The 82687-nt window shown below is 70.4% G+C and carries 72 protein-coding genes and 2 pseudogenes (1 of these 74 cut by a window edge); 38 read left to right on the top strand and 36 right to left on the bottom strand.

Going from position 1 to position 82687, the window contains the following annotated elements; translation table 11 throughout:
- Positions 1–250: 250 nt before the first annotated feature.
- Entirely contained in the window at positions 251–1678 is a 1428-nt protein-coding gene (locus ACW5F0_RS08170; RefSeq protein ID WP_456999484.1) for a DcaP family trimeric outer membrane transporter, read from the bottom strand.
- Positions 1679–1885: 207 nt separating this feature from the next.
- Between ACW5F0_RS08170 and acs the strand changes: the two genes are divergently transcribed.
- Positions 1886–3829, top strand: a complete 1944-nt coding sequence (acs, locus tag ACW5F0_RS08165; protein ID WP_456999483.1) for an acetate--CoA ligase — start codon at positions 1886–1888, stop codon at positions 3827–3829.
- Between the two features lie 6 nt (positions 3830–3835).
- Positions 3836–4504, top strand: coding sequence for a response regulator (locus tag ACW5F0_RS08160; protein WP_456965439.1), 669 nt, complete (start codon positions 3836–3838; stop codon positions 4502–4504).
- A gap of 149 nt (positions 4505–4653) precedes the next feature.
- Here the strand turns inward: ACW5F0_RS08160 and ACW5F0_RS08155 are convergent, their stop codons facing one another.
- From ACW5F0_RS08155 to ACW5F0_RS08125, 7 genes are all read right to left on the bottom strand, one after another.
- Positions 4654–8112, bottom strand: coding sequence for a PAS domain-containing hybrid sensor histidine kinase/response regulator (locus tag ACW5F0_RS08155; protein ID WP_456999482.1), 3459 nt, complete (start codon positions 8110–8112; stop codon positions 4654–4656).
- A 189-nt stretch (positions 8113–8301) separates the two neighbouring features.
- Complete coding sequence (gene rpmG, locus ACW5F0_RS08150) at positions 8302–8466, bottom strand: 50S ribosomal protein L33 (RefSeq protein WP_027070918.1); 165 nt, start codon at positions 8464–8466, stop codon at positions 8302–8304.
- A gap of 10 nt (positions 8467–8476) precedes the next feature.
- Positions 8477–8713: a 50S ribosomal protein L28 gene (rpmB, locus tag ACW5F0_RS08145; RefSeq protein ID WP_456965441.1), complete on the bottom strand. Its 237-nt coding sequence runs from the start codon at positions 8711–8713 to the stop codon at positions 8477–8479.
- Between the two features lie 204 nt (positions 8714–8917).
- Positions 8918–9850 (bottom strand): ParB/RepB/Spo0J family partition protein, encoded by a 933-nt coding sequence (locus ACW5F0_RS08140; RefSeq protein WP_456965442.1) that lies wholly within the window; start codon positions 9848–9850, stop codon positions 8918–8920.
- A complete protein-coding gene (locus tag ACW5F0_RS08135) occupies positions 9847–10635 on the bottom strand; it encodes a ParA family protein (RefSeq protein ID WP_456965443.1) in 789 nt (262 codons plus the stop codon). Before ACW5F0_RS08135 ends, ACW5F0_RS08140 begins: the two co-directional genes overlap by 4 nt.
- Before the next feature lie 69 nt (positions 10636–10704).
- Entirely contained in the window at positions 10705–11355 is a 651-nt protein-coding gene (gene rsmG / locus ACW5F0_RS08130; RefSeq protein ID WP_456999481.1) for a 16S rRNA (guanine(527)-N(7))-methyltransferase RsmG, read from the bottom strand.
- A gap of 16 nt (positions 11356–11371) precedes the next feature.
- Complete coding sequence (locus ACW5F0_RS08125) at positions 11372–11965, bottom strand: 4'-phosphopantetheinyl transferase family protein (RefSeq protein WP_456965445.1); 594 nt, start codon at positions 11963–11965, stop codon at positions 11372–11374.
- Positions 11966–12077: 112 nt separating this feature from the next.
- Between ACW5F0_RS08125 and ACW5F0_RS08120 the strand changes: the two genes are divergently transcribed.
- A complete protein-coding gene (locus tag ACW5F0_RS08120) occupies positions 12078–13457 on the top strand; it encodes an AMP-binding protein (protein ID WP_456999479.1) in 1380 nt (459 codons plus the stop codon).
- 91 nt (positions 13458–13548) lie between these two features.
- A complete protein-coding gene (locus ACW5F0_RS08115; RefSeq protein ID WP_456965447.1) occupies positions 13549–13806 on the top strand; it encodes a GlsB/YeaQ/YmgE family stress response membrane protein in 258 nt (85 codons plus the stop codon).
- Positions 13807–13893: 87 nt separating this feature from the next.
- On the opposite strand, the gene xth is transcribed toward ACW5F0_RS08115, so the two are convergent.
- Positions 13894–14667, bottom strand: a complete 774-nt coding sequence (gene xth / locus ACW5F0_RS08110) for an exodeoxyribonuclease III (RefSeq protein ID WP_456965448.1) — start codon at positions 14665–14667, stop codon at positions 13894–13896.
- Positions 14668–14784: 117 nt separating this feature from the next.
- Here xth and ACW5F0_RS08105 point away from each other — a divergent pair, with 117 nt between their 5' ends.
- Entirely contained in the window at positions 14785–15324 is a 540-nt protein-coding gene (locus ACW5F0_RS08105; RefSeq protein WP_456965449.1) for a gamma carbonic anhydrase family protein, read from the top strand.
- 102 nt (positions 15325–15426) lie between these two features.
- Here ACW5F0_RS08105 and aroE read toward each other — a convergent pair whose 3' ends face one another.
- The 6 genes from aroE to ACW5F0_RS08075 form a co-directional block, all read right to left on the bottom strand.
- Positions 15427–16266, bottom strand: coding sequence for a shikimate dehydrogenase (gene aroE / locus ACW5F0_RS08100; RefSeq protein ID WP_456965450.1), 840 nt, complete (start codon positions 16264–16266; stop codon positions 15427–15429).
- A 172-nt stretch (positions 16267–16438) separates the two neighbouring features.
- On the bottom strand, positions 16439–17428 hold the full coding sequence (gene hemB, locus ACW5F0_RS08095) for a porphobilinogen synthase (protein WP_456965451.1): 990 nt from the start codon (positions 17426–17428) through the stop codon (positions 16439–16441).
- Between the two features lie 72 nt (positions 17429–17500).
- Positions 17501–19108 carry a PA domain-containing protein gene (locus ACW5F0_RS08090; protein ID WP_456965452.1) on the bottom strand — a complete coding sequence of 536 codons (1608 nt, stop codon included), beginning with the start codon at positions 19106–19108 and terminating at the stop codon, positions 17501–17503.
- Positions 19101–19526 carry a post-PEP-CTERM-1 domain-containing protein gene (locus ACW5F0_RS08085; protein ID WP_456965453.1) on the bottom strand — a complete coding sequence of 142 codons (426 nt, stop codon included), beginning with the start codon at positions 19524–19526 and terminating at the stop codon, positions 19101–19103. Before ACW5F0_RS08085 ends, ACW5F0_RS08090 begins: the two co-directional genes overlap by 8 nt.
- A gap of 196 nt (positions 19527–19722) precedes the next feature.
- On the bottom strand, positions 19723–20736 hold the full coding sequence (locus ACW5F0_RS08080) for a chorismate transformation enzyme, FkbO/Hyg5 family (RefSeq protein WP_456965733.1): 1014 nt from the start codon (positions 20734–20736) through the stop codon (positions 19723–19725).
- A gap of 2 nt (positions 20737–20738) precedes the next feature.
- On the bottom strand, positions 20739–22085 hold the full coding sequence (locus ACW5F0_RS08075; RefSeq protein ID WP_456999499.1) for an NAD(P)/FAD-dependent oxidoreductase: 1347 nt from the start codon (positions 22083–22085) through the stop codon (positions 20739–20741).
- A gap of 68 nt (positions 22086–22153) precedes the next feature.
- On the opposite strand from ACW5F0_RS08075, the gene ACW5F0_RS08070 reads away from it, so the two are divergent.
- The 10 genes and pseudogenes from ACW5F0_RS08070 to ACW5F0_RS08025 all read left to right on the top strand — a co-directional run bounded on the left by ACW5F0_RS08070 (position 22154) and on the right by ACW5F0_RS08025 (position 30009).
- Positions 22154–22420: a phosphopantetheine-binding protein gene (locus tag ACW5F0_RS08070; RefSeq protein ID WP_456965454.1), complete on the top strand. Its 267-nt coding sequence runs from the start codon at positions 22154–22156 to the stop codon at positions 22418–22420.
- A gap of 21 nt (positions 22421–22441) precedes the next feature.
- A complete protein-coding gene (locus ACW5F0_RS08065) occupies positions 22442–23125 on the top strand; it encodes a ketosynthase (protein ID WP_456999478.1) in 684 nt (227 codons plus the stop codon).
- Between the two features lie 59 nt (positions 23126–23184).
- Positions 23185–23940 carry a lysophospholipid acyltransferase family protein gene (locus ACW5F0_RS08060; protein WP_456965735.1) on the top strand — a complete coding sequence of 252 codons (756 nt, stop codon included), beginning with the start codon at positions 23185–23187 and terminating at the stop codon, positions 23938–23940.
- Positions 23941–23958: 18 nt separating this feature from the next.
- Positions 23959–24237 (top strand): hypothetical protein, encoded by a 279-nt coding sequence (locus tag ACW5F0_RS08055; RefSeq protein WP_456965456.1) that lies wholly within the window; start codon positions 23959–23961, stop codon positions 24235–24237.
- Positions 24234–25121: pseudogene (locus ACW5F0_RS08050) on the top strand (LpxL/LpxP family acyltransferase); the annotation flags it as partial. The gene ACW5F0_RS08055 and the pseudogene ACW5F0_RS08050, both read left to right, overlap by 4 nt.
- 148 nt (positions 25122–25269) lie before the next feature.
- Complete coding sequence (locus ACW5F0_RS08045) at positions 25270–25863, top strand: LolA-related protein (protein WP_456999477.1); 594 nt, start codon at positions 25270–25272, stop codon at positions 25861–25863.
- Complete coding sequence (locus ACW5F0_RS08040) at positions 25860–28262, top strand: MMPL family transporter (protein WP_456965457.1); 2403 nt, start codon at positions 25860–25862, stop codon at positions 28260–28262. Before ACW5F0_RS08045 ends, ACW5F0_RS08040 begins: the two co-directional genes overlap by 4 nt.
- Positions 28259–28702, top strand: coding sequence for a phosphotransferase (locus ACW5F0_RS08035; RefSeq protein ID WP_456965458.1), 444 nt, complete (start codon positions 28259–28261; stop codon positions 28700–28702). The genes ACW5F0_RS08040 and ACW5F0_RS08035 overlap by 4 nt, the downstream gene beginning before the upstream one ends.
- A gap of 10 nt (positions 28703–28712) precedes the next feature.
- The gene (gene fabG, locus ACW5F0_RS08030; protein ID WP_456965459.1) at positions 28713–29453 is read left to right on the top strand and encodes a 3-oxoacyl-ACP reductase FabG; all 741 of its coding nucleotides are present in this window, start codon (positions 28713–28715) and stop codon (positions 29451–29453) included.
- 79 nt (positions 29454–29532) lie between these two features.
- Positions 29533–30009 carry a hypothetical protein gene (locus ACW5F0_RS08025; RefSeq protein ID WP_456999476.1) on the top strand — a complete coding sequence of 159 codons (477 nt, stop codon included), beginning with the start codon at positions 29533–29535 and terminating at the stop codon, positions 30007–30009.
- A 6-nt stretch (positions 30010–30015) separates the two neighbouring features.
- Here ACW5F0_RS08025 and ACW5F0_RS08020 read toward each other — a convergent pair whose 3' ends face one another.
- The 7 genes from ACW5F0_RS08020 to ACW5F0_RS07990 form a co-directional block, all read right to left on the bottom strand.
- Complete coding sequence (locus ACW5F0_RS08020; protein WP_456999474.1) at positions 30016–31302, bottom strand: cation:proton antiporter; 1287 nt, start codon at positions 31300–31302, stop codon at positions 30016–30018.
- 20 nt (positions 31303–31322) lie between these two features.
- Complete coding sequence (locus ACW5F0_RS08015) at positions 31323–32936, bottom strand: NAD(P)/FAD-dependent oxidoreductase (protein ID WP_456965462.1); 1614 nt, start codon at positions 32934–32936, stop codon at positions 31323–31325.
- Positions 32936–33772 carry a glycosyltransferase family 2 protein gene (locus tag ACW5F0_RS08010; protein ID WP_456999473.1) on the bottom strand — a complete coding sequence of 279 codons (837 nt, stop codon included), beginning with the start codon at positions 33770–33772 and terminating at the stop codon, positions 32936–32938. The genes ACW5F0_RS08015 and ACW5F0_RS08010 overlap by 1 nt, the downstream gene beginning before the upstream one ends.
- Positions 33765–34556 carry a beta-ketoacyl synthase chain length factor gene (locus tag ACW5F0_RS08005; RefSeq protein ID WP_456999472.1) on the bottom strand — a complete coding sequence of 264 codons (792 nt, stop codon included), beginning with the start codon at positions 34554–34556 and terminating at the stop codon, positions 33765–33767. Before ACW5F0_RS08005 ends, ACW5F0_RS08010 begins: the two co-directional genes overlap by 8 nt.
- Positions 34553–35749 (bottom strand): beta-ketoacyl-[acyl-carrier-protein] synthase family protein, encoded by a 1197-nt coding sequence (locus tag ACW5F0_RS08000; protein ID WP_456999498.1) that lies wholly within the window; start codon positions 35747–35749, stop codon positions 34553–34555. Before ACW5F0_RS08000 ends, ACW5F0_RS08005 begins: the two co-directional genes overlap by 4 nt.
- Positions 35750–35902: 153 nt before the next feature.
- Positions 35903–38158 (bottom strand): S9 family peptidase, encoded by a 2256-nt coding sequence (locus ACW5F0_RS07995; protein WP_456999471.1) that lies wholly within the window; start codon positions 38156–38158, stop codon positions 35903–35905.
- A 136-nt stretch (positions 38159–38294) separates the two neighbouring features.
- Positions 38295–38996: a glutathione S-transferase N-terminal domain-containing protein gene (locus ACW5F0_RS07990; RefSeq protein ID WP_456965466.1), complete on the bottom strand. Its 702-nt coding sequence runs from the start codon at positions 38994–38996 to the stop codon at positions 38295–38297.
- Between the two features lie 264 nt (positions 38997–39260).
- Here ACW5F0_RS07990 and ACW5F0_RS07985 point away from each other — a divergent pair, with 264 nt between their 5' ends.
- The 3 genes from ACW5F0_RS07985 (at position 39261) to uvrD (ending at position 45127) form a co-directional block, all read left to right on the top strand.
- Complete coding sequence (locus tag ACW5F0_RS07985; protein ID WP_456999497.1) at positions 39261–39815, top strand: YqhA family protein; 555 nt, start codon at positions 39261–39263, stop codon at positions 39813–39815.
- A gap of 132 nt (positions 39816–39947) precedes the next feature.
- On the top strand, positions 39948–42908 hold the full coding sequence (locus ACW5F0_RS07980; protein ID WP_456965467.1) for a bifunctional diguanylate cyclase/phosphodiesterase: 2961 nt from the start codon (positions 39948–39950) through the stop codon (positions 42906–42908).
- A gap of 38 nt (positions 42909–42946) precedes the next feature.
- Positions 42947–45127 carry a DNA helicase II gene (gene uvrD, locus ACW5F0_RS07975; RefSeq protein WP_456965468.1) on the top strand — a complete coding sequence of 727 codons (2181 nt, stop codon included), beginning with the start codon at positions 42947–42949 and terminating at the stop codon, positions 45125–45127.
- A 6-nt stretch (positions 45128–45133) separates the two neighbouring features.
- Here uvrD and ACW5F0_RS07970 read toward each other — a convergent pair whose 3' ends face one another.
- Positions 45134–45379 carry a hypothetical protein gene (locus tag ACW5F0_RS07970; protein WP_456965469.1) on the bottom strand — a complete coding sequence of 82 codons (246 nt, stop codon included), beginning with the start codon at positions 45377–45379 and terminating at the stop codon, positions 45134–45136.
- Between the two features lie 127 nt (positions 45380–45506).
- Between ACW5F0_RS07970 and ACW5F0_RS07965 the strand changes: the two genes are divergently transcribed.
- Positions 45507–46190: a hypothetical protein gene (locus ACW5F0_RS07965; RefSeq protein ID WP_456965470.1), complete on the top strand. Its 684-nt coding sequence runs from the start codon at positions 45507–45509 to the stop codon at positions 46188–46190.
- Positions 46191–46266: 76 nt separating this feature from the next.
- On the opposite strand, the gene ACW5F0_RS07960 is transcribed toward ACW5F0_RS07965, so the two are convergent.
- From ACW5F0_RS07960 to ACW5F0_RS07940, 5 genes and pseudogenes are all read right to left on the bottom strand, one after another.
- Positions 46267–48228, bottom strand: a complete 1962-nt coding sequence (locus tag ACW5F0_RS07960) for a S9 family peptidase (RefSeq protein ID WP_456965471.1) — start codon at positions 48226–48228, stop codon at positions 46267–46269.
- A gap of 137 nt (positions 48229–48365) precedes the next feature.
- Positions 48366–48542, bottom strand: a pseudogene (locus ACW5F0_RS07955) (DUF418 domain-containing protein); the annotation flags it as partial.
- Between the two features lie 101 nt (positions 48543–48643).
- The gene (locus tag ACW5F0_RS07950; protein WP_456999469.1) at positions 48644–48958 is read right to left on the bottom strand and encodes a manganese efflux pump; all 315 of its coding nucleotides are present in this window, start codon (positions 48956–48958) and stop codon (positions 48644–48646) included.
- A gap of 181 nt (positions 48959–49139) precedes the next feature.
- Positions 49140–49871 carry a DUF502 domain-containing protein gene (locus ACW5F0_RS07945; protein ID WP_456965473.1) on the bottom strand — a complete coding sequence of 244 codons (732 nt, stop codon included), beginning with the start codon at positions 49869–49871 and terminating at the stop codon, positions 49140–49142.
- Entirely contained in the window at positions 49862–50149 is a 288-nt protein-coding gene (locus ACW5F0_RS07940) for a DUF2782 domain-containing protein (RefSeq protein WP_456965474.1), read from the bottom strand. Before ACW5F0_RS07940 ends, ACW5F0_RS07945 begins: the two co-directional genes overlap by 10 nt.
- A 77-nt stretch (positions 50150–50226) precedes the next feature.
- Between ACW5F0_RS07940 and polA the strand changes: the two genes are divergently transcribed.
- On the top strand, positions 50227–52992 hold the full coding sequence (gene polA, locus ACW5F0_RS07935) for a DNA polymerase I (RefSeq protein WP_456965475.1): 2766 nt from the start codon (positions 50227–50229) through the stop codon (positions 52990–52992).
- Between the two features lie 364 nt (positions 52993–53356).
- Positions 53357–53839, top strand: a complete 483-nt coding sequence (locus tag ACW5F0_RS07930) for a DUF421 domain-containing protein (RefSeq protein ID WP_456965476.1) — start codon at positions 53357–53359, stop codon at positions 53837–53839.
- Positions 53840–54078: 239 nt separating this feature from the next.
- On the opposite strand, the gene hemF is transcribed toward ACW5F0_RS07930, so the two are convergent.
- Together hemF and ACW5F0_RS07920 are read right to left on the bottom strand one after the other, a co-directional pair.
- On the bottom strand, positions 54079–55020 hold the full coding sequence (hemF, locus tag ACW5F0_RS07925; protein WP_456999467.1) for an oxygen-dependent coproporphyrinogen oxidase: 942 nt from the start codon (positions 55018–55020) through the stop codon (positions 54079–54081).
- Between the two features lie 84 nt (positions 55021–55104).
- Positions 55105–57498, bottom strand: a complete 2394-nt coding sequence (locus ACW5F0_RS07920) for a prolyl oligopeptidase family serine peptidase (protein WP_456999466.1) — start codon at positions 57496–57498, stop codon at positions 55105–55107.
- 168 nt (positions 57499–57666) lie between these two features.
- Between ACW5F0_RS07920 and ACW5F0_RS07915 the strand changes: the two genes are divergently transcribed.
- From ACW5F0_RS07915 to ACW5F0_RS07900, 4 genes are all read left to right on the top strand, one after another.
- Positions 57667–59076, top strand: a complete 1410-nt coding sequence (locus ACW5F0_RS07915; protein WP_456965479.1) for a cytochrome ubiquinol oxidase subunit I — start codon at positions 57667–57669, stop codon at positions 59074–59076.
- A complete protein-coding gene (cydB, locus tag ACW5F0_RS07910) occupies positions 59076–60089 on the top strand; it encodes a cytochrome d ubiquinol oxidase subunit II (protein ID WP_456965480.1) in 1014 nt (337 codons plus the stop codon). Before ACW5F0_RS07915 ends, cydB begins: the two co-directional genes overlap by 1 nt.
- A gap of 97 nt (positions 60090–60186) precedes the next feature.
- Positions 60187–60459 carry a YcgL domain-containing protein gene (locus ACW5F0_RS07905; protein ID WP_456965481.1) on the top strand — a complete coding sequence of 91 codons (273 nt, stop codon included), beginning with the start codon at positions 60187–60189 and terminating at the stop codon, positions 60457–60459.
- 25 nt (positions 60460–60484) lie between these two features.
- Positions 60485–63736, top strand: coding sequence for an ankyrin repeat domain-containing protein (locus ACW5F0_RS07900; protein WP_456999465.1), 3252 nt, complete (start codon positions 60485–60487; stop codon positions 63734–63736).
- 18 nt (positions 63737–63754) lie between these two features.
- Here ACW5F0_RS07900 and ACW5F0_RS07895 read toward each other — a convergent pair whose 3' ends face one another.
- Positions 63755–65872 carry a PQQ-dependent sugar dehydrogenase gene (locus ACW5F0_RS07895; protein WP_456965482.1) on the bottom strand — a complete coding sequence of 706 codons (2118 nt, stop codon included), beginning with the start codon at positions 65870–65872 and terminating at the stop codon, positions 63755–63757.
- 160 nt (positions 65873–66032) lie between these two features.
- Here ACW5F0_RS07895 and ACW5F0_RS07890 point away from each other — a divergent pair, with 160 nt between their 5' ends.
- Both ACW5F0_RS07890 and ACW5F0_RS07885 read left to right on the top strand, forming a co-directional pair.
- On the top strand, positions 66033–66812 hold the full coding sequence (locus tag ACW5F0_RS07890; protein ID WP_456999464.1) for a hypothetical protein: 780 nt from the start codon (positions 66033–66035) through the stop codon (positions 66810–66812).
- On the top strand, positions 66809–67756 hold the full coding sequence (locus ACW5F0_RS07885; RefSeq protein WP_456999463.1) for an energy transducer TonB: 948 nt from the start codon (positions 66809–66811) through the stop codon (positions 67754–67756). The genes ACW5F0_RS07890 and ACW5F0_RS07885 overlap by 4 nt, the downstream gene beginning before the upstream one ends.
- A gap of 80 nt (positions 67757–67836) precedes the next feature.
- On the opposite strand, the gene rho is transcribed toward ACW5F0_RS07885, so the two are convergent.
- Both rho and trxA read right to left on the bottom strand, forming a co-directional pair.
- Positions 67837–69621 carry a transcription termination factor Rho gene (rho, locus tag ACW5F0_RS07880; protein WP_456965485.1) on the bottom strand — a complete coding sequence of 595 codons (1785 nt, stop codon included), beginning with the start codon at positions 69619–69621 and terminating at the stop codon, positions 67837–67839.
- A 307-nt stretch (positions 69622–69928) separates the two neighbouring features.
- Positions 69929–70255: a thioredoxin gene (trxA, locus tag ACW5F0_RS07875; RefSeq protein WP_456999462.1), complete on the bottom strand. Its 327-nt coding sequence runs from the start codon at positions 70253–70255 to the stop codon at positions 69929–69931.
- A 218-nt stretch (positions 70256–70473) separates the two neighbouring features.
- On the opposite strand from trxA, the gene rhlB reads away from it, so the two are divergent.
- From rhlB to ACW5F0_RS07820, 11 genes are all read left to right on the top strand, one after another.
- Positions 70474–72273, top strand: a complete 1800-nt coding sequence (gene rhlB, locus ACW5F0_RS07870; protein ID WP_456999461.1) for an ATP-dependent RNA helicase RhlB — start codon at positions 70474–70476, stop codon at positions 72271–72273.
- A 136-nt stretch (positions 72274–72409) separates the two neighbouring features.
- Positions 72410–73102, top strand: coding sequence for a cell division ATP-binding protein FtsE (gene ftsE / locus ACW5F0_RS07865; RefSeq protein ID WP_456965488.1), 693 nt, complete (start codon positions 72410–72412; stop codon positions 73100–73102).
- Positions 73095–74042: a permease-like cell division protein FtsX gene (gene ftsX, locus ACW5F0_RS07860; RefSeq protein WP_456965489.1), complete on the top strand. Its 948-nt coding sequence runs from the start codon at positions 73095–73097 to the stop codon at positions 74040–74042. The genes ftsE and ftsX overlap by 8 nt, the downstream gene beginning before the upstream one ends.
- Before the next feature lie 4 nt (positions 74043–74046).
- A complete protein-coding gene (locus ACW5F0_RS07855; protein WP_456965490.1) occupies positions 74047–74895 on the top strand; it encodes a response regulator in 849 nt (282 codons plus the stop codon).
- Complete coding sequence (gene ung, locus ACW5F0_RS07850) at positions 74892–75602, top strand: uracil-DNA glycosylase (protein WP_456965491.1); 711 nt, start codon at positions 74892–74894, stop codon at positions 75600–75602. Before ACW5F0_RS07855 ends, ung begins: the two co-directional genes overlap by 4 nt.
- Positions 75599–76282 (top strand): hypothetical protein, encoded by a 684-nt coding sequence (locus ACW5F0_RS07845; protein ID WP_456965492.1) that lies wholly within the window; start codon positions 75599–75601, stop codon positions 76280–76282. The genes ung and ACW5F0_RS07845 overlap by 4 nt, the downstream gene beginning before the upstream one ends.
- A 99-nt stretch (positions 76283–76381) precedes the next feature.
- Positions 76382–76897 carry a hypothetical protein gene (locus ACW5F0_RS07840; protein WP_456965493.1) on the top strand — a complete coding sequence of 172 codons (516 nt, stop codon included), beginning with the start codon at positions 76382–76384 and terminating at the stop codon, positions 76895–76897.
- Positions 76898–76933: 36 nt separating this feature from the next.
- Positions 76934–77452, top strand: a complete 519-nt coding sequence (locus ACW5F0_RS07835; protein ID WP_456965494.1) for a hypothetical protein — start codon at positions 76934–76936, stop codon at positions 77450–77452.
- Positions 77453–77478: 26 nt separating this feature from the next.
- Positions 77479–78000, top strand: coding sequence for a hypothetical protein (locus tag ACW5F0_RS07830; RefSeq protein ID WP_456965495.1), 522 nt, complete (start codon positions 77479–77481; stop codon positions 77998–78000).
- Between the two features lie 166 nt (positions 78001–78166).
- The gene (rpoH, locus tag ACW5F0_RS07825) at positions 78167–79042 is read left to right on the top strand and encodes an RNA polymerase sigma factor RpoH (RefSeq protein ID WP_456965496.1); all 876 of its coding nucleotides are present in this window, start codon (positions 78167–78169) and stop codon (positions 79040–79042) included.
- Between the two features lie 102 nt (positions 79043–79144).
- Positions 79145–80251 (top strand): helix-turn-helix domain-containing protein, encoded by a 1107-nt coding sequence (locus tag ACW5F0_RS07820; RefSeq protein ID WP_456999460.1) that lies wholly within the window; start codon positions 79145–79147, stop codon positions 80249–80251.
- Here ACW5F0_RS07820 and ACW5F0_RS07815 read toward each other — a convergent pair.
- The 3 genes from ACW5F0_RS07815 to ACW5F0_RS07805 all read right to left on the bottom strand — a co-directional run.
- A complete protein-coding gene (locus ACW5F0_RS07815) occupies positions 80181–80870 on the bottom strand; it encodes a DUF2306 domain-containing protein (protein ID WP_456999459.1) in 690 nt (229 codons plus the stop codon). The two genes, ACW5F0_RS07820 and ACW5F0_RS07815, sit on opposite strands and share 71 nt — an antisense overlap.
- Before the next feature lie 154 nt (positions 80871–81024).
- Positions 81025–81834 (bottom strand): zinc transporter ZupT, encoded by an 810-nt coding sequence (gene zupT / locus ACW5F0_RS07810; RefSeq protein WP_456965499.1) that lies wholly within the window; start codon positions 81832–81834, stop codon positions 81025–81027.
- A protein-coding gene (locus tag ACW5F0_RS07805) for an NAD(P)/FAD-dependent oxidoreductase (RefSeq protein WP_456965500.1) crosses the window boundary here: on the bottom strand, positions 81831–82687 show its 3' portion. The gene runs 412 nt beyond the window's last position; 857 of the gene's 1269 nt are visible here — the last part of the coding sequence; its start codon lies beyond the right edge, outside the window; it ends in the stop codon at positions 81831–81833. The genes zupT and ACW5F0_RS07805 overlap by 4 nt, the downstream gene beginning before the upstream one ends.

Genomic DNA, 82687 nt, shown 5'->3' with positions numbered 1-82687 from the left:
CGCGGGGAAGTAAAGGAGGAGGCATCCGCCGCCAGGCGGATGCCGGGGGACATGAGCCGCGAAGGCCTCCCGGCCGCGGCGGGGCTCTCCAGGTCACGGTGAGGCGTAGCGAAAGAAGCAGGCACTCCTCGTCGAAGCGGTTTCCCCGGACTTGGGAGATGAACCAGAAAAAAGCCCGGCACGCTGGGTGCCGGGCGGTGCGGGATGCTTTCCGAAAGAATGCGGCGCCCGAAGGCGCCGCGGGCGTGCCTCAGAACGAATACTTGATATGCGTGTGCAGGCGGCTCAGGTCGCCCTCGCGATCGTCCTCGAGGAAGCGCTGGCCGAAGATCAGTTCGGCGCCGATGTCGAGCTTCGGGAACGGCGAGTAGATCAGGTTGGCGTGGAACGAATGCGCCATCTCGGTGACGCCGAAGCCGGTGAGCGCCTTGTCGTTGTCGAACTCGGCGCGCGAGTACATCAGGTTGCTGCGCAACTTGGGCGTGAACGCATGGCGCCAGGCGACGAAGGCGCCGTAGCCGTCGAGTGCGTGGATGTTGCCGCTGGCGTCGGCGATCACGTCGCTGCCCAGGCCGAAGGCCAGGTAGCGGCCGATGCCGGAGCCGGCGTTGACGGCATAGCGGATGTCGTCGTTGGCGCCGATGTTGAAGCGGCCCGAGACGCTGACCGCGCCGCCGCTGTCGTCCTGGTTCGCGTACTTGTACTGGCGCAGCATGCCGGCCACCGAGAAGTGGCCCCAGTCGCCCTTGGTGATCCAGCGAGCGGTCACGTCGGGGAGGCTGTTGTCGCCCGTGCGGAACTGGGCACCGCCCAGGTAGGGCGTGACGGTGGTCTCAGGGTTCTCGATCGAGAACGACCACGGCCCCTTGCTGTAGCGCAGCTGCGCCTGGCGCACGAAGATCGTGCCGTCGGTGGGGCCGACGAAATCGACCGCTTCAGGCAGCGCGGCGAGGTCCATGAAGTTCGACCAGGTCTGGCCGGCCATCCACTCGTTCCAGCTCACGTAGGCGTGGCGCACGGTCACGCCGTGGGTGTTGGTGGAGGCCTCGTTGCCCAGGTTCGCGCTGCCGCCGCCGAACATGTCGACCTCGATCAGCGCCTTGACCTTGTCGCCACCCTCGGTGACGTGGTCGGCGCCCAGCCAGAAGCGCGAGAACGCGGCGTGCGAGTCGAAGTACGCGTCGCCGCCGTCCGCACCGGGACCGCCCACGGGGATCGTGGAAGGCAGGTAGAACATGCGGCCTGCGCCACCGTCGGCGATGCGGCCGTCGCTGGTGTCGGTGACCATGGTGTCGAACTTGATCATGCCGCCGTAGGAGAAGGTGGTGCCGGGGCTTGCCGCGGTCATGATCGGCGAGGACTGGATCCGTGGCTTGCCATCGTCGGCGGCGGGGGCGGCCGGCGCGGCGGCCTGGGCGGTGCGGACCTCGGTCACCTGTGCCTGCGTTTCGGCCACGGTGGCGCTGGTCTGGTCCTGCGCGGCCAGCAGCTGCTCCACCATGCGTTCGAGCTGGGCGACGCGGGCTTCGAGCTCACGTTCCTTGGCGGTCTGGGCCAGCGCCACGCCCGGCGCCAGCAGGGCGACCATCACGGCGGCCGCGAGCAGGCGCCGCGGGGCTTTCACGGCAGGCCGGGGCCTGTCCAGGCATGTCCCCTGGGGGGCGAGCGGTGCGGTCATGGTTTCCCTCCGGAATAGCGGCGCACGGATTTGTCCGGCGGGCCAAAGTGGCCTTGCGGACGGTGCCCGCACGATGCTGCGTTGCATCGCCGGGCGATCCTATTCGCCATTGGTCGAATGCCGGCCCGCGGATAGACCAAGGTCTAAGCCCGGCTGCGTTGCAATGCGGCAAACTGGGGTCGACACGTTCCAGGAGGGTGAACCACCATGACCGATCTGTATCCCGTCCCCGAAGGCTTCGCCGCGCAGGCCAACGTCAAACCGGCCGACTACGAGCGCGACTACGCCGAGTCCATCCGCGACCCCGACGCTTTCTGGGGCCGCATCGCGCAGCGCCTGGACTGGATGAAGCCGCCGACCCGCATCCGCGACGTCAGCTTCGACCGCAAGGACTTCCGCATCCGCTGGTTCGACGACGGCGAGCTCAACGTCAGCGTCAATTGCCTCGATCGCCATCTCGCCACGCGAGGCGACAAGACCGCGCTGATCTTCGAACCCGACTCGCCCGATGGCGAGGCCCTCCGCGTCAGCTACCGCGAGCTGCATGCCCGCGTCTGTCGCCTGGCCAATGCGTTGCGCAACCTCGGCATCGCCAAGGGCGACCGCGTCACCATCTACCTGCCGATGATCGTCGAGGCCGCGGTGGCGATGCTGGCCTGCGCGCGCATCGGCGCGGTGCACAACGTGGTGTTCGGCGGCTTCTCCGCCAACTCGATCGCCGACCGCGTGGGCGACTGCAAGGCCAAGCTGATCATCACCGCCGACGAAGGCCTGCGCGGCACCAAGAAGGTCCCGCTGAAGGCCAACGTCGATGCCGCGCTCAAGCTTCCGGGCACCACCACCGTCGAAACCGTGCTGGTGGTGCGCCACACCGGCGGCGCGGTCGACATGCAGATGCCGCGCGACCGCTGGTATGACGCGGTCGTCGATGGCCAGCCCGACACCTGCGAGCCCGAGCGCATGAACGCGGAAGACCCGCTGTTCATCCTCTACACCTCGGGCTCGACCGGCAAGCCCAAGGGCGTGCTGCACACCACCGGCGGTTACCTGGTGTTCGCGTCCTTCACCCACGAGTGCGTGTTCGACATCAAGGACGATGACGTCTACTGGTGCACCGCCGACGTCGGCTGGGTGACAGGCCACAGCTACATCGTCTACGGCCCGCTGGCCAACGGCGCCACGTCGCTGATGTTCGAGGGCGTGCCGAGCTATCCCGACGCCTCGCGTTTCTGGCAGGTGGTCGACAAGCACCAGGTCACCATCTTCTACACCGCGCCCACCGCGATCCGCGCGCTGATGCGCGAGGGCGAGGAGCCGGTGAAGCGCACCTCGCGCAAGTCGCTGCGCCTGCTCGGCAGCGTCGGCGAGCCGATCAATCCCGAGGCCTGGCGCTGGTACCACGATGTCGTGGGCGACAGCCGCTGCCCGATCGTCGACACCTGGTGGCAGACCGAGAACGGCGGCATCCTGATCTCGCCGCTGCCCGGCGCCTGGCCGACCAAGCCCGGCTCGGCCACGCGGCCGTTCTACGGCGTGCAGCCCGCGATCGTGGACCCGGCGGGTAATTTCCTCGAGGGCGAGGCCGAGGGCAACCTCGTCATCCTCGACTCCTGGCCGGGCCAGATGCGCACCGTCTACGGCGATCACGAGCGCTTCTTCGACACCTATTTCGCCGCGTATCCCGGCACCTACTTCACCGGCGACGGCTGCCGCCGCGACGCCGACGGCTACTACTGGATCACCGGCCGCGTCGACGACGTGATCAACGTCTCCGGCCACCGCATCGGCACCGCCGAAGTCGAGAGCGCGCTGGTGCTGCACCCGAAGGTGGCCGAGGCCGCGGTGGTGGGCTTCCCGCACGACGTCAAGGGCCAGGGCATCTACGCCTACGTGACCCTGGTGGCGGGCGAGGTGGAAAGCGACGAACTGCTGAAGGAGCTGGTTGCGCACGTCCGCAAGGAGATCGGCCCGATCGCATCGCCCGACTTCCTGCAGTGGGCGCCGGCGCTGCCGAAGACGCGCTCGGGCAAGATCATGCGGCGTATCCTGCGCAAGATCGCCGAGAACGCGCCCGACCAGCTCGGCGACACCAGCACCCTGGCCGATCCGTCCGTGGTCGACGCACTGCTGGGCAACCGACGAGGTGCATAGACGCACGTGGCCACCCTGCTGATCGCCGACGACCACCCCCTGTTCCGCGAAGCGCTGCGGGGGGCGGTTGCGCGCGTGCTGCCGGGCGCCACGCTGCACGAGGCCGACAACGTCGACAAGCTCTATGCGCTGGTCGAGGCCGAGCCCGACGCCGACCTGCTGCTGCTTGACCTCAACATGCCGGGGGCGCATGGCTTCAGCGCGCTCGTGCATCTGCGCGCGCAGCATCCGGAGCTGCCGGTGGTCGTGGTGTCCGCGCGCGAGGAGCCCGCAGTGATGCGCCGCGCGCTCGACCACGGCGCGATGGGCTTCATCCCCAAGTCCGTGGACTCCGCCACCCTGGGCCTGGCGTTGACCCAGGTGCTGGAAGGCGACCGCTGGGCCCCGGCCGCCGCGCATGCCGCTCCGGCCGCCGGTGCCGACGAACACGATGCCGCCCAGCGCGTGGCCGATCTCACGCCGCAGCAGTTCCGCGTGCTGCAGATGCTGGGCGAAGGCCTGCTCAACAAGCAGATCGCCTGGGAACTCGGCGTGTCCGAGGCCACGATCAAGGCGCACATGACGGCGATCCTGCGGAAGCTCGGCGCGAACAACCGCACCCAGGCGGTGCTGATCGCCGGCAAGCTGGCGCTGGAGCCGGGCGCGGTAGCGCCCCAGCCCGACGAAGCCGACTGACCGTTCCTGCGTGCGTCCCGCACCAACCATGCAATCCGCGCGCCCCCAACCCCGTGTGGGAGCAGCTACAGCTGCGATCGATCTCGCGGGCTGCTGGTCGCAGCTTTAGCTGCTCCTACAGGGCTCTTGTCAGTTGGTCGGTCCGGTGGTCAGGGCGTATGCCCTGCCACATGCGCACTCCGCTGCGCCGCCAGGAACGCCCGCAGTGACGCCGGCTTGATCGGCTTGGTCAGCACGCGATAACCCCGCGCGCGCGCATCGCGCTTCACCTGGTCGCTGCCGTCGGCGGTCACCAGCGCGCCGGGCACGCGGGGGCCATGCTCGCGCAGCGCGTCGAGTGTATCCAGGCCATCCATGCGGTCATGCAGGTGGTAGTCCACCAGCAGCACGTCTGGCGTCTCGGCCATCTTCTGCAGCGCCTCGTCGACCGTGGTCGCGCGCAGCACCTCGATCTTCCAGCGCCCCAGCAGCAGCACCATGCCCGCGAGGATGTCGACGTCGTTGTCCACGCAGAGCACGCGCATGCCGTCGAGCGAGTCGGGCAGGCTGATCGCCTGCACCGGCGCGGGCGGCAGTTCGGCCAGCGCCGAGCGCGGCGTGCGGATCGCGAACATGCTGCCGCGGCCGGGCTGCGAGCGCACGTTCAGCGGATGCGAGAGCACGCTGGAGATGCGTTGGCAGATCGACAGGCCCAGGCCCAGGCCCTGCGCATCCCAGCTGCCCGGCTGGTCGATGCGGAAGAACTCGTCGAAGATCTGCCGCAGGTGGTAGTCGGGGATGCCTGGGCCGGTGTCCCAGACCTGCAGTTCGACGGCGCCGCCGCGCGGGCGGGCCGCGAGCACGATGCGGCCCTCGCGGGTATAGCGTAGTGCGTTGGCCAGGAAGTTCTGCAGCACGCGGCGCAGCAGGCGGCGGTCGCTGCGCACGGGCAGGTGTCGCGCGTGCACGCGCAGGTCGATGCCGCGGGCCGCGGCCAACGGCGCGTACTGGGCGGCAAGCTCGGCCAGCAGTTCGGCGGCGTCGAAGTCGGAGAGCTGCGGCTCCAGCGCGCCGGTGTCCAGGCGCGAGACGTCGAGCAGGCCCTCCAGCAGTTCCTCGGCGGCGCGCAGCGACGTGTCCACGCGTTCGGCGAGGTGGCGTTGCTCGGCGGCCGTGTCGCTCTCGCGCAGCGCGGAGGCGAACAGGCGCGCGGCGTTGAGCGGCTGCAGCACGTCATGGCTGACCGCAGCGAGGAAGCGGGTGCGCGAGGCCTGCGCGGCCTCGGCCTCGCGGGTGCGGGTGGCGACGCGCTGCTCCAGCGTTTCGTTGACCTCGCGCAGCTCGCGTTCGACGCGCTTGTATTCGGTGACGTCGCTGTAGCTGGTGACGTAGCCGCCGCCGGGCAGCGGCTGGCCGCGCATCTCCACCACTTGGCCGGTGCTGCGCACGCGTTCGAACACGTGGGGCGAACCGGCTCGCATGTACTCGATGCGCTTCTCGACCTCGGTGTCGATGTCGGGACTGCCGCCGCCGAGCTCGCCGCGCAGGGCGTTGTAGCGGATCAGGTCGGCCACGGGACGGCCGACGTAGAGCATGCCTTCGGGGTAGCCGTACATTTCGGCATAGCGCAGGTTCCAGGACACCAGGCGCATGTCGCGGTCGACCACGCTCACGCCCTGGTCGAGGTTGTCGAGCGTGGCCGAGAGGATCGCGCGGTCGAACCTGAGGTCCTGGCCGGCCTCGTCGAGCACCGCCACCACCTCGGCCACGTCCATGCCGGAGCCCTTCAGCGCGCTGGTCATCACCAGGCGCGCCGAGGCGGCACCGATGGCGGCCGCCAGCAGGCGCTCGGTGAACTGCGCCCAGGCGCGGTCGGTGGGGGTGGCCGGATCGAATTCGCGCTCGCTGCCGGCGGCGTGGTCGGCGAAGGCGCGGCGCGCGGTCGACTCGCCGACGATGCGGCCGGCCAGTGTCATCAGGTCGCCCAGCTGTACCGAGGAGTGCGGCACGCCGGTGCCCGGAAGCAGCTGCGCTGAGGAATAGGGATCGAGGAAGGGCGCCGTGCGCAGGCGCTCCTCGAAGCTCGGGCGCCAGCGCGCCGAGACCAGGAACAGCGCGCCGATGTTCGCGAGCAGCGACCAGAACGTGCCATGGGTCAGCGGGTCCCAGCCGGCCAGTCCGAACAACTGGTAGGGGCGGAGCCATTCGATGCCGAAGGGCCCCTGCAGCAGCCACGCGCCGTCGAACCAGCCCGCCTCGGTCAGCGTCGGCAGCAGCAGGGTGTAGATCCACATCCCGAAGCCCAGCAGCAATCCGGCCTCGACGCCCTGCCGGCTGGCGCCGCGCCAGTACAGTCCGCCGATCAGCGCCGGCGCGAACTGCGCCACCGCCGCGAACGACATCAGGCCGTAGGACGCGAGCGTGGTGTCGCTGCCGCTGACCCGGTAGTAGCCGTAGGCCATCGCCGCGAAGCAGACGATGGCGACGCGGCGGATCCACAGCACGGTGGAGGCGACGTTGCCGCCGCGGCGCTGCGCCCAGCCGCGCGCCAGCAGCGGCGGCATCACCAGGTCGTTGGAGACCATGGTCGCCAACGCCACGCTGGACACGATCACCATGCCGGTGGCGGCCGAGAAGCCGCCGACGTAGGCGAACAGCGCCAGCAGGTCGCGGCCCTCGGCCAGCGGCAGGCTCAGCACCAGGGTGTCGGCGGAGGCGCCGGCGCTTCCGCCGTGCATCGCCAGGCCGGCCGCCGCGATCGGCAGCACCGCCAGCGACACCAGCACCAGGTAGCCGCCGAACATCCAGCGTGCGCGGCGGATGTCGGACACGTCCATGCATTCCACCACCGCCACGTGGAACTGCCGCGGCAGGCAGATGATGGCGGCGAAGGCGAGCAGGGTCTGGCCGATGAAGCCCGTCGGCGCCGACTGCGACAGCAGGGCGGTCGTGGCCTCGGCCAGCGGCAGGTCGCTGCCCTTGAACCAGAACACGGCGAACACGCCGACGAATACCAGCGCCACCAGCTTGACCATCGACTCCAGCGCGATCGCCAGCATCATGCCGGGGCGGTGCTCGGTGGCATCGACCTGGCGGGTGCCGTAGAGGATCGCGAACAGCGCCATCAGCACCGCGACATAGAGTGCCGGGTCGCCGATGCTGTCCAGCAGTTCGTCGCCGCCGCCGAGCACGTTGAGGCTCAGCGCCACCGCCTTGTATTGCAGCGCGAGGTAGGGCACCGCCGCGATCAGCGCGATCAGCGTGACCAGGGCCGCCAGCCGCTGCGCACGGCCGTAGCGGGCGGCGATGAAGTCGGCGATCGAGACCGTGCTCTGGCTCTGCGCGACCAGCGCCAGGCGCTCGAGGATGCGCCAGCCGAACAGCAGCATCAGCAGCGGGCCGAGGTAGATCGCGAAATAGCCGATGCCGTTGCGGGTCGCGGTACCGACCGCGCCGTAGAACGTCCACGACGAGCAATACACCGCAAGCGACAGGCTGTAGACCAGCGGCCGAAGCCAGGTGCCGCCGGCGCGCATGTGCACCGGATGGCGGTCGCCCCACCAGGCGACCGCGAACAACAGCGCCGCGTATCCCAGTGAGACCAGCAGCAGGATCCAGCCCGGCAGCATCCGCGTTCCCCTCCTTCCCGTAGGAGCGGCTATAGCCGCGATCGGCGTTCGCGACTGTCAATCGCGGCTATAGCCGCTCCCACAAGTCACCGGGGGAGGATAGCGCGTGCCATCGCGGCCATGGCCGTTCCCAAAAACGAAAAAGCCCACCTTGCGGCGGGCTTCTCGCGGAACAGTCGGAGGCAGGCCTTACTTGATCTTGCCTTCCTTGTAGATCACGTGCTTCCGGACGACGGGATCGTACTTCTTGATCTCCATCTTGCCGGGCGTGTTCTTCTTGTTCTTGTCGGTGGTGTAGAAGTGGCCGGTGTTGGCCGAGGAGATCAGTCGGATCTTGTCGCGCTTGCTAGCCATGGTGTTCTCCTCAGACCTTTTCGCCGCGGGCGCGGAGTTCGGCCAGAACGACGTCGATGCCGTTCTTGTCGATGGTGCGCATGGCATGGGCGGACACGCGCAGCTTCACCCAGCGGTTTTCGCTGGCGACCCAGAACCGGCGCTCGTGCAGGTTGGGAAGGAAACGGCGGCGGGTCTTGTTGTTGGCGTGTGAGACGTTGTTACCCGTCTGCACGCCCTTGCCGCTGACCTGGCAAACTCGGGACATAACGCACCTCGATGGTGATTGGTGTACCCCATGGCCTGGGGGACGGCGGCCCCGGCAAGCCCTTTCGGGGCATGCCATGCGAAGCGGGTCAAGGTCGCTGCCGGGCGGGGCGCCGGATCGCACTCCGGGCCGCCGGGGCCACCTCAAGGGTGACCGGACGCAGCGAGCCGAGCATTGTGCGTGGTTTTTCGCCTCCAGGCAAGCTCAGCGCTGGCGGCGTAGCCTCACCAGCACCCCGTCCAGCGAATCCAGGTCGCTGTAGTGGATCACCAGCTTGCCTTTGTTCCCGCGGCCGTGGGCGATGCTGACCCTGGTCGCCAGCACTTCCGAGAGTTCGTTCTCCAGCGCCACGATGTCCGCATGCGGCCTGGCCGCGCCGCTGCCGGCCTTCTTTTTCGCGGTGCTGGGCACGCGGCCCGCGGCAAACTGCTGGGCGCGGTGCTCCACCTCGCGCACCGACCAGCCATGCTCCGCGGCATCAGACGCCAGCTTGCTCGCCAGCTCCGGCGACAGGGTCAGCAGGGCGCGGGCGTGGCCCATTTCCAGGCGGCGGGCCTCGACCAGTGCGCGGATCGCCGGCGGCAGCTCCAGCAGGCGCAGCAGGTTGGATACCGCCGCGCGCGAGCGGCCGACGGCTTCCGCGGCCGCGGCGTGGGTCAGGTCGAATTCGTCGATCAGGCGCTGCAGGGCCTGCGCTTCTTCCAGCGGGTTCAGGTCCTCGCGCTGGATGTTCTCGATCAGCGCCATGGCTACGACCGTGCGGTCGTCGACCTCGCGCACCACCACCGGGATCTCGGCCAGGCCGGCTTCGCGCGAAGCGCGCCAGCGGCGTTCGCCGGCGATGATCTCGAAGGTGCGGTCGGGCAGCTGGCGGACCACGATCGGCTGGATCACGCCCTGGGCGCGGATCGATTCCGCAAGCTCGGTGAGCTTGGCCGGGTCCATGTGCCGCCGCGGCTGGTACTTGCCGGGCGCCAGCGCGTCCACGGGCAGCGTGCGCAGCGCGTCGCCCGGACGCGCTTCCAGCGCCGGGGCTTCTTCGGCGGCCTTGGGGCCGAGCAGTGCTTCGAGTCCGCGGCCTAAACCGCGCTTCTTGGGGGCGGCCTTCGCGGGGGCCGCCTTCTTGCCAGCGGTCATGCCGCCTTCTCCTTCTGTTCGCGCTCGCGCTGGCGGCGGATCACCTCCCCGGCCAGGCCGAGGTAGGCGATGGCGCCGCGCGAGGCGCGGTCGTAGCCGACGATGCTCTGGCCGTGGCTGGGTGCTTCGGCCAGGCGCACGTTGCGCGGCACGATGGTGCGGAAGACCTTGTCGCCGAAGTGCGTGACGAGTTCGGCGGACACCGCGTTGGTGAGGTTGTTGCGCACGTCGTACATGGTGCGCAGCACGCCTTCGATTTCGAGGCCCGGGTTCAGCCGCGCCTTCAGCGCCTCGATGGTCTGCAGCAGCGAGCTCAGGCCCTCCAGCGCGTAGTACTCGCACTGCATCGGCACCAGCACGCTGTCGGCGGCGGTGAGTGCGTTGAGCGTGAGCAGCGACAGCGCCGGCGGGCAGTCGATGATGATGTAGTCGTATTTCGGGCGCAGCGGATCGAGCGCGCGCTTGAGGCGCTGCTCGCGGCCCTCTTCGTCCATCAGCTCGATCTCGGCGGCGGTGAGGTCGGTGTTCCCGGGCAGCAGGTCGAAGCCTTCGGGCGTGCGCACCACGGCATCGGCGGCGGCGACTTCTTCCAGCAGCACGTCGCAGGTGGACGCCGCGAGCTCGCGCTTGTCGATGCCGCTGCCCATGGTGGCGTTGCCCTGCGCGTCGAGGTCGACCAGCAGCACGCGCTTGGGTGTCTGCGACAGCGCGGAGGCAAGATTCACCGCCGTCGTCGTCTTTCCGACGCCGCCTTTCTGGTTGGCGATGGCGATGATGCGGGCCATGGGCTCGGCTGCCTCGATGCAGGGAATGCGGCGGAAGGACCCGGCCCGGAACCCCGGCCGGGTCGATGATTATGCCCCGGCTGGCGCCGCTCGGCCCACCACCACCAGATGGCGCTCGGCGTCAAGCCCCGGGACGGCCAGCGGATGCATCGCCTCGACCTGCCAGCCGGCGGGCAGCGCCGCGATTTCGGCATCCGGGCGCGCGCCCTTCATCGCCAGCAGACGGCCGCCCGGCGCGAGCAGGTGCCCGCCGACGGCCAGGATGTCGGCCAGCGTGGCCATGGCGCGGGCGGTGATCGCCTCGAAGGCGCAGGGCATGTCCACCGCCTCGGCCCGCGATTCGGCCACGCGCGCGTTGGCGAGCCCGAGCGTGCGCACCACCTCGCGCAGGAAGCGCGCCTTCTTGCCGTTCGACTCGACCAGCGTGACCTGCAGCTCCGGGAGCGCGATCGCCAGGGGAATGCCAGGCAGGCCGGCGCCGGCGCCGAGGTCGGCCAGCGATGCGATGCCGCGCGCATGCACTTGCATCGACAGCGAGTCGAGCAGGTGCAGGGTGACCATTTCGCCCGGATCGCGGATGGCGGTCAGGTTGTAGGTGCGGTTCCAGCGCGCCAGCAGTTCCAGGTAGCGGCGCAGCGGGCTGGCCAGCGCCGGATCCAGGCCAAGCGCGGCGAGGCCGGCATCGAGCGCGGCGTGGGGATCGGTATGCATGGGCGCCATTGTAGGCGGCGCCGGCTCAGGTCCAGCGGGCGCGCCAGGCCACGGTGGCCATGTAGTCGGGCGCGGGGCGGAAGGTGCGCAGCGTCCAGTCGGCCGGGGTGCCGAGCAGTGGATCGCAGGCGTCGAGCCGCCAGTCGTCGCCTTCGGGCGCAAAGACCAGCCGGTGCAGGCCGAAGGACAGGCCCTGGCCGTGTGCTTTCAGCACTGCCTCTTTCGCGCACCACAGGCGGACGAAGGCGGCCTCGCGCCGGGCGTCGGGCATGGCCGCCAGCGCCGCGGCCTCTTCGGGGGCGAAAAAGCGGTCGGCCAGCACCCCGGCCTTGGGCCGCGGCCGCCGGACCTCGAGGTCGATGCCCACGCGCAGCCCGTGTGCCAGCGCCATCAGCAGCCCTTCGCCGCTGTGGCTCCAGCTCGCGTCCCAGTCGGCATGCGGCGCGCCCAACAGCGGGCGGCCGTGCTCCGTGCGGTGGATCGCCAGGGTGTCGGCGGCGGTGTCGAGTTCGCTCGCCAGCCACTCGCGCGCCAGCGGCTCGGCCGGCTGGCCGTGCAGGTAGGGCCGCCAGGCGCAGCGGACGGGGCCGAGCTGGAGTTGGCCGGCGGCAAGCGGCATCAGGGCGGTGATCCTTTCGACACGGGGGCGGCCAGCGTAAAGTACCGCCCCTGCCGGTGGGGATCCGGCCGCAGTCACGGGGAACGCACGCGCGTCCGGGAGAATCGAACGCATGTCGGCAGTCATCAGCATCCACGGGCGGCAGGACGCCGCCAGCCACCAGGCGTCACCACTGGCGGTCGGCGCGCCGGAGCGCCCCCTGGCATTCGGCGCGCACGGCAGCGTGGCGCTGTCGGATTTCCTGGCCGACGTGCGCGGCGTGGCTGCGCTGCTGCCCGACCGCCCCTATGCGGTGAATCTCTGCGAAGACCGCTACCGCTTCCTGGTCGCCTTCGCCGCGGCCGCCGTGCGGGGCCAGGTGACGCTGCTGCCGCCGTCGCGCACGCGCGCGGCGATCGATGACGTCCGCGCCCACCACCCCGACAGCTACTGCCTGGGCGATGCCGATGCCTGTGGCTGCGAGGACATCGCGCCGCTGCCGCACTACCTGCGCCTGCCCGACGTCCTGCCGCGCGCCGACGGCGACATGCCCTGCGTGGCCCGGGACGCCATCGTCGCCATCGGCTACACCTCGGGCAGCACCGGCACGCCCAAGGCCAACACCAAGACCTGGGGCAGCTTCGCCACCAGCACCGCGCAGAACATGGCTGCGCTGGTCGGCATGCTGCCCGCCGACGGCGCCGCGCACGTGGTCGCCACGGTGCCCCCGCAGCACATGTACGGGATGGAGATGTCGGTGCTGCTGCCGCTGGTCGGCGGCGTGGCCGTGCACGAGGCGCGCCCGTTCTTCCCGGTCGACATCGCCGCCGCACTGGCCGCCGCGCCGCAGCCGCCGCTGCTGGTGACCACGCCGGTGCACCTGCGCGCGCTGGTCGAATCCGGCGTGGCGCTGCCGTCGCTGGCCGGCATCGTCACCTCCACCGCGCCGCTGCCACCGGAGCTTGCCGGCGCCGCGGAAGCCGCCTTCGGCTGCGAAGTGCGCGAACTGTTCGGTTCGACCGAGACCTGCATCCTCGCGCGCCGCCGCACCGCCAGCGAAGAGGCCTGGACGCTGCTGCCCGGCGTCGACCTGCACCCGCAGCCTGATGGCACGCTGGTGCATGCCGCGCACCTGGGGGCGCCGGTGGCGCTGGCCGACATCGTCGAGCTGCTGCCCGGCGGCCGCTTCCGCCTCTGCGGCCGCCAGTCCGACCTGCTGGAGATCGCGGGCAAGCGCGCCTCGCTGTCCGACCTCACCCACCGCCTGCTGGCGATTCCGGGCGTGCGCGACGCCGCCCTGGTGCAGCTCGAACCCGATGCCAGCGGCATACGCCGGCTGGCCGCCGTGGTCGTGGCGCCGGGCCTGGACGAAGCGACAGTCCGCGACGCGCTGCGAGGCGCGGTGGATCCGGTGTTCCTGCCGCGCCCGCTGCGCCTGGTGCCGGCGCTGCCGCGCAACGAGACCGGAAAGCTGCCGCGCCAGCGGCTGCTGGAGTTGCTGTCGGGGGCGTGACTGCCTTCCCGTTTTGCCTACGCTGCCATCACAAAGCCCCCCCCAGACTGGCGTTGCGCCGTTCCGGCGAAGTCAAGGCACTGGAGGAGCAATGAACTTCATCATCTACCTGATCGTCGGCGGCATCGCGGGCTGGCTGGCCAGCATGATCATGCGCACCGATGGCCAGCAGGGCATCCTGCTGAACATCATCGTCGGCATCATCGGCGGATTCCTCGGAGGCTGGCTGCTGCCGGCCATCGGCCTCGGTCTGGGGGGCGGCTGGCTCGGCTTCCTGATCACGGCATTGATCGGCGCCATCGTGCTGCTGGCGATCGTGAATCTGTTCCGGCGCGGCAGCGTCCGCTGAGCCGACGCAACGCAATCACGCGACAAGGCGTGACACGAAGGCCCGGGATTCCCGGGCCTTCTTTGTTGGGGGCCAGTGCGGCGGGCCTCAGCCGGCCAGCTGCACCCAGGCCGGCGCGTGGTCGCTGGGCCGCTCCCAGGTCCGCGGTTCGCGGTCGATGCCCGAGGCCGCGGCCACCGGGCGCAGCGCATCCGACACCAGCGTCAGGTCGATGCGCAGCCCGAGGTCGCGACGGAAGGCGGCCTGGCGGTAATCCCACCAGCTGAAGACCCCCGCCTCGTCGCTGTGCAGCCGGAAGGCGTCGTGCAGCCCGAGGTCGAGCAGGGCCTGCAGCGCCGCGCGTTCGGCAGTGGAGGTCAGGATGTGGCCCTCGTTCCACACCGCCGGGTCGTGCACGTCGCGGTCGTCGGGCGCGATGTTGAAGTCGCCCATGACCACCATGCGCGGATGGCGCTGCAGTTCGCCGGCCAGCCAGTCGTGCACGGCCGCCAGCCAGCGCAGTTTGTAAGCGTACTTGTCGGTGCCGACGTCCTGGCCGTTGACGACGTACAGATTGACGATGCGCACGCCGTCCACGGTCGCGGCGATCACCCGCTGCTGCTCGTCCTCGAAGCCGGGGATGCCGTACTGCACCTCGTCGATGGCGCGTTCGCGCGCGAGGATGGCGACGCCGTTATAGGTCTTCTGGCCGCAGAAGACGCTTCGGTAGCCCAGCGCGGCCAGGGCGTCGTCGGGGAAGCGCGGGTCCTCGAGCTTGGTTTCCTGCAGGCCGACGACGTCCGGCGCGAAGGCCTGCAGCCACTGCTGCAGGTGCGGCAGGCGCACGTTGAGGGAGTTCACGTTCCAGCTGGCGATTTTCATTCGATGGGTCCGGTTTCGCGCATCCGCGCGCAGTGCGTAAAAGGTCAGCCGGTCGCAGCGCGGCCGCCGTGGTGTCGTCGCTTATGGCGGCGACTATAGCCGGGCTAGAATCCCGCCATGGCCAACATCCGTCCTTTCCGCGGCACGCTGCCGACCCTCGGCGCGCGCGCGTACGTCGACCCCGCCGCGACCGTCATCGGCGACGTCGTGATCGGCGACGACAGTTCGATCTGGCCGGGCACGGTGGTGCGCGGCGACGTCAACTTCGTGCGCATCGGCGCGCGCTGCAACCTGCAGGACGGCACGATCGTCCACGTCAGCCATGCCGGCCCGCACTCGCGCATGGACGGCTACCCGACGCTGATCGGCGATGACGTCACCATCGGCCACGGTGCCATCGTGCATGCCTGCACGATCGGCAACGGCGTGTTGATCGGCATGGGCGCCACGGTGATGGACGGCGTGGTCGTGGAAGACCACGGCTATGTCGGCGCCGGCGCACTGGTACCGCCCGGCAAGGTGGTGCGCAGCCGCGAGCTGTGGCTGGGCAACCCGGCCAAGCCCGTGCGCGTGATCGATGACGCGGGGGTCGAAGGCCTGCTGTACAGCGCCGCGCACTACGTGCGGCTGAAGGACGAGTATCTCGCCGCTGGATGACCGGCTTGCCCTGCATCGCCGGGTTGTGGAAGCGGCTATAGCCACGATTGAAGCAGCACGATCGCGGCTATAGCCGCTCCCACAACCGGCGAAAGCCCGGGATCAGTCAGCCGTGATCAGGTGCGAGTGTTCGGCGCGCAGGTCGCCATAGATGGTGTCGGTCTCGGGCACGACGCCGTGCCAGCGCGCGAATGCCAGCGCCGCCTGCTCCACCAGCATGCCCAGGCCGTCGACGACCGCGTACGCGCCGCTGGCGCGCCCCCAGGCGAGGAAGGGCACGGCCGCTTCGCCGTAGTTGAGGTCGACCGCGGCCATGCGGCGGCCGACCAGCGAGCGCGGCAGCGTCGGCAGTCCGTCGCCGCGCGCGGCGGACGTGGCGTTGACCACCAGCTCGAATTCGCCCAGTGAGCCGATGTCGGCCAAGTGGCGCGGATGCACGCGCCCGGGCTGGCCGATCTGGTCGGCGAGGGCGTCGGCGTGCGCGGATGTCCGGTTGACGATGTAGAGGTCGCCGATGCCGGCGTCGAGCAGGGACGGCGCCACGCCGCGTGCAGCGCCACCGGCGCCGATCAGCAGGGTGCGGCGTGCGCGCAGGTCGAGCGCGTGGCGGCCGGTGAGGTCGCGCACCAGGCCTTCGCCGTCGGTATTGTCCCCGTGCCACTGGTCGCCGTTGCGCACCAGGGTGTTCACCGCGCCGGCGCGGCGTGCGCGCTCGGTGACGTCGGCGCACAACGCCAGGGCTTCCTGCTTCAGCGGCAGGGTCACGCTGGCGCCAACGCCCCCGCGGGCGGAGAACTCCGCCAGGCGCTGGCGGAAGCTGCCGATGTCGGCGTCGATGGCGGTGTAGTCGATGGCGATGCCGGCCTCGCGGCCGAAGGCGGCGTGGATGCGCGGCGACAGCGAATGCCCGACCGGATGTCCGAACACGGCGTAGTGCTTCATGACTGCCTCCCCGAAGCATGGCGGCACGCGGCGCACCGCCCCTGTCGGGCCAGTCTACGCCTGTGGGTTCGGCAACGACCCGTGATCGTGGGAGCGGCTATAGCCGCGATCGCGGCTATAGCCGCTCCCACAATGGTTGGCGGGGCAGCTGGCCCGGCTGGCTGTCCGTCGATCAGCCCTCGCGCAGCCAGCGCGCGGCGTCGAGCGCGAAGTAGGTCAGCACGCCGTCCGCACCCGCGCGCTTGAAGCCGAGCAGCGCCTCGAGCACGCAGGCGCGCTCGTCCAGCCAGCCGTTGGCGGCGGCGGCCTTGAGCATCGCGTACTCGCCGCTGACCTGGTAGGCGTAGGTGGGCACGCCGAAGGTCTCCTTCACCCGGCGCACGACATCGAGATAGGGCATGCCGGGCTTCACCATCACCATGTCGGCGCCTTCGTCGAGGTCCGCGGCGACTTCGCGCAGGGCCTCGTCGGTATTGCCGGGGTCCATCTGGTAGGTGCGCTTGTCGGCCTTGCCCAGTGCCGAGGCCGAACCCACGGCGTCGCGGAACGGGCCGTAGAAGGCAGAGGCGTACTTGGCCGCGTAGGCGAGGATGCGGACATGGACGTGGCCGTCTTCCTCCAGCGCCATGCGGATGGCACCGATGCGGCCGTCCATCATGTCGCTGGGCGCGACCACGTCGGCCCCGGCGCGCGCGTGCGACAGCGCCTGCTTAACCAGGGCTTCCACGGTGACGTCGTTCTGCACGTAGCCGGCGTCGTCGACGATGCCGTCCTGGCCGTGGCTGGTGTAGGGATCCAGCGCGACGTCGGTGATCACGCCCAGTTCGGGGAAGCGCGACTTCAGCGCGCGCACCGCGCGCTGGCAGAGGCCGTCGTCGTCCCAGGCCGCGGCGGCGTCGAGCGACTTCGCTTCGGGTGCGGTCACGGGGAACAATGCCAGGGCCGGCACGCCGAGTTCCGAAGCCTGTTCGGCTTCGCGCAGGAGTTCGTCGATCGACATGCGCTCGATGCCCGGCATCGAAGGCACCGCGGCGCGGCCCTCGGGCTCGTGCACGAACACGGGATAGATGAGGTCGTCGACGGTGAGCGTGTGCTCGCGCATCAGCCGGCGCGAGAAGTCGTCGCGGCGCATGCGCCGGAAGCGGGTGTCTGGATAGGTCATGGCGCCATTCTACGAAAGAAAAAGGCCGGCACCCCGAAGGGCGCCGGCCTGTGTTTCAACGCAATGGCGTGATCAGCGCCTGGTGCAGAGCGTCACGGCGCTGGCCTTGGACTTCGGCACGAAGCCGAGGTCGCGCAGCGTGTTCACGAACGGCGCGATGCAGCTGCGGTAGGCCGCGGTGCCGCCACCATGCACGTCGCGGCACAGCGCGTCGGCCGCCTGCAGGTTGGCGCCGCCGACCAGGCCTGGCATCTCCAGTGCCGGGATACCGGTGTTGCAGGTACCGCCGTTGGTGGTGGCGTTGCCCGCGTTCAGCACCCAGCCCAGGTCCTCGTACAGGGCCGGGGTCAGGTCCAGGCGGAGGTTGCCGTCAAGGTCCTGGTTGATCGAAGGCTCCATCAGGGCGTTGGGCGAGTGGCTGACGTCGAAGTGCGAGAACGACGAGCCCTGGGCCAGCGGGGTCGGTGCATACAGCAGCGCGCGGCCGCTGCTGTCGGTGCCGGCATAGGCGCCCGCGATCTGCTGCAGTGCCACGTCGGTGCCCGGGATGCCGCCCTTCAGCGCATTGCCGTCGGCCAGCGAGACGCTGATGGTGGGCACGGTGGCGACCACCGTGGCGTCCTCGGCCATCTGGATCACGCCGGCGACGTTGTTGGCCACGACCACGGCGATCGCGCCCGCGTCCTCGGCGAACCTGGCCTTGATCTCGAAGGCGCAGGTGCCGCGGTCGACGACGGCGACCTTGCCGGCGTAGGCATTCGCGGGCGAGGCCACGCAGCCCTGCGTCGGCGTGGCGCTGCCGTCATTCACCAGCACCAGGGCGCCGCTGAAGTTGGCCGGCGTGGCCGGTGCGCCGAACTCGGCGGTGCCGAACTCGAAGGTGCCGGTGACGGAACCGCTCGCCGACAGCGCGATCTTCGGGGCAAGCGCGACCGGGACCTGGTCGCTGACGCTGGGGCCGGTCCAGGCCAGCGCGCCACCCGTTGCCGCCGCCACACGCTGGGCATCGGTCATGTCGATCCAGGCCAGGCCCGAGTTGTTGTCGAACACGAAGCTCGAGTAGATGTCCGGGTAGCCGTTGAAGGGAGCACCGCTGGCGAGGTTGTAGAAGCCCTGGAAGTTCAGGCCGTGTCCGATCTCGTGCATCACCACGTCGATGAAGTTGATCATCCCCGCCGGGGTGTTGCCGTCCAGGCCGTAGTACCAGCCGGAGCCTTCCAGGCAGCCCGTGCTGCCGAGGTTGGCGTTGAAGTTGCTGTTGATGTCGTCGCCAGCCGGGTTCAGGTCGGTGCCGGCGATCGAGTCGGCGAGCGCGGCGCCGTAGAAGGTGTCAAGCACGCCGGCGTTGGCGAAGTTGCCGTGGACGGTCAGGGCACCCGCCGAGCCGAGCACGCCGCTGGTGGCGCTGCAGCTCAGGGCGGTGAACTGGGCGCGTACGCGGATGTCGACGTCGCTCTCCAGCACGGCGCCCCAGAGATCGGCGGCGAACTGGTAGGCGATCTGGCGCTGCTCGCCAACGGTGGTACCCGGGTTGAGGCCGATCGGAGTGGCCGGCGTCGGGTCGTTGAGGCCCACGTTCGGGGCGTTCATGTTGACCAGGACGACGTTGGCGGCATCGGCGCTGCCGATGGCGAAGGTGGACGCGGCCGCGAGGGCGCAGGCGAGGAGGGTCTTATTCACGGACGGCCTCCACGGTGGTCAGGGGTGCGGCATGGCCGTCGGCATCGCCGTGGCCGATGACGATCGAGCCGTCCTCGAGTCGGGTGGCGGTGGCGAAGGACATCATGTCGTCCGAAGTCGCCATCGAGAAGGAGCCGTCGCGGTGGCGGCGGAAGGTGCGCTCGGCTTCCGCGCGGGTACGCGGACCCGGCTTGGCGATGGACATGGGATCGGCAGTGCGCATGCGCGCGCTGACGTTGGTGCGCAGCTGGGCCTGTTCAGCCGCTGTCGGCGCGCGCAGGCGGCCGGTGGCGGGATCGATGGCGACGGTGACGCCGGCATGGGAGGTGGTGGTGGTCTCGCCAGCGACCGGCTCGGTCGCGTGCGCGGCGAAGCCGGCGGACAGGCCGGCCAGCAACAGTAGTGTGGTGCGTTTCATCAGGTCGTTCCTCGGAATCGAGGCACTCGGAAAGTTCATGGCCGTAGCCACCGTCCCCCACGGTGCCTCACATGGTCAATGCAAAGGATGTTGCCGGCAGGCCGCGTCACCTTGGCCCGCCCCCGAATATGCAACGAGTCACGCTTTTGCTCAATCGTGCGCCGCAACAGAACGGCCGCGCACGGTGCAGGCTGCGTCAGGCGATGGGGCTGCCGTGGACGCCGTCGATTTCCACGGCCAGCTCGCGGCGGCAAATCGCGGCGTGCAGGAGCAGCCGCGGCACGGTGTCGCCGAAGCGCCGGTCGAGCGCGTCGGCGACGAGCGGCAGGTCGTGGTCGTCGCGCACGTAGACCTTGAGCCGGGTGCCTGCGCCGAAGCGGGTGGACAGCGACGGATCGTGCACGCGCGCTGCATCCACCAGGGCATCGAAATTGATGAAGGTTTCGTCCAGCTGCGCCAGCAGTTCACCGTCGTGCATCGAGGCGTGGCCGACCACGGCCGCGGTCCCCGAGAGCAGCAGCGGCATCGCGCTGCCCTGCGGCGGCAGCATGGCGCGCGCGAAGCTGGGCGACTGCGGGCCGTACTGGCGCGGATAGCGGTAGGCGCTCACCTGGCGCGGGTTCTCCACCGGCGTGCCGGGCGCGGCCGAGGCCAACCAGTACACCTGCACCACGCGCTCGCCGTCGCAGCGGCCGATGGCGGTGGCGGCGGGCAGGGCCTGGACGTCGAAGTCGCCGAGTCCGTGCGCGCGTCCGACGCAGAAGGCGCGGTAGCGCTCGTCGTCGCCCGCGCCCAGGGTGATGGCGTCGACGTAGTTCCAGATGCGCAGGAGGTGGGGGGTCCGGCTGCTGGCGGTGAACGCCGCCAGGCGCGCATAGGCCCGCCGCGCCGCTTCCTGGATGCCGTCGTTGCCTTCGGGGACCTCGATCGCGCCGAACAGCAGCTGGCCGTCGCTGGCCCAGCGCACGCCATCGTCGCGGCCCCGGACTACCGGCGCATTGCCGTGCCAGACCTCGAAGCAGGCGGGGCCATACGGATCAAGCGGCACGCGCAGATAGCGGGGGTCGGCCAGTGCGGCCGGCGCGCCGGCGCCGAATCCGAAGACGGCGAGCACGTCGTCACCGGCGAGCAGCGTCGCCGGCGTCGCGGCGTCGACGTACTCGACCTGGAGTCGCGGCGCGTCGACAGGCACGGCGGTGGGCAGCGGCAGGCTCACGATTCGTCCACCTGCAGGGTCTCGCCACTGAAGCCGACCCGCGCCTGGCGCCGGCGGCGCAGGCCGTTGCTCAGCGCACGCGGCAGCATCGCCAGCGACGTGACCGCGTACAGCGCGCGGAACACGCGCAGGCGGCGGCGCACGCGGGGGTTGTCGAAGACGTCGCCGGCCAGCATCGCCACCACCGCCTGCTCGACCTGGAACACGTTCCTGGGATTGGCGAACAGGTGGCGCATGGCCGGCGAGGTGAATCGGTAGATGAACCACTTGAACTCGTCCAGGCCGTCGTCCAGATGGCGGCGCAGCGCGCGTTGCAGCGCGGCCTCGCGCGCGGGCTCGCGCAGCGCGGCATCGACCATGCCCGCGGCCTTTTCGGCGCCGTGCATGGCCAGGAACACGCCCGAGGAGAACATCGGGTCGACGAAGGCATAGGCATCGCCCACCAGAACCCAGCCCGGACCGGCCATCTCGCTGCATTCGTAGGCGTAGTTGCCGGTGGCATGCACGTCCGCGCAGCGGGTGGAGGCGGCCATGCGCCTCGCAACCTCGGGCACGGTGGCCAGGGTGCGCATCAGGAAGCCCTCGCTGTCGCCGCGCCGGGTCTTCATGTAGTCCGGATAGCAGACCGCGCCGACGCTGGTGATGCCGTCGGGCAGCGGGATCAGCCAGATCCAGCCGTGGGCGTGGCGGTAGATGCTGACGTTGCCGGCGTCGATGCCCTTGCGGCGCTCGACGCCGTGGAAGTGGCTGAACACGGCCGCCGACTGATGGCGCATGTTCTTGCGCTTGATCTTCCGGCGGCCGCCGATGAAGGCGTCGCGGCCGCTGGCGTCGACCACGTAGCGCGCGCGCCAGGCGCAGGCGCCTTCGGGGCCATGCGCGGCCACCAGGCTCCCGCCCGCCGGGTCGGGTTCGACGCCGACCACGCGCACGCACTGCCGCGCATCGACGCCATTGGAGGCGGCGTGCTCGAACAGCACCCGGTCGAAGTCGGACCGTCGCACCTGGAAGGCGTGGTCGCAGCGCGCGTCGAGCGCGTAGTCGAAGCGGAACACGTTGTAGCCGCCGCCATCGGCCGGGAAATCGGCGCCGGCCTTGTGCACGCCGATCGCCGCGACCTTGTCGAAGGCGCCCATGCGCTCGAGGATCGGCATCCCCATCGGCAGCAGCGATTCACCGATGTGGAAGCGCGGGTGCGCGTCTTTCTCCAGCATCACCACCCGCCAGCCGGCCTGCGCCAGAAAGGTGGCGGCGGTGCTGCCCGCCGGTCCGCCGCCGATCACCAGGACGTCGCAGTCCGTGGCCTGGGCGCGGGTGGAGGTGTCTTCCATGAGGCTGTGCATTTCGCGGCGCGTGGCGGCCATGCGATCATCCGGGGGACGCGAATGATAGCCGCAACGGAAGCCAGCGCATGTCCAGCCAGTCCCCCGCCGAACTCGAACTCGCCCAGCTCCTGGTCGAAGCCCTGAACCTCGATGACGTCGATCCGGCGTCCATCGACCCCGAGGCGCCGCTCTTCAACGCCGGCCTGGGCCTGGACTCGATCGACGCCCTTGAACTGGCACTGGCGGTCGGCAAGCGCTACGGCTTCCAACTGCGCTCGGACAGCGAGGAGAACCGCCGCATCTTCGCCTCGCTGCGGGCGCTGTCGGCGCACGTCGAAGCCCAACGCGCCTGACGGCGCGCCCCGGTGCAGGCCATGGGCCTGGCCCTGACGCTTGCGATGGCGGTGGCCTATGCCGCGCTCGCGCATTTGGCCAGCACCACCCTCGATGACCGCTACGCCTACGCGGCCCTGCTCGCGCTGGTGGCGATGATGCTCGCCGCGGGCCTGGTCGCGCGCCGCCCCTGGGCCTGGGTGGCGCTGCCGCTGTCGCTGCTCGCCTGCCACCTGCTGTACGTGTCCGGCCATGCCGGGTTGCCGCTGCTGCTGGCGCCGGTGGCTTTCGTGGCCGCGATCGCCTGGCTGTTCGCGCGGAGCCTGCGGGCGCCGGGCGGCGCCCTGATCACGCGCATCGTCGCGGCGCTCGACGGCAGCACGCCCGACACGCTGGCGCCGGAACTGGTGTCCTACAGCCGCGGCCTCACCGCCGGCTGGGCTGCGGCGCTTGCCGTGCTCGGGCTGGCCAACCTGGCGCTGGCGATGGTCGCCGAGCCCGGCGGGCTGCTGTCGAGCCTGGGCCTGCGTGCGCCGGTCACGATCACCCGCGAGCAGTGGTCGCTGTTCGCCAACATCCTGAACTACGGCATCGTTGGCGGCTTTTTCGCCATCGAGTTCGCCTGGCGCAAGCACCGATTCCCGGGGCGCTACAGCAGTTTCACGGGCTTCCTGCGGCAGATGGCGAGCCTCGGGCCGGCGTTCTGGCGCGATTTCCTCCGCTGAACGGGCGGTTCTGCCGCCGCCTTGGGTATGCTTTGCCGATGCAGCAACGCGTTGACAACATGGATGTGGCCGAACCGGCCGCGCAAAGGCTGGCCTGGGGACTGCACAACGCACTCGGATTTGTGTTCATGGCGGCGTGGACCATCGGCTGGATCAGCCTCGCGCTGATGCTGCTGCTGGCCACCCGGCGCCGCGACATCGCCCTGCGCATGGCTGCGCGCTGCTGGGCGCCGGCGCTGCTGGCCGGGACCGCGGCGCGCCTGGTGGTGGAGGGCGCCGACGACATCGACTGGTCGCAGCCGCGGTTGCTGGTGTCCAACCACCAGTCGATCATCGATATCTGCGCGCTGTTCCGCGCCGTGCCCGTGCCGCTGCATTTCCTGCTCAAGCAGGAGATGACCCGGGTGCCGTTCGTGGGCTGGTACGCGCGCGCCTGCGGCATGCTGTTCATCGAGCGCGACAACCCGCGCGCGGGTGCGCGGTTGCGCCGTGAAGCCGCGGCGCTGCTGCGCGAAGGCAGCACGCTCTGCCTGTTCCCGGAAGGCACGCGCAGCCGCTCTGGCATGGTGGCGCCGTTCAAGGGCGGCACTTTCCAGTCGGCGATCGATGCCGGGGTCGAAGTGCTGCCCGTCGCGATCGACGGCGCCGGCGCGGTGCTGCCAGCCGGTGGCTTCCGCGCGCGCCCGGGCGTGATCCGGGTGCGCTTCGGAACGCCGCTGCCGACCGTCGACTGCGGGTCGGGGGCCGGCGCCCGCCAGGCACTGGCCGATGCCGCCCATGCCTCGGTGGTGGCGCTGCTGCGCCGCCAGGACTGAGGGCGGGTGCGCGGTCGCATGGAGTTCGTCGTAGAGCACGGCCATCCCTGCCTGCCGGGGCATTTCCCGGGTCGGCCGCTGGTGCCCGGCGTCGTGGTCCTGGACCACGTGCTGGCGGCCATCGAAGCCGGGCACGGGCCGCTGGGCCCACTGCGACTGCCGCAGGTGAAGTTCGCAAATCCCCTGCTGCCCGGCGAGGCCGCGTCGATCGAGCTCGATGGGAGCGCGCCGCGCTGGCGCTTCCGCGTGCTGCGTGGCGCGACCCTGGTCGCCTCGGGCGAGGTCGCGCTGGCGTGAGCGGCGACTGGAAGCAACGCCGCGAGGGTGGCGGCCGGCTCGCGGCCCGGCTGCTGCTTGGTTTCAGCGTGTACGGCGGTCGCGGCCTGGCGCGGCTGCTGCTGTATCCGATCACGGCCTACTTCCTGCTTCGCCGCGGCGAGGAGCGGCGCGACTCACGCGCCTACCTGTCGCGCGTGCTCGGCCGACGCGCGCGCCTGGGCGACGTCGCGCGCCACATCCACACCTTCGCCGCGACCATCCTTGACCGCGTGTTCCTGCTTGGCGGCGACATGCGCCGCTTCGACGTCAGGGTCAGCGGCCTGGAGTCGCTGCACGCCGCGCTAGACCGTCGCCAGGGCGTGTTGGTGTACGGCTCCCACCTGGGCAGCTTCGAAGTGCTGCGCGTGCTTGGCCGCCAGCGTCCGGAGCAGTCCATCCGCGTGGTGCTCGACAAGGCGCACAGCCCCGCGGTCACGCAGCTGCTGGACGCGCTCAATCCGGAGATCGCGGCCTCGGTGATCGATGCCTCGCAGGACGGCCCGGGGATCATGTTCGAGATCCAGAAGGCGACCTCCGAAGGCGCGCTGGTGGCGCTGCTGGTCGACCGCACGCAGCCGGGCGAGGCGTCGATCGCGGCGCCATTCCTGGGCGACGAGGCGCGTTTCCCGGTGGCGCCGTGGCTGCTGGCGTCGGTACTGAAGGTGCCGGTACAGCTCGCTTTCGGCCTGTACCGCGGCGGCAACCGCTACGATCTCGTGTTCGAGCCCTTCAGCGACGGCGTCGCGATCCCGCGGCGCGAGCGCGCCGCGGCAGTCCCGGCACTCATCCGCCATTACGCGGAGCGCCTCGAACATCACGTGCGCGATGCGCCGTTCAACTGGTTCAACTTCTACGATTTCTGGGGCGACCGTGAGCACAGCCGAAGCCAGCAAGACGCCAACCCCCCGCCGGAAGGGCCCGCGACAGGCGGGTCTGGAGGACACGCTCCGCGCGACCCGGCGCCCGGGTCGGATCCTGCTCGCCCTGCTGCTGGCGGCGACCACGCTGCCCTTGGCCGCGCAGCCGGCGGCGGTCGATAGCGCCTGGATCCTGCAGCGGCTGGCACGGCCGGCGCCTGTGAGCACGCCCTTCGTGGAGCTGCGCGGCTCGGCCATGTTGAAGGCGCCGCTGCGCATCGAAGGCGAGTACGCCCGACCCGATGACGCCACCCTGGTGCGCGAGGTGCGCGTGCCCTACGCCGAGACCACCACCATCCGGGGCGGCGAAGCCAGCATCACCCGCGGCAGCCGCACGCGCAGCTTCGCGCTGTCGCGCGCGCCCGAACTTGCCGGACTGCAGGCCAGCTTCGGTGCCCTGCTGGCCGGTGACGCCGCCGCACTCGAGCGCGACTACCGCATCGCGTCCCGCGGCCGCCGCGAGGACTGGACGCTGGTGCTGGTCCCGCGCGATGCCGCGCTGGCCGCGACCGTCCGTGACATCACCCTCCACGGTCGCGGCGCCGAGCTGCGCTGCATCGAGACCCGGCCCGCCGAAGGCGAGCTGCAGCGCACCCTGCTTGCCGGCGCCGCGCGCGCCGCCGTGGCCGCCGGCGAAGGCGTCGACTACCAGGCCCTGTGCCGCGAGCCCGGCGCCGCGGCGCAATGACGCCCGCCCGGCGCACCGCGCTGGCGCTGCTGTGGCTGGCGGCGCTGCTGGTCGCGGGCTGGGTGATCGGCCAGCGGCTTGAACTCAGCGGCGACCTGCGCCGCTTCATGCCCGAGCCGCGCACGCCGGCGCAGACGCTGCTGGTCGACGAACTGGGCGACGGTCCGGGCACGCGCCTGCTGCTGGTGTCGCTGTCGGGCGCGGCACCCGAGGCGCTGGCCGCGCAGTCGCGTGCGATGGCCGAAGCCCTGGCCACGGACCCCGACTTCGAGTTCATCGCCAACGGCGTCGACGCCGGACTCGACGCGGTGCCGGACTCCCTGCGCCCCTATCGCTACCTGCTGTCGCCCACGCTCGACCACCGACGCCTGGATGCCGACTACCTTGGCGAACAGCTCGACGAGCGCCTGCAGGACCTCGGTTCGCCGATGGCGGGGCTGGTGGAGCCGCTGCTGCCCGCCGACCCGACGCTGGAGATGCTCACGCTGGCCGAGGCCTGGCAGCCGAAGATCGCGCCGCAGCGCCTGCACGGCGTGTGGTTCGACGCCGCCGGCACCGAGGCGCTGATGCTCGCGCAGACGCGCGCGGCCGGCTTCGACCCCACCGCGCAGCAGCGTGCCTACGACGCGGTGCATGCGGCCTTTGCCGATGCTGCCGGCGACAGTGGCGCGCGCCTGCAGATGGCCGGCCCGGGCGCGTTCTCGGTCGAGATCGGTGGCCGCACCGCGCGCGAGGCGCAGTGGATCGGCACCATCGACAGCATCGGCCTGATCCTGCTGCTCCTGGTTGCCTACCGCAGCTGGCGCGCACCGCTGATGGGCGTGCTGCCGCTGGCCACCGCCGGCATCGCCGGCCTGGCCGCGGTGGCGCTGGCGTTCGACGCCGTGCACGGCATCACCGTGGCGTTTGGCTTCACCCTGATCGGCGTGGTCCAGGACTATCCGATCCATTTCCTCAGCCAGCAGCGCGCCGGCATCAGTCCGCGTGACAACGTGCGCGCGCTGTGGCCGGCGCTGGTGACGGGCGTGGTCGCCACCTGCATCGCCTACCTCACCTTCCTGTTCTCCGGCGTGGATGGCCTGCGGCAGCTGGCGGTGTTCACGATCTCGGCGCTGGCGGCGGCCGCGTTGGCCACGCGCTTCGGATTGCCGCCGCTGGTGGATCCGGCGCCGCGCGACCTCGCCGATTCGCCGCGGCTGCAGGCGTTGTGGCGTGGCATCCAACGCCTGCCGCGGCCGCGCTGGTCGCTGCTGCTGCTTGCCGTCGGCTGCCTGGTGGTCATTGCCACCGCGCGCGGTCCGTTCTGGGAAAACGACCTGTCGAAGCTGACTCCGGTGCCGGCCGAAGGCATGGAACTCGACGCGCGCCTGCGGCAGGCCCTGGGCGCGCCCGATGTGCGCTACCTGCTGGTGCTGCGTGGCGCCGACGCCGATGCCGCGCTGGCGGCGACCGAAGCCCTGCATCCCCGGCTCGACGCACTGGTGGCCGAAGGCGCGCTGGGCGGGTACGACAGCGCCGCGCGCTACCTGCCGTCGGCGGCCACCCAGCGCGCGCGGCAGCAGGCCTTGCCCACGCCCGAAGCCTTGCGCACGGCCATGGCCGAAGCGCTCGCGGACTCGCCCTTCCGCGAGGACGCCTTCGCACCGTTCCTGGCGGACGTCGAGCGCGCGCGCACGGCGCAACCGCTGCGGCCGGCGGACCTGGCCGGCACGCCGCTGGCCGCCACCGTAGAAGGCCTGCTGCTGCAGGGCGACGCCGGCGTCGCCGCGGAAGACGCGACCACGGAAAGTGCGGACGGCTCGGCGGCCCAGGGCGCCACCGCGCTGGTCTCGCTGAGCGGCCTCGAGGACGTCGATGCCGTGGCTCGCGTCGCAGCCGAGGGTGGCGGCGAACTGCTTGACATGAAGGCGGCCTCGGAATCGCTGGTCGGCGAATACCGCGGGCGGCTGCTCGCCGCCCTGGCGGTGGCCGCGCTGCTGCTGGCCGCCACGGTATGGATCGCGCTGCGCACGCCAGGACGCGTCGCACGCGTGCTGCTGCCGATGGCCTTGACCACGCTGGTGGTGCTGGCGGTGCTGCGCGGCTTCGGCATCGAGCTGAACCTGTTCCACCTGGTGGCGCTGATCCTGGCCGCGGGCCTGGGCCTGGACTACGCGCTGTTCTTCGAGCACGCCGGCGACCGCCGCGCCGACCAGCTGCGCACCCTGCACGCGGTGCTGGTCTGCAGCCTGATGACGCTGCTGGTGTTCAGCCTGCTGGCGCTGTCTTCGATCCCCGTGCTGCGCGCGATCGGCAGCACCGTCGCCATCGGCGTGCTGTCCAACTTCCTGCTCGCGCTGCTGGTGTCCCGCCACGATGCCGCCGACACCATCCCCCTGCCCGCGGAAGCGGCTCCATGATCCCCCGCCACGACATCCTCGCCCTCATCCCGCACCAGGGCGCCATGTGCCTGTGGGACGAGGTCGCCGACTTCGACGCCAGCCGCATCCACCTGCGCGCCCACAACCATCGCGACCCCGCGCACCCGCTGCGCAGCGGCGGCATGCTGCGCGCCGTCCACCTGTGCGAGTACGGCGCGCAGGCGATGGCGGTGCACGGCGGCCTGCGCGCGCGCGATTCCGGCGGCGGCGTGCGGCCCGGGGTGCTGGTCGCGCTGCGCGGCGTCGAGCTCCACTGCGCGCGCATCGACGACCTCGACGGTGCGCTGGAAGGCGAGGCCGAACTGCTGATGGAAGGCGAGGCCAGCCAGCAGTACGCGTTCCGCATCCGCCATGCCGGCGTGTTGCTGGCCGAAGGCCGGGCGGCGGTGGTGCTCGCCGATGCGCCGCCGATGCCGTGATAATCGGCGCATGAACGAACACTCGCGAACACTCCGCCGCGCGCTGGTCACAGGCGGCAGCGGCGACCTGGGCGGCGCGATCTGCCGCCAGCTGGCGGCCGACGGCTTCCACGTCATCGTCCACGCGAACGGCAACCTCGAGCGGGCCGGTGACGTGGTTGCCGCCATCACCGGCGACGGCGGAAGCGCCGAGGCCGTGGCCTTCGACGTCGCCGACGGCGTCGCCACCGGCGTCGCCATCGCTGCGCTGCTCGAAGCCGGTCCGGTCCAGGTGGTGGTCAACAACGCCGGCATCCACGACGACGCCCCGATGGCCGGCATGTCCGCGGAGCAGTGGCGGCGCGTCATCGATGTCTCGCTGCACGGCTTCTTCAACGTCACCCAGCCGCTGTTGCTGCCGATGGCGCGCACGCGCTGGGGACGCATCGTCAGCGTGTCGAGCGTGGCGGCCGTGCTCGGCAACCGCGGCCAGGCCAACTACGCGGCGGCCAAATCGGCGCTGCATGGCGCGTCGAAATCGCTTGCGCGCGAGATGGCCAGCCGCGGCATCACCGTGAACGTGGTCGCGCCCGGCGTGGTCGTCGGGCGCATGGCTGAGGAGGCCTTCCCGCCCGAGGTGGTGAAGCAGATGGTGCCGGCAGGCCGCGCCGGCGCGCCCGACGAGGTGGCGGCAGTCGTGCGCTTCCTGTGTTCGGATGCCGCGTCCTATGTCACCGGCCAGGTGATCGGCGTCAACGGCGGCATGGCCTGAGTCACCGGGGTGCCTGGTGACACCGGATTCATCGAGGTGGGAGGATGATCGGCATTCGTCCACGACAGGTGCCGCCGCCATGAATCCTGCACGCATGCTTCGTATCGCCGCCGCCAGCGCCGTGCTGCTGCTGGCAGGCTGCGCGACGTCCCACGTCCTGACCGGTACGCCGCGCGCCCCGATCGATCCCGCGCAGGTGCGGGTCTATTACGGCGCCCCGGGCGTTCCGTACGAAGAGGTCGCGTTGCTGGAGACTTCCAGCGGCGCCTTCACCTATGGCGAGCAGAACAAGAGCAATGCCGTCATGCGCAAGCTGCGCGAAGAGGCCGCATCGCTGGGTGCCAACGGCATCCTGTTCCAGGGCACGGCGGTTGGATACGGCGGCGGTGGCGTCAGCATCGGCGCGGGCACCGCGCGCGGCGGGGGCCGCAGCTACACCAGCGGCGGCGTCGGGGTGAACATCAGCCCCACGCAGAAGCACGGCCGCGGCGTGGCGATCTACCTGCCCAACCCGCCGCCGGAGCAGGCGTTGCCGCTGCCCGCTGCGGACGAGTAAACCTGCTCAAGCGCGTTGCCGCGCGGGGGCATCGGCCGCATCCGCGGCCCTGGTGCCGATGGCGTCGTTGCCTTTCGCGGAATCGCGACCCAGGAACAGCGTCAGCAGGGGTCCGGTGAAGACGGTGGTCATGATCGCCATCACCAGCAGCATGGTGAACAGCTCCGGGCCGATGATGCCGGCGTCCAGGCCGACCTTCATCACGATCAGCTCCATCAGCGCGCGCGCGTTCATCAGCGAGCCCACGGCGAAGCTCTCGCGCCAGCCGTAGCCAGACAGGCGCGCGCCGATCGCACCGCCCACCAGCTTGCCCGCCACCGCCACCACGAGGATCAGCAGCATCGCCCCCAGGCCGGCGCCGACGAAGGCATCCCCCGTGGTGCTGAGCCCGGCAAGCGCGAAGAAGATCGGCATCAGCACCACGATCGAGAGGTACTCGACGCGCTCGATCAGCGACTTCAACAAGCGGTCGTCGCGCGGCAGGCAGGCGCCGAACAGGAAGGCGCCGAACACGGCGTGCACGCCCAGCCACTCGGTTACCGCGGCGCAGGAAAAGGCGCCGATCAGAAGCGCCGCGAGCACCATCAACGACGGCACGCCGTCGGCGGCATGGGTACGCAACAGCCAGGCGTAGAGCGGGCGCAGCACGCCGAACACGATCGTCGCCAATACCGCCAGGCCGACGGTGGCGCGCAGGAAACCGCCGTAGCCCTCGCCGACGCCGACCAGGGCCACGACCAGGGCCAGCATCACCCAGGCCAGCACGTCGGCGATCGCCGCGCCGCTCAGCGACAGGCGTCCGATCGGCGTGTGGGTCATCGCGCGTTCCTTGAGGATGCGCGCCAGGATCGGGAAGGCGGTGATCGACATCGCCGCGGCCATGAACAGCGCGAACGGCCAGAACCCGACGCCTTCCGGCGCGTAGGGATGCAGCCACGGCGACACCGCGAACCCCAGCACCATGGGCACCAGCACGCTGGCCACGCCGACCAGCCCCGCCGAACGCAGCTGCGCGCGCACGCCGTTGGGCGCGCGCAGTTCGGCACCCACGATGAACATGAACAGCACCAGGCCCAGCTCCGCGAGCGAGGCCAGGCCGGGCAGGGATTCCGGCGCGAACACCACGGCGTGGAAGTCGGGGAACCAGGCGCCGAATACGATCGGCCCCAGCACCAGGCCCGCGGCCATCTCGCCGATCACCGGCGGCTGGCCGACGTAGCGCAGCAGCAGGCCGCAGGCGCGGGCGGTGGCAAGGATGATGACGAGCTGCAGCAGCAGCGGGCTGTGTTGCATCGTTGTTCCCGGTTCGGGGGTCAGGCAGCGCGGTACCAGACGGGAGGAAGCGAGGGCGCGGACGGCGGATGCTCCGCAAGCAGCGCGTCAAGCCCGTGGGCGTCGATGGCCGGATGCGACAGGCGCGCGTAGGCAAGGATCTCGGCGGCCAACGCCTGCATGCGGGCGATGTTGGCGCCGATGCGTGCATCGAAGGCCGCGTCGTCGAGCACGTCGCGCAGCCCGCGGTTGAGTTCGTGGAACCAGTCGATCAGGTACTGGTCGAGCTGCCGTCCGGGACCGGGCTCCAGGGCATCCGCGTTGCGCTCGCCCCACTCGCGCAGCAAAGGCTGCACGGCGCGGTTGAGCGCGCTGCCGCGCTCGAACAGAGGCCGCAACCGCGAATACATCGCCACATCGGTGATGCGCCCGGCGAAGAACACCGGCGCCAGCAGCGCCCAGTAGAAGGTGTAGTCCCAGATCACCTTGACCGGCATGACCTGCTCGTCGCCGAACAGCGCGTACTGGTCCTGGTACAGCGGCATCGTGTTTTCGTAGAACGAGAAGTACAGCTGTTCGTACAGCGTCGCGTGCGGCGCGAACGGCCCGCCGGCGCGGTCGCGCGCCACCAGGTCGGTGATGTAGGTGTTGGCGATGGCGATGAAGTCGCTGCCCGGCGAGTAGAACGGGTCCAGGAACAGTCCGGCCTCGCCGGTCAGCGCCCAGCGCTCGCCAAACACCTGGCGGCAGCCGTGGGAGAAGTGGCGGAGGAAGCGGAAGTCCTTCACCGCATGCCCGTCGAGCGCCTGGGCCACGCGCGGCTGGTGCCGGCGCAGCCAGTCCATGGCCTTGTCGTGGCTGTCCATGCCGTCGAGCGGATGCAATGTCGCGTCGCAGACGATGCCCAGCGAGTGCGCACCCGAGGCCAGCGGGATCAGCCAGAACCAGTAGCCGGTGCCGCACATGTGGTTGGTCGAGCGCCAGCGGTCGGGCGGCGTGCAGCGTGCCACCCAGTCGGGATCGTCGGACCAGTCGTTGGGATCCACGATGCCGTCGACGCGCCACCAGACCGCATTGGCGTCGTGGTCGTTGGCCTGGGCCAGGCCAAGCTTGCGCTTGAGCACGCCGGCGCGGCCGCTGGCGTCCACCACCCAGCGCGCGTCGAGGACGCCCTCATCGCCCTCGCGCGACCAGGTGATGCGGTGGTCGTCGCCGCCTTCGCCCAGCGCGACGCCGCGCACGACCGTGCCGTGGCGGAGATCGATGTCCTGCGCGCGCGCGCGTTCGCCCAGCATGTTCTCGAAACGGCCGCGGTCGATCTGCCATGAGGGCGTTGGCAACAGCCGGCTGACCCCGATTTCGGTGCAGCGGTCGATGTCGCTGCGGCCATCGGAAAAGAAGAAGCGGAAGCCGAACTTGCGGATCTGTTCGCCTTCGAGGTGCTCGCGCAGGCCCAGCGTCCGGGCGAGGTAGTGCGCGCCGATCTCGACCGTGGATTCACCGACCTTGAAGGCGGCCTCGGGCGCGGCGTCTGCGCGACGCTCGAACACCGTGATCGAAAGGGCCGGGTCGGCCTGGCGGAGCTGCAGTGCCAGCGTCAGGCCGGCCAATCCGCCGCCCAGGATCGCGACGTCCACGCGTTGCGCATTGTCCATCAGCCGTAGCCTCCCTTGGTCTTGTTGGTGCCGTCGCCCGCCTGCGGGGCAGCGAACTGGCCGTTGCTGTCGTCGATGACCGGCGGCGTGCGCCGTGTCCTCGCGTACTCGGCGACCACGTTGCCATTGCCCAGCACCTGCGTGATCACGTGCGAGGTGATCGCCCACAGGTCGCGGAACAGGCGGAAGTGGCTCTTGCGGAATTCCAGCGGCTCTTCGGCGCAGGCGTAGCGGGTCTCGATCGGCACCGCGACCACCCCGGCGCCGGCGCGTGCGGCGGCAATCAGCATCTGTGCCTCGAACACGAAGCCTTCGCCGGCCACGTCACGCAGCGTGAACACCTCGCGCGGATACAGGCGCTGCCCGCTCTGGCTGTCGACCACTCGGAAGCCGCAGGCCCAGCTGATGCCCCAGTCGCCGAAGTCGTTGCCCAGGCGCCGGTGCGGCGGCTGCGAGGCGCGCTTGCGCAGCCGCGCGCCGACGATCACGCAGCCGGGATGGCGGTTGGCGGAGGCCACGAGCCGCGCGATGTCGGCGGCATCGTGCTGGCCGTCGCCGTCCATCGTGACCACCGCGCGCGCACCCAGGCGCTCGGCCTCGGCAAAGCCGTTGCGCAGGGCGGCGCCCTTGCCCATGCGTTGCGGATGGCGCAGCACGCGCACCGGAAGATCGGCGATGCGTTCAACGGTGTCGTCGTCGGAGCCGTCGTCGACCACGATCACGGTCGGCACCTGCGCCAGCGCGGCTTCGACCACGCCGCGGATGCGCAGCGATTCGTTCAGCGCGGGGATCACCACCGCGACGTCCTCGCGGCGCAGCGGGGCCTGGTCAGCCATGCGCGAGCTCCACGCGAAGCGTGCGGCCGTGGCCGGCATGCAGCAGTGCGAGGTCGCTGTGGCCGGCCAGCGCGTCGAACAGCGGCAGCATGGGCGCCATGGCGTTGGCGGCGCCGCGGCGCGCGAGGGGGCCGTGGCGCGCGGGTGCGTCGGCGTCGACCAGGGTCGCGCGCAGCAGGGTGCCGTGACCATCGCCGGCGCGCGCACAGCCGGCCAGCACCAGCGCGCCGCCCAGCAGTCCGCTGCTGGGCGATACCGCGCCCAGCGGGCCGGCGCCCGCGGTGTCGTAGGCGGCCAGCAGCACGGCCTCGTCGCCGCAAGCGATCTGCGCCAGGGCTTCCAGCAGGCCCTGCGCGAAGCTGGCGCGGTGCGCGCTCAGGGCAGTGGCGGGATGCAGGCAGCCGGTACCGATCGTCCAGTAGCCGGCAGCGGCGTTGTGCACCGAGTTGTGGAACCTGGTGGGCGAGATCGCGCGCGGGTCGTCGGCCAGCGTCGCGCACATGTAATCGGTGATCGCGAGGTCGCCGTGCGTGGAGGCGAAGACCGAGGGCAGGGTTGCCGGATCGCGGCCGGCGGCCTCGCAGGCGGCCAGCGCGACTTCAAGCGCCACCGCCACCGACGGCGGGGCGCGGCGGCGCTCGTTGGGCGCCAGCAGCCGCGGTGAGGGCTTGCCACTCTCGCCCACCGCGACGCCATTGGACACGTGGTCGAGCGCGGCCTGCCACGACGGCAGTCCGTCCGCCCAGAAGCCGATGCCCTCGATGCATGCAGTGAGCGTGTTCATGCGCGGCCGAACACCAGGCTGGCGTTGTTGCCGCCGAAGCCGAAGGAATTGTTCATTGCATATCGGATCGTCGGGTCCTCGGCGTTGCCGAAGCGGATCTGTGGACCGCAGACGGGATCCGGGATTTCACTGTGCAGGATGCCGGGGAGCAGGCCGTGCTCGAGCGCGATCAGCGCGAACACCGACTCGACGATGCCCGCGGCGCCGAGCGTGTGCCCGGTCCAGCCCTTGGTGGAGCTGGCATGCAGGGTCGGCGGGAACATCGCCGCCACCGCGGCCGCCTCGACGGCGTCGTTGGCCGGCGTGGAGGTCCCATGCAGGTTGAGGTAGCCGACGTCGGCCGCATCGATCCCCGCGCGTGCGAGCGCGTCGCGCATGGCAAGCGTCGCCCCCAGGCCCTCGGGGTGCGGTGCCGACATGTGGTGGGCATCGCTGGATTCGCCGTAGCCGCGCAGCTGCAGGCCCCGGCTCCCGGACGTGGTGCGCTCGAGCATGGCGAATCCACCGGCCTCGCCCAGCGACAGGCCGTCGCGGTCGCGGTCGAAGGGCCGGCAGGGATTGGCCGAGACCAGGCCCAGCGAATTGAAGCCGAACAGCACGCTGCCGCACAGGGTGTCGACGCCGCCCACCAGCGCGGCATCGACCAGCCCCGCATTGATCAGCCGTGCCGCCTGCGCGAACACCTTGGCGCTTGACGAGCAGGCCGTGGCCACGGTCACGCAGGGGCCGCGCAGGCCGGTGGCCGCCTGCACGAAGTCACCCAGAGAATGCGGCGTATGCACGATCGGCCGCGCGAGGTCGGCCGGGAAGGCGGGCATGCCGTCGGCGCCGGGAACCAGGCGCGAGTAGGCTTCTTCGCTGGCGCCGATGCTCGAGGTCGAGGTGCCGATGACCACGGCGACGCGTTCCGCGCCATGGCGAGTGCGCACGGCCTCGATGGTGTCCATCAGCCCGTCGTTGTGCAGGGCCATCCAGGCCAGGCGGTTGTTGCGGCACTCCCACTGCGCGAACGCGGCGGGCAAGGCTTCGTCTTCAAGGCCATCCACGCGACCGATCCATGCCGGCAGCGGATCGGGTCCGAAGTCGTTGGATCGCAGTCCGCCACGGCGTGCGCGCAGCGCATCGACCTGCGCGACGCGGCCGCGGCCGAGGGCGGTGGTGGCGGTGTAGGCGGTGATCGCCAGGGCCGGCATCGGCATGGGGGGCAACGGCGGCGATGACGGCAAGGCAGGGGTCCGGCGATGGAAAGGAGGCGAGTATAGCCACGGCCGTGGAGTGGCCGGATGATGGAGGAGCTTCCCGCAAGGCTGCCCCCAGGCGCTCCCGGGGCAACCCGCGAACGCCCCTCAGGGCGCCAGGCAGCGCCCGAGGAAGCGTTCCGCAAGCCGGTACCGGTGCAGCGCGTCCGCGCCGCGCAGTCCATGCTTCGCGCCCGGATACGTCATCAGCTCGAAGCGCGTGCCCGCGGCCTGCAGCCGTGACATCAGCGCGGTGGCGTTGCTGAAGAGCACGTTGTCGTCCGCCATGCCGTGCACCAAAAGCAGCGCGTCGTCGCGGATGCCGTCGAGGTGGGTGAAGACGCTGGCGACGCGGTAGCCGTCGACGTTCGCTTTTGGCAGGCCCATGTAGCGCTCGGTGTAGTGCGTGTCGTACAGCGCCCAGTCGGCCACCGGCGCGCCGGCGATGCCGCACCTGAAATCATCCGGCGCCTGTCCCAGCAGCATCAGCGTCATGTAGCCGCCGTTGGACCAGCCGTGCACGCCGATGCGCTCGCCGTCGACCCCGGGCTGCGCGCGCAGCCATTCCACGCCCTTGCGCTGGTCGGCGACCTCCACCGTGCCCTGCTTGCCGTACAGGGCGCCGCCGAAGTCGCGCCCGCGCCGCGGGGTGCCGCGGTTGTCGAGCGAGAACACCACGTAGCCCTGCTGGGCCAGGTACTGGTTGAAGAAGGCGTCGGCGCGGCCGGGCCAGGCGTCAAGCACGGTCTGCGCGGCGGGGCCGCCGTAGACGTACACCACCACGGGGTGCGACGTCCCGGGATCGAAGCGGGCCGGTTTGATCACGCTGTAGTGCAGCGGCGTGCTGCCGTCGGCGGCGGTGAGCGTGCCGAACTCCGTGGGCAGGTGGGCGCCCATGTGCCGCGCATATGGGTGCGCGGGATCGGCGGGGTCGTTCTCGAGCAGCGCCGCGATGCGGCGGCCGTCGGCGCGATACAGCTCCAGCTGCGGCGGCGTGCGCGTGTTCGACCAGCTGTCGACGTAGACGCTGCCGTTGTCGGCGAAGGTGATCGCGTGGGTGCCGGGCGTGCTGGTCAGTTCGACGACATCGCCGCCTGCCAGTGGCACCGAATACAGCGCGCGCTGCGTCGGCGATGCGCGCCCGGCGGTGAAATAGGCGAGGCCGCGCGCCTCGTCCACCGCTTCCAGCGCATCCACCGGCCAGTCGCCACTTGTCAGCTGCGTCATCCCCGAGCCGTCCGCGTCGGCGATGTACAGGTGCTCGAAGCCGTCGCGCTCCGACGACCACAGGAAGCGGCCGTCGGCGAGGAAGCGCAGGTTGTCGTGCAGCGGCACCCAGGTGTCGGACGTCTCCGTCACCAACGTGCGCTGGCGGCCGCCGGCCAGTTCCACTTCGACCAGCTCGAGCAGCTGCTGCTCGCGCGACTGGCGCTGGAAGGCCAGGCGCTGTGGATCGCGCCAGTCGACGCGCGCCAGGTAGATGTCCGCATCGGTGCCAAGGTCGATGTGGGTCGGTGCGGCGTCGGGCTGGCCGGGGCGGGTAACGAACAATTCGATCCGCACGTTCGGGTCGCCGGCGGCGGGATAGCGTTGCTCGACCACTTCGGTGCGATCCGGGTAGACCTCGTAGCGCTTCTGCAGTGGCACCGGCGATTCATCGATGCGCGCATAGGCGATGGCGGAGTCGTCGGGCGCCCACCAGTAGCCGGTGTGGCGGGCCATCTCTTCGTCGGCCACGAACTCGGCCACGCCGTTGCCGATGGCGCCGCCGCCATCGCGCGTGAGCTGCACTTCGTCGCCGCTGGCCAGGTCGACCACCCAGAGGTTGCGGCCGCGGATGAAGCTGACGTAGCCGCCCTTGGGCGATACCCGCGGGTCGGTCGCGAAGCCTTCGCCGCTGGTCACCCGGCGCACGGCCTCGGCGCCGGACCGGTCGAGGTCGTACAGATAGAGTTCGCCGCCCAGCGGGAACAGGAGGTGGCGCGAGTCCGGCGCCCACTGGTAGTCGACGATGCCCGACAGCGCGGCGATGCGCTGGCGCTCGCGGCGCGCCTTCTCCTCGTCGCTGAGCACTTCGTCGCCGGGCTGCACCACGGCGGAGTCCACCAGCATCGCGGTCCGGCCGCTGGCGACGTCGAAGGCCCAGAGGTCGAGGCGGTTACGGTCGCTGTCCTTGCCGCGCAGGAAGGTCACCCGCGAGCCGTCGGGCGCGACGCGCGGCTTGAGCAGGGTCGGCCCCGACAGCGGCGCGTCGCCGGTGATGGCCTCCAGCGTCAGCGGAACCGTGCGGGATGCGTCGGGTGGAGCGGCGTGGGCGGGGGCGAGGGTCAGTGTCATCAGGGCGGTGGCCAGCAGCAGTCGCATGGGGCGTTCCGGGACGGTGGAAGCCGACATGATGCCGCAGGACCGCAAGCGGCCTCTCCGGACCGTGGTCCGAACCGGGCAGGGACACCGCGTCCGGCCCGGGCAAAGACGGGCGGGATCGCAGTGGCACGCCGCTTCAGCGGCCTCCGGGGCCCTGGCCGAACAGCAGCGCCTTCTCCGCGTCGGACATCGGCTTGCCCGCGTCGGGATTCACCTCTTTCGCAAGCGCATACGCGCGCTGCGTGGCCGGACGCGCGGCGATCACGGCCTGCCAGCGCCGGACTTCGGGGAAGGGGCCGAGATCCAGCGGCGCCCTGTCGTAGGCGTCGATCCAGGGATAGGCGGCCATGTCGGCGATGCCGTAGTCGTCGCCGGCGATGAACGCGCGGCCCTCCAGGCGCCTGTCGAGCACACCGAGGAGCCGCTGCGCTTCCCTGGTGTAGCGCTCGATCGCATACGGGATCGGCTCCGGCGCGTAGACATTGAAGTGGCCGTACTGGCCGGTCATCGGCCCCAGCCCGGCCATCTGCCAGAACAGCCATTCCAGCGCCTGGATGCGGCCGCGGGCGTCGGCGGGCAGGAAGCGGCCGGTCTTTTCCGCCAGGTACAGCAGGATCGCGCCGGACTCGAACACGCTCTGCGGCGCGCCGGCGTCGGCGGGCGCGTGGTCGACGATGGCCGGCATCTTGTTGTTGGGCGAGATCGCCAGGAAATCCGCTTCGAACTGCGCGCCCTTGCCGATGTCGACCGGGTGGATGCGGTAGTCCAGCCCCGCTTCCTCGAGGAACAGGGCGACCTTGTGCCCGTTGGGAGTGGGCCAGTAGTAGAGGTCGATCATGCCGGTTCTCCTGGAGGTGGATCGGCCAGTCTAGGTGCCTTCGGGCCGTGGCGGCGCCACCGGTCCGCAACGCAGCGTCGCGGGTCCCGCGGCCGGCGCCACCCCGGGCGGCAACGCGGCGCTTGGCAGCGGCGGGGTGCGGCCGCTACGCTTCGCCGGTTTTTCCCAACGCCAAGGATTCCCGTGTCGCAATCGCAAGTTCCCAAGCTCGGTCTGCTGCCCTACCTGATCTTCAGTTCGCGCTGGCTGCAGCTGCCGCTGTACATGGGCCTGATCGCGGCGCAGTGCGTGTATGTGTTCCTGTTCGGCAAGGAGCTGCTGCACCTGATCCAGCTGACCCCGTCGCTGGGCGAGCAGGACATCATGCTGATCGTGCTCGGCCTGATCGACGTGGTGATGATTTCCAACCTGCTGGTGATGGTGATCGTCGGCGGCTACGAGACCTTCGTCTCCCGCCTGGGGCTGAAGGGCCATCCGGACCAGCCGGAATGGCTGTCGCACGTCAACGCCAGCGTGCTCAAGGTCAAGCTGGCGATGGCGATCATCGGCATCTCCTCGATCCACCTGCTCAAGACCTTCATCGAAGCCGGCACGCTCGGCAGCGGCCTGCCGCACTGCACGTCGGCCGAAGGCATTGCCGCCGTCGCGGCCGCCGCCGCGGCCAGTCTGAAGGGCAAGGCCTGCACCAACGCCACCGAGCTCGGTGTACTGTGGCAGACGATGATCCACTTCGCATTCATCCTCTCGGCGATCGGCATCGCCTGGACCGACAAGCTGATGACTGCCGTGGCCAGCGGCCGTCGAGACGCCGCGCATTGAGCCCGCGCTCCGGGTCGGAGCAACCACCCTGCGTTGACGCGGCGGCGCCCAGCATGGGGTGATGGCAGGAATCCGCACCAGCTCCTCCGGCGGCATCGGGTACGGCAGGTGAGTGCGCCGGATCGGGGTGGCATGGGTCTGGGGGCCGTGCGCGCGCGTCGCGCCTGGCGTGTCGGGGGCGCCCTGTTCCTCTGCGTGCTGGTGGCCGCGGTGGTGGTGGCCCTGAACGACCTGCGCGTGCGCCGCGAGGCCGGCGAGCGCTACGTGCAGGCGCTGGTCGACAGCCATGCGCGGCAGGTGGGACAGGAGATCGCCAACATCGAGCGCGCCTTCGACGGCCTTGCCGATGGCGTGGCGGCCGTCCAGGCGCTGGCGCCGGAGGCTGCGCCGGTGGTTGCGCGCGAAGCGATGGCCAACATCGCCGCAGGCAACCGGCGCATCAGGACCATGCGCGTGGATCCCGTGGCGCCGGACTTCCTGCCTCCCGGCGGGGCGGTGCCCGGCCGCCTGTACCTCGGCAGGCCCGGCCCGGCTGCCGGTGGCCGCTGGGGCATTCCGATCGCGATGCAGCTCGAAGCCGTGCCGGCCGGACCGCGCTGGCTGCGCGCGGAGATCGACACCGAAATCTTCAGCCATATCCTGCGCGCACACGAAGTCGGCGAGCGGGGCGTCGCCTCGGTGCTCAGCGATGACGGCCTGCTCATCGCGCGCTCCGACTCGGGCACCCTGCATGCGGGTCTGGACGCGCGGACCTCGCCGGTGTTCGCCGCCCTGGCCACGCAGCCACGCGGGGTGGTGGAAAGCAGGAGCCGCCTGGACGGCGTGCGCCGGGTGGTCGGCTACCGCGCGGTGGAAGGGCAGCCCCTGGTCGCGACGGTGGGCATGACGCCCGGCGCGCTGTACGGCGGCTGGTGGGCCTTCGTCGCCACGCTGGCGCTGGGCATGCTGCTGCTGCTCGCGGCGTTGATGGTCGGGATGCGCTTCCTCGCGCGGGCCGCACTGCGCGAGTCGCAGATGCGGCAGAGCATCGCCGCAAGCGCGCATACCGTGGGCCACCTGCGCGAGCGCGTGCGCGATGCCGAGGCCCAGTACCGCCTCCTCTACCAGCGGCATCCACTGCCGGCGGTGGTCTGCGACCGCGAAAGCCTCGACATCCTCGAAGCCAATGACGCCGCACTGCACCAGTACGGCTACGATCGTGAAGCGATGACGGGACTGGGCGTCGACGACCTGCTCGCCGAGGCTTCGGCCGACGACGTGCACGGCGAAATCCAGGCCCATCCAGACGCCTACGGACGACGGATCTGGGTGCATCGCCGACGCGACGGCAGTACCTTCAGCGCGCTGATCTTCGCCTGCAACCTGGCCTCCTTCGCCAACCGGCCCGCGCGCCTGATCCTGGCGCTGGACGTGAGCGACCGGATCCGCGCGGAGGCCAACCTGGACCTCCTGCGCCGTGCAGTGGAAGCCTCGGAAGAAGGCGTGTTCATCATCGAGCTGGCGCGCGGGGTGGCGGTGTATGGCAACGCCGCATGCCTGCGGCTCACGGGCGTGGACGCGAACCTGGAGCCGTCGGTGGAGGATGCCGCGGCCATGGGCATCCTGGACGCCGATGCCCGCGCGGCCCTGCTCGGCGCGCTGCGGCGCAGCGAGGATTTCGCCGTGGAATGGGCGGATGCGCGCGGACCCGACCTGCCGCGCTGGCTGGAAATCCGCATGTCGCCGGTAAGCGGCGAAGGACACCGGCCGACGCACTTCGTCGGCATCGTGACCGACATCACCGAGCGCAAGCGCGTGGCTGCGGACATGGCCTACCGCGCCAGCCACGACGCCCTGACCGGGCTGGCCAACCGGGACCGGCTGGTGGCAACGATCGACGACGCCATCGCCCGCGATGCGGCTGGCCGGCTGGCGGTCTGCCATCTCGATCTCGACCGTTTCCAGCTGGTCAACGACAGCCTTGGCCATGGCGTCGGCGACGAGCTGCTGGTGGCGGTGGCGCGGAAGCTGGAGGCGGCTGCCGGAGCGCGCGCGCAGGTGGCGCGGCTGGGTGGCGACGAGTTCGGGGTGCTGCTGCACTGCGATGGCGATGCGGAGGTCGCCGCGCGCGTGGAAGCCCTGCGCGCGGCGGTCGCGGGCAGCAGCGAGGTGCGCGGAGTGGCCCTGCACGTGACGCCCAGCCTCGGCTACGGCTGCTACCCCGCCGACGGCAATGACGGGAACGCGCTGCTGCGCGCGGCCAGCCAGGCCGGGGCGCAGGCCAAGCGCCTGGGCCGCAACCGCAGCGTCGCGTACAGGCCGGAGTTCGATCCGCGCGCGGGCGACCGCCTGCTGCTGGTGCAGGAGCTCCATCGCGCACTCGAGCGCGAGGAGTTCGAGCTCGCCTTCCAGCTGCAGTTCGACGTCGGCGACCGGCCGCTGGGCATGGAGGCCCTCGTGCGCTGGCGTCATCCCGAGCGCGGCCTGCTGGGTCCCCATGCCTTCATGGATGCCTGCGAGGATTCCGGCCTCGTGCTGCCTCTCGGCCGCTGGGTGCTGCGCGAGGCCGCGCGCCGCTGGTGCTTGCTCGACGAACGCGGCTGGGGCCGGCTGCGCATGGGGGTCAACGTGTCCGCGCTGCAGATCCAGGGCCACCTGGTCGACGATGTCGCGCAGGCGATGCACGACTACGGCCTGCCGCGCTGCGCACTGGAGCTCGAGCTCACCGAGAGCGTGTTGCTCGCCAGCCCCGATGCGGCGCGCCGGGTGATGGAGGCCCTGAGCGACCTCGGCGTGTCGATCGCGATCGATGATTTCGGCATCGGCTATTCCAGCCTGGCCTACCTCAAGCTCCTGCCGCTGCAGCGCCTCAAGCTGGACCAGTCCTTCGTGCGCGACCTCGGCCGCGACCCCGACAACGAGGCGATCTGCATGGCGATCCTGGGCATGGCGCAGAGCCTCGAGCTGCGGGTCACGGCCGAAGGCGTGGAAACCGTGTACCAGCATGAATGGCTGCGTTCGCGCGGCTGCGAGGAGTTCCAGGGCTACCTGCTGGCGATGCCGGCGCCGTTCGACGAGGTGTTGGAACGCCTGGGGCCGGGCCCCGGCCGCTGAATCCCGGCTTGCGCGACAGGGTCGCGTAAAATGGCGCGATGGATGTCTCCCACCTGCTCGACGGCCTCAACGACGCCCAGCGCGAGGCCGTGTCGGCACCGCCCGGCCATTACCTCGTGCTCGCCGGTGCCGGCTCCGGCAAGACCCGCGTGCTCACCCACCGCGTCGCCTGGCTGAACGAGGTCTTCGGGGTGCCGGTGCACGGCATCTTCGCGGTCACCTTCACCAACAAGGCCGCGGCCGAGATGAGGCACCGCGCTGACGCGCTGCTGCGCAATGGCGCGCGCGGGCTGTGGATCGGCACCTTCCACGGCCTCGCCCACCGCCTGCTGCGCCTGCACTGGCAGGACGCGAAATTGCCCGAGGCCTTCCAGATCCTCGACTCCGACGACCAGCTGCGCATGGTGAAGCGCGTGGTCCAGCAGCTGGAGCTCGACGAGGCGCGCTTCCCGCCGCGGCAGATCGCCTGGTGGATCAACGCGCAGAAGGACGAGGGCCGGCGCCCGGCGCACATCCAGGACGGCCAGGACGAGTGGGGCTCGGTGATGCTCAAGGCCTACGCGCTCTACCAGGAGCGCTGCGACCGCGCCGGGCTGGTCGACTTCGCCGAGATCCTGCTGCGCGCGCACGAACTGCTACGTGATACGCCGGTGCTGCTGGCGCACTACCGCCAGCGCTTCGCGCACCTGATGGTCGACGAGTTCCAGGACACCAACGCCATCCAGTACGGTTTCATCCGCCTTTTGGCGGGCGACGCTGGCCAGGTGTTCGTGGTCGGCGACGACGACCAGGCGATCTACGGCTGGCGCGGCGCCAAGGTCGAGAACGTGCAGCGCTTCCTGCAGGACTTCCCGGGCGCGCAGACCATCCGCCTGGAGCAGAACTACCGCTCCACCGCCGCCATCCTCGATGCCGCCAACGCGGTGATCGCGCACAACCCGGGCCGCATGGGCAAGCGCCTGTGGACCGACAGCGGGCAGGGCGATCCGATCGACCTGTTCGCCGCCTACAACGAGATCGACGAGGCCGACTACATCGTCGGCCGCATCCGCGAGTGGGTGCGCGACGGCGGCAGCCACGGCGACTGTGCCGTGCTCTACCGCAGCAACGCGCAGTCGCGGATCATCGAAGAGAAGCTGCTGCAGTCGCAGGTACCCTACCGCGTGTATGGCGGCGTGCGTTTCTTCGAACGCGCGGAGGTCAAGGACACCCTGGCCTACCTGCGGCTGGTGGCCAACCGCGCCGATGACGCCGCCTTCGAGCGCGCGGTCAACACGCCCACGCGCGGCATCGGCGGACGCACGCTGGACGAGGTGCGCATGCGCGCCCGCGCCGATGGCGTGTCGCTGTGGGAGGCGTCGCTGCGCTGCGCGCAGGGCGGCGGCCTGGCAGGGCGTGCGCGCAACGCGCTGGCGGCCTTCCACGCGCTGGTCGATGCCATCGAAGGCGAGCTGGGCGACCTGCCGCTCAAGGACAAGATCGACCATGTGCTGCTGCGCTCCGGCCTGCGCGAGCACTACGCGCGCGAGTCGAAGGGCAGCCTGGATTCACGCGTCGACAACCTCGACGAACTGGTGTCGGTGGCGTCTCGCTTCGTGCGCGGCGAGGACGACGAAACCGCGGCCATGGGCGAGCTGGTCGCGTTCCTTGCCTACGCCGCGCTCGAGGCCGGCGAAGGCCAGGCCCAGGCCGGCGAGGACGGCGTGCAGCTGATGACCCTGCACAGCGCCAAGGGGCTCGAGTTCCCGCTGGTGTTCCTGGCCGGCATGGAGGAGGGCCTGTTCCCCAACGCACGCTCGATCGACGAAAGCGGTCGCCTTGAAGAGGAACGGCGCCTGGCCTACGTCGGCATCACCCGTGCGCGGCAGAAGCTGGTGCTCAGCCACGCCGAGACCCGGCGCCTGCACGGCCAGGACATGTACGGCATGCCCTCGCGCTTCCTGCGCGAGATCCCGCCGGCGCTGCTCAACGACGTGCGGCCGAAGGTGCAGGTGTCGCGGCCGCGCTACCCGCAGGCGCCGCGCCGCGACTACGGGCACGCGGTGGTCGAGGAGACGCCGGGCATCGCGGTGGGCCAGGGCGTGGTCCATGCCAGCTTCGGCAGCGGCGTGGTCACCGACATCGAGGGTGGCGGTGCGCATGCCCGCGTGCAGGTCAACTTCGACGGCGCGGGCAGCAAGTGGCTGGTGCTGGCCTACGCCAAGCTGCAGCCGGCCTGAGGGCGTTCACTCGCGCAGGCGGAAGCCCGGCGACTCGTTGAGCGAGCCGTCGGGCTCGAGCACGGCCCAGCGCTCGCCCGTACGGTCGAACACCACCGGGATCGGATCCTGGAACATCGGCCGGCGCACGAACCTCAGCGTCCACTGGAAATGTTCCAGCGTGTCCAGCGCCTTGGACTGTGCAGGGGTCAGCCCGGCACGGAGCGCGGCCTGGGCTTGGGATTGGGGCTTGCGCCGCTCGCGTCCGAACATGGGGGGGATCCGTGGTGCGTCGTCCACTGCACATGCTGCCTTCCCTGCTTTGCACGCCGCGTGAATCGCGAGCCCCCGCCAGCCTGCGCTAAGCTTCGACGCTTCGGATCCGCTGACCAGGGCGCGCATGATCTTCAATGACCGGATGATGTTCATCCACATCGGCAAGACCGGCGGGTCGAGCTGTTCGGACTACCTGATCCACAACCTGCAGGGGCCGGCCTGGAACTGCCATGCCGATGCCGATCTCGAATTGGCGCCGCTTGGCATCGAGGGCATGCACCCGCGGACCGACATCAAGCGGCACTGCACGCTGCCCGAAGCGCTGGACTACGTGCACGCCATCGACGGCCGGACCATCCACGACTTCGAGAAGATCGTGACCGTGATCCGCAATCCGTACACGCTGGAATACTCGCACTACCACTACATGAAGCGGCCCGACGTGCGCGAGCGCGAGAAGGGCAACCCGGCGCTGCTGGAGCGCACCTCCGGCGACCTGCGCGACTTCGCCGCCCGCGCCGGCTACCACCGCAAGGAGACGCCGCAGGAAGGCTATTTCCTGGTCGACGGCCAGCTGCCCGGCAACGTCGAGCTGGTCCGCTACGAAGCACTGAGCGAGGCGTTCCCGCGCGCCGTGGCGCCGTTCCTGAAGCCCGGTGCCGCATTCCCCTTCCCGCACGTCAACCGCACCGGTTACGACGGCCGCGTCGACGACGAGTTGGACGCGGACGTGGAAGCGCTGATCTACCGCAAGCACCGCTACATGTTCGACAGCGGGCTGTACGCGCGGCAGGCAGTGGCCGCCTGAGGCCGCGGTAGCAAGGGGTCGGACTTCGCCGGCGGGGTGGTCACCGACATCGAGGGCGCCGGCCCGGCGGAACGCATCACTGCGCCGTGGCGGCCTCCTTCGTCCCGCCGACGTGCTCGTCGAGGAACTCCAGGTAGGCCTCCTGCGCGGTGATGCGGTTCTCGCGCTTGAGGAAGCCGTGGCCTTCGTCGGGGAACAGCACGTACTCGACCGGCACGTCGTTGGCGCGCACCGCTGCGACCAGTTCGTCCGACTCGATCTGCAGCACGCGCGGGTCATTGGCGCCCTGCACCACCAGCATCGGACGCACGATGTTGCCGGCGTGGAACAGCGGCGAGATCCTGCGGTGGCGCTCGGCGTCGGTCGCCGGATCGCCCATCTCGTCGAACAGCGCATCGCGCTGCGCGCCCCACCAGGCCGGGATCGATTCCAGGGTGCGCACCCAGTTGGTCACCCCGAAGATGTTGATGCCGGCCTCGAACGCCTCGGGATGGAACGCGAGCGCGGCGGCCGTCATGTAGCCACCGTAGGAGCCGCCCATCACCGCGACCCGGTCGCTGGCGACCCAGTCCTGCGCGCGCAGCCAGTCGCCGCCGGCCACGATGTCGCGCAGGTCGGCCTCGCCGTGGGCCTTGTCGTCCATGTGGAAGAAGGTCTTGCCGTAGCCGGACGAGCCGCGGTTGTTGGCGCCGAGCACCGCATAGCCGTGGTTGACCAGGTGCTGGGTCATCGCGGAGTAGCCGCGGCGGGTCTGCCCGCCCGGCCCGCCGTGCACGAGCACCACCGCGGGAACGGGATTGGCCGCGCTGGCGCCGCGCGGCTTGTACAGCACCGCCGGCACCTGCACGCCACCTTCGCCCGGGTAGCGGACGATGCTCGCCTCGACCAGCTGCGATTCGTCGATCGCCGGATTCAGCGCGTGGGTCAGCCGGCGCGCCTTGCCGTCGGCAAGGTCGGCGACGAACACGTCGGACGGTGACGTGTCGGAGGCCACGGTGAAGGCGACGCGGGCCTCGTCCGGCGAGAAGCGCACGCCGCCGATGTCGCCGTCCGGCAGGCCCGTGAAGGCCACCGGCTGGCCGGTCTGCGTGTCGAGCAGGGTCAGTTCGCCCTTGGCATCGGCATTGATCGCCGATACGCGATAGCGCCCCGACGGCGACCACGTCACGGACATCACGTCCCAGTCGGCCTGCACCAGCGGCGTGCGCTCGCCGCTGGCCAGGTCATGGGTCCAGGCCTGGTTGAATTCGCCATGCTCGTTGGTGGCCAGCACCAGCGCGGTCGAATCGGGCGTGAAACCGTAGCTGCCGTACGCGATGTTCCCGGTGTGCCGGGTGATCAACTCCGGCGCACCCCCGCCCTGCAGATCGGCCAGGTACACGTCCGAATCCGCCGAGGTGTTGGGCTTCTCCAGCGCCAGCCAGCGGCCATCGCGCGACACATCGGACGGATAGAACTCGCCCGAGTTCCGGAAGACCGTCTTTCCCTGCAGCGTGCCGGTATCGAAGGCGAGCAGGTCGAAGGCCTTCGGGTCGCGCGCGTTCGAGCTGATGTACAGGGTCTTGCCGTCAGGGTCGAGACCGAAGAACGAGGCCTTGACGTTGTCACCGGGCGTCAGGTCGAGCAGCGTGCCGTCGGCCTCGCGGATGTAGACGTGTGTCAGCTCGTTGCCGCCCTGGTCCGAGGCCACCACGATCCGCCCGTCGGGCAGGTAGCTGGCGGCGAACACGGTGTTGTCGGTGGAGGCGGTCAATGCCACCGGGTCGCCGCCGTCCACCGGCAGCGCGTAGGCGTTGAACACGCCGGTCCGGTCGGACGAGACCAGCAGCGACGTGCCGTCGGGCGAGAACGGCAGGCCGCTGGCGGGGGCGATGCTGAAGCTGGTGGTCTCGAAGAACTGCGCCGCGGAATACCGCGTCGCCTGGGCGTCGGAACCGGCGGCGGGAGCAGCGCTCGTCGACGGGTCCTGCCCGCCGCATGCGGCAAGCAGGCCGACGGCCAGCAACGCCGGCATGTAAAGCGTATGGAATCTGCGCATGGGCATCACCTTGGCAACAGCCGGGAACACGGCAGGCCACGGTAGCAAATCGGCCGCGCCGCGGGCCGGCCTCCGCAGGTCAAGCTTCGCGGCGGTCGCGCCGCATCGGCTGCGGCTCGAGACAGGTCAGGCGTGCGTCACGCCCATTCCATGGGTGCGAACCGGAAGCGGTCCATCCACCAGCGGCTGAACACCATCTGCAGGGCGTAGATCGCGAGCGCCACGGCGATCAGGCCGGCGTACGGCAGCTTGCCCCACAGGGCCAGGCCATAGCCGTAGAACAGCAGCGAACATGCCAGTGACTGCGGCAGGTAGTTGCTCGTCGCAGAAGCGCATCATCCTCACGATGTCCTCGACCGGCTGCGCAACATCGCCTAGGAGTCCCGCGCGCCGGAGGTGCGGGCGCGGGCGTGCGTCAGGCGGCGCCGGTGAGGTGCTCGAACAGGATGAAGGCGCCGATCAGCACCAGCAACACGCCGCCGCCGATCTCCGCGCGCTTCCCGGCCATCGCGCCGAGCACGCGTCCGAGCAGGATGCCGAGCGTCACCATCACGAAGGTGGTGAGGCCGATCACCGAGGCGACCACGAGGATGTTGACCTCGAGGAAGGCCAGGCCCACGCCGACCGCCATCGCCGCGCGCAGAGCATCGCGCAGGCGCGGCGTGCGCATCGCGGCGCCCTTGCCCACGGCCGCGGCAAAGGCGTCGGTCGACATCGCGATGCCGAGCATGAGGATCGATAGGGGGTGTATGTGCTGTCCAGGGCCGGGCGCGCGGACGACGGCATGCCGGCGCGCCCGAACCCTGCTGCGCCTGCATACCGATGGTCTCGCCAACCTGGATGGTGTCGCGCGCCACGGCAGGTGCTGCCGAGCATGTTGACGCGGACGCTTCCTCGATCAAGGAAGCAGGCTACTCCCCAACGGGGGCCTGCATTTTATCACGCGCTGTCGTACTGCCCGGCCTGGGCGCGGTGATGCCCATCGACAGGTAGACGCTGGTCAGGGTGTCGATGCCGATCTCGGCCGGCGTCACCCACTCGGCGGGCACGTACAGCAGGCCGCCGCCCACCGGGATCGGCGCCGTCGGGACCAGCACCGTGAGATACATGCGGCCCTGCAATTCGATCGGCTCCGGGTTCGGCAGCAGGCCGAGCACGGCCACGCCGTCACCACCGAAGAAGCACCACACCGGACTCATCGCGCCGATGTCGGCCTGTTGCCGGTCCCCGATCACGGAGACGAAGCGCTCCGCCAGCGCGTACACGCTGCCCACCAGCGGGATCCGGCGCATGGTGTTGTCGAGCAGGGCCTTGAACGGGCCCTTCAGCCGTGACTGCACCAGCAGGCCGAGCAGGTACACCAGGACCAGGGTCAGCAGCGTGCCCAGCAGCCAGGCCGCCATCGGGTGCGCTGCGAACCAGGCGCCGAACACGGTGAACGAGCGCCCGAACAGGCTGCTGGGACCCAGGACGCCGTTGACGATGCCCACCGCCCAGCCGAGCAGCACCAGGGTGAGCACCAGCGGCAGGACCGCCAGCAGCCCGGTCAGCCAGGTGGTGAGCAGCGGCCGCAGGCGCTTCTTCAGGCCGGAGCCGGCATCGTCGTGGCCGTGGTCGTGGCCGGGTGGCGTGATCAGTTCCACTCGAACAGCTTGAAGTAGACCGGAGACACGCCATCGCGCGCGCTGTCGACGACGCCGTCGCCGTTGCGGTCGAACAGGTAGTAGGTCGGGCCCCGTGCAGGCTGGACGCGCAGCGCGCGCAGGCGGCCGTCGACCCGGAACTCGGTAACCATGTCGCCGTTGGGCTCGGTGCGGACGGTTTCAACGGCGTTATCCGGGATCTCCTCGCCGGCTCCACCGTACGTGGCGCAGGCGGCAAGCATCAGGGCGGCAGCGAGCGCGGCGGCGAAACGGTTCATGGGGGTCTCCCGTGGGGCAGGCGCTGATTATGCGCCAGCCGCCGCGGCCACTGCCGGCGACGACGTAGAATCCCGGCATGACGCACCTGGTACTGATCGACGGATCCTCCTATCTCTATCGCGCCTTCCACGCGCTGCCGCCGCTGACGAACGCGCAGGGCGAGCCCACCGGCGCGCTGTTCGGCGTGGTCAACATGCTGCGCGCCACGCTGAAGGAGCGGCCCGAATACGTCGCCTTCGTGGTCGACGCGCCCGGCAAGACCTTCCGCGACGACCTGTATCCCGCATACAAGGCCAACCGCCCGCCGATGCCCGACGACCTGCGCCTCCAGGTGCAGCCGATGTGCGACGTGGTCGAGGCGCTGGGCATCCCGATCCTGCGCGTGCCGGGCGTGGAGGCCGACGACGTCATCGGCACCCTGGCGCTGGCGGCGGCAGGCCAGGGCATCGACGTCACCATTTCCACCGGCGACAAGGATTTCGCCCAGCTGGTGCGCCCGGGCGTGGCCCTGGTGAACACCATGAGCGGCAGCCGCACCGATTCCGACGACGCGGTGATCGCGAAGTTCGGGGTGCGCCCAAACCAGATCGTCGACCTGCTGGCACTGATGGGCGACAGCGTCGACAACATCCCCGGCGTGGAGAAGTGCGGACCAAAGACCGCGGCGAAATGGCTGGCCGCCTACGACAGCCTGGACGGGGTGATGGCCTCGGCCGGCGAGATCAAGGGCAAGGTCGGCGACAACCTGCGCGCGGCGCTTGAACGCCTGCCGCTGAGCCGGGAGCTTGCGACCATCCGCACCGACGTTGAACTCGAGGTCGGTGCCACCGACCTTGGCCTGCGCGACCCGGACGTCGAGATCCTGCGCGGCCTGTACCAGCGCTACGGCTTCGTGCAGGCGCTGAAGGAACTCGACGGCGGCAACGCCAGCGGCGTGGTCCCCGCGCGCGCCACGATCGCGCGTCCGGGCACGGGCTTCGTTGCCCCGGCACCGACCGCGGCGGACGCCGCGCTGGACCCCGCGCTGGCCGCGCCCGGACGGCACGAAACGATCCTCGACGCCCCGGCGCTCGACGCCTGGATCGCGCGCCTGCGGGCAGCCGGCCTGTTCGCGCTCGACACCGAGACCGATTCCCTGGACCCGCTGCGCGCCAACCTGGTGGGCATCAGTGTCTGCTGCGAGCCCGGGCACGCCGCCTATCTTCCGCTGGCCCACGACTACCCGGGCGCGCCGGCCCAGCTCGATCGCGCGCTGGCGCTGGACATGCTGCGCCCGCTGCTCACGGACGCCTCGGTGCGCAAGGTCGGCCAGAACGGCAAGTACGACCTCCACGTGCTGCGCCGCCACGGCATCGACGTCGCCGGCTACGGCGACGACACGCTGCTGGAAAGCTTCGTGCTCGACGCCGGCCGCGCGCGGCACGACATGGACTCGATGGCCCGGCGCGAGCTCGGCTACCAGACCGTGGCCTATGCGGACGTGGCCGGGAAGGGCGCCAAGCAGATCCCCTTTTCCCAGGTCGCCATCGACGACGCCACGCGTTACGCGGCCGAGGACGCGGACGTCACCCTGCGCCTGCACCGCGTGCTCTCCGAACGGCTGGAGGCCGAGCCGGGCCTGGCCCCGGTCTACCGCGACATCGAGATGCCGCTGGTGCCGGTGCTGGCGCGCGTGGAAGCCAACGGCGTGCTGCTCGACTCGGGCGAACTGCGCCGCCAGGGCGCGGAGCTCGGGCGGCGGATGCTTGAGCTGCAGCAACGCGCCACTGCGCTCGCCGGGCGCAGCTTCAACCTCGATTCCCCCAAGCAGGTCTGCGCGCTGCTGTACGACGAGCTCGGCCTGCCGACCCTGGTGAAGACGCCCAAAGGCCAGCCCTCGGCCAACGAGGAGGCGCTGGAGGCGATCGCCGACCTGCACGAGCTGCCGCGCGTGATCCTGGACTACCGCAGCCTGGCCAAGCTGCGCGGCACCTACACCGACAAGCTGCCGGAGATGGTCAATCCCCACACCGGCCGCCTGCACACCAGCTACCAGCAGGCCGGCGCCGCCACCGGTCGCCTGGCATCGAGCGATCCCAACCTGCAGAACATCCCGATCCGCACGGAGGACGGCCGCCGCATCCGCACCGCCTTCGTTGCGCCCCCGGGGCGGAAGATCGTGGCCTGCGACTACTCGCAGATCGAACTCCGGATCATGGCCCACATCTCGCAGGACGCCGGCCTGGTGGCCGCGTTCGAGGCCGGCGCCGACATCCACCGCGCCACCGCGGCGGAGGTCTTCGGCCGCGCGATCGACGACGTCAGTGGCGACGAGCGCCGCGCCGCCAAGGCGATCAACTTCGGCCTGATGTACGGCATGGGAGCGTTCGGACTGGCGCGCAACCTCGGCATCTCGCGCGGCGAGGCGCAGGACTACATCGCGCTGTATTTCTCGCGCTATCCCGGCGTGCGCGACTTCATGGAGCGCACGCGGGTGCAGGCGCGCGAGCAGGGCTACGTCGAAACCGTCTTCGGCCGCCGCCTCTACCTGGAGTACATCAGCCGCGGCACCCAGGCGCAGCGTGCCGGCGCCGAGCGTGCCGCGATCAATGCGCCGATGCAGGGCACGGCCGCGGACATCATCAAGCGCGCCATGGTGTCGGTGGACGGATGGCTCGCCGACCACGCCGATCGCGCGCAGATGATCCTGCAGGTGCACGACGAACTGGTGTTCGAGTGCGAGGCCGGATTCGTCGATACCCTGCTGGCCGAGGTGGTGGCGCGGATGACCGCGGCGGCCGAACTGAGGGTGCCCCTGCTGGTGGACAGCGGCGTCGGCGACAACTGGGAACAGGCGCACTGAGTATTCAGGAATGTCGACGCCGCAACCGTCCGTCGGATGCTTGTAAACGGCGGCTGAATCCAACAAAAACTTAACGCTGATCTTCACGAACCATCCATGTACGCGATGGTCATATAGCCCGTGACAGATGCAAGGTCTGTCGCAGATCACCTCCCCTCCCCTGGAGTTGATCGACCCCGGAACGACGGCTTCTCCCCGAGCCCCGTTCTCCAGCCCCGCCGGCCCCCCCTGCCAGCGGGGCTTTTTATTGCCCGCCTTTGCTTGATTCGCGTTTATCCGCGTAAATTCGTGGCCAAAACGCTCTTCCCGCGCCCTTCACCATCCGCGAGCCGACACTTCCCCCACGTCGTTGCAGGGAGGTGTCATGTCCGGGATGTTCGAGCTGGCCATGCCGTGGTGGGAGTTCGTGCTCCGCGCGGTGCTTGTTTATTTCATCCTGCTGTTCATGCTGCGGCTGTCGGGCAAGCGCACGGTCGGGCAGTTCACGCCCTTCGACCTGCTGGTGGTGGTGCTGCTGGGCACGGCGGTGCAGAACTCGCTGATCGGCGAGGACTTCTCGCTGCTGGGCGGTCTGATCCTTGCGGCCACCCTGATCGCCTGCAACTGGGCGGTGGGCTTCGTGACAGCGCGCAGCCGCCGGCTCGACAGGTTGGTGGAAGGCTCCCCGGTGATGCTGGCGCGTGACGGCGAGCTTTTCGAGCGCGTGCTGCGTGCGCAGAACATCAGCGCGCGGGATGTCCAGGAGGCCCTGCGCAGCAACGGCCTCGCCGACGTATCGGACGCCGCGCTCGTGACCCTCGAAGTCGACGGCGCCATCACCGTGGTGCCGCGCAAGGATGCGCGCTGAAGCGTCGGGGCAGGTAGAGCAGGGCGTTTTGCCCCGGGTTTGCGCGGATAGACGCGGATAGAGCGATAGAGCGATAAGCAGATAGAGCGGATGGCGCAGGCTGGGTGGCTAACGCTCGCGTGCAGCGCGGCCAGCATTCCCGCTTTTGCTCCACCATTTCGCTTTAGTTTCAGCTTCAGCTTTCGCCTTTGCTTGATCCGCTCTTATCCGCGTAAATCCGTGGCTAAAAAAGCGCTCCCTCAACCCAGCTCCGCCAACCAGTCCCGTGGCCGCAGGTAGTCGGCCAGGCGCGCCTCGGCGCTGCCGGCTTCGGGCTGGAAGCCGTATTCCCAGCGCGCCAGCGGCGGCAGGCTCATCAGGATCGACTCGGTGCGGCCGCCCGACTGCAGGCCGAAATGGGTGCCGCGGTCGACCACCAGGTTGAACTCGACGTAGCGGCCGCGGCGGTAGAGCTGGAAGTCGCGCTCGCGCTCGCCGTACTGCATCGCCTTGCGGCGCTCCACGATTGGCAGCCAGGCATCGAGGAAGCCGTCGCCGACCGCGCGCGTGTAGGCGAAGTCGCGTTCGAAGTCGTCCTGCAGGTCGTCGAAGAACAGGCCGCCGACGCCGCGGGTCTCGCCGCGGTGCTTCATGAAGAAGTAGTCGTCGCACCAGGCCTTGTGCGCGTCGTAGCGCGCCTGGCCGCCGAAAGGCTCGCACAGCGCGCGCGCGGTGCGGTGCCAGTGCAGCACGTCCTCGTCGAAGGGATAGAAGGGCGTGAGGTCGAAGCCGCCGCCGAACCACCAGGCCACGGTCTCGCCGTCGCGCTCGGCGTGGAAATGGCGGACGTTGGCGTGGGTGGTGGGCAGGTAGGGATTGCGTGGATGGAACACCAGCGAGACGCCCACCGCGCGCCAGGAGGCGCCGGCAAGCTCGGGCCGGTTCGCAGTGGCCGAGGGCGGCAGTCGCGTGCCTGACACGTCGGAGAAGCCGATGCCGGCCTGCTCGAACACCGCACCGTCGCGCAGGATCCGAGTGCGGCCACCGCCCGACAGGGGGCTTCCAGCGCTGCCTTCCGCCGCGGGCGGGCGGGTCCAGGCATCCTCGTGGAAGCGGGCGGCGCCGTCGGCGCCCTCGATGGCCGCGCAGATGCGGTCCTGCAAGTCGGTCAGGTAGTCGCGGACGGCGTTGAAATCGTTCATGCGCCACATTGTAGGACGGCGGGCCAGAGCCACGCCGCCCCTTTGTAGGAGCGGCTATAGCCGCGATTGCGTCACCAGGCTCCCTCAGGGGGCTTTCAGCACCCGCTCGAACAGCTCATGGATCCGCCGGTATTCGTCGTACCAGGAATCCGGATGCACGAAGCCGTGGCGCTCCAGCGGATAGCTGGCCAGCTCCCACTTGTCCTTGCGCAGCTCGATCAGGCGCTGCGCGAGCATCACCGAGTCCTTGTAGAACACGTTGTCGTCGATCATGCCGTGCGCGATCAGCAGGTGGTCCTGCAGGCCTTCGGCGTATTCCATCGGCGAAGACTTCGCGTAGGCCTCGGGATCGATCTCCGGGGTGTTGAGGATGTTGGCGGTGTAGCCGTGGTTGTACTGCGACCAGTCGGTCACCGGCCGCAGCGCGGCGCCGGCCTTGAAAGTGCCGGGCTCGCGGAACAGCGCCATGAAGGTCATGAAGCCGCCGTAGCTGCCGCCGTAGATGCCGACGCGGTCGCGCTTGCCCTGTCGCTGTTCCACCAGCCAGTCGATGCCATCCAGGTAGTCCTCCAGCTCCGGATGTCCCATCTGCCGGTAGATCGCCGTGCGCCAGTCGCGGCCGTAGCCTTCGGATGCGCGGAAATCCAGGTCCAGCACGATGTAGCCCTGCTGCACCAGCATGTTGTGGAACATCTGTTCGCGGAAGTAGTTCGGGTAGCGGTCGCTGACGTTCTGCAGGTAGCCCGCGCCGTGCACGAACAGCACGATCGGGTACTCGCGGCCGGGCTCCATCGTGGCGGGGCCGTAGTACTTGCCCCAGATGGTGCCGGCGCCGTGCTTCGAAGGCACCTGCACGGTCTCGGGCTGGATCCACTCGCGCGCCTTGAACTCCGCGGTGCGGGTGTCGGTCAGCTGGCGCGCACTGCCGCCGGCGGCGTCGACCACGGACAGCTGCGGCGGCACGTAGCTGGTCGAGTGGCGCACCAGCACGCGGCTGCCATCGGGCGAGGCGACGAAGTCCTCAACGCCATGAAGCGCGGTCAGCTCGCGCACCTCGCCGCCGTTGGCGCCGACGTGGCAGACCTCGTAGTCACCGGGACGCGCGCGATTGCACAGGAACCAGAAGCCCTGGCCATCGGCGGCCAGCACCGGCTGCGAAGCCTCCCAGCGGCCCGAGGTGAGCGCGCGCGCGCGGCTGCCCGTCGTGACGTACAGGTGCGACCAGCCCGACTCCTCCGACATGAACCACAGGCTGCGTCCGTCGGGCATCCAGCCGAACTCGTTGAAGCCCCAGTTGATCCAGGCGTCGTCGGTCAGGCGGTGCACCGGCTGCAGCGTGGCCTGCGCCAGGTCCACGGTCGCCAGCCAGCGGTCCTTGTTGTCGACCGAGTGCAGCATCAGCGCGAGTGCGTCGCCGTCGTCGCTCCATCGTGCGCCCGAGGAGACGTCGCCACCCCAGCCTTCGATGCGCACGGCGCGGTTGCCCTTCAGCGCGTCCTTGCCGGCGGCCTTGCGCAGCGCGGCCAGCGGATCCTGCGTGATCCCGGGAAGCGCGTCCGTCTTGAGCTCGCGCACCGAGCCATCGGCCACCGACACCAGCCAGAACGACTGCGGCACCGGATCGTTGCGGCCGACGCGGGTGCGCACGTCCTCGAACTCCTCGTAGCCGGATTCGGTGACGTACTTGGGCATCTTGCCGGTCTGGCCGGCATCGGCGCCCTTGGCCTGGGTGACGGCGAACAGCCAGCGGCCGTCGGGCGACAGCGCGCTGCCCTGCAGCTCCACGTCCTTGCCGAGGAAGGCGGGTGCCGGCGTGCGGCTCGGGTCGGCGCTGCGCCAGGCCTCGGCCTGGGTGCGCAGCTCATCGCGACGGTCGCGCTCGGTACGGAGGGTCTCGATGTAGCGCAGCTGGCGTTCGCGCAGGTCGTCCGCCTTGGGCGGCGTGCCCGGCGCGTCCTCGGCCTTCAGGCTCGCGGCCTGGCCGACGCCGCTGCCCGCGGTCCAGCGGAACCAGTCGTTGCCGCTGCGCCAGGACAGCGAGCCGTCGCGGCCCCATTGCAGCTGCGATTCACCGGCCTCGGTGCGGGTCAGCTGGGTCAGCGCGCCGCTGCGCAGGTCGCGCAGGAAGACATCGCCGCTGCGCAGGAAGGCCATGCGCGCGCGGTTGGCGTCGTAGACCGGGTTGGCTGCATCGATGCCGGCGCGGTCGGCGCCGTCGACCCGGGTCGCATCACCGCCGGCGATCGGTTGCGCGAACGTGTCGCGCACGTTGCTGCCGCGGCGCTTGGCCACGTAGTACGCGGTGCCGCCGTCCCAGGCCCACCACATGCCTTCCACCGGGGGGCCGATCCAGTCCGGGTCGGCCATGACCTGGTGCAGGTCGAGGGCCTGCACGGGCTGCGCCGCGGCATCGGACGCCGGCGCGATGGCCAGCAGCAGGGAGAACGACAGGAGCGGGACGACGAAGCATTGGCGCATGGTGCAGGGATCCCCGGGGACGGTTGACGCGCCAGCGTATCAGCCGGGTGCAAGGCCGCTCCCGGGCCGGTGGTCATGCCCGCGTTTCACGCCGCCTGAACAGCGCGCGCGCGCGGCCGGCGCACAATGCGCATTCGCGGCACCCCGGCCCGTGTCGCGGAGAAGGATGTGGACGCACTGCTGTTGTCGCGGATCCAGTTCGGTTTCGTGATCACCTTCCACATCCTGTTTCCCGCCTTCACCATCGGCCTGGCGCACTGGCTGGCCTTCCTGGAATGGCGCTGGCTGCGCACCCGCGACGCCATGTGGCGCGACCTCTATTTCTTCTGGCTCCGGATCTTCGCGATCTCGTTCGGCATGGGCGTGGTGTCGGGGATCGTGATGAGCTTCCAGTTCGGCACCAACTGGGCGGCGCTGTCCGAGCGCGCCGGTGCCATCCTCGGCCCGCTGCTGGCGTACGAGGTGCTGACCGCGTTCTTCCTCGAGGCCAGCTTCCTGGGCGTGATGCTGTTCGGCTGGAACCGGGTGTCGCCGAAGCTGCACTTCTTCTCCACCTGCATGGTCGCGCTGGGCACGCTGTTCTCGACCTTCTGGATCCTCGCCGCCAACAGCTGGATGCAGACGCCGCAGGGCCACGAGATCGTCGACGGCATGTTCCACCCCGTCGACTGGTGGGCAATCATCTTCAATCCGTCCTTCCCGTACCGGCTCGCGCACATGGTGCTGGCCGCGTTCATCACCACCTGCATGGTGATCGGCGGCGTCAGCGCCTGGTACCTGCGCCGCGGCGTGCACGTCGAGGCGGGCCGCAGGTCGCTGAAGCTGGCGGTCGCGTTCGCCGCCATCGCGCTGCCGCTGCAGGTATTGGTGGGCGACCTGCACGGGCTCAACGTCGGCGAGCACCAGCCGGTGAAGCTGGCGGCGATGGAGGGGCACTGGGAACACGCCGAGCCGGGCGCCGGCGTGCCGCTGGTGCTGTTCGCCTGGCCGGACGAGGCGACTGAAAGCAACCGCTACGAGCTGGCGATCCCGCGCCTTGGCAGCCTGATCCTCACCCACAGCTGGGACGGCGAGATCGAGCCGCTGACCGCCGTGCCGGCCACCGAGCGTCCGCCGATCGCGCCGGTGTTCTGGGGCTTCCGGGTCATGGTCGGGCTGGGCATGGCGATGCTGCTGCTCGCGCTGGCCTCGGCCTGGGCCTGGTGGCGCGGCTGGCTGTTCGAATCGAAGTGGCTGCTCAACGGCTGGCGACTGCTCAGTCCCGCGGGCTTCGTGGCCCTGCTCGCGGGCTGGTACGTGGTCGAGATCGGCCGCCAGCCCTGGGTCGTCTACGGCCTGATGCGCACCAGCGAAGCGCTCAGCCCCAACATCTCCGCCGCGGCCGTGATGACGTCGCTGGCCACGTATGCCGTCGCCTATGCCGTGATCTTCGGCGCCGGCATCTGGTATCTCATCGGCCTTGCGCGCAAGGGCCCGCAGCGGCACGAGGACGCGCCCGATACCGAGGGCGGCGACAAGACCCCGGCGCGCCCGCTGTCGGTCGGCGATCGCGACGACATGCAGACGGAGGGCCCGTGATGGACGCTGCGACCTGGCTGCCGGTGGCCTGGTACTTCGTGATCGGCTTCGGCGTGCTGATGTACGTGCTGCTGGATGGCTTCGTGCTCGGGCTGGGCATCCTCGCGCCCTTCGCCGAAGACAGCGGCCAGCTCGACAACATGATGAACACCGCCGCGCCGATCTGGGACGGCAACGAGACCTGGCTGGTGCTCGGCGGTACCGCGCTGCTGGCCGCGTTCCCCAAGGCCTATGCGGTGTTGCTGTCGGCGCTCTACCTGCCGGTGCTGGTGATGCTGATCGCGCTGATCTTCCGCGGCGTGGCCTTCGAGTTCCGCTTCAAGGCGCGGCGCGCGCGGCGGTTCTGGGGCGGCGCGTTCGCGCTCGGTTCGATGGTGGCGGCGTTCGCGCAGGGCCTGATCCTGGGCGCGCTGGTGGAAGGCATGCCGCTGGAGGAGGGCAAGTACCTCGGCGGCGCCTTCGACTGGTTCAGCCCGTTCTCGATGCTGACCGGCGTCGCCGTGGTGTTCGGCTACGCGCTGCTCGGCGCCGGCTGGCTGATCCTCAAGACCGAAGGGCCGCTGCAGAAGGTGGCGCGCACGCTCACCCGGCCGCTGGTGCTGGTGGTGGTGGCTTTCATGGGCCTGGTCAGCGCCTGGTTGCCGTTCCTGGATTCGCAGGTGATGGCGCGCTGGTTCGAAAGCGGCAACTTCTGGTGGCTGGCGCCGGTGCCGCTGCTGGCCCTGGCCAATGCCGTCGCGCTCTGGGTCGCGGCGATGCGCGAGGGCCGCGACGCCAGTCCGTTCCTGCTCACGCTGAGCTTCTTCGTGCTCGGCTTCATCGGCCTGGCGGTGGGCATCTGGCCCAACATCATCCCGCCCTCGCTGAGCATCTGGGATGCAGCCTCGCCGCCGTCCTCGCAGGGTTTCACCCTGGTGGGGCTGGTCATCCTGCTGCCGATCATCCTCGGCTACACGGCGTGGTCGTACTCGGTATTCCGCGGCAAGATCCAGGCCGACGCAGGCTACCAATGAACATTCCCGCCACCCCGCGCCCGTCGGTGCGCGGCGGCGCGGCGCGCTTGCTTTATGCTTCCCTCTGCACGCGTGCGCCCACACGCCGGACCAGCAGATGCAAGCCTTCGTCTACAAGAGCCTTCGAAAGGCCGATACCTACGTCTACCTCGCCGGCCGCGACGACTTCGGCCGCATCCCCGATCCGGTCCGCGGCGAGCTCGGCGAGCTGCGCTTCGTGCTCGAGGTCGCGCTCACACCCGGCCGCCGCCTCGCCCGCGAGGACGCCGACGTGGTCCGCACGAACCTCGTCGCCCGCGGCTTCCACCTGCAGATGCCGCCGCGGGCCGACCTCGACCCGCTGACCGAGGACTGGGGCACCGATGCCTGAGTCCCCGTCCGTGAAGACTCCGCCCATGAAGCGCTGGATGCCCGTCGTCATCGGCGTCGCGCTGTCCTTGCTGGCCGGGCTCCCGGAGGTCGGGGTCGCGGCCCTGGCTGTCTGGGTGGCGCAGCCGGCGTTCGCGCTTGGATTGCGCGCGGTCCGTGGCGCTGCGCTGCCTGCGGGCCCCGGTCTGCGCCGCGAGCTGCTGGCGCTGGCTGCGCTGTGGGCCGCAGCCATGGCCGCCACCGCGCTGCTGGTGGGCTGGCCACTGTCCACGCTGCTGGAAAGCCGCGGTGCCTCGTTGGGATCGGTGCTTGCGCTCAGTGCCACCGCAGGCCTTGGCGTGATCGCGCTGTGGCGGCTGTGGCCGCTGTGGCAGCTGGTCGAGGGTGCCGGCGGCCAGGGCCTGGCAGGCCACTGGCGCGCGCTGGACGATTACGACGGCTCGAGCTGGCGTGGCCTGGGCGCGGCCCTGGCCATTGCCGCCATCCTGGCACTCGCGCTGGCACTGGCCTGGCCCGGCCTGGTCTCCGGCGGCGCGCGCTGGGCGCTGGCGGCACTGGCAGCCGTGGCATGGCCGCTGCTGCACCTGGCGGTGCTGCGCACGCCGCTGTCGCAGGCCATGATCGAAGTGGTCGACATGCCGGAGCCGGCGTTGCCGGCCGCCGTTGAAGAGACCGATGGCGACGCCACCGCGGCGCTGTACGCCGCAGCGCGGGGTGGACGCGTCGAGCGCGCGCTGGCCCTGCTCGAGGACGGCGCCGATCCGCACGCGCTGCCCGATGCCGAAAGCCGCGACCAGCGCGCCCTGGCGGTGCTGGCCGCCGTGCTGCCCGACCTGCGCCTGCTGCGCGCGCTGATCGCCAGCGGCGTCGATCTCAACCACGCCCATGCCGGACTGACGCCGCTGCTGGCCGCGACCCGCGACAGCTGGCACGGCCGCCCCGAAGCCGTGATGACCCTGCTCGCCAACGGCGCCGATCCGCGCGCGGCCGACCGCGATGGCAACACCCCGCTGCACCACGCCGCACGCAGCTCCGATCCGGGCGTCGCCGCGCTGCTGCGCGATGCCGCCGCCGAACTCGATGCCCGCAACGCCGACGGCCTGACTCCGCTGGGCATCGCCTGCGGCTGCGGCAACTGGCGCCTGGCCCGCTTCCTGCTCGAGCGCGGCGCACGCACCGAGCCCGAAGGCGGCTCGCCGCCGCTGCTGGCGGCCGCGGGTGGCGATGACGACGACGTCGCCGGCGTGGCGCTGCTGCTGCGTCACAAGGCGAAGGTCGACGCACGCGACGCGCGTGGACGCAGCGCCCTGCACGAGGCCGCGCTGGCCGGCCATGCCGAGATCATGGCGGCGCTGCTCGACGCCCGCGCCGACGCCGATGCCCGCGATGCCCACGGCCGTGCGCCGCTGCATGAAGCCGCCTTTGGGGGGCATCTCGCCGCGCTTGAACTGCTGGCCGAACGCGTGGACGTCCACGTGCTCGACGCCGAGGGACGCAACGCCATGCACCTGGCCGGGCTCAGCGCATCGGGCAGCGCGCCGCTGGCGGCGCGCCTGATGGAGCTGGGTGTCGATGCCGCGATCGAGGACGCCGTGGGCAAGCGGCCCGTCGACCATGCCGCCTCCGGCGGCCGCTGGGCGATGGTGGCCGCGCTCGATCCCGCGCATCCGCTGCCGGCCAGCGTGCTCGGTGGCGACAGCGACGTGCCGACCGACCGCGCGCCGCTGGACGTGTTGCGCGAACAGCTCGGGGACGGCCGCTTCGAAGGCCTCGAGCCGCTGGCGCAGCTGGTGACCGCGGCCGAACTCGGTGGCCTGCTGCTGCCCGCCGATGCCCCGCCGACGCCCGCACGCATTGAATGGCTGCTGCTCAACGGCGCCGATGCGGACGTGCGCGAGGACGACGGCGACAGCGCGCTGATGCAGCTGCTCGGTCGCGGCACCGCCGCGCTGCCCGCGGCGCAGGCGCTGCTGCGCGGTGGCGCCTCGCCGGCGGGGGCCGGCGGCCTGGCGCGCTTCCTCGAGGCCTGCGTGCGCGAAGACCAGGCCGCGCGTGGCCTCGAGCAGTTCGCGCTGGAACTCATCGAACGCGGCGCCGACGTGTTCGCGTCTTCGCCGGGCGGCGATCCCGCCGCGGCGCTGGCCGTGCGCCTGGGCTGGATGCGCCTGCTCGAGCGCCTGGTCGCCGATGGCGTCGACCTCGATCGCCGCGACGGCCATGGCATGGCCGCCCTGCACCTGGCGGCCGCCCTCGCTCGCGAGCCGGCGCTGAAGCTGCTGGTCAAGGGCGGTGCCTCGCCCGACGTGCGCGCCGCCGATGGCCAGACGCCGCTGGGCGTGGCCCTGTCCGCTGGCCGCCGCGATCTCGCCGACTGGCTCGACTGGAACGGCTGGGCGCTGCCCAAGCGCCCGCTCCAAGCCGGTGACCTCCCGGCCGCGGCCATGGTCGGCGACACCGGCGCGGTGCGCCGCCTCCTCGAACTCGGCTTCCCGGTCGATGCCGCCGACGACAAGGGCTGCACCGCCCTGTTGCGCGCCGCGGGCGGTGGCCATGCCGACACCCTCGAACTCCTGCTCGAGCGCGGCGCGGACGCACAGCGCGCGGCGCACACCGGCGCCACGCCGCTCTCGGCCGCGGTGAGCATGCGCCACGGCGCGATCGTCGAACGCCTGCTCGCCACCGGCGCCGCGCTGGAACAGCGCCTGCCGGGCGATGTCACCGTGCTCATGCTTGCCGCCGCGCTCGGCATGCCCGACATCTGCGCGCGCCTGCTCACCGCGGGTGCGAACGTGCAGGCCGCCGATGCACAGGGCCTCACGCCGCTGCACTGCGCCGCGCTCTACGGCTTCACCGCGCGCGACCGCCCCCGCCTGCTCGCCCTGTTCGACACCCTGCTGCTGGCCGGCGCCGAGCCCGATGCCGTCGCCGCCGGCGGTGTGACCCCGCTGCTGCTGCTGCTGGGCGCGCGCGCCGAACCGGGCACCGCCTGCGACGAGGACGTGGTGCTCTCGGCCGTCGACCGCCTGCTTGATGAAGACACGCGCCTGGACGCCCAGGACCCGCGTGGTTTCGGCCCGCTGCACCTGACCGCCCTGCACGGCCTGCTGCGCCTGGCCCGGCACCTGCTGCGCGCCGGCTGCGATCCGGACCTGCGCGACGCCCTCAACCGCACCCCGCGCGAAGTCGCGGTGATGCGCGGCTTCATCGACGTTGCCGCCGAGTTCGCGCCGGCGCCGACCGGGGTGTCGATGGCGCGGTTCCTGCGCGACCGGAGCTGAGGCCGGCGCGCGCCGGCCTCAGCGGCCCCGGGTCGGTCCCGGGGAGCGCAGCCGGCCGCGGTCGCCCTGGTCGTTGTCGTCCGGCGGCGTCATCGCGGGCGAGAAGATCCAGGCCTGGGAGCCCGCGCCGTTGCAGGCCGACATCTGCACCACGCGGCGCATGCTGCTCGAATGGTCCATGCACTGGCCGGCGGCACCGCGCAGTTCGTTGTCGGATGTCGGTACGAAGCGCTGCGACGGCTGGCCGTTGCAGTCGGCCAGGCGCACCGCGGCAGTGCCGCGCACGCCTGCTGCAATGGCGACGTCGGCGCAGCGGTCCGCGCCGGGGTTGAACAGCGAACCGTCGCCGCGCAGCACCCAGCGTTGGCCGGGTTCGCCGGTGCAGGGCCAGGCCAGCAGGCCGGTGCCGGCCGCGGTGCCCGGCGCGTGCAGGCACTGCCCGCTGAGCGTGTTGATCTGCGACTCCCCGGTGTCGCCCGTGCCGACGACGCGATAGATCGCGCCGGTGAGGCTGGACACGTACAGCTCGCCGAACACGTCCTCGCCGAAGGCGACCGGCTGGCTGATCGCGCCGGCCGGGATCGGGGTCTCCACCCGCGGCTGGCCGTTGTCGAAGGTGATCGTGCGGATCGCCGTGTTGCAGTAATCGGTGAAGAAGTAGCGTCCGGCCAGCGACGGCGATGCGCTGCCGCGATACGCGCGTCCGCCGGTGATCGAGCAGTTGCCCGCGGCGTGGGTGGTGGTGATGAGCGGCGCGAAGTAGGCACCGTTGCAGCCCGCGCCGTTGTAGACCTGGTTGCCCTCGTAGCAGCGCCAGCCGAAGTTGAGGCCGGCCGCGGTCCCCGCCGGCACGAAGTTGATTTCCTCGTGGGCGTTCTGGCCGACGTCGGCGATCCACAGGTCGCCGGTGACCGCGTCGAAGGCGATGCGCCAGGGGTTGCGCAGGCCGAGGCCGTGGATCTCGTCGCAGCCCGCGCCGCCGGTGCCGTCCGTGTAGGCGTTGTCCGCGGGGATACCGTAGTGCTGGCCGGACGCCAGGTTGCAGTCGGGCGCGCTGCCGCCGCCGTCGACATCGATGCGCAGCAGCTTGCCGAGCAGCCGGTTGGGGTTCTGGGCGTTGTTCTGCGGATCGCCACCGCTGCCGCCGTCGCCCGAGGCGATGTACAGGTAGCCGTCGGGACCGAACTGGATGTCGCCGCCGTTGTGGTTGGCGTAGGGCTGTTCGAACTCCATCAACACCAGTTCGGAGCCGGGATCGGCCACGTTGGAATTCGGGGCCGCCGTGAAGCGCGAGATGCGCGTGCGGTCCAGGCCGCTGCCGGGCGGATCCCGGGTGTAGTTGACGTAGACGTAGCCGTTGTCGGCGTAGTCGGGGTGGAAGGCCAGTCCAAGCAGGCCCTGTTCGTTGCCGCTGGCGTCCACGCGGTCGCGGATGTCGAGGAAGGGCACGGGCAAGACCACGCCCGCGTCGATCACCCGGATGCGGCCGGGCTGCTCGGCGACGAACAGCCGCGTGTCGCCGGCATGGGTGATGACCACAGGTTGCGTGAGTCCGCTCACGAACGGCTCCAGCGATGCGTCGGCCGGCGGCGGCGGCGGCGGCGGCGGCGGCTCCGGGTCGCCGTTTTGCACGGTGACCGTAAGCTGCCGGGTCCCGATGCCGTCGCCGAGCAGGTTGAGGAGGCCGTTGCTGGAGTTGCCGGCCGCGTACAGGGTCACGGGGCCGTTGTGGCCGGGCGCCTGCCAGCGGAAGTTGAAGCTGACCGCGCCGCCGGCGAAGGCCTTCGGCTGCGTATGCGAGAGTTCGCCGCCCACCACGTGCACGTCCTTGCCGACGGCCTGGAAGCTGCCCACGCCGCCCGAGGCCGACACACCAAGGCCGCCGGTGGCGCCGGGGCCGCCGGTGATGGTCACCGTGTAGTCGGCGATCGTGCCGGCATCGAGGACCTGCGGGCCGCTGATCGTCACCGTCGGGGTCGCGGCGCCGGGCGCGTGGCAGGCGCTGCAGTTGGCGCCGTTGTTGGTGCCGGGATTGCCGGAGAAGCCGTCGCGCCCGTACAGGCTGGCGTCGGCCGAGGCGCTCCAGGCCAGGATGACGGCGGCGGCGATCGACGCACGGAACCAGGTCTTGCCCATGACTACCCCAGCGATTGGCATGAAGGGGCCGAGTATTGCGTATCGGGCTGGCCGGCGTCATTGGGGTGTACCCGCGCGTCCCAAGGCTCGGACGGTGGCGGTAGCCGGGAGGGCTTTGCGATTGAGGCTGCAGAACCCACGCCTGTCCCGGAGTCCGAGCATGATCCTGCGTCCACTGTGCGCCCTTGCCCTGTCGGGACTGGTCGCCCTGCTTTCATCCTGCGACGCGGGAAGCGTCGCCGGCTCAGGTCCGGCGAAGGAACCGGCGTTGCTGCAGGCCGCAGCGGATACGTCCGAACCCTATGTCGTGAAGGGCCGAGTGACCGACGCGACGGGCGCGCCGATCACCGGCGTGGAGGTCCATGCCGACCACACGCTGCTCTACGATTCGCATGTGTTCGGCATCACCGATGCCAACGGTGAATATCGCATCGAGCTCGCCGGCATCGAGCCCAGCAGTTGGCGCGTCGGCGCGACGGTCGTTCGCGAGTTCGAGGGCGCGCGACATGTGACGCCCCTGCACGTGGACGATCCTGCCGCATTCGCCGGCCGCGGCGGCGCCATCCGCAACCTGCAGTGGCGGCTGTCGGGCAGTGACGGAAAGGACGGCACGCTGGGTGCCCACGCCTATATCTACTCGCGCGGTGGCTACGTGGATCCGGAGCACATCGAAGTGCGCTTCGAACCCATCGAGCTGATCGACGGGAGCCGCGGTGAACCATTCACCCGCACGCCCGACGGCAGTATGCTGACCGACATTCCCCTCGGCAGGCACCATGTCAGCGTGCGCTACCTGCCGCCCGGAAGCGAGGCCTTGCGTCTGCCGGTGCGTGTCCGCGACACCGGAGGGTTCATGCCCTCGGTCGAGGCAGGATTCCGCGTCCGCTACAACGTCCCGCTGATGGAACTCGAGGTCGAGGTACCCCCGGGCGACGCATGAGGCGGGACGCCGGCGGCGACGCTATGATCGGCCCGGGAATCGAAAGGGAGCGGGTCATGACGAACAGGATGTTGATCGGGATCGTGCTGGCGTTGCTGGCGTTGCTGGCGGCAGGCACTGTGCTTGCCGCTGGTCCGGCAGAGGTGCGCAAGCAGATGGAGGCGAGCATGCTGGTCACGGGCTCGCTGATACTCGAACCCGATGGCCGCGTGTCGGCCTGGGAGCTGGATCGCCCGGACGCGCTCACGGAGCCGGTCGTCGAGCTGATCACCAAGGCCGCCGGATTGTGGGCCTTCGAACCGGTCATTGTCGACGGCGAGGCGGTCCGCGCGAAGGCCCGGATGAGCCTGCGCGTGGTCGCCACCCCGCACGGCGATGATCGCTTCCAGCTCACGATCCGCAGCGGCCATTTCGGCGACGACGCGATGAGCGCCGAGGAGCGTCGGAAGGCCGCGACGACCGATCACGTCCGTTCTGTGCGGATGCATCCACCCGCGTATCCGGCCGGTGCCTTGTCGGCGGGCGTGACGGGCACGGTGTACCTCGTGATGCGGATCAACCGCGACGGCCGGGTCGAGGACGTGTTCGCCGAACAGGTCAACCTGAGGGTCGTCGGCACGGGCCGCGAGATGGAGCAGATGCGGCAGATGCTGGCGCGCCCGGCGCTCGCCGCGGCGCGCAGGTGGACCTTCAGCATCCCGACCACCGGCGACGACGCGGACGACGACTACTGGTCGCTGCGCGTCCCGGTGGAGTACATGCTCCACGGCGACAAGGTGCCTGGATATGGCGAGTGGCAGGCGTATATCCCCGGCCCGCGACAGAAGGCGCCCTGGAGCACGCGCGAGCTCCGCGCCGATGAAAGTCCGGACGCGATGATCGCCGGCCGCATCTACCAGGAAGGCAAGGGACTGAAGCTGCTGACGCCGCTGGGCGAAGGCTGAGCATTCACCGCGCCTGCAACTGGCGCGCCCAAGAAAAAAGCCCCGCGAGTGCGGGGCTTTTTCGTCCGTTGACCCGGAGGTCAGCGCCTCATCGAAGAGAAGAACTCGTCGTTGGACTTGGTGGTCTTCATCTTGTCGAGCAGGAACTCCATCGCCGCGATCTCGTCCATCGGATGCAGCAGCTTGCGCAGGATCCAGATCTTCTGCAGCAGCTCCGGCTCGATGAGGTAGTCCTCGCGGCGGGTGCCCGACTGGTTGACGTTGATCGCCGGGTAGACGCGCTTCTCGGTGATGCGGCGGTCCAGGTGCACTTCCGAGTTGCCGGTGCCCTTGAACTCCTCGTAGATCACCTTGTCCATCGCGCTGCCGGTGTCGACCAGTGCGGTGGCGATGATGGTCAGCGAGCCGCCTTCCTCGACGTTGCGCGCCGCGCCGAAGAAACGCTTCGGGCGGTGCATGGCGTTGGCGTCGACGCCACCGGTCAGCACCTTGCCGGAGCTCGGCACCACGTTGTTGTAGGCACGCGCCAGGCGGGTGATCGAGTCGAGCAGGATCACCACGTCCTTCTTGTGCTCGACCAGGCGCTTGGCGCGCTCGATCACCATCTCGGCGACCTGCACGTGGCGCGCGGCCGGCTCGTCGAAGGTCGAGCTGATCACTTCGCCGCGCACGCTGCGCTGCATCTCGGTCACTTCCTCGGGCCGCTCGTCGATGAGCAGCACGATCATGTGCACGTCGGGATGGTTGTAGGTGATGGCGCTGGCGATCTGCTGCATCATCATCGTCTTGCCGGCCTTGGGCGGCGACACGATCAGGGCGCGCTGGCCCTTGCCCTGCGGGGCCATCAGATCGAGGATGCGGCCGGCGATGTCCTCGCTGCTGCCATCGCCGCGCTCGAGCTTGAACTTCTTGCGCGGGAACAGCGGCGTCAGGTTCTCGAACAGGACCTTGCCCTTGCTCGCTTCCAGCGGCTCGCCGTTGATGGTGTCGACGACGTTGAGCGCGAAGTAACGCTCGCCGTCCTTCGGCCAGCGGATGCGGCCCGACAGGTGGTCGCCGGTGCGCAGGTTGAAACGGCGGATCTGGCTGGGCGAGATGTAGGTGTCGTCCGGGCCGGCCAGGTAGCTGGCCTCGGCGGCACGCAGGAAGCCGAAGCCGTCGGGCAGGATCTCGAGCACGCCGTCGGCGACGACGCCTTCGCCGTGGCGGGTCAGTACCTTCAGCAGGGCGAAGATCACGTCCTGCTTGCGCGCGCGGGCCACGCCCTCGTGGATGTTCAGCTGCTCGGCGATGTCCATGAGCTTCTGCGCGGGCATGCGCTTCAGGTCGGACAGCGAGTACTGCGGGAAGCCTTCCGGGATGTTCGGAGGCGGCAGGCGGTTGGCCTGGTCGTTGTTGTCGGTCGGCAGGCCGTCGTCGCGTGGGCGGTCGCCACGGGGGCGCTGCTCGCGGTCGCGGCGGTTGCGGAAGCGCTCGCGGCGGTTGCCCTGACCTTGCTGCTGGTCCTGCGAATGCTGGCCGCCCTGGCGCTGGCCGCCCTTGTGCCCGTCATTGCCGTCGTCACCGCTGGACTGCCCGGCGGAGTCAGACTGCTGGCCCTGCTGCGGCTGCTGCGGCGACTGCGACTGTTGCTGTTGGGGCTGCTGGGGTTGCTTTGGCTGCGCCGGGGCCGCGGCGTCGCCGGGCGCCGGTGCTGCGGGCTTCGCCGGGGCATCGACCTTGAGCTCGGCCTGGACCGGAGCCGTGGCAGGCGCGTCGGCCTTACCCGTGGTGGGGGCCTCGCCCTGGGCGGCGGCCTTGGTGGCGCGCGGCTTGCGCACGCGCTTCACGGCGGTGTCGCCGGGATCGGAAGGATTGTCTGACAAGTGCGGAACCTCGCTTGCTGCGAGCGCCCTGGAAGGGCGGCCTGGGAATGGACTGGTGGGGTTGTTGCAGAAGGTGCGGCGTCACTGGAGCGCGCCGGGGCACGGTTGAAGCTAGCACTCCCGACAGCCTACGGCAAGCCGGTGCACGCACTGTGTAGGAGCATCTACGGCTGGGACCGGGCCTGGAGCGCGGCATGGCGGAGCGCAGGCTGCACGGGTTGCAGCTGCACGGGTCGCAGCTGCAGCTGCTCCTGCACGCGGGATGCGGCGCGCAGGACTCGCCCGGAGGCGCTCGCCAGTCGGGCCGTCAGAGGGCCTTGTCGATCATCTGGGCCAGGGCCGGCTTGCCGACGGCGCCGATCTGGGTGGCCTGGACCTGGCCGCCCTTGAACAGCAGCAGCATCGGGATCGAGCGCACGTGGTACTTCATGGCGGTGGCGCGGTTCTGGTCGATGTCGATCTTCACGACCTTGGCGCGGCCGGCATATTCGCCTGCGAGCTCGTCCAGGGCGGGGGCGATCATCTTGCACGGGCCGCACCAGGGCGCCCAGAAGTCGACCAGCACCGGCTCCTCGGAGGCGAGGACGGTGGCGTCGAAATCGGCGTCGCTGGCGTGGATGACGTCTTGGCTCACGGGGATCTCCTGCGTGGGGGGCGTCCGGGCCCGCCCGAAGGACGGGCGGTTGGCGGCGGCGGTAGCTGCTAAACTTGGGCGATTCGCGGCCGATTCAAGGGGCTGTCCCGTCGGAGGGGGCGAGCTTCGAGCGGGCAAGCCGCCGCGCCATCACCACGGCAGTCTGCTTGGCTGCCGCCTTCCACGCAAGCGCGCCACGCCGCGCAGACTTCCGACGAATGACCGACAAACCACTTACCGACGTCACCTTTTCTTCCTTCGATCTCCATCCGCGGCTGCAGGCCGGCCTCGAGACCGCAGGCTTCACGCGCCTCACGCCGATCCAGGCGCTGACCCTCCCGGTCGCGTTGCCCGGGGGCGATGTCGCCGGCCAGGCACAGACCGGCACGGGCAAGACGCTGGCCTTCCTGGTGGCGGTGATGAACCGCCTCCTGACGCGTCCGGCGCTGGCCGACCGCAAGCCCGAGGACCCGCGCGCGCTGATCCTGGCGCCCACCCGCGAACTCGCGATCCAGATCCACAAGGATGCGGTGAAGTTCGGCCCGGAGCTGGGCCTGCGCTTCGCCCTGGTCTACGGCGGCGTCGACTACGACAAGCAGCGCCAGCTGCTGCAGGAGGGCGTGGACGTCATCATCGCCACCCCCGGCCGCCTGATCGACTACGTCAAGCAGCACAAGGTGGTCAGCCTGCACGCCTGCGAGATCTGCGTGCTGGACGAGGCCGACCGCATGTTCGACCTCGGCTTCATCAAGGACATCCGCTTCCTGCTGCGCCGCATGCCGGTGCGCACCGAGCGCCAGACGCTGCTGTTCTCGGCCACCTTGAGCCACCGCGTGCTGGAGCTCGCCTACGAGCACATGAACGAGCCGCAGAAAATGGTGGTCGAGACCGAGACCATCACCGCCGCGCTCGTGCGCCAGAAGCTTTATTACCCCTCCGACGAAGAGAAGCTGCCGCTGCTGCTGGGCCTGCTCTCGCGCGGCGAGGGTGCCCGCACGATGGTGTTCGTGAACACCAAGGTGTTCGTGGAGCGCGTGGCCCGTGCTCTGGAGCGCGCCGGCTACCGCGTGGGCGTGCTCTCGGGCGACGTGCCGCAGAAGAAGCGCGAGTCGCTGCTGAAGAAGTTCCAGGCCGGCCAGCTCGAGATCCTGGTCGCCACCGACGTCGCCGCCCGCGGCCTGCACATCGATGGCGTGAAGTACGTCTACAACTACGACCTGCCCTTCGATGCCGAGGACTACGTGCACCGCATCGGCCGCACCGCGCGGCTTGGTGAAGAGGGCGACGCGATCAGCTTCGCCTGCGAGCGCTACGCGATCGGCCTGCCGGACATCGAGGCCTTCATCGAGCAGAAGATCCCGTCCGAGCCGGTGTCCGCCGAGCTCCTGACCGCGCTGCCGCGCAAGCCGCGCGAAGGCGTCGAGCTCGAGCCCGAAGCGGGCGAGAGCGTCAGCGAGATCTTCCGCGAGGCGCGCGAGCAGCGCGCCGCCGACGATGCCCGTCGTGGCGGTGGCCGTCGCGAAGGCGGCGGTCGTTCGCCTGGACCGCGCAGCGAGGGCGAGGCACGCCGTGAACGGGCCCCGCGCAAGCCGCGTGCGCCCCGCGCGGACGAAGACGCCGCCGTTGCGCCCGTTGCAGCAGTGAACAGCGACGCTGCGCCGATCGCGGCCACGCCGGCCGCCGCCGGCACGGACGATGCCATCGCGGGCGCCGAAGGCGAGCGTGGGCCGCGCAAGCGTCGCCGCCGTCGCGGTGGCCGCCGTATCGGTGAAGACCAGCAGGCGCAGGGGGCCGAGCAGGGCAACGGCGCCGACACGCCCGCCTCGCCACGCGCCCCGCGCGCGAAGCCGCAGGACAGGGCGCAGGCCGCAGCCAAGCCGCAGGGCGCACAGCCGCGGTCGCAGCAGGTTGCCGGCCAGCCCGCTGCATCGGCTTCGGAACAGGCGCCATCGCTGCTTGGCCGCATCGGCCAGGGGCTGCGCAAGCTGGTCACGCGCGCACCGCGTTCGCAGCACTGATCACATGCGGCTGCTGCCGACTTCCCCGTGGCAGCCGCTCTTGTGGGAGCCGCTATAGCGGCGATCGCGGCCATGGCCGCTCCCACAAATCCGGCGGGCAGGCGATACTCACGTTCTCCACGACATGAGTCCCGCCATGCCGCCCGTCCTGCGCTTCGACAACGTCTGCAAGCAATACCCGGGCGGGCACGTCGCGCTTGAGGACGTCAGCTTCAACGTCGAGGCCGGCGAAATGCTGTTCGTCACCGGCCATTCCGGCGCCGGCAAAAGCACCCTGCTCAGGCTGATCCACCTGTCCGAACGGCCCAGCCGCGGCGCGGTGCTGTTTGGCGAACGCAACCTGCTCAAGGTCCGTGGCGGCCGGGTGGCGCTGCACCGGCGCGAGGTCGGCGTCGTGTTCCAGGACCACCGCCTGCTGGCCGACCGCAGCGTGCACGACAACGTCGCCCTGCCGCTGGTGCTGCGCGGCATGCGCCGCGGCGACGCCGGGCGCCGGGTGCGGCCCGTGCTCGAGCGCCTGGGCCTGGGCGCGCGCGGCAACGCACTGCCGGGCGAGCTCTCCGCGGGCGAGCAGCAGCGCGTCGGCATCGCGCGGGCCGTGGTGGCCGAGCCGCGGCTGCTGGTGGCCGACGAACCCACCGGCAACCTCGACCCCACCCTTGCCGCCGAGATCATGGCGCTGTTCGCATCGCTGCCCGAGCAGGGCACCAGCGTGTTGGTTGCCAGCCACGACCTGGGCCTGGTCAAGCGCATGAAGAAGCGCGTGCTGGTGCTCGACCATGGCCGCCTGGCCGACGACATCGCGCCCGAGGACCTGGCCGATGAATGAGCCCATCGCACGCAGCCGCGTGCCTGCCCGGTCCCGGCCCGGCGCCTGGCTGGACCACCACGCCTACAGCATCGTGGCGAGCCTCGGCCGGCTGCTGCGCAAGCCGGGATCCACCGCCCTGACCATCGGCGTGATGGCGGTGGCGCTGGCGCTGCCGCTGGGGCTGTGGCTGGTGCTGGCCAATGTCGAACGCTTCGCCGGCGACGTGCAGTCCTCGCGCCAGCTGAGCATCTTCCTCAAGCAGGACACGGTAGCGTCGCGCGTGGCGGAACTCGCTGCCTCGCTCGACGGGCGCGCCGACATCGGCCGGGTCGAGCACCGCACGCCCGAGCAGGGCCTGGAAGAACTGCGCGCGCGCAGCGGCCTGGACGAGGCCATCGACGCGCTGGGCGAGAACCCGCTGCCGCACGTGCTGGTGGTGACGCCGGCGGGCGACGAGGCGCTGCTGGTCGAGTCCTTGCGCACCCTGCCCGAGGCGGAGCTGGTGCAGCATGACGCCGCCTGGCGCGAGCGCCTGGACAACTGGCTGCGCTTCGGAGGCCGCGTCGCCTGGGTGCTCGCGGCGCTGCTCGGCCTGGGCGCGCTGCTCGTGGTCGGCAACACGGTCCGCCTGGACATCCAGTCGCGGCGCGACGAGCTGGGCGTGCTGCAGCTGCTGGGCGCCAGCGACGGTTTCATCCGCCGTCCCTTCCTCTATCTCGGGGCCTGGTACGGGCTCGGCGCCGGTGCGCTGGCACTGGGACTGCTCACCGTTGCCGGCGCGGCCCTGGGCACGCCGCTGGCGGAACTCGCCACCAGCTATGGCAGCAGTTTCGCACTCACGGGTTTCGCGCCGCGCGAGGTGCTGGCGGTCATCGCATGCGCCACCGTGCTCGGCTGGCTCGGTGCCGGCGCGGTCACCGGCCACTTCCTGCGCCAGACCCGGCCCACGGACACCTGAGCGCATGGCGGAACCCAACGACATCCGGCACCTGGATGGCACCGCGCCGAGGATCATGGTCGTCGACGGTTCGCGCCTGGTGCGCAAGCTGATCGGTGACGTGTTGAAGAGTGAGCTGCCCGGTGCCGAGGTGGTGGCCTGTGCCGGCCTGGCAGAGGCGCATGCCGCGCTCGCGGCCGCGCCCATCGATCTCGCCACCACCTCGCTCGTGCTTCCCGACGGTGACGGCCAGCAGCTGGCCGAAGCCGTGCGCGCCGCGGCCAGCCAGCGCTACGTGCCCGTGGTGGTGGTGTCCGGGAACGCACAGGAGCACCTGGAAGGGCGCCACTTCAGCGACGACATCACCGACTATTTCGACAAGTCGCATGGCCACCATGCACTGGCGGAATTCATCCGCGGCTATGTGCAGCCCGCGCCGATCCCCGGCGTGCGCGTGCTGTACGTCGAGGACAGCCGCACCGTGGCGCTGGCGACCTCGCGCATGCTCAAGGCGCAGCAGATGCACGTCGAGCACGTGGTCAGCGTGGAGGCCGCGCTCGAGTTCCTGCATGCGCGCCGCGAGGCGGGCGACATCCCGGGCGTCGATCTCGTGCTCACCGATGTCTACCTCAAGGGCGAGCTCGACGGCGGCGACCTGCTGCGCGCCATCCGCGGGGAGTTCGGGTACTCCAAGCGCCGCCTGCCGGTGCTGGTGATGACCGGTGACGCCAACCCGGCCAACCAGGCCGCACTGCTGCGCGAGGGGGCCAACGACCTCGTGCTCAAGCCCATCGAAGAGCGCCTGCTGGTCACCAAGACCCTGTTCCAGCTGCGCCTGGCCCGTGCGCCCGAGTCCAGGGTGTTCGGTACATGAGTGCAGCGGGCGAGCTCCGCATGGAGCCGGCATGGAAGGCACGCGTGGGCGACTGGTTCGAGCGCGACGACATGCGTGCGCTGTCGGCCTTCCTGCGCGGGCGCCGTGCTTCTGGCGCGCGCATCTTCCCGCCGGGGCCTGACATCTTCGCCGCGTTCGACGCCACGCCTTTCGACGACGTCCGCGTGGTCGTGCTTGGCCAGGATCCCTACCACGGCGCCGGCCAGGCGCATGGCCTGGCGTTCTCGGTGCGGCCGGGCGTGCGCGTGCCGCCGTCACTGGACAACATCTTCAAGGAGATCCAGCGCGACCTCGGGACCGCCCGCCCCGACCACGGCTGCCTGCTGCCCTGGGCGCAGCGTGGCGTGCTGTTGCTCAACGCCGTGCTCACCGTCGAAGAGGGGCGCCCGGGTTCACACCAGCGCCAGGGCTGGGAGGGTTTCACCGACCACGTGGTCGATGTGCTGGGCCGCGAGCGCGAAGGCCTGGTGTTCATGCTCTGGGGCGCCTATGCGCAGGCCAAGGGCAAGGTGATCGATGCGCGTCGCCACCGCGTGCTGCGCAGCACGCACCCGTCGCCGCTGTCGGCGCACCGGGGATTCCTCGGATGCGGGCATTTCTCCGCGGCCAACCAGTACCTGGTGCGCAACGGCAGCGCGCCCGTCGACTGGACCCTGCCGCCGCGGTCCGCGATGGAGGCCGCATGACGGCGCCGCCGGTGGTGGTGTCGCTGCATTTGCCAAAGACCGCGGGGACGAGCTTCGCAGAGACCCTGCGCGCCGCGAACGGCGAGGGCTACCGGCCCGATTACGCGGACCTTCCCATGCAGTACGACGCCTGGCGGCGGCGGCGTGACGCGGTGCGCGGAGGACTGGCGCTGCGCGGCCGGCTGGGGGCGGACGTGACCTGCATCCACGGGCACTTCCTGGCGCTGAAATACCGCATCGCGCTGGGGCGGCGGCCGGCGCGCTACATCACCTGGCTGCGCGACCCGGTGCAGCGGCTGGCCTCGCATTACGCGTACTGGCGCCGTGACTATGACGGCGGCGACCCGGCGCAGCCGCTGCGCAACCGGATGCTGCGCGAGGAGTGGTCGTTCGAGCGTTTCGCGCTCGGCCCGGAGATGTGCAACGCCTACCGCCAATACCTGTGGGGCTTCGACCCCGCGCGTTTCGACTTCATCGGCATCACCGAGCGCTACGAGGCCGACCTGGAACGGCTGGTCCGCATGCTGGGCTGCGACGCCGTGGTGGCCGCCGCGCTGGTGAACCCGGACTGCGGGGAGGCCGGGTACGGGATCGAACCGGGCCTGTTGCAGCGCATCGAACGCCATCACGCCGCCGACCTGGCCCTGTACCGGTGGGCTGCGGGCGCGCGCGTCCGCTGAATTTTTTCGCGGGGGTGGCGGGAACCGGAAGTTTTCTTCGATCTGTGAGGTGAGGGCGGCCTGACGGCGCGTCCGCAACCCTGCGAGGAGAACAGCTGTATGAGCAATGCCACGATGCCGCCCGTGCTGGCGGCCGCCTGCGTCCTTGGCCTGGTGGCCGGGCTGCAGGCCACGGACGCCGACGCGGCCAACCAGCGCGCCCGCTACACCCGCCCGGCCGGCGTCTGCGAGGCGCCGCTGCCCGTCTACGACGCCTACCTGCGCAAGTCGCCACTGATGGTGGCCAACGTCGGGAACCAGAACGTCTTCGTCAACTGCGCCATGCCCAGCGACCCGGTGGGCGATGTCGGCAGCGCATGGATCGAGATCCACGTGGCTTCGTCCGCCCCGGCGAACGCTTCGGTCACGTGCACCCTCGTCACGGGGACCGCCGACGCGCCCGTGCAAGACATTCGCAGCCGCTCGGTGGGGCCCAATTCCAACACCTGGTTCACCTGGTCATCCCTTGACAAGGGGAGTCCGGACGGTCTGTTCGCCTTCATGTGTTCGCTGCCGCCCGGCGTCCAGATCACCCACATCCTTGCCACTGAAGCGGACAGCGCCGGTGGCATCTGACGTGTCCCTGCCTGCCTTCCATCCCTGGAGACTCCCATGATCGCAAGCCCCGTCCATCGCGCCCTGGTTGCTGCCGGCGCGTGCGTGTGCCTGTCGATGGCCGTGCACTCGCCGGCTGCCGACGCCGCGACCCAGCGCACCATCAATCTTTCCGCCACCAGCGTCTGCGAAGCGCCGCTGCCGGTCTTCAACGTCCACCTGCGGAAGCGGCCGGTCGCGGTCCAGAACGAAAGCGACCGCCCCGTGTTCGTCTCCTGCACCCTGCCGACGGATTCCGCGGGACAGTCCAACACGGGTTCGGTGCGGGTCTCGTTCGCAACCTTCGGCGAAGCGGCCACGATCAGCTGCACCATGGTGTCGGGAACCAGGGGCGCCCAGGTGTTCTATGTACCCGAGGAACGAGCCCTTGCGGCGAACGGTCGCGTCGTCATGGACTGGAACGACATCAACAAGTGGAGCACGTCCGGCACGTATGCCTTCAGCTGCAACCTGCCGCCCGGGGTGGTGATGGAAACCATCACCTACACCCAGACCGACACCGGCGGCCGGCTGTGACCCGTCGCCCCATGGAGAACCGACGCATGAACAAGCCTTTCCACAGCCGCATGCCCGCAATGGCGACCTGCGCGCTCGCGCTCGGCGCGATGCTGCATGCCCCCGACAGCAGCGCCGCCACCGAGCGCGTCCAGCGCGTCAGCGCCAGTGCGGTGTGCGAAGCGCCGTTGCCCGTCTACGACATCACCCTGCGCAAGCGCCCGATCGGCATCGGCAACGAGGGCACGACCAATATCTTCGTGTCCTGTGCGCTGCCGACCGACGCCGCCGCGCCGCCGGGTGGCGCCACGGTCAGCGTGCGGTTGGCCATGCTCGCCAACCTTCCAGCAACCACGGTCAACTGCCAGCTGGTGGCCGGCACCGCGGACAATCTGGTCTTCACCGAGGGCACTGCGGTCGTGCCGTCGAGCGGCACGGTCTGGCTGACCTGGGACAATGTCCACAAGGGCTCCACCGGTGGCACGATCAACTTCAGCTGCAGCCTGCCGCCACAGATGGACATCAGTACGATCCTGTACCGGGAGGTCGACCCTGGCGGCGGCCTTTGAAGCAACGACCCCCACCCCGGCCGTTTGCGGCCGGGGTGGGGGGTCGTATATTGAATGCATATTCGGTCCAATCCATAAACATGAACGAAGATTGTCCTGTTGATGGAACTTAATGAACTCTTTGGTCGTTTAGCAGTCTTAACAGGCCACTGCTAAAATCGACGCCATGACAGCAAATACCGCTACTGCGCTCATCCCGAACAATCTGCCGGTCCCCAGCGCGCTCGGCTCGCTGGATGCCTATATCGGCGCCGTGCACCAGATCCCCGTGCTCACCGTGGAAGAAGAGCAGGCGCTCGCCCGCCGTTTCCTCGAAGAAGAGGACCTCGGCGCCGCGCGCGACCTGGTGATGTCGCACCTGCGCTTCGTGGTCCACGTGGCCCGCGGTTACAACGGCTACGGCCTGCCGCTGGGCGACCTCATCCAGGAAGGCAACATCGGCCTGATGAAGGCCGTGAAGCGCTTCGACCCGGACGTCGGCGTGCGCCTGGTCTCGTTCGCGGTGCACTGGATCCGCGCCGAGATGCACGAGTACATCATCAAGAACTGGCGCATCGTCAAGGTCGCCACCACCAAGGCGCAGCGCAAGCTGTTCTTCAACCTGCGCCGCAGCAAGAAGCGCCTGGGCTGGCTCAATGCCGCCGAGGTCAGCGCGGTGGCCAAGGACCTCAACGTCTCCGAGCGCGAGGTGGTGGAGATGGAGTCGCGCCTGTCCGGCCGCGACATCGGCTTCGACCTGTCCGCCGACGAGGACGACGAGCGCGCCCCGCCGGCGCCGGCCGCCTACCTGAAGTCGCACGCCGAGGACCCGTCGCAGGCCTACGAGCGCGAGGACAGCGAGTCCAGCCAGCTCGAGCTGCTGCGCGAGGGGCTGGCGACCCTGGATGCGCGCTCGCGCGACATCGTCCAGCGGCGCTGGCTCGACGCCGACAGCAAGGTCACGTTGCAGGAACTGGCCGACGAGTACGGCGTCTCCGCCGAGCGCATCCGCCAGGTCGAGGCCAACGCGCTGAAGAAGATGAAGGCGCTGTTCGCGGCCTGAGTGCCATGCGCGATCGATCGATGAAGCCCGGCCCCGGCCGGGCTTTTTCGTGGGCGTGCGGTTACCCTTCGGGCTCACGGGAACAAGGTCGTCGCCACCGCGATGAGGCTCTGGATCGCCCTCTATGCCGTCGGCGCCGTGCAGGCGGCGATGCTCGCCGTCGCCTTGTGGCGCAGGCCTGCGAACGCACCGGCCAACCGGGTGCTGTCGGCCTGGCTGGCCATCGTCGCCGCCGACCTCGCGGTCAAGGCGCTGCACATGGCCTCACCCGGCGCCGGCTTCGCCCCCGCGTTCGGCGTCGCGCGGCTGTTACCGTTCGTGTACGCGCCGCTGTTCTTCGTCTACGTGCGTTCATTGACCGTAGGCCGTGCGCCTGGCGTCCGCGCGCTGGTCCACGGTGGATGGTTCCTGCTGGTGCTGTCCTGGGCGGCCTGGCGTTGGCTTTCGGGCGATCCGCTGCCGGTCGACGGCTCCTGGGACGCAGGCTGGTTCGATCCGCTGCTGTTCGGCGTGGCCTTCGCCTATCTCGCGGCGGCAGTGCTCGAGATACGCCGTTACCGTGCGTGGCTGCGCACGCGCCGCGCGGACGCCGACCGCCTGTCGTTGCGCTGGCTTGCCGTGATGGCGGGCTGCCAGTTCGCGATCTGGGGCATCGCCATGGCCCACTGGCAGCTGGGGCTGCCCTTCGTCGACTACCGCCTGATCTACGTCGCGGTCGCCGCCTGGGTGTGCGTGGTGGGCTGGTTCTCGCAGGGCCAGCCGCCGGTGGTGGTGGCGCAGGCGGATGACGCCGCGCCGGCTGGCCCCGACGCGCCGGCAGCGGATAGCGCGCTCGATGATCCCCGCTTCGACGCCGTGGAAGCGCGGCTGTCGGCGCTGATGTCCGAGCAGGCGATGTTCCGCGAACCCGCCCTCACCATCGCTCAGCTCGCGCGCCGCAGCGGCTATCCGGAATATTTGGTGTCGACGGTGATCAACCGCCGCTTTGGCGGCAACTTCTGGGACTACGTGAATCGCCATCGCATCGATGCAGTGCGGGCCTGCCTTGCAGACGCGAAGGATGCGCGCAGCATCCTCGAGATCGCCTACGACGCCGGATTCACCTCCAAGTCGACCTTCAACACCGCCTTCAAGCGGATCATCGGCGAAACGCCCAGCGGCTACCGGCGTCGCCAGGCGTCGCCGGCCGCGGCTCCGCCATCGCGCTGAGGCAGCGCGGACGCGGCGCGCGCAGCAGCCATGCACAGACCGACAGGTTGAACAGCCAGCTGGCCCAGGCGGCGGTGATGTAGACCGGCATGAAGGGCAGCTGCAGCATTCCGCCCCCGACCGCGAGGATCACCCGCAGGGTCACGGCCGCCGAGGTCAACGCGATGCTGTAGGCCATCCAGCGGCGGTGCCGCGCGAGCTCGCCCATGATCGCCAACCGGATGCCGTTGGCGGTCGTGCCCAACCACAGCACCGAGAGCAGGCTGAAGCCGATGCGGCTGGGCCACCCGCCCTGGGCGTGTTGTGCCAGCGACAGGCCGGAGACGCCGCCGACCAGGATGGCGAAGGCCGACAGCAGGCCGCCGATGCGGTGCAGGGCCGGCCAGCGCTGGCGGACCGCATCTGAGAGCTGCAGCGGTACGAGCAGCAGCGCCAGTCCCGCGCCGAAGAAGTGGGCGGGGACATCCCGGCCGGAGACCGCGAAGTTTTCCGCGAACGGATCGCCCTGCCGGAACGCCATGTACAGATAGGCAAAGGCGTAGGCCGCGGTGGCCACGCATGCGAGCGAGAACACGGCCAGCAGCGCGAGCCGTCCGGGCTGGCAGGGTCGTGGGCGCATGTCCTTCCTCCATCGGGATCGATGGCTGAAGGTGGCGGCGTGCGCCCCGGGTGTCGTCGCGGCCGGCGGAATCGAACGTCGCCGCGGCCGCCGGCACGTGCGGACCGGCGGATCCGGACGTCGCCTCAGGCCGCGGCGGCGTCGCCCGGCGGGTTCACCACTTGAACAGCACCAGGCTGATCGCCAGCACGGCCATGCCGCTGACCAGGCCGTAGACGGTCTCGTGGCCCTTCGAATAGCGCTTCGCGGCCGGCAGCAGTTCGTCCAGCGCCAGGAACACCATCACGCCCGCGATGATGCCGAACACGCTGCCGAACACCGCATCCGACATCCACGGCCGCAGCAGTGCGTAGCCGATGATCGCGCCGATCGGTTCGGCAAGCCCCGACAGCAGGCAGGCGCCGAAGGCATAGGCCTTGTTGTTGGTGGCGAAGTACACCGGCACCGCGATCGCGATGCCCTCGGGCACGTTGTGGATGGCGATGGCGAAGGCCAGCGGCATGCCCACGCCGGGGTTCTCCAGCGTGGCGAAGAAGGTGGCCAGGCCTTCGGGGAAGTTGTGCACGGTGATTGCCAGCGCGGTCAGCAGGCCGACGCGCTTGATGTAGGCGGCGTTGTGCTCGCGGTAGAACGGGTCGTCGGCCTCGAGGCGTTCGTGCGGGTTGGGGATCAGGCGGTCGATGAGCATGATCAGGCCGACGCCGCACAGGAAGGCCAGCGTGCCCAGGCTGAAGCCCATGCGGTCGCCGTAGCCCTGGCTGAAGGAGTGGATCGACTTGTTGAGGATCTCCGACAGCGACACGTAGACCATCGCGCCGCCGGCGAAGGCCAGGCCGAAGGCGAGCAGGCGCGCATTGGGTGTCTTCTGCGCGAACACCAGCAGGCCGCCGACGCCGGTGGCCAGCCCGGCCGCGGTGGTCACGGCCAGCGCCATGAGCAGGTTGGCGTTGGAAAACTCGATCATGTGCCGCTGTCCCCGCCCTTTCCGAAAATGATCCGCGCCGCGCGCTGGTAGCTCCAGTACGCCCAAGTCCAGTTGAACATCACCACCACGCGGTTGCGGAAGCCGATCAGGAAGAGGATGTGTACCAGCAACCAGAACCACCAGGCCAGCACGCCGGACAGTTTGAGGCGCCCGAAGTGGACCACGGCGGCCATGCGCCCGATGGTGGCGAGGTTGCCCCAGTCACGGTAGCCGAATGCGGGCGCGGCACGACAGCCGATGCGCGCGCGGATGGCAACCGCGACATGGCGGCCCATCTGCTTTGCGGCCGGCGCGACCCCGGGGACCGGCTGTCCATCGGCCCGGGTCATCGCGGCAAGGTCGCCGGCGATGAAGATCCGTGGCTGGCCCGGCACGCCAAGGTCGGGTTCGACCCGGACCCGCCCGGCGCGGTCCAGCGGCACGCCCAGTGACTGCGCCAACGGGGACGCCGCGACGCCTGCGGCCCAGAGGACCGTGCGCGACGGCATGAACCGGTCGCCCAGCCAATAGCCGCTGGCGTCGATGGCGGTGACCGGGGCGCCGGTGACCACCTCCACGCCCAGGCGCTCGAGCTGCCGTTGCGCACGCGCCGACAGGTCTTCGGGGAACGAGGCCAGCACCCGTGGACCCGCTTCGACCAGGCGCACCCGCGCGCTGGCCGGATCGATGTTGCGGAACTCGTCGCGCAGCGTGTGCCGCGCGATCTCGGCCAGGGTGCCGGCCAGCTCCACGCCCGTCGGGCCGCCGCCGATGATGGCGAAGTCGAGCCAGGCGGCCTGCTTCGCTGGATCGGATTCCGCTTCGGCGCGCTCGAAGGCGAGCAGCACGCGGC

Source organism: Luteimonas sp. A534 (assembly GCF_054072805.1).
Note: the sequence above shows the minus strand (reverse complement) of the source record. Positions and strands in the feature narration are given on the sequence as shown.

Bases quoted from the DNA above. Each gene is read 5' to 3' on its own strand.
- ACW5F0_RS08170 (WP_456999484.1), bottom strand. From the start codon at position 1,678: ATGACCGCACCGCTCGCCCCCCAGGGGACATGCCTGGACAGGCCCCGG.
- acs (WP_456999483.1), top strand. From the start codon at position 1,886: ATGACCGATCTGTATCCCGTCCCCGAAGGCTTCGCCGCGCAGGCCAAC.
- ACW5F0_RS08155 (WP_456999482.1), bottom strand. From the start codon at position 8,112: ATGCTGCCGGGCTGGATCCTGCTGCTGGTCTCACTGGGATACGCGGCG.
- rpmG (WP_027070918.1), bottom strand. From the start codon at position 8,466: ATGGCTAGCAAGCGCGACAAGATCCGACTGATCTCCTCGGCCAACACC.
- rpmB (WP_456965441.1), bottom strand. From the start codon at position 8,713: ATGTCCCGAGTTTGCCAGGTCAGCGGCAAGGGCGTGCAGACGGGTAAC.
- ACW5F0_RS08140 (WP_456965442.1), bottom strand. From the start codon at position 9,850: ATGACCGCTGGCAAGAAGGCGGCCCCCGCGAAGGCCGCCCCCAAGAAG.
- ACW5F0_RS08135 (WP_456965443.1), bottom strand. From the start codon at position 10,635: ATGGCCCGCATCATCGCCATCGCCAACCAGAAAGGCGGCGTCGGAAAG.
- rsmG (WP_456999481.1), bottom strand. From the start codon at position 11,355: ATGGCGCCCATGCATACCGATCCCCACGCCGCGCTCGATGCCGGCCTC.
- ACW5F0_RS08125 (WP_456965445.1), bottom strand. From the start codon at position 11,965: ATGCCGCTTGCCGCCGGCCAACTCCAGCTCGGCCCCGTCCGCTGCGCC.
- ACW5F0_RS08120 (WP_456999479.1), top strand. From the start codon at position 12,078: ATGTCGGCAGTCATCAGCATCCACGGGCGGCAGGACGCCGCCAGCCAC.
- ACW5F0_RS08115 (WP_456965447.1), top strand. From the start codon at position 13,549: ATGAACTTCATCATCTACCTGATCGTCGGCGGCATCGCGGGCTGGCTG.
- xth (WP_456965448.1), bottom strand. From the start codon at position 14,667: ATGAAAATCGCCAGCTGGAACGTGAACTCCCTCAACGTGCGCCTGCCG.
- ACW5F0_RS08105 (WP_456965449.1), top strand. From the start codon at position 14,785: ATGGCCAACATCCGTCCTTTCCGCGGCACGCTGCCGACCCTCGGCGCG.
- aroE (WP_456965450.1), bottom strand. From the start codon at position 16,266: ATGAAGCACTACGCCGTGTTCGGACATCCGGTCGGGCATTCGCTGTCG.
- hemB (WP_456965451.1), bottom strand. From the start codon at position 17,428: ATGACCTATCCAGACACCCGCTTCCGGCGCATGCGCCGCGACGACTTC.
- ACW5F0_RS08085 (WP_456965453.1), bottom strand. From the start codon at position 19,526: ATGAAACGCACCACACTACTGTTGCTGGCCGGCCTGTCCGCCGGCTTC.
- ACW5F0_RS08075 (WP_456999499.1), bottom strand. From the start codon at position 22,085: ATGCACAGCCTCATGGAAGACACCTCCACCCGCGCCCAGGCCACGGAC.
- ACW5F0_RS08070 (WP_456965454.1), top strand. From the start codon at position 22,154: ATGTCCAGCCAGTCCCCCGCCGAACTCGAACTCGCCCAGCTCCTGGTC.
- ACW5F0_RS08065 (WP_456999478.1), top strand. From the start codon at position 22,442: ATGGGCCTGGCCCTGACGCTTGCGATGGCGGTGGCCTATGCCGCGCTC.
- ACW5F0_RS08060 (WP_456965735.1), top strand. From the start codon at position 23,185: ATGGATGTGGCCGAACCGGCCGCGCAAAGGCTGGCCTGGGGACTGCAC.
- ACW5F0_RS08055 (WP_456965456.1), top strand. From the start codon at position 23,959: ATGGAGTTCGTCGTAGAGCACGGCCATCCCTGCCTGCCGGGGCATTTC.
- ACW5F0_RS08040 (WP_456965457.1), top strand. From the start codon at position 25,860: ATGACGCCCGCCCGGCGCACCGCGCTGGCGCTGCTGTGGCTGGCGGCG.
- ACW5F0_RS08035 (WP_456965458.1), top strand. From the start codon at position 28,259: ATGATCCCCCGCCACGACATCCTCGCCCTCATCCCGCACCAGGGCGCC.
- fabG (WP_456965459.1), top strand. From the start codon at position 28,713: ATGAACGAACACTCGCGAACACTCCGCCGCGCGCTGGTCACAGGCGGC.
- ACW5F0_RS08025 (WP_456999476.1), top strand. From the start codon at position 29,533: ATGAATCCTGCACGCATGCTTCGTATCGCCGCCGCCAGCGCCGTGCTG.
- ACW5F0_RS08020 (WP_456999474.1), bottom strand. From the start codon at position 31,302: ATGCAACACAGCCCGCTGCTGCTGCAGCTCGTCATCATCCTTGCCACC.
- ACW5F0_RS08015 (WP_456965462.1), bottom strand. From the start codon at position 32,936: ATGGACAATGCGCAACGCGTGGACGTCGCGATCCTGGGCGGCGGATTG.
- ACW5F0_RS08010 (WP_456999473.1), bottom strand. From the start codon at position 33,772: ATGGCTGACCAGGCCCCGCTGCGCCGCGAGGACGTCGCGGTGGTGATC.
- ACW5F0_RS08005 (WP_456999472.1), bottom strand. From the start codon at position 34,556: ATGAACACGCTCACTGCATGCATCGAGGGCATCGGCTTCTGGGCGGAC.
- ACW5F0_RS08000 (WP_456999498.1), bottom strand. From the start codon at position 35,749: ATGCCGGCCCTGGCGATCACCGCCTACACCGCCACCACCGCCCTCGGC.
- ACW5F0_RS07995 (WP_456999471.1), bottom strand. From the start codon at position 38,158: ATGCGACTGCTGCTGGCCACCGCCCTGATGACACTGACCCTCGCCCCC.
- ACW5F0_RS07990 (WP_456965466.1), bottom strand. From the start codon at position 38,996: ATGATCGACCTCTACTACTGGCCCACTCCCAACGGGCACAAGGTCGCC.
- ACW5F0_RS07985 (WP_456999497.1), top strand. From the start codon at position 39,261: ATGGGCCTGATCGCGGCGCAGTGCGTGTATGTGTTCCTGTTCGGCAAG.
- ACW5F0_RS07980 (WP_456965467.1), top strand. From the start codon at position 39,948: ATGGGTCTGGGGGCCGTGCGCGCGCGTCGCGCCTGGCGTGTCGGGGGC.
- uvrD (WP_456965468.1), top strand. From the start codon at position 42,947: ATGGATGTCTCCCACCTGCTCGACGGCCTCAACGACGCCCAGCGCGAG.
- ACW5F0_RS07970 (WP_456965469.1), bottom strand. From the start codon at position 45,379: ATGTTCGGACGCGAGCGGCGCAAGCCCCAATCCCAAGCCCAGGCCGCG.
- ACW5F0_RS07965 (WP_456965470.1), top strand. From the start codon at position 45,507: ATGATCTTCAATGACCGGATGATGTTCATCCACATCGGCAAGACCGGC.
- ACW5F0_RS07960 (WP_456965471.1), bottom strand. From the start codon at position 48,228: ATGCGCAGATTCCATACGCTTTACATGCCGGCGTTGCTGGCCGTCGGC.
- ACW5F0_RS07950 (WP_456999469.1), bottom strand. From the start codon at position 48,958: ATGCTCGGCATCGCGATGTCGACCGACGCCTTTGCCGCGGCCGTGGGC.
- ACW5F0_RS07940 (WP_456965474.1), bottom strand. From the start codon at position 50,149: ATGAACCGTTTCGCCGCCGCGCTCGCTGCCGCCCTGATGCTTGCCGCC.
- polA (WP_456965475.1), top strand. From the start codon at position 50,227: ATGACGCACCTGGTACTGATCGACGGATCCTCCTATCTCTATCGCGCC.
- ACW5F0_RS07930 (WP_456965476.1), top strand. From the start codon at position 53,357: ATGTCCGGGATGTTCGAGCTGGCCATGCCGTGGTGGGAGTTCGTGCTC.
- hemF (WP_456999467.1), bottom strand. From the start codon at position 55,020: ATGAACGATTTCAACGCCGTCCGCGACTACCTGACCGACTTGCAGGAC.
- ACW5F0_RS07920 (WP_456999466.1), bottom strand. From the start codon at position 57,498: ATGCGCCAATGCTTCGTCGTCCCGCTCCTGTCGTTCTCCCTGCTGCTG.
- cydB (WP_456965480.1), top strand. From the start codon at position 59,076: ATGGACGCTGCGACCTGGCTGCCGGTGGCCTGGTACTTCGTGATCGGC.
- ACW5F0_RS07905 (WP_456965481.1), top strand. From the start codon at position 60,187: ATGCAAGCCTTCGTCTACAAGAGCCTTCGAAAGGCCGATACCTACGTC.
- ACW5F0_RS07900 (WP_456999465.1), top strand. From the start codon at position 60,485: ATGAAGCGCTGGATGCCCGTCGTCATCGGCGTCGCGCTGTCCTTGCTG.
- ACW5F0_RS07895 (WP_456965482.1), bottom strand. From the start codon at position 65,872: ATGGGCAAGACCTGGTTCCGTGCGTCGATCGCCGCCGCCGTCATCCTG.
- ACW5F0_RS07890 (WP_456999464.1), top strand. From the start codon at position 66,033: ATGATCCTGCGTCCACTGTGCGCCCTTGCCCTGTCGGGACTGGTCGCC.
- ACW5F0_RS07885 (WP_456999463.1), top strand. From the start codon at position 66,809: ATGAGGCGGGACGCCGGCGGCGACGCTATGATCGGCCCGGGAATCGAA.
- rhlB (WP_456999461.1), top strand. From the start codon at position 70,474: ATGACCGACAAACCACTTACCGACGTCACCTTTTCTTCCTTCGATCTC.
- ftsE (WP_456965488.1), top strand. From the start codon at position 72,410: ATGCCGCCCGTCCTGCGCTTCGACAACGTCTGCAAGCAATACCCGGGC.
- ftsX (WP_456965489.1), top strand. From the start codon at position 73,095: ATGAATGAGCCCATCGCACGCAGCCGCGTGCCTGCCCGGTCCCGGCCC.
- ACW5F0_RS07855 (WP_456965490.1), top strand. From the start codon at position 74,047: ATGGCGGAACCCAACGACATCCGGCACCTGGATGGCACCGCGCCGAGG.
- ung (WP_456965491.1), top strand. From the start codon at position 74,892: ATGAGTGCAGCGGGCGAGCTCCGCATGGAGCCGGCATGGAAGGCACGC.
- ACW5F0_RS07845 (WP_456965492.1), top strand. From the start codon at position 75,599: ATGACGGCGCCGCCGGTGGTGGTGTCGCTGCATTTGCCAAAGACCGCG.
- ACW5F0_RS07840 (WP_456965493.1), top strand. From the start codon at position 76,382: ATGAGCAATGCCACGATGCCGCCCGTGCTGGCGGCCGCCTGCGTCCTT.
- ACW5F0_RS07835 (WP_456965494.1), top strand. From the start codon at position 76,934: ATGATCGCAAGCCCCGTCCATCGCGCCCTGGTTGCTGCCGGCGCGTGC.
- ACW5F0_RS07830 (WP_456965495.1), top strand. From the start codon at position 77,479: ATGAACAAGCCTTTCCACAGCCGCATGCCCGCAATGGCGACCTGCGCG.
- rpoH (WP_456965496.1), top strand. From the start codon at position 78,167: ATGACAGCAAATACCGCTACTGCGCTCATCCCGAACAATCTGCCGGTC.
- ACW5F0_RS07820 (WP_456999460.1), top strand. From the start codon at position 79,145: ATGAGGCTCTGGATCGCCCTCTATGCCGTCGGCGCCGTGCAGGCGGCG.
- ACW5F0_RS07815 (WP_456999459.1), bottom strand. From the start codon at position 80,870: ATGCGCCCACGACCCTGCCAGCCCGGACGGCTCGCGCTGCTGGCCGTG.
- zupT (WP_456965499.1), bottom strand. From the start codon at position 81,834: ATGATCGAGTTTTCCAACGCCAACCTGCTCATGGCGCTGGCCGTGACC.